This is a genomic window from Shinella sp. BE166, from assembly GCF_051201095.1.
GTDB lineage: Bacteria > Pseudomonadota > Alphaproteobacteria > Rhizobiales > Rhizobiaceae > Shinella > Shinella lacus.
The window spans coordinates 333,870-447,180 of record NZ_JBPEHL010000004.1; the positions used below are offsets into that span (position 1 = coordinate 333,870).

General features: G+C 64.3%; 102 protein-coding genes (2 of these 102 only partly in view). 53 read left to right on the forward strand and 49 right to left on the reverse strand.

All coding sequences use genetic code 11. From position 1 onward, the window contains the following. From J2Y63_RS12360 to J2Y63_RS12410, 11 genes are all read left to right on the forward strand, one after another. A protein-coding gene (locus J2Y63_RS12360) for a circularly permuted type 2 ATP-grasp protein (protein WP_435266564.1) crosses the window boundary here: on the forward strand, nt 1–164 show its final stretch. The gene continues 2,230 nt to the left of window position 1, outside the view; only the last 164 of its 2,394 coding nucleotides appear in the window; its start codon lies beyond the left edge, outside the window; it ends in the stop codon at nt 162–164. Between the two features lie 22 nt (nt 165–186). Then, the gene (locus tag J2Y63_RS12365) at nt 187–1,074 is read left to right on the forward strand and encodes a transglutaminase family protein (RefSeq protein ID WP_435266565.1); all 888 of its coding nucleotides are present in this window, start codon (nt 187–189) and stop codon (nt 1,072–1,074) included. A 141-nt stretch (nt 1,075–1,215) separates the two neighbouring features. After that, a complete protein-coding gene (locus J2Y63_RS12370) occupies nt 1,216–2,481 on the forward strand; it encodes a vWA domain-containing protein (protein WP_435266308.1) in 1,266 nt (421 codons plus the stop codon). Nucleotides 2,482–2,685: 204 nt separating this feature from the next. Beyond that, nucleotides 2,686–5,145, forward strand: a complete 2,460-nt coding sequence (locus J2Y63_RS12375; RefSeq protein WP_435266309.1) for a glycogen/starch/alpha-glucan phosphorylase — start codon at nt 2,686–2,688, stop codon at nt 5,143–5,145. Beyond that, nucleotides 5,145–7,358 (forward strand): 1,4-alpha-glucan branching protein GlgB, encoded by a 2,214-nt coding sequence (gene glgB, locus J2Y63_RS12380; RefSeq protein ID WP_435266310.1) that lies wholly within the window; start codon nt 5,145–5,147, stop codon nt 7,356–7,358. The genes J2Y63_RS12375 and glgB overlap by 1 nt, the downstream gene beginning before the upstream one ends. Nucleotides 7,359–7,382: 24 nt before the next feature. Further along, complete coding sequence (gene glgC, locus J2Y63_RS12385) at nt 7,383–8,645, forward strand: glucose-1-phosphate adenylyltransferase (RefSeq protein WP_256119777.1); 1,263 nt, start codon at nt 7,383–7,385, stop codon at nt 8,643–8,645. 8 nt (nt 8,646–8,653) lie between these two features. Beyond that, the gene (gene glgA, locus J2Y63_RS12390; RefSeq protein ID WP_435266311.1) at nt 8,654–10,102 is read left to right on the forward strand and encodes a glycogen synthase GlgA; all 1,449 of its coding nucleotides are present in this window, start codon (nt 8,654–8,656) and stop codon (nt 10,100–10,102) included. Between the two features lie 31 nt (nt 10,103–10,133). Further along, nucleotides 10,134–11,765 (forward strand): alpha-D-glucose phosphate-specific phosphoglucomutase, encoded by a 1,632-nt coding sequence (locus J2Y63_RS12395; protein WP_435266312.1) that lies wholly within the window; start codon nt 10,134–10,136, stop codon nt 11,763–11,765. Nucleotide 11,766: 1 nt separating this feature from the next. Then, on the forward strand, nt 11,767–13,737 hold the full coding sequence (gene glgX / locus J2Y63_RS12400) for a glycogen debranching protein GlgX (RefSeq protein WP_435266313.1): 1,971 nt from the start codon (nt 11,767–11,769) through the stop codon (nt 13,735–13,737). A 121-nt stretch (nt 13,738–13,858) separates the two neighbouring features. Continuing rightward, a complete protein-coding gene (locus tag J2Y63_RS12405) occupies nt 13,859–14,347 on the forward strand; it encodes a MaoC family dehydratase (protein WP_435266314.1) in 489 nt (162 codons plus the stop codon). Then, complete coding sequence (locus J2Y63_RS12410; protein WP_435266315.1) at nt 14,340–15,413, forward strand: DUF2332 domain-containing protein; 1,074 nt, start codon at nt 14,340–14,342, stop codon at nt 15,411–15,413. Before J2Y63_RS12405 ends, J2Y63_RS12410 begins: the two co-directional genes overlap by 8 nt. Before the next feature lie 19 nt (nt 15,414–15,432). On the opposite strand, the gene J2Y63_RS12415 is transcribed toward J2Y63_RS12410, so the two are convergent. From J2Y63_RS12415 to J2Y63_RS12435, 5 genes are read right to left on the reverse strand one after another with little or no spacing between them, the layout of a single operon-like run. Beyond that, nucleotides 15,433–15,981 carry a sarcosine oxidase subunit gamma gene (locus J2Y63_RS12415; protein WP_435266316.1) on the reverse strand — a complete coding sequence of 183 codons (549 nt, stop codon included), beginning with the start codon at nt 15,979–15,981 and terminating at the stop codon, nt 15,433–15,435. Further along, complete coding sequence (locus J2Y63_RS12420) at nt 15,974–18,967, reverse strand: sarcosine oxidase subunit alpha (RefSeq protein ID WP_435266317.1); 2,994 nt, start codon at nt 18,965–18,967, stop codon at nt 15,974–15,976. Before J2Y63_RS12420 ends, J2Y63_RS12415 begins: the two co-directional genes overlap by 8 nt. Continuing rightward, a complete protein-coding gene (locus J2Y63_RS12425) occupies nt 18,964–19,308 on the reverse strand; it encodes a sarcosine oxidase subunit delta (protein ID WP_256119785.1) in 345 nt (114 codons plus the stop codon). The genes J2Y63_RS12420 and J2Y63_RS12425 overlap by 4 nt, the downstream gene beginning before the upstream one ends. Before the next feature lie 13 nt (nt 19,309–19,321). Further along, complete coding sequence (locus tag J2Y63_RS12430) at nt 19,322–19,720, reverse strand: hypothetical protein (RefSeq protein ID WP_435266318.1); 399 nt, start codon at nt 19,718–19,720, stop codon at nt 19,322–19,324. Continuing rightward, nucleotides 19,720–20,973 carry a sarcosine oxidase subunit beta family protein gene (locus tag J2Y63_RS12435; RefSeq protein ID WP_256119787.1) on the reverse strand — a complete coding sequence of 418 codons (1,254 nt, stop codon included), beginning with the start codon at nt 20,971–20,973 and terminating at the stop codon, nt 19,720–19,722. The genes J2Y63_RS12430 and J2Y63_RS12435 overlap by 1 nt, the downstream gene beginning before the upstream one ends. A 329-nt stretch (nt 20,974–21,302) precedes the next feature. Here J2Y63_RS12435 and rpsU point away from each other — a divergent pair, with 329 nt between their 5' ends. Then, entirely contained in the window at nt 21,303–21,533 is a 231-nt protein-coding gene (gene rpsU / locus J2Y63_RS12440) for a 30S ribosomal protein S21 (protein WP_256119788.1), read from the forward strand. A 303-nt stretch (nt 21,534–21,836) separates the two neighbouring features. Then, nucleotides 21,837–22,667, forward strand: a complete 831-nt coding sequence (locus tag J2Y63_RS12445) for a tetratricopeptide repeat protein (RefSeq protein ID WP_435266566.1) — start codon at nt 21,837–21,839, stop codon at nt 22,665–22,667. A gap of 204 nt (nt 22,668–22,871) precedes the next feature. On the opposite strand, the gene J2Y63_RS12450 is transcribed toward J2Y63_RS12445, so the two are convergent. The 6 genes from J2Y63_RS12450 to J2Y63_RS12475 form a co-directional block, all read right to left on the reverse strand. Continuing rightward, a complete protein-coding gene (locus tag J2Y63_RS12450; RefSeq protein ID WP_256119790.1) occupies nt 22,872–24,272 on the reverse strand; it encodes an NAD(P)(+) transhydrogenase (Re/Si-specific) subunit beta in 1,401 nt (466 codons plus the stop codon). Nucleotides 24,273–24,282: 10 nt separating this feature from the next. Further along, nucleotides 24,283–24,693, reverse strand: a complete 411-nt coding sequence (locus J2Y63_RS12455) for an NAD(P) transhydrogenase subunit alpha (RefSeq protein ID WP_256119791.1) — start codon at nt 24,691–24,693, stop codon at nt 24,283–24,285. Continuing rightward, nucleotides 24,693–25,847 carry a Re/Si-specific NAD(P)(+) transhydrogenase subunit alpha gene (locus tag J2Y63_RS12460; protein WP_435266319.1) on the reverse strand — a complete coding sequence of 385 codons (1,155 nt, stop codon included), beginning with the start codon at nt 25,845–25,847 and terminating at the stop codon, nt 24,693–24,695. Before J2Y63_RS12460 ends, J2Y63_RS12455 begins: the two co-directional genes overlap by 1 nt. An 85-nt stretch (nt 25,848–25,932) precedes the next feature. Then, on the reverse strand, nt 25,933–26,157 hold the full coding sequence (locus tag J2Y63_RS12465) for an aa3-type cytochrome c oxidase subunit IV (RefSeq protein WP_256119793.1): 225 nt from the start codon (nt 26,155–26,157) through the stop codon (nt 25,933–25,935). Nucleotides 26,158–26,407: 250 nt separating this feature from the next. Then, nucleotides 26,408–27,181, reverse strand: a complete 774-nt coding sequence (locus J2Y63_RS12470; RefSeq protein WP_256119794.1) for an N-acyl amino acid synthase FeeM domain-containing protein — start codon at nt 27,179–27,181, stop codon at nt 26,408–26,410. Nucleotides 27,182–27,364: 183 nt separating this feature from the next. Further along, nucleotides 27,365–29,674, reverse strand: a complete 2,310-nt coding sequence (locus J2Y63_RS12475; protein ID WP_256119795.1) for a putative bifunctional diguanylate cyclase/phosphodiesterase — start codon at nt 29,672–29,674, stop codon at nt 27,365–27,367. A gap of 454 nt (nt 29,675–30,128) precedes the next feature. On the opposite strand from J2Y63_RS12475, the gene J2Y63_RS12480 reads away from it, so the two are divergent. Next, complete coding sequence (locus J2Y63_RS12480; protein ID WP_435266320.1) at nt 30,129–30,938, forward strand: gamma-glutamyl-gamma-aminobutyrate hydrolase family protein; 810 nt, start codon at nt 30,129–30,131, stop codon at nt 30,936–30,938. On the opposite strand, the gene J2Y63_RS12485 is transcribed toward J2Y63_RS12480, so the two are convergent. Further along, nucleotides 30,925–32,112 carry an MFS transporter gene (locus J2Y63_RS12485; RefSeq protein WP_435266321.1) on the reverse strand — a complete coding sequence of 396 codons (1,188 nt, stop codon included), beginning with the start codon at nt 32,110–32,112 and terminating at the stop codon, nt 30,925–30,927. The two genes, J2Y63_RS12480 and J2Y63_RS12485, sit on opposite strands and share 14 nt — an antisense overlap. Nucleotides 32,113–32,208: 96 nt before the next feature. Here J2Y63_RS12485 and J2Y63_RS12490 point away from each other — a divergent pair, with 96 nt between their 5' ends. Then, nucleotides 32,209–32,643 (forward strand): winged helix-turn-helix transcriptional regulator, encoded by a 435-nt coding sequence (locus J2Y63_RS12490; protein WP_435266322.1) that lies wholly within the window; start codon nt 32,209–32,211, stop codon nt 32,641–32,643. Here the strand turns inward: J2Y63_RS12490 and J2Y63_RS12495 are convergent. From J2Y63_RS12495 to J2Y63_RS12510, 4 genes are all read right to left on the reverse strand, one after another. Next, nucleotides 32,640–33,047 (reverse strand): hypothetical protein, encoded by a 408-nt coding sequence (locus J2Y63_RS12495; RefSeq protein WP_435266323.1) that lies wholly within the window; start codon nt 33,045–33,047, stop codon nt 32,640–32,642. The genes J2Y63_RS12490 and J2Y63_RS12495 overlap by 4 nt on opposite strands. Nucleotides 33,048–33,128: 81 nt before the next feature. Further along, nucleotides 33,129–34,097: a 2-hydroxyacid dehydrogenase gene (locus tag J2Y63_RS12500; protein WP_435266324.1), complete on the reverse strand. Its 969-nt coding sequence runs from the start codon at nt 34,095–34,097 to the stop codon at nt 33,129–33,131. A gap of 29 nt (nt 34,098–34,126) precedes the next feature. After that, nucleotides 34,127–35,155 (reverse strand): LacI family DNA-binding transcriptional regulator, encoded by a 1,029-nt coding sequence (locus J2Y63_RS12505; RefSeq protein WP_256119801.1) that lies wholly within the window; start codon nt 35,153–35,155, stop codon nt 34,127–34,129. 45 nt (nt 35,156–35,200) lie between these two features. Then, the gene (locus tag J2Y63_RS12510) at nt 35,201–35,737 is read right to left on the reverse strand and encodes a MarR family winged helix-turn-helix transcriptional regulator (RefSeq protein ID WP_435266325.1); all 537 of its coding nucleotides are present in this window, start codon (nt 35,735–35,737) and stop codon (nt 35,201–35,203) included. A 102-nt stretch (nt 35,738–35,839) separates the two neighbouring features. Here J2Y63_RS12510 and J2Y63_RS12515 point away from each other — a divergent pair, with 102 nt between their 5' ends. From J2Y63_RS12515 to J2Y63_RS12525, 3 genes are all read left to right on the forward strand, one after another. Next, on the forward strand, nt 35,840–36,631 hold the full coding sequence (locus tag J2Y63_RS12515) for a creatininase family protein (protein WP_435266326.1): 792 nt from the start codon (nt 35,840–35,842) through the stop codon (nt 36,629–36,631). Between the two features lie 129 nt (nt 36,632–36,760). After that, nucleotides 36,761–37,858 (forward strand): CobW family GTP-binding protein, encoded by a 1,098-nt coding sequence (locus tag J2Y63_RS12520; protein ID WP_435266327.1) that lies wholly within the window; start codon nt 36,761–36,763, stop codon nt 37,856–37,858. A gap of 58 nt (nt 37,859–37,916) precedes the next feature. Then, the gene (locus J2Y63_RS12525) at nt 37,917–38,906 is read left to right on the forward strand and encodes a WD40 repeat domain-containing protein (protein ID WP_435266328.1); all 990 of its coding nucleotides are present in this window, start codon (nt 37,917–37,919) and stop codon (nt 38,904–38,906) included. A gap of 65 nt (nt 38,907–38,971) precedes the next feature. Here the strand turns inward: J2Y63_RS12525 and J2Y63_RS12530 are convergent, their stop codons facing one another. Further along, complete coding sequence (locus tag J2Y63_RS12530) at nt 38,972–39,259, reverse strand: hypothetical protein (protein ID WP_435266329.1); 288 nt, start codon at nt 39,257–39,259, stop codon at nt 38,972–38,974. Between the two features lie 248 nt (nt 39,260–39,507). Between J2Y63_RS12530 and J2Y63_RS12535 the strand changes: the two genes are divergently transcribed. After that, nucleotides 39,508–40,674, forward strand: coding sequence for an outer membrane beta-barrel protein (locus J2Y63_RS12535; protein ID WP_435266330.1), 1,167 nt, complete (start codon nt 39,508–39,510; stop codon nt 40,672–40,674). Between the two features lie 4 nt (nt 40,675–40,678). On the opposite strand, the gene J2Y63_RS12540 is transcribed toward J2Y63_RS12535, so the two are convergent. Then, nucleotides 40,679–41,125 carry a glyoxalase superfamily protein gene (locus tag J2Y63_RS12540; RefSeq protein WP_256119808.1) on the reverse strand — a complete coding sequence of 149 codons (447 nt, stop codon included), beginning with the start codon at nt 41,123–41,125 and terminating at the stop codon, nt 40,679–40,681. 238 nt (nt 41,126–41,363) lie between these two features. On the opposite strand from J2Y63_RS12540, the gene J2Y63_RS12545 reads away from it, so the two are divergent. Next, on the forward strand, nt 41,364–41,999 hold the full coding sequence (locus J2Y63_RS12545) for a LysE family translocator (RefSeq protein ID WP_435266331.1): 636 nt from the start codon (nt 41,364–41,366) through the stop codon (nt 41,997–41,999). On the opposite strand, the gene J2Y63_RS12550 is transcribed toward J2Y63_RS12545, so the two are convergent. From J2Y63_RS12550 to odc2, 4 genes are all read right to left on the reverse strand, one after another. Further along, a complete protein-coding gene (locus J2Y63_RS12550) occupies nt 42,000–43,016 on the reverse strand; it encodes a serine hydrolase domain-containing protein (protein WP_435266332.1) in 1,017 nt (338 codons plus the stop codon). 101 nt (nt 43,017–43,117) lie between these two features. Beyond that, a complete protein-coding gene (locus J2Y63_RS12555) occupies nt 43,118–43,795 on the reverse strand; it encodes an OmpW/AlkL family protein (RefSeq protein WP_435266333.1) in 678 nt (225 codons plus the stop codon). A gap of 158 nt (nt 43,796–43,953) precedes the next feature. Then, nucleotides 43,954–44,544, reverse strand: coding sequence for a GNAT family N-acetyltransferase (locus J2Y63_RS12560; RefSeq protein ID WP_435266334.1), 591 nt, complete (start codon nt 44,542–44,544; stop codon nt 43,954–43,956). A 93-nt stretch (nt 44,545–44,637) separates the two neighbouring features. Beyond that, on the reverse strand, nt 44,638–45,771 hold the full coding sequence (odc2, locus tag J2Y63_RS12565) for an ornithine/lysine decarboxylase (protein WP_435266335.1): 1,134 nt from the start codon (nt 45,769–45,771) through the stop codon (nt 44,638–44,640). Nucleotides 45,772–46,328: 557 nt separating this feature from the next. Between odc2 and J2Y63_RS12570 the strand changes: the two genes are divergently transcribed. The 3 genes from J2Y63_RS12570 to J2Y63_RS12580 all read left to right on the forward strand — a co-directional run bounded on the left by J2Y63_RS12570 (nt 46,329) and on the right by J2Y63_RS12580 (nt 48,949). After that, a complete protein-coding gene (locus J2Y63_RS12570) occupies nt 46,329–47,234 on the forward strand; it encodes a LysR family transcriptional regulator (protein ID WP_256119814.1) in 906 nt (301 codons plus the stop codon). Between the two features lie 75 nt (nt 47,235–47,309). Beyond that, nucleotides 47,310–47,951, forward strand: coding sequence for a DUF1007 family protein (locus J2Y63_RS12575; RefSeq protein WP_256119815.1), 642 nt, complete (start codon nt 47,310–47,312; stop codon nt 47,949–47,951). After that, a complete protein-coding gene (locus tag J2Y63_RS12580) occupies nt 47,945–48,949 on the forward strand; it encodes a nickel/cobalt transporter (protein WP_435266336.1) in 1,005 nt (334 codons plus the stop codon). The genes J2Y63_RS12575 and J2Y63_RS12580 overlap by 7 nt, the downstream gene beginning before the upstream one ends. Here the strand turns inward: J2Y63_RS12580 and J2Y63_RS12585 are convergent. The 4 genes from J2Y63_RS12585 to J2Y63_RS12600 all read right to left on the reverse strand — a co-directional run bounded on the left by J2Y63_RS12585 (nt 48,946) and on the right by J2Y63_RS12600 (nt 51,404). After that, nucleotides 48,946–49,158 carry a hypothetical protein gene (locus J2Y63_RS12585; RefSeq protein WP_256119817.1) on the reverse strand — a complete coding sequence of 71 codons (213 nt, stop codon included), beginning with the start codon at nt 49,156–49,158 and terminating at the stop codon, nt 48,946–48,948. The two genes, J2Y63_RS12580 and J2Y63_RS12585, sit on opposite strands and share 4 nt — an antisense overlap. Next, nucleotides 49,155–49,835 (reverse strand): GNAT family N-acetyltransferase, encoded by a 681-nt coding sequence (locus tag J2Y63_RS12590; protein ID WP_435266337.1) that lies wholly within the window; start codon nt 49,833–49,835, stop codon nt 49,155–49,157. The genes J2Y63_RS12585 and J2Y63_RS12590 overlap by 4 nt, the downstream gene beginning before the upstream one ends. 100 nt (nt 49,836–49,935) lie before the next feature. Further along, nucleotides 49,936–50,628 carry a tellurite resistance TerB family protein gene (locus tag J2Y63_RS12595; protein WP_256119819.1) on the reverse strand — a complete coding sequence of 231 codons (693 nt, stop codon included), beginning with the start codon at nt 50,626–50,628 and terminating at the stop codon, nt 49,936–49,938. Between the two features lie 137 nt (nt 50,629–50,765). Further along, nucleotides 50,766–51,404 (reverse strand): 2-dehydro-3-deoxy-phosphogluconate aldolase, encoded by a 639-nt coding sequence (locus J2Y63_RS12600; RefSeq protein ID WP_256119820.1) that lies wholly within the window; start codon nt 51,402–51,404, stop codon nt 50,766–50,768. Nucleotides 51,405–51,558: 154 nt separating this feature from the next. Between J2Y63_RS12600 and J2Y63_RS12605 the strand changes: the two genes are divergently transcribed. Further along, nucleotides 51,559–52,044, forward strand: coding sequence for a CYTH domain-containing protein (locus tag J2Y63_RS12605; protein WP_256119821.1), 486 nt, complete (start codon nt 51,559–51,561; stop codon nt 52,042–52,044). Nucleotides 52,045–52,098: 54 nt separating this feature from the next. Beyond that, complete coding sequence (locus tag J2Y63_RS12610; RefSeq protein ID WP_435266338.1) at nt 52,099–53,037, forward strand: rhodanese-related sulfurtransferase; 939 nt, start codon at nt 52,099–52,101, stop codon at nt 53,035–53,037. On the opposite strand, the gene J2Y63_RS12615 is transcribed toward J2Y63_RS12610, so the two are convergent. Next, nucleotides 53,038–55,233, reverse strand: coding sequence for a putative bifunctional diguanylate cyclase/phosphodiesterase (locus J2Y63_RS12615; protein ID WP_435266339.1), 2,196 nt, complete (start codon nt 55,231–55,233; stop codon nt 53,038–53,040). It abuts the gene before it with no gap. A gap of 85 nt (nt 55,234–55,318) precedes the next feature. Beyond that, nucleotides 55,319–56,611: a GH1 family beta-glucosidase gene (locus J2Y63_RS12620; RefSeq protein ID WP_435266567.1), complete on the reverse strand. Its 1,293-nt coding sequence runs from the start codon at nt 56,609–56,611 to the stop codon at nt 55,319–55,321. A 215-nt stretch (nt 56,612–56,826) separates the two neighbouring features. Here J2Y63_RS12620 and J2Y63_RS12625 point away from each other — a divergent pair, with 215 nt between their 5' ends. After that, entirely contained in the window at nt 56,827–57,732 is a 906-nt protein-coding gene (locus J2Y63_RS12625) for an HD domain-containing phosphohydrolase (RefSeq protein ID WP_435266340.1), read from the forward strand. Between the two features lie 45 nt (nt 57,733–57,777). Here the strand turns inward: J2Y63_RS12625 and J2Y63_RS12630 are convergent, their stop codons facing one another. From J2Y63_RS12630 to J2Y63_RS12650, 5 genes are all read right to left on the reverse strand, one after another. Further along, a complete protein-coding gene (locus J2Y63_RS12630) occupies nt 57,778–58,962 on the reverse strand; it encodes a Gfo/Idh/MocA family protein (RefSeq protein ID WP_435266341.1) in 1,185 nt (394 codons plus the stop codon). A 12-nt stretch (nt 58,963–58,974) separates the two neighbouring features. Further along, nucleotides 58,975–60,027: a sugar phosphate isomerase/epimerase family protein gene (locus J2Y63_RS12635; RefSeq protein WP_435266342.1), complete on the reverse strand. Its 1,053-nt coding sequence runs from the start codon at nt 60,025–60,027 to the stop codon at nt 58,975–58,977. A gap of 337 nt (nt 60,028–60,364) precedes the next feature. Beyond that, complete coding sequence (locus tag J2Y63_RS12640; RefSeq protein ID WP_435266343.1) at nt 60,365–61,318, reverse strand: substrate-binding domain-containing protein; 954 nt, start codon at nt 61,316–61,318, stop codon at nt 60,365–60,367. A 64-nt stretch (nt 61,319–61,382) separates the two neighbouring features. Beyond that, nucleotides 61,383–62,393: an ABC transporter permease gene (locus J2Y63_RS12645; protein WP_256119829.1), complete on the reverse strand. Its 1,011-nt coding sequence runs from the start codon at nt 62,391–62,393 to the stop codon at nt 61,383–61,385. A gap of 47 nt (nt 62,394–62,440) precedes the next feature. Further along, the gene (locus tag J2Y63_RS12650; RefSeq protein WP_435266344.1) at nt 62,441–63,967 is read right to left on the reverse strand and encodes a sugar ABC transporter ATP-binding protein; all 1,527 of its coding nucleotides are present in this window, start codon (nt 63,965–63,967) and stop codon (nt 62,441–62,443) included. 167 nt (nt 63,968–64,134) lie between these two features. On the opposite strand from J2Y63_RS12650, the gene J2Y63_RS12655 reads away from it, so the two are divergent. Beyond that, nucleotides 64,135–65,166: a LacI family DNA-binding transcriptional regulator gene (locus J2Y63_RS12655; RefSeq protein ID WP_256119831.1), complete on the forward strand. Its 1,032-nt coding sequence runs from the start codon at nt 64,135–64,137 to the stop codon at nt 65,164–65,166. Between the two features lie 161 nt (nt 65,167–65,327). Here J2Y63_RS12655 and J2Y63_RS12660 read toward each other — a convergent pair whose 3' ends face one another. The 5 genes from J2Y63_RS12660 to J2Y63_RS12680 all read right to left on the reverse strand — a co-directional run bounded on the left by J2Y63_RS12660 (nt 65,328) and on the right by J2Y63_RS12680 (nt 72,219). Beyond that, a complete protein-coding gene (locus J2Y63_RS12660) occupies nt 65,328–66,836 on the reverse strand; it encodes a methyl-accepting chemotaxis protein (RefSeq protein ID WP_435266345.1) in 1,509 nt (502 codons plus the stop codon). A gap of 331 nt (nt 66,837–67,167) precedes the next feature. Further along, complete coding sequence (xylA, locus tag J2Y63_RS12665) at nt 67,168–68,478, reverse strand: xylose isomerase (protein WP_435266346.1); 1,311 nt, start codon at nt 68,476–68,478, stop codon at nt 67,168–67,170. A 29-nt stretch (nt 68,479–68,507) separates the two neighbouring features. Beyond that, nucleotides 68,508–69,962 carry a xylulokinase gene (gene xylB, locus J2Y63_RS12670; RefSeq protein WP_435266347.1) on the reverse strand — a complete coding sequence of 485 codons (1,455 nt, stop codon included), beginning with the start codon at nt 69,960–69,962 and terminating at the stop codon, nt 68,508–68,510. Nucleotides 69,963–69,973: 11 nt separating this feature from the next. After that, on the reverse strand, nt 69,974–71,017 hold the full coding sequence (locus J2Y63_RS12675; protein ID WP_435266348.1) for a LacI family DNA-binding transcriptional regulator: 1,044 nt from the start codon (nt 71,015–71,017) through the stop codon (nt 69,974–69,976). An 89-nt stretch (nt 71,018–71,106) separates the two neighbouring features. Next, a complete protein-coding gene (locus J2Y63_RS12680) occupies nt 71,107–72,219 on the reverse strand; it encodes a metallophosphoesterase (protein WP_435266349.1) in 1,113 nt (370 codons plus the stop codon). A 129-nt stretch (nt 72,220–72,348) separates the two neighbouring features. On the opposite strand from J2Y63_RS12680, the gene J2Y63_RS12685 reads away from it, so the two are divergent. Continuing rightward, nucleotides 72,349–73,233 (forward strand): PhzF family phenazine biosynthesis protein, encoded by an 885-nt coding sequence (locus tag J2Y63_RS12685; RefSeq protein ID WP_435266350.1) that lies wholly within the window; start codon nt 72,349–72,351, stop codon nt 73,231–73,233. Nucleotides 73,234–73,235: 2 nt separating this feature from the next. On the opposite strand, the gene J2Y63_RS12690 is transcribed toward J2Y63_RS12685, so the two are convergent. Continuing rightward, nucleotides 73,236–74,828 (reverse strand): DHA2 family efflux MFS transporter permease subunit, encoded by a 1,593-nt coding sequence (locus J2Y63_RS12690; protein ID WP_435266351.1) that lies wholly within the window; start codon nt 74,826–74,828, stop codon nt 73,236–73,238. A 27-nt stretch (nt 74,829–74,855) separates the two neighbouring features. Further along, the gene (locus J2Y63_RS12695; RefSeq protein WP_435266352.1) at nt 74,856–76,058 is read right to left on the reverse strand and encodes an HlyD family secretion protein; all 1,203 of its coding nucleotides are present in this window, start codon (nt 76,056–76,058) and stop codon (nt 74,856–74,858) included. A 147-nt stretch (nt 76,059–76,205) separates the two neighbouring features. On the opposite strand from J2Y63_RS12695, the gene J2Y63_RS12700 reads away from it, so the two are divergent. From J2Y63_RS12700 to lysS, 6 genes are all read left to right on the forward strand, one after another. After that, complete coding sequence (locus J2Y63_RS12700) at nt 76,206–76,865, forward strand: TetR/AcrR family transcriptional regulator C-terminal domain-containing protein (RefSeq protein WP_435266353.1); 660 nt, start codon at nt 76,206–76,208, stop codon at nt 76,863–76,865. A 73-nt stretch (nt 76,866–76,938) separates the two neighbouring features. Then, entirely contained in the window at nt 76,939–77,793 is an 855-nt protein-coding gene (locus J2Y63_RS12705) for an AraC family transcriptional regulator (protein WP_435266568.1), read from the forward strand. Between the two features lie 98 nt (nt 77,794–77,891). Next, on the forward strand, nt 77,892–78,644 hold the full coding sequence (locus J2Y63_RS12710) for a TerC family protein (protein ID WP_435266354.1): 753 nt from the start codon (nt 77,892–77,894) through the stop codon (nt 78,642–78,644). 330 nt (nt 78,645–78,974) lie between these two features. Next, a complete protein-coding gene (locus J2Y63_RS12715; RefSeq protein ID WP_435266355.1) occupies nt 78,975–80,747 on the forward strand; it encodes an SLC13 family permease in 1,773 nt (590 codons plus the stop codon). Between the two features lie 131 nt (nt 80,748–80,878). Further along, nucleotides 80,879–82,348: a glutamate--tRNA ligase gene (gene gltX / locus J2Y63_RS12720; RefSeq protein WP_435266356.1), complete on the forward strand. Its 1,470-nt coding sequence runs from the start codon at nt 80,879–80,881 to the stop codon at nt 82,346–82,348. A gap of 11 nt (nt 82,349–82,359) precedes the next feature. Next, nucleotides 82,360–83,853, forward strand: a complete 1,494-nt coding sequence (gene lysS, locus J2Y63_RS12725; RefSeq protein ID WP_435266357.1) for a lysine--tRNA ligase — start codon at nt 82,360–82,362, stop codon at nt 83,851–83,853. 182 nt (nt 83,854–84,035) lie between these two features. Here lysS and J2Y63_RS12730 read toward each other — a convergent pair whose 3' ends face one another. Then, nucleotides 84,036–84,752: a hypothetical protein gene (locus tag J2Y63_RS12730; RefSeq protein WP_435266358.1), complete on the reverse strand. Its 717-nt coding sequence runs from the start codon at nt 84,750–84,752 to the stop codon at nt 84,036–84,038. A gap of 210 nt (nt 84,753–84,962) precedes the next feature. Here J2Y63_RS12730 and J2Y63_RS12735 point away from each other — a divergent pair, with 210 nt between their 5' ends. From J2Y63_RS12735 to J2Y63_RS12760, 6 genes are all read left to right on the forward strand, one after another. Continuing rightward, entirely contained in the window at nt 84,963–85,853 is an 891-nt protein-coding gene (locus J2Y63_RS12735; protein ID WP_435266359.1) for a metal ABC transporter substrate-binding protein, read from the forward strand. Next, nucleotides 85,850–86,719 (forward strand): manganese/iron ABC transporter ATP-binding protein, encoded by an 870-nt coding sequence (locus J2Y63_RS12740; protein WP_435266360.1) that lies wholly within the window; start codon nt 85,850–85,852, stop codon nt 86,717–86,719. The genes J2Y63_RS12735 and J2Y63_RS12740 overlap by 4 nt, the downstream gene beginning before the upstream one ends. Next, complete coding sequence (locus tag J2Y63_RS12745; RefSeq protein ID WP_435266361.1) at nt 86,716–87,588, forward strand: metal ABC transporter permease; 873 nt, start codon at nt 86,716–86,718, stop codon at nt 87,586–87,588. The genes J2Y63_RS12740 and J2Y63_RS12745 overlap by 4 nt, the downstream gene beginning before the upstream one ends. Continuing rightward, nucleotides 87,585–88,427 (forward strand): metal ABC transporter permease, encoded by an 843-nt coding sequence (locus J2Y63_RS12750; protein ID WP_435266362.1) that lies wholly within the window; start codon nt 87,585–87,587, stop codon nt 88,425–88,427. The genes J2Y63_RS12745 and J2Y63_RS12750 overlap by 4 nt, the downstream gene beginning before the upstream one ends. Nucleotides 88,428–88,544: 117 nt before the next feature. Beyond that, nucleotides 88,545–89,780 (forward strand): NAD(P)/FAD-dependent oxidoreductase, encoded by a 1,236-nt coding sequence (locus tag J2Y63_RS12755; RefSeq protein ID WP_435266363.1) that lies wholly within the window; start codon nt 88,545–88,547, stop codon nt 89,778–89,780. Between the two features lie 40 nt (nt 89,781–89,820). Beyond that, entirely contained in the window at nt 89,821–90,771 is a 951-nt protein-coding gene (locus tag J2Y63_RS12760; protein WP_435266364.1) for a nucleoside hydrolase, read from the forward strand. Between the two features lie 22 nt (nt 90,772–90,793). Here J2Y63_RS12760 and J2Y63_RS12765 read toward each other — a convergent pair whose 3' ends face one another. The 3 genes from J2Y63_RS12765 to J2Y63_RS12775 form a co-directional block, all read right to left on the reverse strand. Then, complete coding sequence (locus J2Y63_RS12765; RefSeq protein ID WP_435266365.1) at nt 90,794–91,768, reverse strand: squalene cyclase; 975 nt, start codon at nt 91,766–91,768, stop codon at nt 90,794–90,796. Between the two features lie 33 nt (nt 91,769–91,801). After that, nucleotides 91,802–92,491 (reverse strand): uracil-DNA glycosylase, encoded by a 690-nt coding sequence (ung, locus tag J2Y63_RS12770; protein ID WP_435266366.1) that lies wholly within the window; start codon nt 92,489–92,491, stop codon nt 91,802–91,804. 94 nt (nt 92,492–92,585) lie between these two features. Continuing rightward, nucleotides 92,586–93,752, reverse strand: a complete 1,167-nt coding sequence (locus tag J2Y63_RS12775) for a dihydrodipicolinate synthase family protein (RefSeq protein ID WP_435266367.1) — start codon at nt 93,750–93,752, stop codon at nt 92,586–92,588. Between the two features lie 348 nt (nt 93,753–94,100). Between J2Y63_RS12775 and J2Y63_RS12780 the strand changes: the two genes are divergently transcribed. The 5 genes from J2Y63_RS12780 to J2Y63_RS12800 are packed head-to-tail and all read left to right on the forward strand — an operon-like array spanning nt 94,101 to nt 100,041. Further along, on the forward strand, nt 94,101–95,147 hold the full coding sequence (locus J2Y63_RS12780; protein ID WP_435266368.1) for a LacI family DNA-binding transcriptional regulator: 1,047 nt from the start codon (nt 94,101–94,103) through the stop codon (nt 95,145–95,147). After that, a complete protein-coding gene (locus J2Y63_RS12785) occupies nt 95,144–96,145 on the forward strand; it encodes a Gfo/Idh/MocA family protein (RefSeq protein WP_435266369.1) in 1,002 nt (333 codons plus the stop codon). Before J2Y63_RS12780 ends, J2Y63_RS12785 begins: the two co-directional genes overlap by 4 nt. Before the next feature lie 5 nt (nt 96,146–96,150). Further along, nucleotides 96,151–97,764: an acyl CoA:acetate/3-ketoacid CoA transferase gene (locus J2Y63_RS12790; protein WP_435266370.1), complete on the forward strand. Its 1,614-nt coding sequence runs from the start codon at nt 96,151–96,153 to the stop codon at nt 97,762–97,764. Next, nucleotides 97,757–98,536: an enoyl-CoA hydratase/isomerase family protein gene (locus J2Y63_RS12795; protein WP_435266371.1), complete on the forward strand. Its 780-nt coding sequence runs from the start codon at nt 97,757–97,759 to the stop codon at nt 98,534–98,536. The genes J2Y63_RS12790 and J2Y63_RS12795 overlap by 8 nt, the downstream gene beginning before the upstream one ends. Continuing rightward, on the forward strand, nt 98,536–100,041 hold the full coding sequence (locus tag J2Y63_RS12800) for an aldehyde dehydrogenase family protein (RefSeq protein ID WP_435266372.1): 1,506 nt from the start codon (nt 98,536–98,538) through the stop codon (nt 100,039–100,041). The genes J2Y63_RS12795 and J2Y63_RS12800 overlap by 1 nt, the downstream gene beginning before the upstream one ends. A gap of 47 nt (nt 100,042–100,088) precedes the next feature. Here the strand turns inward: J2Y63_RS12800 and J2Y63_RS12805 are convergent, their stop codons facing one another. Beyond that, nucleotides 100,089–101,141 (reverse strand): LacI family transcriptional regulator, encoded by a 1,053-nt coding sequence (locus J2Y63_RS12805; RefSeq protein WP_435266373.1) that lies wholly within the window; start codon nt 101,139–101,141, stop codon nt 100,089–100,091. A gap of 371 nt (nt 101,142–101,512) precedes the next feature. Here J2Y63_RS12805 and J2Y63_RS12810 point away from each other — a divergent pair, with 371 nt between their 5' ends. The 8 genes from J2Y63_RS12810 to J2Y63_RS12845 all read left to right on the forward strand — a co-directional run bounded on the left by J2Y63_RS12810 (nt 101,513) and on the right by J2Y63_RS12845 (nt 110,077). Then, nucleotides 101,513–102,727, forward strand: coding sequence for an ABC transporter substrate-binding protein (locus tag J2Y63_RS12810; RefSeq protein ID WP_435266569.1), 1,215 nt, complete (start codon nt 101,513–101,515; stop codon nt 102,725–102,727). 153 nt (nt 102,728–102,880) lie between these two features. Then, a complete protein-coding gene (locus J2Y63_RS12815) occupies nt 102,881–103,762 on the forward strand; it encodes a carbohydrate ABC transporter permease (protein ID WP_256119858.1) in 882 nt (293 codons plus the stop codon). Continuing rightward, nucleotides 103,759–104,640, forward strand: coding sequence for a carbohydrate ABC transporter permease (locus J2Y63_RS12820; RefSeq protein WP_256119859.1), 882 nt, complete (start codon nt 103,759–103,761; stop codon nt 104,638–104,640). Before J2Y63_RS12815 ends, J2Y63_RS12820 begins: the two co-directional genes overlap by 4 nt. A 5-nt stretch (nt 104,641–104,645) precedes the next feature. Next, complete coding sequence (locus tag J2Y63_RS12825; RefSeq protein ID WP_435266374.1) at nt 104,646–105,776, forward strand: ABC transporter ATP-binding protein; 1,131 nt, start codon at nt 104,646–104,648, stop codon at nt 105,774–105,776. A 7-nt stretch (nt 105,777–105,783) separates the two neighbouring features. After that, complete coding sequence (locus J2Y63_RS12830) at nt 105,784–107,292, forward strand: GMC oxidoreductase (RefSeq protein ID WP_435266375.1); 1,509 nt, start codon at nt 105,784–105,786, stop codon at nt 107,290–107,292. After that, nucleotides 107,289–108,059: a 3-ketoacyl-ACP reductase gene (locus J2Y63_RS12835; RefSeq protein WP_435266376.1), complete on the forward strand. Its 771-nt coding sequence runs from the start codon at nt 107,289–107,291 to the stop codon at nt 108,057–108,059. Before J2Y63_RS12830 ends, J2Y63_RS12835 begins: the two co-directional genes overlap by 4 nt. 36 nt (nt 108,060–108,095) lie before the next feature. Beyond that, nucleotides 108,096–109,751 (forward strand): GMC family oxidoreductase, encoded by a 1,656-nt coding sequence (locus J2Y63_RS12840; RefSeq protein WP_435266377.1) that lies wholly within the window; start codon nt 108,096–108,098, stop codon nt 109,749–109,751. An 8-nt stretch (nt 109,752–109,759) separates the two neighbouring features. After that, on the forward strand, nt 109,760–110,077 hold the full coding sequence (locus J2Y63_RS12845; protein WP_435266378.1) for a Dabb family protein: 318 nt from the start codon (nt 109,760–109,762) through the stop codon (nt 110,075–110,077). Nucleotides 110,078–110,175: 98 nt separating this feature from the next. Here J2Y63_RS12845 and J2Y63_RS12850 read toward each other — a convergent pair whose 3' ends face one another. The 4 genes in view from J2Y63_RS12850 to osmF are tightly spaced (at most 55 nt apart) and all read right to left on the reverse strand, a layout consistent with a single transcriptional unit that may run on beyond the window. Next, nucleotides 110,176–110,919 (reverse strand): ABC transporter permease, encoded by a 744-nt coding sequence (locus J2Y63_RS12850; protein ID WP_435266379.1) that lies wholly within the window; start codon nt 110,917–110,919, stop codon nt 110,176–110,178. Then, nucleotides 110,916–111,854 (reverse strand): ABC transporter ATP-binding protein, encoded by a 939-nt coding sequence (locus tag J2Y63_RS12855; RefSeq protein ID WP_435266380.1) that lies wholly within the window; start codon nt 111,852–111,854, stop codon nt 110,916–110,918. Before J2Y63_RS12855 ends, J2Y63_RS12850 begins: the two co-directional genes overlap by 4 nt. After that, on the reverse strand, nt 111,851–113,011 hold the full coding sequence (locus tag J2Y63_RS12860; protein ID WP_435266381.1) for an ABC transporter permease: 1,161 nt from the start codon (nt 113,009–113,011) through the stop codon (nt 111,851–111,853). Before J2Y63_RS12860 ends, J2Y63_RS12855 begins: the two co-directional genes overlap by 4 nt. 55 nt (nt 113,012–113,066) lie before the next feature. Beyond that, a protein-coding gene (osmF, locus tag J2Y63_RS12865; protein ID WP_256119868.1) for a glycine betaine ABC transporter substrate-binding protein OsmF crosses the window boundary here: on the reverse strand, nt 113,067–113,311 show its final stretch. The gene runs 667 nt beyond the window's last position; only the last 245 of its 912 coding nucleotides appear in the window; its start codon lies off the right edge, out of view — the gene reads right to left on this strand; its stop codon occupies nt 113,067–113,069.

A 113,311-nucleotide genomic window follows, 5' to 3' on the forward strand; every position in this document is an offset into this window, starting at 1 on the left:
CCTATGCCAACGGCCAGATGTCGCCCTTCTACCGCGAAGCCATGCGGCTTCACGCGGGGCTGGCGGTGATGACGCCGGAAACCATGACGGATGCGGTCTACAAGCGTTTCGAGACCGAACTCGAAAAGCTTTCCGACATCCTCGCCCAGACCTATCTGAGCTGAACCGGGAGGAGACGCTGTGACCATGCTCTACGACGTCAACCTCCAGATCAGCTATCTCTACGACACGCCGGTTTCCGGCGGCCGGCATATCGTACGCGTGCTGCCGCTGTCGATCGGCGGCCGGCAGCGGCTGGTTGCCGGCACGGTCGGCGTCAATCCCGGCCCCGGCGAGCGGGTCGACCACAACGACTTCTTCGAAAACCCGATGAGCTCGATCCTCTTTCGCAACGCCCATGAGCGGCTGGACATCCGCATGCAGGCCCGTGTCCATGTCGACATGCCGGAGCCGGCAGCAGATTTTTCGCCGCGCGTCGCCGACCTGCCGGAGGATATCGCCAACTACTGGTCGCTCGATGCCGGCTCGCCCCATCACTATACGGGCGCGAGCCCGCGGCTGAAGGATTGCCCCGAGATCGCCGAATACGCCCGCGCCATCGCCAAGCCGGACATGACGATCCGCGCCATCGCGACCGCCGTCTGTGCCCGCATCCACAAGGATTTCACCTACGATCCGAAGGCGACGAACGTCGACACAACCCCGCGTGAGGCCTTCAAGCTGAAGCGCGGCGTCTGCCAGGATTTCACCCATGTGATGATCGTGGCGCTGAGAAGCCTTGGCATTCCCGCCGGCTATGTCAGCGGGTTCCTGCGCACCATCCCGCCTGCGGGCAAGGAGCGGTTGGAGGGGGCTGACGCCATGCATGCCTGGGTGCGCTTCTGGTGCGGCCGGGTGAACGGCTGGATGGAACTCGACCCGACCAACAACATCCCCGCCGGAACCGACCATATCGTCGTCGCCTATGGCCGGGACTACGCCGACGTCGCCCCCGTCATCGGCATCCTGAAAGGCTATGGCCAGCACAAGACGACCCAGGCCGTGGACGTCATCCCGGTGCGCCAGACCGCGTGAAATCCCGTTTGGAAACAACGGGAAAAGCCGGAACTGCGGGATCGGCGCAATTTTACGAAAACTATACCACGCACCCGAACCGTTAAATAACACTTCGCTGCTAGTTTCGCCCCACATTATGAAGATGCTGGGTGAACACTCATGACGAAAAATACGGAAAAACGGTCCTGGCTCTCCCGCCTCCTGCGGGACCGCCGCGGTAATTTCGGAATGATGACGGCCCTCATCTTCCCGGTCATGCTCGCAGCCGGCGGTGTCGCCGTGGATCTTACAAAGATGGTCATGGTCAAGGCCGAGTTGCAGGACGCGACCGACGCGGCCGCCCTCGCCGCTGCCTCCGCGCTTGCCAACGATGGCAAGACCGCTGCGCAAGCGAAGGAAATCGGCATGCGCTTCCTCAAGAGCCAGATGACGACCGGCGGTAGCGTGGATGCCGAAGGGGACCAGAAGGACAAGGATAAGGACAAGAACGACTTCTCGTCCACCACCGTCATCGATATCAAAGAGACGGCCCTTGCCAACAACAGCAAGTCGTTCCAGGTGGATGTGGCGACGGCCTACACGCTGGAGTTCAACCCCTTCACGCGTCTTCTTGGTCAGAAATCGATCAAGATGAATGCGAAAAGCACGGCGGAAAGCGGTACAGCCCAGAAGAAGAGCGCGATTTCCATGTACCTCGTGCTGGACCGCTCCGGCTCCATGTCCTTCAAAACGGATGACGTCGCGAGCCAGCTTCTGCCTTGCCAGAACTGGACGGAAAGCAACTGGGGAAAAGTCGTTCTTCCGACCGTTCCTTGCTACACACGCAAGATCGCCGCCCTGAAGAAGGCGGTGGCGAGCCTCGTGACCGTCTTCAACACGCTCGATCCCGAGCAGAAATACGTCCGCACCGGCGCCATCTCCTATAACGACGATACGCAGAGCGAATCCAAGCTGGCCTGGGGAACGAAAGGCGCGTCCGACTACGTCAACGCCCTTCCGGAACAGCCGACCGGTGGCACGGATTCACATGAGGCTTTCGCCACGGCGGTCGCTAAAATAGCGCCTGCGAACAAGAACAAGGAAACCGAGATTGGCGCACACAAGGACAAGAATGGCCAGGTGCCCATCAAGTATATCATCTTCATGACGGATGGTGAAAACACCAGCTATGACGGCTACGCTTCCACGTCGCAGGCTAAGAAATCCGACGACGAAACAAGAGCCTCGTGTGTCGAAGCCCGCGACGCCGGCGTGATCGTCTACACCGTCGCGTTCATGGCACCGACGCGCGGCCAGACGCTGCTCAGGGAGTGCGCTACGACGCCAGCCAACTATTTCCAGGCCGAGAACATGACCGCCCTCATCGCCGCGTTCAAGGCAATCGGCGAAAGTGCAGCCGCCATGGCGTCCCGCCTGACCAAGTAAACCGCAATACCATCGCCAAAATGAACCCGCTGCGCATTGCGCGGCGGGTTTTTTAGCATGTTCGGCGTGTTTCAGGCATGTCGAAAATGCATGTGGCCTTTCTTGAAAAGGCGTATTGCAAGCGCTTCGGATAGATGCATAAATTGATTTAAACGCGACTTTCGCGAGAACGACGCACCAAATGCGAGGGGACAAAAGTTCACCATGATGAACCGGGTTACCAACAACGATCTCGCCCCGGCCCTCAGATCTTCGGACCGAGAACAACTCGCCACCGAACTTCTGGAGCGCCTCAAATACCGTATCGGGAAAGACCCGAAAGTGGCCAAGCCCCATGATTGGCTGACGGCCGCGATCCTGGTGGCGCGCGACCGCATCACCGACAAGTGGATGGACTCCACCCGCCGCACCTATGCGACGGGCGCAAAGCGCGTCTATTATCTATCGCTCGAATTCCTCATCGGCCGCCTGATGCGCGACGCGATGACCAATATCGGCATCATGGACGAGATGCGCCATGCGCTCGCCTCGCTCGGCGTCGATATCGACATTATCGCCGAGCTGGAGCCGGATGCCGCCCTCGGCAATGGCGGTCTTGGCCGTCTCGCCGCCTGTTTCATGGAGAGCATGGCGACGGTCGACGTGCCCGCCTACGGCTACGGCATCCGCTACGTGCACGGCCTCTTCCGCCAGCAGATGGCGGACGGCTGGCAGGTCGAGCTGCCGGAAACCTGGCTCGCCCACGGCAATGCCTGGGAATTCGAACGCCGCGAAAGCTCCTATGAAATCGGCTTCGGCGGCGCCGTCGAGACGATCAATATCGGCGAGGACAAGCAGCGCTTCGTCTGGAAGCCGGCCGAGCGCGTCATCGCCACCGCCTTCGACACGCCCGCCGTCGGCTGGCGGGGCAAGCGCGTCAACACGCTGCGCCTGTGGGCCGCCAACCCGATCGACCCGATCCTGCTCGACGCCTTCAACGCCGGCGACCACATCGGCGCGCTCAAGGAAAGCAACCGGGCGGAAAGCCTGACGCGCGTGCTCTATCCGGCCGATGCCACGCCCGCCGGCCAGGAACTGCGCCTGCGCCAGGAATTCTTCTTCTGCTCCGCCTCGCTGCAGGACATCCTGCGCCGCCACCTCCAGCAATATCCGGACTTCACGTCCCTGCCGGACGCCGTCGCGATCCAGCTCAACGACACGCATCCGGCGATTTCCGTGGTCGAACTCGTGCGCCTGCTGATGGATGTCCACGGTCTGGATTTCGATGTGGCCTGGGATATCGGCCGCCGCACCTTCTCCTACACCAACCATACGCTGCTGCCCGAAGCGCTGGAAAGCTGGCCGGTGCCGCTGCTCGAGCGGCTGCTGCCGCGGCATATGCAGATCGTCTATGCGATCAACGCCAAGATCCTCGTCGAAGCCCGCAAGGAAAAGGGTTTCGAGGACCAGCGCATCCGCAGCATCTCGCTGATCGAGGAATCCGGCGAGCGCCGCGTGCGCATGGGCAACCTTGCCTTCGTCGGCTCGCATTCGATCAACGGCGTGTCGGCGCTGCACACCGAGCTGATGAAGGAAACGGTCTTCGCCGACCTGCACAAGCTCTATCCGAACCGCATCAACAACAAGACGAACGGCATCACGCCGCGCCGCTGGCTAATGCAGTGCAATCCGGGCCTGTTCAACCTGATCCGCGAATCGATCGGCGAAGCCTTCATGGACGACGCCGAGGCGCTGAAGGCGCTCGACGCCTTCGCCGACAAGAAGGACTTTCAGGAGCGTTTCGCGGCGATCAAGCGCGAGAACAAGAACCGCCTCGCCAATCTCGTCGGCAGCCGCATGGGGGTCCGCATCGATCCCGCCGCGATGTTCGACATCCAGATCAAGCGCATCCACGAATACAAGCGCCAGCTCCTCAACATCATCGAGGCCGTGGCGCTCTACGACCAGATCCGCTCGCATCCGGAACTCGACTGGGTGCCGCGCGTCAAACTCTTCGCGGGCAAGGCGGCGCCGAGCTACCACAATGCCAAGCTGATCATCAAGCTCGCCAACGATGTCGCGCGCGTGATCAACAACGACCCCGCCGTGCGCGGCCTGCTCAAGGTCGTCTTCGTGCCGAACTACAATGTCTCGCTCGCCGAGATCATGGTGCCCGCCGCCGACCTTTCGGAGCAGATTTCGACCGCCGGCATGGAAGCGTCGGGAACCGGAAACATGAAGTTCGCGTTGAACGGTGCACTGACCATCGGCACGCTCGACGGCGCCAATGTCGAGATGCGTGACCATGTCGGCGAGGAGAACATCGTGATTTTCGGCATGACGGCGGAAGAAGTGGCGAAGGTGAGGGCCGAAGGGCACAATCCGCGCGCCATCATCGAGCAGTCGAAGGAGCTGTCGCAGGCGCTCGCCGCGATTTCCTCCGGCGTCTTCTCGCCGGATGACCGCAACCGCTTCACCGGCCTCGTCGACGGCATCTACAATCACGACTGGTTCATGGTGGCGGCCGATTTCGACGCCTATTCCAAGGCTCAGCGCGATGTCGACGCCATCTGGCTCGACAAGACGGCCTGGTACTCCAAGACCGTGCGCAACACGGCCCGCATGGGCTGGTTCTCGTCCGACCGCACCATTCGCCAATACGCCAAGGAAATCTGGAGAGCCTGATGACCGCACCGCCGAAAAAAGGCACGACGGACCAACCGTCAGAGCTTCTGGCAAAAGCGGACATCGATGCAATTTTGGAAAGCCGGCACTGGGATCCGTTCGCAGTGCTCGGCCCCCATCCGGCGGGCGACAAATATATCGCCCGCTGCTTCCTGCCGGGTGCCACCGAAGTCACCGCCGAGACATTGGCCGGCAAGGAGATCGGCGCGCTCACCCAGGTCGACCCGGCCGGCATCTTCGCCGGCGAGGTTTCCCTCAAGAAACTCCAGCCGATCCGCTACCGCGCCCGCAACGAGGGCGGCGAGTGGGTGGTGATCGACCCCTATAGTTTCGGGCCGGTGCTCGGCCCGATGGACGACTATTATATCCGCGAAGGCTCACATCTGCGCCTTTTCGACAAGCTGGGCGCTCATCCGATGACGCTCGACGGCATCGAAGGCTTCCATTTCGCCGTCTGGGCGCCGAATGCCAAGCGCGTCTCCGTCGTCGGCAATTTCAACGAATGGGACGGGCGGCGCAACGCGATGCGCCTGCGGCGCGACACCGGCATCTGGGAAATCTTCCTGCCCGGCATTACCGAAGGCCATGCCTACAAATACGAGATCGTCGGCATCAACGGCGATGTCCTGCCGCTGAAGGCCGACCCCTTCGCCCGCCGTTCGGAACTGCGCCCCAACAACGCCTCGATGACCACCGGGCCGATCGCGCAGGAGTGGGAAGACGAGGCGCATCTCAAGCATTGGGCCACCGCAGACGCCCGTCGCCAGCCGATCTCGATCTATGAGGTGCATGCCGCTTCCTGGCAGCGCCACGGCGACGGGGCCATGCTGACCTGGGACGAGCTCGCCGACCGGCTGATCCCCTACTGCGTCGACATGGGTTTTTCCCATATCGAATTCCTGCCGATCACCGAATATCCCTTCGATCCGTCCTGGGGCTACCAGACGACCGGCCTCTATTCGCCGACCGCCCGCTTCGGCGAGCCGGAAGGTTTCGCCCGCTTCGTCAACGGCTGCCACAAGGTCGGCATCGGCGTCATTCTCGACTGGGTGCCGGCGCATTTCCCGACGGATGCGCATGGCCTTCGCCAGTTCGACGGCACCGCGCTCTATGAACACGAAGACCCGCGCCAGGGTTTTCACCCGGACTGGAACACGGCGATCTACAATTTCGGCCGCGCCGAAGTGCTCGCCTACCTCATCAACAATGCGCTCTACTGGTCGGAGAAATTCCACCTCGACGGGCTGCGCGTCGATGCCGTCGCCTCGATGCTCTACCTCGACTATTCGCGCAAACACGGCGAATGGGTGCCGAACGAATATGGTGGCAACGAGAACCTGGAGGCGGTCCGCTTCCTGCAATCGATGAACGCCCATGTCTATGCTGCCCATCCGGGCATCCTGACGATCGCGGAAGAGTCCACCTCCTGGCCGAAGGTGTCCGCCCCCGTGCATGACGGTGGCCTCGGCTTCGGCTTCAAGTGGAACATGGGCTTCATGCACGACACGCTGCAATATCTGTCGCGCGAGCCGGTGCACCGCAAGTTCCACCACAACGACATGACCTTCGGCCTGCTCTATGCCTTCACGGAGAACTTCGTACTGCCGCTGTCCCACGACGAAGTGGTGCACGGCAAGGGCTCGCTGATCGCCAAGATGGCGGGCGACGACTGGCAGAAATTCGCGAATCTCCGCGCCTATTACGGTTTCATGTGGGGATATCCCGGCAAGAAGCTGCTGTTCATGGGCCAGGAATTCGCGCAATGGCAGGAGTGGAGCGAGGAAAAGTCGCTCGACTGGAACCTGCTTGAATATCCGCTGCACGAGGGCATGCGCCGGCTGGTTCGCGACCTGAACGGCACGTATCGCCGCAAGGCCGCGCTGCATGCGCGCGACTGCGAAGGCGACGGCTTCGAATGGCTGATCGCCGACGATCGCGAAAACTCGGTCTTCGCCTGGCTGCGCAAGGCACCAGGCGAGAAGATGATCGCCGTCGTCACCAACTTCACCCCCGTCTACCGCGAGAACTACGGGGTGCCGTTGCCGGTGGAGGGCCGGTGGCGCGAGATCCTCAACACCGACGCCGAAATCTACGGCGGCAGCGGCAAGGGGAATGGCGGGGCCGTTCAGGCCAAGAAACAGGCAAATGGAAGAATCTCAGCCGCCATCACGCTGCCCCCGCTGGCAACGCTGATGCTGGAACTGGACGCGTAAAAAATCGACTGTCGGGAGGACACTATGGAGCAAAAGCGGATTCAACCCCTCGCCCGTGACGCGATGGCCTATGTTCTTGCCGGCGGCCGAGGAAGCCGCCTCAAGGAGCTGACCGACCGGCGCGCCAAGCCCGCCGTCTATTTCGGCGGCAAGGCGCGCATCATCGACTTCGCGCTGTCCAATGCGCTGAATTCCGGCATCCGCCGCATCGGCGTCGCCACGCAGTACAAGGCGCATTCGCTGATCCGCCACCTGCAGCGCGGCTGGAACTTCTTCCGCCCCGAGCGAAACGAAAGCTTCGACATCCTGCCGGCCAGCCAGCGCGTGTCCGAAACACAATGGTACGAGGGCACCGCCGACGCCGTCTACCAGAACATCGACATCATCGAGGACCATGGCGTCGAGTACATGGTCATCCTGGCGGGCGACCATATTTATAAGATGGACTACGAGCTGATGCTCCAGCAGCACGTCGATTCGGGCGCGCAGGTCACCATCGGCTGCCTGGAAGTGCCGCGCATGGAGGCGACCGGCTTCGGCGTCATGCATGTCGACGAGAAGGACCAGATCATCGCCTTCGTCGAGAAGCCGGCCGATCCGCCGGGCATTCCCGGCCAGCCGGACCTGGCGCTCGCCTCGATGGGCATCTACGTATTCCACACCAAGTTCCTCATGGACCTGTTGCGCCGCGACGCCGCCGACCCGACGTCGAGCCGCGATTTCGGCAAGGACATCATCCCCTATATCGTCCAGCACGGCAAAGCCGTCGCCCACCGCTTCGCCTCCTCCTGCGTACGTTCCGATTTCGAGCGAGAGGCCTATTGGCGCGACGTCGGCACGATCGATGCCTATTGGCAGGCGAACATCGACCTCACGGACATCGCCCCGGAACTCGACATCTACGACAGCACCTGGCCGATCTGGACCTTCGCCGAGATCAAGCCCCCGGCAAAGTTCGTGCATGACGACGAAAACCGGCGCGGCTCGGCGATCTCCTCGCTGGTTTCGGGCGATTGCATCATTTCCGGTTCGACGCTGCACCGCAGCCTGCTTTTCACAGGCGTGCGCGCCAATTCCTTCTCCAGGCTTGAGGGCGCGGTCGTGCTGCCCGATGTCAGGATCGGCCGGCACGCGAACCTCAAGAATGTCGTGATCGACCGCGGCGTCATCATTCCCGAGGGCCTCGTCGTCGGCGAGGACCCGGAAGCCGACGCGCGGCGGTTCCGCCGGTCGAGCGGCGGCATCTGCCTCATCACCCAACCGATGATCGACAAGCTGGAGCAGTAGTCGTCCTGATGAATATCCTTTCGGTGGCATCCGAAGTATTCCCGCTGATCAAGACGGGAGGCCTCGCCGACGTCGCCGGCGCCTTGCCGATCGCGCTTGCCGGGCACGGCGTGCATATGCGCACGCTGATGCCCGGTTATCCCGCCGTGATGCAGCGGCTGGAGTCGCTCCAGGAGGTCGCGCGCTTCGACGACCTGCTCGGCGAGCCCGCCCGCATCCTCGCCGCCAGGCACGAGGGTCTCGATATCCTCGTGCTCGATGCGCCGGGCTTCTTCGACCGGACGGGCGGCCCCTATACGGACGCCACCGGCAAGGATTTCGTCGACAACTGGCAGCGCTTCGCCGCCCTCTCGCTTGCGGGCGCCGAGATCGCCCGCGGCCTGCTGCCGGACTGGCGGCCGGATATCGTACAGGCACACGACTGGCAGGCGGCGATGACCGCCGTCTACATGCGCTATACCGGCCTGCAGCACATTCCGACCGTGCTCACCGTGCACAACCTCGCCTTCCAGGGGCAATACGGCGCGGATATCTTCCCCGACCTCGGCCTGCCGCCGGAGGCCTTCACCGTCGACGGGCTGGAATATTACGGCGATGTCGGCTTCCTGAAGGGCGGGCTGCGCACCGCCTGGTCGATCACCACCGTCAGCCCGACCTACGCCCACGAGATCATGACGCCGGAATACGGCATGGGCCTCGAAGGCCTGATCAATGCCCGCGCCAGCGACCTCGTCGGCATCGTCAACGGCATCGACACCGCCGTCTGGAATCCCGAGACCGACACGCATATCGCCCGCCCCTATGCCCCCGGCGCGCCCAAGCAGCGTGCCGCCAATCGCCGCGCGCTTGCCGAACGCTTCAGCCTCGGCGACGACGACGGCCCGATTTTCTGCGTCATCAGCCGCCTCACCTGGCAGAAGGGCATCGATCTCATCGCCGAGGTCGCCGACTGGATCGTCGAGCAGGGCGGCAAGCTCGCCGTGCTCGGCTCCGGCGACCAAGGCCTCGAAGGCGCGCTGCTGGCCTCCGCCTCCCGCCACCGCGGCCGCATCGGCATCGTCATCGGCTATAACGAACCCTTGTCGCACCTCATGCAGGCCGGCGCGGATGCGATCCTCATCCCGTCGCGCTTCGAGCCCTGCGGCCTCACCCAGCTCTACGGCCTGCGCTACGGCTGCATCCCCGTCGTCGCGCGCACCGGGGGGCTGGCCGATACCGTCATCGACGCCAACGAGGCCGCGCTTTCCGCCCGCGTCGCCACCGGTTTCCAGTTCACGCCGATCAATGCCGAGGGCCTGCGCCAGGCGCTGCGCCGTGTCTTCAAGGCCTATAACGAACCGAAAATCTGGGCACGCATCCAGAACCAAGGTATGAAGTCAGACGTTTCCTGGGAAAACAGCGCCGCGCGCTACGCTGACCTCTATTCCAGCCTTCTTTCGAGAGCCAACCTTTCCTGAAGAGCCAATCTTTCCTGAAGAGTATGAGCCGATGACCGTCAAGACCGTAACGACCACGCCTTACACCGATCAGAAGCCGGGCACCTCGGGCCTGCGCAAGAAGGTCCCCGTCTTCCAGCAGCCGAACTATGCGGAGAATTTCATCCAGGCGATCTTCGATTCGCTGGAAGGCTTTGCGGGCGAGACGCTGGTGATCGGCGGCGACGGGCGCTACTACAACCGTGAAGTCATCCAGCTCGCCATCAAGATGGCGGCCGCCAATGGTTTCGGCCGCGTGCTCGTCGGCCGCGGCGGCATTCTCTCGACCCCTGCCGCCTCCAACGTCATCCGCAAATACAAGGCCTTCGGCGGCATCGTGCTCTCCGCCAGCCACAATCCCGGCGGCCCGACGGAAGATTTCGGCATCAAATACAATATCGGCAATGGCGGCCCGGCGCCGGAAAAGATCACCGACGCGATCTTCGTCCGCACCAAGTCGATCGACAGCTACAAGATCGCCGACGTCGCCGACGTCAATCTCGACCATGAAGGCACGCAGGATGTCGACGGCATGACGGTCACCGTCATCGACCCGGTCGCCGACTATGCCGAGCTGATGGAGCAGCTTTTTGACTTCGCCGCCATCCGCGCGCTGCTGGCTGGCGGCTTCCGCGTCGTCTTCGATGCCATGAGCGCCGTCACCGGCCCTTACGCCAAGGAAATCCTCGAAAACCGCCTCGGCGCCACCAAGGGCTCCGTGCTGAACTTCATGCCGCTCCCCGATTTCGGCGGCCACCATCCGGACCCCAACCTCGTGCACGCCCGCGCGCTCTACGACACGATGATGGCCGACGACGCCCCGGACTTCGGCGCCGCCTCCGACGGCGACGGCGACCGCAACCTGATCATCGGCAAGGGTATCTTCGTCACCCCCTCCGACAGCCTCGCGCTGCTCGCCGCCAATGCCCATCTCGCCCCCGGCTATGCCGCGGGCCTTGCCGGCATCGCCCGCTCCATGCCGACATCGGGTGCCGCCGACCGCGTCGCCGAAAAGCTCGGCATCGGCATCTACGAGACACCGACCGGCTGGAAATTCTTCGGCAACCTGCTCGATGCGGGCCTTGCCACGATCTGCGGCGAGGAAAGCGCCGGCACCGGCTCCAACCATGTGCGCGAGAAGGATGGCCTCTGGGCCGTGCTGCTCTGGCTCAACATCCTCGCCGTGCGCAAGGAAAGCGTGCTCGACATCGTGAAGCAGCATTGGGCGACCTACGGCCGCAACTACTATTCCCGCCACGACTACGAGGAAGTCGACACCGACGCCGCAAACGGCCTCGTGGCGAACCTGCGCGACCAGCTCGCCACGCTGCCCGGCAAGAGCTTCGGCGCCCTCACCGTCGCGACGGCCGACGACTTTGCCTATAACGACCCGGTCGACCAGTCGGTGAGCAAGAACCAGGGCATCCGTATCCTCTTCGAGGGCGGCTCACGCGTGGTCTTCCGCCTCTCCGGCACCGGCACCTCGGGCGCGACGCTGCGCGTCTATATCGAGCGCTTCGAGCCCGATGCCGCGCGCCACGACGTCGAGACACAGCAGGCGCTTTCCGACCTTATCGCCGTCGCCGACGAGATCGCCGGCATTAAGGCCCGCACCGGCCGCGACGCGCCGACCGTGATCACCTGATATGACCACCGCCCCCTCCTTCGCACCGGGCGCAACGCTCTCCGGCGACGGCGTGGAGTTCGCGGTCTATTCGCACGATGCCGGCCGCGTCGAGCTCTGCCTGTTCGACACGGACGGCAACACGGAACTCGCCCGCCTCACCATGGGGCGGGATGAAAACGGCTTCCACCGCGTCTTCGTCGAGGGAGCAACCGCCGGCACGCGCTATGGCTTTCGCGCCGAAGGTGTCTATTCGCCCGATCACGGCCTGTGGTTCGATCCGGCAAAGCTGCTCGTCGATCCCTACGCCAAGGAACTCGACCGCCCCTTCGTGCATGACGGCCGGCTCACCGTCTTCGGCACGGACACGACGGACATCGTGCCGAAGGCGATCGTCACCCGCGACCGGCCGGTCACCGTAAAACCGCCGATCTTCCGCCCCGGCGGCTTCGTCTACGAGGTCGCCGTGCGCAGCTTCACCATGCTGCATCCGGATGTGCCGGAGGCGATGCGCGGCACGGTCGGCGCCCTCGCCCACCCCGCCGTTCTCAGCCATCTCAAGCGCCTCGGCGTCGATGCCGTCGAGCTGATGCCGATCACCGCCTGGATCGACGAGCGCCACCTGCCGCCGCTTGGCCTGTCCAATAGCTGGGGCTACAACCCGATCGCGCTCATGGCGCTCGACCCACGCCTCGTGCCCGGCGGCATGAAGGAACTCGCCGACACGGTCGCCGCGCTGCGTGCAGAAAATATCGGCGTCATCCTCGACCTCGTCTTCAACCATTCCGGCGAAAGCGACCGCCACGGCGCCACGCTCTCCATGCGCGGCCTCGACAACCTCACCTACTACCGCCATGTGCACGACCGCCCCGGCGACCTCATCAACGACACCGGCTGCGGCAACACCATCGCCGGGGAGCATCCGGTCGTGCGCCAGCTCGTTCTCGACAGCCTCCGCCATTTCGTCCGCCACGCCGGCGTCGACGGCTTCCGATTCGACCTCGCCACCATTCTCGGCCGCGAGGCGGACGGTTTTTCCGCCCGGTCCGCGCTTCTCTCCGAAATCTGTGCCGACCCGCTGCTGAAAGATCGCGTGCTGATCGCCGAGCCCTGGGATATCGGCCCCGGCGGCTACCAGCTCGGCAATTTCCCGGCACCCTTCCTCGAATGGAACGACCGCTACCGCGACGACACGCGCACCTTCTGGCGCGGCGACAGCCACCGGCTCGGCGCCTTCGTCACCGCCTTTGCCGGCTCCTCCCATATCTTCTCCCGCCACGGCGGCGAGGCGACACGCAGCGTCAACTTCCTCGCCGCTCATGACGGCTTCACGCTGATGGACCTCGTTTCCAACACGGTGAAGCACAACGAGGCGAACGGCGAAGACAACCGCGACGGCCACAACGAGAACCATTCCTGGAACAACGGCGCTGAGGGCGCGACGAACGACGGCGCGGTGCTCTCCGCCCGCCGTGCGGACGTGAAGGCGCTGCTCTCCAGCCTCTTCCTCTCGCGCGGCACCGTCATGCTGACGGCCGGCGACGAGGGCGGACGCAGCCAGCAGGGCAACAACAACGCCTATTGCCAGGACAATGCCATCACCTGGATGCGCTGGGACCAGCTGGACGAGGGCCTGATCGAACACACCAGCATGCTCTCGGCCATCCGCAAGCGTTTTCCGGCGCTCGGCGAAACGACCTTCTGGAGTGGTGCCGGCGATGTCGACTGGCGAACGCTCGCCGGCACGCCGATGACCGCCGGCGACTGGGAGACGCCGTTCGCCGGAACATTGCTTGCCATCCTCAAGACGCCCGACCTACAACAGCAGCGGATCGTCCATCTCGCGATCGCCATCAACCGGACGCACGGCGAGCAGGCGCTCGCCTTGCCACCACCGGAGGGGCGCGACTGGACGAGCCTGCTTTCCGCCAACCATCCCGCGATCGGCATGCTTCATTCACGCACCGTCGAGATTTTTGTCGAAAAGCACTGATCTTCATTACCCGGACAAACCGCCTCGCTAAAGCATGTCGCGCAAAAGTGTGCCGCGGTTTTGCGACAACGACATGCGAGACGCAAAAGCCGGGGCGCGAATCAAGCGGCGGGAAAGCCAAATGCCAGCACATATCCACCTGAAGGACATCGATGCCCTCGTCGGCACGGAGATCGGCCTGTCGCGCTGGTTCACCGTCGACCAGACCATGATCAACCGTTTCGCCGGGGCGACGGAAGACCATCAGTTCATCCACACCGATCCCGTGCGCGCGGCGGCGGAAACGCCCTTCGGCGGCACGATCGCGCACGGTTTCCTGACGCTCTCGCTGCTCTCCGCGATGAACTACGATTGCGTGCCGCGCATCATCGAGCAGACGATGGGCATCAATTACGGTTTCGAGAAAGTGCGTTTCATGACGCCGGTGAAAAGCGGCGCGCGGGTGCGCGGCCGTTTCATGCTGGCGGAAGCCCGCTTCCGCGGCGCCGGCATGGTGACGATCCGCTATGACGTGACCGTCGAGATCGAGGACGAGCGCAAGCCCGCGCTCACCGCCGACTGGATCACCATCATCCAGTTCGACCCGAAGGACCGGCCAGAGCATGTCTGAGGCCGGCACGCGCAGCGCGGTCACCCGGGCATCGTTCGATGACCAGGCAGCCGCCTGCGCCGCCCTCGGCTCGCCCTTCACAGCCCGCCTGTGCAGGCTTCTCGGCGCACGGTTCGATGAGGAAAATGCGATCGGCCGGCGCATCCTGTCCTGGCACGGGGACCCCTCCGGAAAACACGACGCCCTCGCCTTGCGCCTTGCCGGCGCGCTGCATGCGCTGGTCCTCGCCGGCACGAACCCCACGCTCGCCGCCTGTTATCCGCCCGCCGAGGTTTCGGACGATGCCCTGTGGGCGGCCTGCCGCAACGCCTTCGAAACCGACGAGGCCTTCCTTCTCGAACGGCTTCTGTCGCCACCACAAACCAATGAAATCCGGCGGTCCGGCGCCCTCCTCCCGGGTTTCCTGACGATCGCCGCCCTCTTCGGCAAGCCGCTCGTCCTGTCGGAAGTCGGCGCCAGCGCCGGCCTGAACCTGCAATGGGATCGCTACGCCTACCGGCTCGGTCAATCGAGCTGGGCGATCGAGAATTCCGATATCCTCATTGCGCCCGACTGGTCCGGCCCCGAGCCCGAAATGGCGAACATACAAGTAATCGACAGGGCAGGTTGCGATCTCCGGCCTGTCGACCCGGCCGATGCGCAGGAACGGCTGCGGCTCCTCTCCTATATCTGGGCCGACCAGGCGGACCGGATCGAGCGCACGGGCAAAAGCCTGGCCTTGGCCGCCGAAAGACCGCTTCCCGTCGAGCAGGCCGATGCCGTGGAATGGCTGGAGCGGCGGCTTTCGACGCCCTTTCCGGGCGCTGTCCACGTCGTCTACCACTCGATCGTCTGGCAATACCTGCCAGCCGAAAAGCGTGAGGCCGGCCGGCGCGTCCTCGAAGCCGCGGGTGCCAAAGCGACCGCGGATGCGCCGCTCGCTCACCTCCAGATGGAAGCCGACGACCAGCCGAAGGATGGCGCCGCACTGACGCTGCAGGTCTGGCCCTCGGGCCGCAAAGAGATGATCGGCCGCGCCGATTTTCACGGCCGATGGGTGCGCTGGTTCGGATGGCCGAAACCCTGAGAGCCACCGCTAGGCCTGGTTAGAGGCCCACGTCTTCCGCGCCTTCCGCCAGCAGGCCGAAGGCATAGGGCGAAAACGAGCGCCAGCATTCGACACGATAATCCTCTTCGCCCGTGCGCAACAGCACGATCTCGATCTTGCCGAGCACCGTGCGGGCAGCCGCACCGACCGGGAAGATCGCGTTGCCGAGATCGAGCGGGCAGGCGCTGGCGATTGCGCCGGCCGCCTGCGGGCCGGAGACGAGGACGGCGGTGTTGCGGTGGGAGACATCCGTCGCCGAATGCAGCACGCCGGAGCTTGCTGCCGCCGCCATCAGGTCCGCGCCGCTTTCGTCGATCAGCAACCACTCGTCTGGGCCGAGCCAGAGCGCGTGGCGGCCGTTGGCCGAGGCCGAGGTTTTCGGGCGCGTCGGCAGCGTCAGGCCGAAGGCGGCCGACAGCGCACCGAGCGCGTCGCTGCCGGCACGCAGCGACAGGCGGGTTGCGGGGGCGGCGGGCGTGACGCGCGCGCCGGCGGAGCCACCATGGCGGCCGGCGAGCGGCGCCTTGCGAAGTGCTTGATCAGCCATTGAGGCGTGCTCCTTCCTTGTCGATGAAGACCATGTCGCTGACCTCGACCGCGATGGTGCGGTCGGGCATCGGCACGTAGAGCGTCTGGCCGAGACGGGCCTGACCGCCGGCGACGAGCGCCATGGCGATCGACCGGCCGCAATTTTCCGACCAGTAGGACGAGGTCACGTGGCCGAGCATTTTCATCGGCTTGGGCTCGTTCGGATCGGCGACGATCTGCGCGCCCTCCTCCAGAACCACGTTCGGGTCCTTCGTCAGAAGGCCGACAAGCTGCTTGCGGCCCTCCTTCACGAGGTCCGGCCGCTTCAGGCCGCGGATGCCGACAAAGTCCGTCTTCTTCTTGGAGACGGCCCAACTGAGGCTGGCATCATGCGGCGTGACCGTGCCGTCCGTATCCTGGCCGACAATGATGTAGCCCTTTTCGGCGCGCAGGACGTGCATGGTCTCGGTGCCATAGGCGCAGGCGCCGAGCGGCTCTGCCCGTGCCCAGATCGCTTCCAGCACGGACTGGCCGTAATCGGCCGGCACGTTGACTTCGAAGCCGGCTTCACCGGTGAACGACATGCGGAACAGCCGGGTCGGCACGCCGCAGATCTTGCCCTCGCGCACGCTCATATGTGGAAAGGCCTCGTTGGAAATGTCGATGCCTTCGACAAGCGGCTCGATGATCTCACGCGCCTTCGGCCCCTGCACCGCGATGACCGCCCACTGTTCGGTGGTGGAGGTGAGCCAGACCTTGAGATGCGGGAATTCCGTCTGGAGATAATCTTCCATGTGGTTCATGACGCGCGGCGCACCGCCCGTCGTGGTGGTCACGTGGAAGCGATCCTCCGCCAGGCGACCCACGACGCCGTCGTCATAGACGAAGCCATCCTCGCGCAGCATGATGCCGTAGCGGCAGCGGCCAGGCTTCAGCGTGTCCCAGGCGTTGGTGTACATGAGGTTGAGGAACTCGGCCGCATCCGGGCCGACGACCTCGATCTTGCCGAGCGTCGAGGCATCGAAGACGCCGGCGGCGTTGCGCACCGTGCGGCACTCGCGGTTGACCGCGTCGTGCATCGTCTCGCCGGAGCGCGGATAGTACCAGGCACGCTTCCAGTTGCCGACGTCCTCGAAGACGGCGCCCTGCGCCTCCTCCCAGGCATGCAGCGGCGTCTTGCGCGCCGGATCGAACAGGTCGCCGCGCGAATGGCTGATCAGCGTGCCGAATGTCACCGGCGTATAGGGCGCGCGGAAGGTGGTGAGGCCGATCTTCGGGATCTCGCGATTCAGCACTTCCGACGCGATGGCCAGGCCATGGATGTTGGAGAGCTTGCCCTGGTCGGTCGCCATGCCGTTGGTGGTGAAGCGCTTGATGTGCTCGATCGAGTGCATGCCCTCGCGCACGGCAAGGCGGATGTCCTTGGCGCAGACGTCGTTCTGGAAGTCGACGAAGGCCTTGACGGTCGTATCGACGCCAGCCCCCTCGCCCGCGCCGGCCATGCCGCCGGTCCATTCGAAGGCGTTTTCGCCGCGAAGCTCGACCTTGCCGCCGCCCTCGTTGCCGGTGGCACGCGCCATCAGCTCGCCGGCCGCCAGCGCTTCCTCGATGGTCGCCTGAAGGCCGTCCGTGCCGTTGCACGAGCCGACGGAGAGGCAATCCTGCGCATAGGTGCCAGGCAGGAAGCGGCCGGAGGCGGCATCATAGGCGACCTTGCCGCGCGACTGCGAGAAGAGGTGCACGGAGGGCGTCCAGCCGGCGGACATCAGCAGCGCATCGACCGGGATGGCCCGGGCCGAGCCGCCGCCGTTGCGGGCGACCGAGATGGAGGAGACGCGGAGTTTCCCCTTGGTGTCCACCACCGAATGGCCGACGAGCACCTCGATGCCGAGCTTGCGGGCCTCGGCGAGGACGGCTTCGCCGGGCTTGTCGCGGTTGTCGACGATGGCGGCAATGGTGACGCCGGCGCGCTTCAGGTCGAAGGCGGCCTCATAGGCCGAATCGCTCGCCGTATAGACGCCGACCTTGCGGCCGACGGCGACGCCGAAATGGTTGAGATAGGTGCGCGCCGCCGACGCCAGCATGATGCCCGGCCGGTCATTGTTGGCGAACACCATATGGCGCTCGATCGAGCCGGTGGCGAGTATGACGCGCTTGGCGCGGACCTGCCACATGCGCTCGCGCGGCAGCTTCTTGTCGGGACGCGCGAGGTGATCGGTGACGCGTTCGACGAGCGCGACGAAGTTGTGGTTGTAGTAGCCGAAGGCCGTCGTGCGGGTGAGAACGGTGACGTTCTCCATTGCCTTGAGTTTAGCGGCCGTCGCCTGTGCCCAGGCATAGCCGCTCTGGCCGTCGATGGTGACGGACGTGTCGTAGTGCAGCGCACCGCCGACTTCCGGCTGCTCGTCACAGAGGATGACGCGGGCGCCGGTTTCCGCGGCCGCAAGCGCAGCGGACAGGCCGGCAACGCCGCCACCGGCGACCAGCACGTCGCAATAGGCGTAGCGGCTGGCATAGTGGTCCGGGTCCTCTTCCGTCGGGGCGACACCGAGGCCGGCAGCCTTGCGGATGAAGGGTTCATAGACCTTTTCCCAGGCGGCCTTCGGCCACATGAAGGTCTTGTAGTAAAAGCCGGCGGCGAAGAAGGGCGACAACAGGTTGTTGATGCCACCGATATCGAAGGACAGCGACGGCCAGCGGTTCTGCGATTCGACCTTCATGCCGTCGAAGACTTCCTGCACCGGCGCGCGCACGTTCGGCTGGCGGCGGGCGGCATCGCGGGAAACGTCGATCAGCGCATTCGGCTCTTCGGGGCCGGCCGAAAGAATGCCACGCGGGCGATGGTACTTGAAGGAGCGGCCGACGAGGTGCACGCCGTTGGCGAGCAGCGCGGAGGCAACCGTGTCACCCTCCAACGCCTGATAGGTCTTTCCGTCGAATGTGAAACGCGCCGTCCTGGCGGGCGTCAGGCGGCCCTGACCGGCAATGCGATTAGCACCGCTCATTTCGCGGTTCCTTCCGTGGCTTCATAGGTTTCGACGGTTTTCTCGGTGGCTGGCGCGTTGCCGGAAAGATCGGGTTTCGGCTCGCCGGCCTTGTAGCTCATGACGAACTTGTCGCTCACCGTGTCGCGCGCGGCATTGAAGAAGCGGCCGCAGCCATGGATATGGCGCCAGCGTTCGAAGATCAGGCCCTTCGGGTTGTCGCGCAGGAAGAAGAACTCCTGGAACTCCTCGTCGGTGATGTCGGCCATGTTGGTCGGCCGGGCGATGTGCGCGTCGCCACCGTGGCGGAATTCGAGCTCCGAGCGCTCTTCCTCGCAGTAGGGGCAGTAGATCAGCAGCATTGTTTCCTACCTGTTAAAGCTCTGGACCCGTCACGAACGTGCCAGGGTCCTGGTCGCAAAGTCGTCGGCCCATGGTGACGAAGGGGGCAAGCCGGTAAATCAGCTGCCGGGTATCGTCATAGGGGGCCAGAACGTCCGTCATTCCCAGATTGGCAATACTCATCGCAAAGAGGTCGACATCGATGTTGAAGGCGCGATTTGAGTCCGTTTCATCCGGAACGAAATAGATCGTCCGCTGGCCCAATATCCTTATGCAACTCAACATCCCGCTCTCGGCGACGAATGGCCATTCCTTCTCGCCCGCTGCCTTCTGGATCTTCTGAAACCGAAAATCTCCCGGTGTCGGGATGATATCGCCGACCGGCAAGACACCGGCCGTCATCAGAAATCCGGCGAGCAGCGCGCCGTTCATCAATGGGCGACCGCCGCCGCCGCTGCCTCGTCGATCAGGCGTCCAGTGCGGAAGCGGTCGAGCGTCAGGCCCGAAGCCAGCTTGTGCGGCTCACCCTTCGCGATGAGATGCGCGAAGAGATGCGCCGAACCCGGCGTCGCCTTGAAGCCGCCGGTGCCCCAGCCGCAATTGACGAAGAGGTTCTTCACCGGCGTGACGCCCTGGATAGCCGAGCGGTCCGGGGTGTTGTCGGTGATGCCACCCCACTGGCGCATCATCTTGACGCGGCGGAACATCGGGAAGAGTTCGCAGATGGCGTCGAGTGTATGCGTGATAATCTGGAGACCACCGGTCTGGGAGTAGGAGTTGTACTGGTCCGTACCGGCGCCGATGACGAGCTCGCCCTTGTCCGACTGCGAAATATAGGCATGCACCGTGTTGGACATGACCACGCAGGGGAAGATCGGCTTCATCGGCTCGGACACCAGCGCCTGAAGGGGCACGGAATGCAGCGGCAGCTTGACGTCGGCCATCGACAGAATGACCGAGTTGTGGCCGGACGCCGACACCGCGACCTTCTTGGCACCGATGAACCCCTTGGAAGTCTCCACGCCCGTCACGGCACCGTCCGGCCCGCGGCGAATACCCTTGACCTCGCAGTTCTGGATGACGTGCACGCCGCGATCGGACGCCGCACGGGCATAACCCCAGGCAACGGCGTCGTGGCGGGCTGTGCCGCCGCGGCGCTGGAGGGCAGCACCATTGATCGGGTAGCGGGCGCTCGCCGAGATATCGAGCGGCGGGCAGAATTCCTTCGCCTGCTGCGGCGTCAGCCATTCATTGTCGATGCCGTGCAGACGGTTGGCATGGATGTGCCGGCTGAAGGACTGCTTGTCGTGCACATTGTGCGACAGCATCATCACGCCGCGCGGCGAATACATGACGTTGTAGTTGAGATCCTGGCTCAAGCCTTCCCAGAGCTTCAGCGAGTGCTCGTAGATGTCCATGCTCTCGTCATAGAGATAGTTCGAGCGGATGATGGTGGTGTTGCGGCCGGTATTGCCGCCGCCGAGCCAGCCCTTCTCGATCACCGCGACATTGGTGATGCCGTGCTCCTTAGCGAGGTAATAGGCAGCACCCAGGCCATGGCCGCCGCCGCCGATGATGATCACATCATAGTCCTTGCGCGGCTCGGGCGAGGTCCATTGCGCCTCCCAACCCTTGTGGCCGCGCATCGCCTCGCGGGCGACGGCGAAAACCGAATATTTGCGCATCCCAAGTCCTCAACGTCTCGCCGGCATCGGCCGGCTGTTTCCTGCCCCGATAGAAAGCAAATCTTGCGCGCGGACGCCGTATCCTTTGCGACGCATTCGGGCGCACCTTGTACCACATGCGACATGAGCCCCGCCGAAGCTTTTTCCCGGCGTTTGTGAGGGCCACGCGCAAATATCCTTAACATCGCGGCGCGCAAGGCTGGACTTTCCCGTGGCGATCTGGTATCCGACGCGCCAATTGCCAGCCTGTTGGGCTGCGCGACCGCAATCTATTTGCCTGGCGACCTGTGCTCGCCCGGGCTTACAACGAACGAAGGAACGGGATTCTCGTGCAGGTACTTGTCCGCGACAACAACGTTGATCAGGCTCTCCGCGCTCTCAAGAAGAAGATGCAGCGCGAAGGTATTTTCCGTGAAATGAAGATGCGCGACTTTTATGAAAAGCCGTCGCAGAAGCGTGCGCGTGAGAAGGCTGAAGCCGTTCGTCGCGTCCGCAAGCTGGCCCGTAAGCGCGCCCAGCGCGAAGCCGGCGGCGTCAGCGCTCGTCCGAGCGCCCGTTAATCGGCCGTCATTTCGACGTTTTCGGATGCAAGACCGGGCGGGGGCGAACATTTCGCCGCCGCCTTTTTTGACGTGACCGGATGTTTTTTCACCATTGTGAAAGACTTCCCATGCAATTCCGGGCGCTTCCGCTACGCTCCTTCGCCGGAACTGCTTTCAAGGCGTAGCGTTTTTCTTCGCGCATGAGGCGCGGTAGAAGCCCACTTTGAGGATTCGCACTTGGACATGGATGCATCGACCGGGTTCCGGACTGACCGCATTTCTCTTTCGGCACCCCGCGCCGTCCACATTCGCCGCTCCCTGATGGCTGCCGTCGCCGCCACCTCGTTTGCCCTGCTTCTGACCGGCTGCCAGTCGACCACGTCCACCGACGTGCTGAAGGTCGAGCGCGCGCAGGGCTCGGAAGAGAACATCTCGTCGCTGTCGGCCGTCATCGCCGCCAACCCGCAGGATCCGGAAGCCTATAACGTGCGCGGTTCGGCCTATGGCCGCGCCGGCCAGCACCGCCGGGCGCTCGAAGACTTCAACCGTGCAATCGAACTCAACCCGCGCTTCTACCAGGCCTATGCCAACCGCGCGCTCGTGCAGCGCAGCCTCGGCGAGCAGGCGCAGGCGGCGGCCGACTACAACATGGCGCTGCAGCTCAACCCGAACTATGACGTCGCCTATATCGGCCGCGGCAATCTCTATCGCCAGGCCGGCCGTCTCGACGACGCGTTCAGCGACTTCAACCGCGCCATCCAGCTCGATACGACCGATCCGCGCGCCTATCACAATCGCGGCCTGATCTACCAGGCCCGTCGCCAGCACGATCCGGCGATCGAGGATTTCTCCAAGGCGATCTCGCTCTCGCCGAACTCCGCCGAACCCTATAACGGCCGCGGCATTTCCTATGCCGCGCAGGGCGACGACGACAACGCGTTCTCGGATTTCAACACGGCGATCAACCTCGACGGCAAACTCGCCGAATCCTGGGCGAACCAGGCGCTGATCTACGAGCGCCGCGGCGAGATGGCGCGCGCCGCCAAATCCTATTCGCACGCGCTGAAGCTCGACCCGAACTACACGCCGGCCAAGGACGGCCTCGCCCGCACCCGCGGCGCCGTCGCGACCGCGGCCAAGCAGCCGGCCTGATCCAGAAAACCATCGACAAACAAAAAGCCCGCGATCATCTCGCGGGCTTTTTGTTGATGGACCTCGCCTCACCCTCTACCGTCATCCTCGGCCTTGAGCCGAGGATCCACATCCGCGGCGTGCCGGTGAATGGATGCTCGGGTCAAGCCCGAGCATGACGAAGGAGTGGTGGTCTGGCTTTTCCGTTTCAGGCTTTTGCCAGGATCAGTGGTTCATCGCCTTGACGATGTCGTCCGTCATCTTCTTGGCGTCGCCGAGCAGCATCATCGTGCCGTCCTTGTAGAACAGAGTGTTGTCGATGCCGGCATAGCCGGAGCCAAGCGAGCGCTTGACGAAGAGGCAGGTCTTGGCCTTGTCCACGTCGAGGATCGGCATGCCGTAGATCGGCGACGATTTATCGTCGCGCGCCGCCGGGTTCGTCACGTCGTTGGCGCCGATGACATAGGCAACGTCGGCCTGGGCGAATTCCGAGTTGATGTCCTCAAGCTCGAACACTTCGTCATAGGGCACGTTCGCTTCGGCGAGCAGCACGTTCATGTGGCCGGGCATGCGGCCTGCGACCGGATGGATCGCGTATTTGACCTCGACACCGTTCTTCTTCAGCGCATCGGCAAGCTCGCGCACTGCATGCTGTGCCTGCGCCACCGCCATGCCGTAGCCCGGCACGATGATGACCTTGGAGGCATTCGCCATCAGGAAGGCCGCGTCGTCGGCAGAACCTTGCTTGACCGTGCGCTGCACGCCGTCGTCGCTGGCTGCCGCACCGCTATCGCCGCCGAAGCCACCGAGGATGACCGAGATGAACGAGCGGTTCATGCCCTTGCACATAATGTAGGACAGGATCGCACCGGAGGAGCCGACCAGCGCGCCGGTGATGATCAGCGCGAGGTTGCCGAGCGTGAAGCCGATGCCGGCTGCCGCCCAACCCGAATAGGAGTTGAGCATCGACACGACGACGGGCATGTCGGCGCCGCCGATCGGCACGATGAGCAGCACGCCGAGCGCCAGCGCCAGGATGACGATCAGCCAGAAGTCGAAATGGCTTTCCGACAGAGTCAGGCCGACGATGAAAAAGACGATCGCGGCGAGCAGCACGATGTTGATGACATGCCGGTAGGGCAGCATGATCGGCTTGCCGGACATGCGCCCGTCGAGCTTCAGGAAGGCGATGATCGAGCCGGTGAAGGTGATCGCGCCGATTGCGGCACCCAGCGCCATTTCGATGAGGGCTTGGCCGTGGATTTCGCCGACCTGGCCGAGGCCGAAGGAGACCGGCGAATAGAGCGCGGCCGCAGCCACCAGCACGGCGGCAAGACCGACCAGCGAGTGGAAGCCGGCGACGAGCTGCGGCATCGAGGTCATCGGGATCGAGCGGGCGATATAGGCGCCAGCACCGCCACCGATGGCCAGGCCAAGCACGATGAGCACCAGGCCGCCGAAGGACGGCGTTGCCAAGAGCAGCGTCGTGCCGATGGCGATGCCCATGCCGACCATGCCGAGCGTGTTGCCGCGGCGGCTCGTCGTCGGATGCGACAGGCCGCGCAGTGCCATGATGAAGAGTACCCCGGAGACGAGGTAGAGGAAGGCTGCGAAATTTGCGTTCATCGGGCCGGCCTCACTTCTCTTTTTTCTTGTACATCGCCAGCATGCGCTGGGTGACGAGGAAGCCGCCAAAGATGTTGACGGAGGCGAGGATCAGCGCGACGAAGCCGAAGCCGGTCGCCACACCCGAAAGCGAGATGCCGACGGCGAGAAGCGCGCCGACGACGATGACCGAGGAGATGGCGTTGGTGACGGCCATCAGCGGCGTGTGCAGCGCGGGCGTCACCGACCAGACGACATAATAGCCGACGAAGATCGACAGCACGAAGATCGCAAGGCGGAAGACGAAGGGGTCGATTGCCCCGCCCGACACACCATGCGCCGCAGCGGCGGCTGCATCCGGCAGATAGTCGGAGGCCGTGCGCACGGCTTCCACGGCGCGTTCCAGATCGGTGATCGCCTTGTCCAGAAGTTCGTTTGCCATCACTTGCCCTCCCCTAGCTGAACGGCGCCGCCGAAGTTCGGATGCACCACGGCGCCGCCGTGGCTCAGCATCGTCGCCTTGACGAGTTCATCCTCGACATTGACCGAGACCGATTTCTTCTCCTTGTCGACCATCGTTTCGAGGAAGGTCAGCAGGTTCTTGGCGTAGAGCGCGGAGGCGGAGGCGGCGATGCGGCCCGGCACGTTGAGATAGCCGATGACCTTGACGCCCTCGACCTCGGCGACCCTGCCGGCCTCGGAGCCTTCGATATTGCCGCCGCGTTCGACGGCGAGGTCGACGGCGATGGAGCCGTTGCGCATGGCCGACAGCATCTGGCGCGTCACGAGACGCGGCGCCGGGCGGCCGGGAATGAGCGCGGTGGTGATGATGATGTCCTGCTTGGCGATGTGGTCGGCAACGAGTGCCGCCTGCTTCGCCTGGTATTCGCGGGACATTTCCTTGGCATAACCGCCGGCGGTCTCGGCGGCCTTGAACTCATCATCCTCTACGGCGATGAATTTTGCGCCCAGCGAGGCGACCTGCTCCTTGGCGGCGGGACGAACGTCCGTCGCGGAAACGGCGGCACCGAGGCGGCGCGCGGTGGCGATCGCCTGGAGGCCGGCGACGCCGGCGCCCATGACGAAGACCTTGGCGGCCGGCACGGTGCCGGCGGCGGTCATCATCATCGGCATGGCGCGGTCGAATTCATGGGCGGCGTCGATGACCGCCTGGTAACCGGCAAGGTTTGCCTGCGAGGACAGGATGTCCATCGACTGGGCGCGCGTGATGCGCGGCATCAGTTCCATGGCAAAGGCGGTGAGACCGGCATTCGCCATCTCGGCGATGGCAGCTTCGTTGCCGTAGGGGTCCATGATGGCGATGACGATGGCGCCGGACTTGTAGCCGGCGATCTCCAACGAGGTCGGGCGACGCACCTTGAGGATGACATCCGCCGATTTCGCCTCTTCCGGCCCGACGATGCGGGCACCGGCGGCCTCGTAATCCGCATCCAGGATGCGGGACTTGAGGCCTGCACCGGCTTCCACCAGCACCTCCAGCCCCAAACCCTTCATTTTCTTGATCGTTTCAACGGAACCCGCAACGCGGCCTTCCGCCGGATCACTTTCCCTTGCCACAAAAATACACTGACTCAAACCGTGGTCCTCCCCCCGAGACTGGCCGTGTTGAAGCGCGACGCCGGATGGCGCCGCCACCAAACCGCAAATGCGGTTGTTCAGATCAACGCAGCAGGAAGAAGCCGGCGACGTTGAGGATGATGAACAGAAGCACCGCGCTGAAGAAACCAGCGCTGGTGAAGAAGCCGGCCGCCATGGCGATCAGCAGGGCGACGCAGAACAGCGTGCCGTACTTGGCTGCACCGATGAAGAAATTGTAGGTCTTCTCGTGCTCGGGATAATCCATCGGAGCGCCCATTTCGACCGGTCCGGAATGATGTTCAGCCATAGTCACCTTCTCCTAAGCAACCACGCCCGCGAGACGGAAAACTCCATCCGATGAGCGCTTAATACAGGCCGGAACCCGAAGTTCCGGCGATTCCCTCAGGCGCGACAAGCGCGCGTCTTTCAGGCCTTACACAATGGATCGGCAAAGCGCAACGGCATGGAAGGTGAGAGCGTTCGACCTGTAACGTTTCCGAAACAGAACGGGCCGGTTTCTTGCGAAACCGGCCCGGCATGCGACATCAAAACGCAAGTTATCCGGCGTAGGCACCGCCGGAAAGCTGGATCCGCTCGCCGCCGAAATGCGCGCGGCGGGCGGTCGGGCGCACGGTCAGCGGGCTGAACGGCAGGTCGTCGCCGCGGGCGAACATCATGCGGCGCTCATAGGGCTCGGACTTGAAGAAGGGGAAGCGCTGGTAGAGCGACGGCAGCGTCTCCTTGACGTTGGTCGCCAGCAGCATCAGGTCGATGATGAACTTGCCCTGGTTGCTCTTCGGCGAGGCGACGAAATCGGCATCGAAGACGCGCTTGTAGAAGGCCGCATGGGCAGGCTTGACCATCTGCACGCAGCGATCCGTCTGGAAATAATCCGTCGCCATCGTGGCGATACGCAGCGTCAGATACGGAATGGCCGGCATCTCGCTCCAGATTTCCGGGTCCGCCGCAAGGCGCACCGGGTCGATCAGCGACATGCCGGCGTCGAGGAAGGCGTTGATCTCGTCCGGGAAAACTTTGCCCGACGAGGTGACGCGATGGTCCGGCGTCACATGGTGCAGGCGCACCGTCGAGATCAGCCGCTCCTCGTAATAGATGCCGAAGACATAGGCATGGCTGTCGAAATCGGAATCGTCGATCAGAACCGACTGCTCGCCCAGATGCATCACGGCGCCGGCCTTGTAGGCCTTGTAGCGGATGCGGGCGACGTCTTCCATGTCCTCGCCCGTCTCGACGCGGCGGTACTCGATCTTGTCGAGCAGTCCCAGAAGCTTGTCCGAAAAGCGATTGGTCGCCGTCTCTACGCTGGCCATAGTCCCCGTATCCCCGATTGACAAACACCGGCAGCCACCGCGCTGCCTCACCTACAATCGCCGATATAAGACAATTTGTGTAAAATACCATTCATTAACCTTAATATATGGTTAACGCTAAATTTGAATAAGCTGATATAGCTTATCGACTTTGCACGTCAGGGGAAAAGGCGGCGGGAAGGATCAGGCGACGCGGCGGCCGCGACGGCGGGGTTCGCCGGGTTTGCGGGCGAGCGTCTCGTAGAGATCGCGCAGCGCATCGGGCGACATGGGCGCCGCGAAGACGTAACCTTGGACGAGATCGGCGCACTGGTACTTGTTGATAAGGGCGAGCTGCTCGCGCGTCTCCACCCCCTCCACCACGATCCGCAGCCCGAGTTCGCGCGACAGGTTCACCGTGCCGCGCAGGAGCTGGAAGCGGCGCGGGTCCTCGCCGATATTGCGCACGAAGGACCGGTCGATCTTGATGACGTCGAGCGGCAGCTGGTCGAGATAGCTGAGGCTCGAATAACCGGTGCCGAAATCGTCGATAGCGATGGTGATGCCGCGGGCGCGAAGCTCCTGCAGGATCGCCTGCACCTTGACCGGCTCCTCCATGAGGCAGCTTTCGGTGACTTCCAGGTGCAGCCGGTGCGGCGCAAGCCCCCCTGCCGCCAGCGCCTCGGCGACGAGGTCGATGATGCTGGTGCCGCGCAGGTCCTGCACGGAGAGATTGACCGAAACGCCCATATGCTCCGGCCAGGTCGCGCAATCAGCGCAGGCCCGCATGATCATGAAGCGCGTGATCTCGGAGACAATGCCCATCTCTTCGGCGATCTGGATGAAGACGTTCGGCGGCACCGGCCCCCGTTCCGGATGCGTCCAGCGCGACAGCGCCTCGCAGCATTCGATGCGCGAACCATCCGGCACGAACATCGGCTGGTAGGCGACGGACAGCGTGTTGGTGGCAAGCGCCTCGCGCAGGTCGTCCTTGAGCTTCTGGCGGTCGATGTAGCGCGCATCCATCTCCTGCTCGAAGACGGTGACGCTGCCCTTGGCGCGCGACTTGGTCTCGAACAGCGCGAGATCGGCGCGGATCTGCATTTCCTCCAGCCGGAAATCGCCGCTCGGCACCATCACGCAGCCGGCGCTGAAGGAAACGAGGAAGGTCATGCCATCGAACTCGTAGGTGCCGCCCAGCTGCTCATGGAAGCGGCGCATGCGCGCTTCGAGGTCGCGGCGGTTGCTTTCGTTCGGGAAGAACAGGATGAACTCGTCGCCCATCAGGTGGCCGGCGATCACCTTGTCGCCCGCAAGCCGGCGCAGGCGCTCGGCAATGGCACAGAGCAGCCGGTCGCCGGTGACGTGGCCTTTCATGTCGTTGACATGCTTGAAGTCGTCGATGTCGAGCACCATGAAGCCGACCATGCCGGGCTTCTTGCGATCGGCAAGCGCCTCCTGCACGAGATCGGAGAAATAGGTGCGGTTCGGCAGGCCGGTGAGGCTGTCGTAGCGCACCATGTGCAGGATCTTGTTTTCCGCCCGCACGCGCGCCGTCACGTCTTCGAAGATCAGTACGGCGCCGCCGTTCTCGCGCGGGGACGCGGTGAATTCGAGATAGAGACCGTCCGTCACCTGCACGAGCGCGCGGGACCGCTCGCCCTTCAGAAGCTCGTCGAGCTGGCGCAGGATCGCCCTGCTCTGGTCGGCATTCAGGAAGGTATTGCGCACGCCGAAACGCAGGACCACGTCGAGGTGACAATCCTTTAGGCGCTCCTGGTTGCCGAGATGCAGAAGCTCGCAGGCGCGACGATTGGCGACGAGAATGCGGTGGTCGGCATCGAGCATGAACAGGCCGTGCGGCATGTTGTTGAGCGCCGTGTCGAAACGATCGGCGATGATCGAAACCTCGCGCGTCGCCAGCACGTTCTTGTAGAGGAATTCGCGCACGCCGTTGGCCATCATGCGCGTCGTCATCACGAAGGGCAGGATGAGGACCGCCAGCACCGCGTGATAGAAATCCCCCAGACCGAGGAAGCCCACCACCATCGGGAAGCAGGCGGAGAAGGTCATGTAATCGACCGCCCGCTTCGAGCCGCAGTTGCGCCCGACGACGGAGACCATGGTGGCGAGCGTCACGGCGATCGTGGCGAGTTCCGCAAAACTGTCGCGGCTGAAGAGCAGGCTGTAGCCACAGGCAGTGCCGAGCGCCATCGTCGTGCCGACGGCGCCGAGATTGTACCAGTTCTCCCAATAGCGGATGCCGTCCATGTCGAGGGCGTCCTGGTCCACCCGGTCGAAGTGGCGCATGCCGACGGCGCGCAGCGACCAGATGAGCACGACAAGCCCGCTCCAGGCGAGGAAAAATGGATCGGCGGTTTTTGCGTATACGAAAGAGAATGTGATGACATGCGAAATCATGCCCACGAAAAGGGTCTGGCGGTTCCCGTACAGCGAGCTGACGAACGACAGGTAGACATCGGCCGGCAGTGTGTTTTGACCCTTATCCTTCATGGACTAGGCACTCCCTTGACGAGAGAGGGTTACCGGCCAAAATTTAATGAATGATTTCGGGAAATTACCCAATAACGAGGGTATAGTCCGACATAATTGCACGCAAGTTCAACCGGTGGAAGTGGTATTCAACCCAATATTGCAATATTGCCGGTTTTGGCCGGCAAAGTTCAACCTGGCATGAGTAAACGACGCAACTTCCTGACTCCACTGCGACACAGTATTGCGTGAAAGGGGAGTGAGAAAAACCTTTTGTACAATCGCTGTTTGCAAGCCTTTGGTTAACGACCTGTCGCTGTAAGACTATCAAATATCATCACGCAAGGACAGAGCCTCCAACCCGCCTACCGCCTGAAACAGCGCTTCCGTCGTCATTTCGCCCGAAAGGGGGAATTGACTGAGACGGGATTTGATAGCAAATCCTCATTTGGTATTTCTTTTTCCGGAGCCCATCATGTCGAAACCCGTCGTCGCCATTCCCGCCGATATCAGGGAAATCGAAGGCAACGTCTGGCAGGCCACCCCGAACCAGTATGTGCGCGCCGCCGTCAAGGGCGCGAATGTGACCGTGTTCCTCGTGCCGGCGCTCGAAGCCGACAACGATTTCGACGGTATCCTGGACCGGGTGGACGGGCTTCTGGTCAGCGGCTCGCGCACCAACGTGCACCCCTCGCTCTATGGCCGGGAAGCAACCGAGGCGGAAGGCCCCTATGATCCCGCGCGCGACGCGACGAGCCTGCCGCTCATCCGCCGGGCACTGGAGCGCGGCATTCCGCTGCTCGCCATCTGCCGCGGTATCCAGGAGCTGAACGTCGTGCTCGGCGGCACGCTCGCCAACGAGATCCAGGAACAGCCCGGCATGTGGGACCACCGCAAGCCGGACACGCCGGTGCTCGACGTCGCCTACGGCATCCGCCAGGCGGTCACCGTCAAGGAAGGAAGCTGCCTGGCCGCGGTCGTCGGCGCCGGCGAGGTGCAGGTGAACTCGCTGCACCGGCAGGCGATCTCCGAGATCGCCCCGCGCCTGGCCGTGGAAGCGGTCGCCGAAGATGGCACGATCGAAGCCGTCTCCGTCATCGGCGCCAAGGCCTTCGCGGTCGGCGTGCAGTGGCATCCGGAATATTGGGTCGGCTCCGACCAGCCATCGAACAGCCTGTTTGCCGCTTTCGGCGAGGCTGTGCGCGACTATGCGGCCGCCAAGCAGGGCGTTGCCCGGCCCGCCGAGGCCGACGTGCTGGCCTTCGGCTCGGTCAAGTCCGCCTGATCGCATCCTGCGACCAGAGAGCGAGCGCGGCGAGGCTGAAGGCCGCGCCGGTGACGCACACACCCGTCCAGCCGAAGCGCGCATAACTCGCCGTCGACGTGATCGCGCCGAGCGCGCTTCCGGCCGAATAGAACACCATGTAGCCGCCGACGAGGCGGCTTCGTGCTTCCGGGCGCCGGGCGAAGATCAGGCTCTGGTTGGTGACATGCACCGCCTGGACCGTGAAATCGAGAACCACGACACCCAGCGCGAAGACGACGAGCGAGCGGGGAAGAAACCCGATTGCCAGCCATGACAGGCAGAGCAGCGCCAGCGAAAACCCGGTCGTGCGCCCGGCAAAGCCCTGATCGGCGAGGCGCCCGGCGCTGCCCGCCGCAAGTGCCCCGGCCAGTCCCGCAAGCCCGAACAGGCCGATCTGCGTATGGGAGAGCGAAAAGGGCACGGCGCTGAGCGGCAGCACCATCGCCGTCCAGAGCGTGCTGAAGCTTGCGAAGATAAGGAAGGCGAGGCCTGCGCGCAGGCGTAGCACCGGCTCCTGCCAGAAGAGAAGCGGGATCGATTTCAGCACGGCTGCATAACGCTCGGAACTGCCGACGGGAATGTTGCGCGGCAGGACGCGGACGAGAAGCAGGCCGAGGACCAGCATGAGGCCCGCGGAGGAAAAATAGACCGCCCGCCAGCCCCCGACATCTGCCAGAACACCGGCCACGAACCGGGCGGCCAGGATGCCCACCACCACGCCGCTCGTCACCAGCCCCACAGCCTGCCCCCGCTCCGCCGGTCGCGCCAGAGTCGCGCTCAACGCCACCAGCACCTGCACCACGACGGCCAGCAAGCCCACCACGATCATGCCGGCAAACAGCGCGAAAACATTGGGCGCACTGCCGATGGCGGCCAGCGCGATGGCGGAAAACAGCGTCTGGGCGACGATGAGATTGCGGCGATCGACGAGATCGCCGAGCGGGACGATGATGACGAGGCCCGCCGCGTAGCCGACCTGCGTCAGCGCCACGACGAGGCCCACGGCGCCCGGCGATATGCCGAACGTCGCCGCGATCGTGTCGAGCAGCGGCTGCGCATAATAGATATTCGCGACGCTGGCGCCGCAGGTAAAGGCAAAGACCAGCAGCGTCCAGCGCGGCAGGGCCTGTTGGGTGGCGGTCGTCGCATCCATCATCGGTCTCCAGTCATCAAGTCCTATGATGAGACCACTTGCGGCAAACGCATTCCAGTTCTATTTTAAGACCAGTTTAATGTCAGGAAGCAGACGATGAAGCGCAAGAGTTTTCGCGAAGCGGAGTGCCCGGTCGCGCGCACGCTGGATGCGATCGGCGACTGGTGGTCGCTGCTGATCGTGCGCGACGCCTTCGATGGCATCCGGCGTTTTGGCGCGTTCCAGCAGAATCTCGGCATCGCCAAGGGCATGCTGAGCACGCGCCTGCGGGATCTCGTGGAAGCCGGTGTTCTCGACCTCGCGCCCGCCTCGGACGGCAGCGCCTACCAGGAATATGTGCTGACCGAGAAGGGCCGCGGCCTGTTTCTCGTCATCGTCGCGCTGCGGCAATGGGGGGAAGACCACCTCTATCGCGAGGGCGAACGGCGCTCCGTTCTGGTGGATGACGCGACGCGTTCGCCGGTCTCGCGGCTCAAGCTGCATGCGTCCGATGGACGACGGCTTGAGTGGGCGGATACGCGCCTGGTCTAGTCGGCCGAAATCATCGTGACCATGGCATCGGCGGGTTCGACCGCCTCATAGGCGAGCCCATCGCCATCGACCACCGTGAGGATCGCCTCGCCCCGCGCGTCGGCGACGACCACCGTGCCATCGCCATTGCTGATCCAGGTGCGCGCCGCCGAGAGGCCCGGCCAGACGGCCTCGCAATCGCCATTCGCTGTAAACCGTTCGCTGCGGCTGGAAATCCGGCTGCCGCGCTCGGCAAGGCAGGCGGTGTTCGCCACCACGTTGGAGATCGTATAGCTGTGGCCCGCGGTCTGTGCCGGAATGGAATTCGAGATCACCGGATCGATCGCCGGCGTCTCATGGCTGACCACGCTCCAGGCACCCAGCGACAAAACGCCGGCCGCGGCGGCAATCATCAGCGTCTTCATGGGGTCTCCTTTCGGCTCGTTCCGACGCACAAAGCATGCGCCCGCAAACTTGCCGAAAGGTTAATGAAGGCTTTCCAGACCCTACCCGGCTTTTCGCGTAAAGGGCGTTTCCGGCACCGGCGTCACCGCCGTTCCGCGCTCGAACCAGGTGAAAAGATTGTCCGCCACGAGATCGGCCATGGCATCGCGCGTCGCAACCGACGCCGAGGCGACATGCGGCAGCAGCGAGACGTTCGGCAGGTCGAGCAGCGCCTGCGGCACATGCGGTTCGTCATAGAACACATCGAGGCCGGCCGCCGCGATGACGCCGTCCTTCAGCGCCGCCGCAAGGGCCGCCTCGTCGACCGTCCAGCCACGCCCAACATTGATCAGCACGCCATTGGGGCCGAGCGCCTGCAGGATTTCCGCATCGATCGTGCGGTGCGTCTCCGGCGTCTTCGGCACGATGGCGATGAGGATATCGACCGCCCCGGCAAGCTCCGCCAGCGACGGGTAATAGGCATAGGGCACGCCCTCGCGCGGACGGCGCGTGTGGTAGGCGATATCGATGCCGAAACCCTTCAGCCGTTCGGCGATCGCCATGCCGATGCGCCCGAGGCCGTAGATGCCGGCCTTGCGGCCACGCAGGCTGAGCGGCGTCAGCGGAAAAGCGCCATCGCGCACCCAGCGCCCTTCGCGCAGCCAGCTTTCCGCCTGCGGGAAACGGCGCACGGTGTTGAGCAGCAGGCCGATCGCCGTGTCCGCGACCTCGTCGTTCAGCACATCCGGCGTATTGGTGACGACGATCCCGCGCGCGGCGGCCGCCGTCACATCGATCCCGTCATAACCGACACCGAAGCTCGCGATGATCTCCAGCCCCGGCAGATGTTCGATCAGCGCCGCACCACAGCCGCCGGAGACGGCGATGCCGGAAATGCTTGCGGCTTCCGAACGGGCCAGCAATGTCGGATCCGGCCGCTCGATGCGCACGACATCGAAGGCCTCCGTGATGCGATCGAGCACCCGATCGCGGATCGTGCCCGGCACGAGAATGCGTGTCTTGGCCGCCATGGCAAAACCTCCCTGCTGTCTGAAATGCCTCAGCCTTCCGGATGCGGCTTCAGCGGTCCGGTGGATTGCCGGATGCGCATTTCCGGCTTGATGAGATGGATGCCATCCGGCTCGTGGCTGCCCGAGAGCTTGTCGAGCAGCGCGCGTGCGGCGTTGCGCCCGACTTCGGACTGGCCGTTCCAGACGGTGGTGAGCGCGGGCGTGGCGATCGCCGCCTCTTCGAGGTCGTCATAACCGGTGACGGAGACGTCGCGGCCGGGCACGAGGCCGGCGCGCGCAATGCCGTTCATCAGGCCGATCGCCACGAGGTCGTTCCAGCAGACGGCCGCCGTCGGCTTCTGCGGCAGCGAGAGGAAATGCACCGCCGCCTCGAAGCCGCCCTGCTTGGTGCGGGGGCCGGGAATGCGAAGGCTCGGATCGACCTCGATATTCGCCTTGCGCAGCGCGTTGACATAACCCTGGTAGCGGTCGCGGCCGGTCGAGGTCTGGTCCGTGCCGCCCACCATGGCGATGGTACGATGGCCAAGGCCGATCAGGTGATTGGTGGCAAGCGAAATGCCATAGCTGTCGTCGCCGCGGAAGATCGGCACGTCCAAGCCTTCGATGGAACGGGCGATGAGGATCGCCGGCATGCCATTGTCCTCGGCAAGCTGGATATCCTCCGGCGGCGTGCCGATGGCCGGCGACATGATGACGCCATCACCGCCGAGCTGCAGCAGCGTCTCGACGAAATTGCGCTGCTTCTCGACCGAATCGTAATGGTTGGAGAGGATGAAGGTCTGCCGGTCGCGATCGAGCTCGCTTTCGATGGCCTTCAGGATTTCCGCGTAGAACGGGTTCATGATGTCGTGCACGACGACGCCGATGATGCCCGAGCGGGAGGTGCGAAGGCTCGCCGCGCGGCGATTGTAGATATAGCCGAGCGCGCGGGCCTGTTCCTTGATGCGATCCCGGGTCGAGGCCGCAACAAGCGGACTGTCCCTCAGCGCAAGCGATACCGTCGCCGTGGAAACGCCGAGCGTCTCCGCGATGGTGGAAAGCTTGATTTTCTGGGCCACGACCCCTCCCCAGACAATGCGTTTAAAACCGTTTATTTAAACAGTTTAAATGTCCTCGGCAACAGGCTTTTCGCCGTTGCGTGGGCCATCCGGCAGGTTGGCGTGGAGGTTCTCGTCCATGGTGCGCAGCAGCTTGAGCAGCTGGCGCACATCCTTTTCGCTCAGGCCTTCGGCCGCCTGCTCTTCGCTGAGCCGCCCGGCTTCGGTGATCGTTTCGACGGTGGCGCGGCCGGTTTCGGTGAGGTGCACGACGGTAAGCCTCCCGTCGGTCTCGTCGGGCCGGCGCTCCACGAAGCCCTGCGCCTCCAGCCGGCCGATCGTGCGCGTCATGGTCGGCGCCTTAACGCCGAGGCGAGTGGCGAGCGCACCGGCGGTCAGCCCCCCCTCCTCCGAAAGCGCGAGGATGACGCCGTCCTGACCGGCATAGAGGCCGGTCGCCAGAAGATTGCGCGACAGCACCGTACGCATGGAGCGGGCCGCATTGACGACCGCGCTAGCAAGGCCGGCACCCGTGACGTCGTCGTGTGGCTTCTTCTTCTTGCTCTTCTTCGCGTCCTTGCCGTCCTTGTGCTTCTTGCCCATCGATCGCCTCTCCCGAATGCTTCGCCGCCCTTGCGTCGCGGGCCTCGCCTTCATATGACTCAGGTTACAGGCGCGCGGCAAGTCAGGATCGGAGCGGAAGGAATGGCGCATCCCAAGATGCGATGGACCGAAAACGATCCAGACCTGCCGCTGGAAGCGCGCGCGGACTGGATTGCCGTCCTGCCGCTCGGCGCCCATGAGGGCCATGGCCCGCATTTGCCGCTCGAAACCGACACGCTGATCGCCGAGGGCGTCGCCGCGCGGCTGATGGCCGTGCTGCCGGCGCACCTGCCCGTCACCTTCCTTCCCGTCGAGCCGGTCGGCTATTCGCCCGAACATCTCGACGTGCCGGGCACGCGCTCGCTCGATTATACCGAGGCCATCGAGCGCTGGCTTGCGATAGCCGGGGACCTGCGCCCCTACGGCATCCGCAAGCTGGTGCTTCTCAATGCCCACGGCGGCAATTCGCCCCTGATGACGATCGTCGCGACCGAGGCGCGCATCCGCTTCGACATGCTCGTGGTGGCGACCGCCTGGACCCGCTTCGGCCAGCCGGACGGATGGATCACACCGGAAGACAAGGCGATCGACATCCATGGCGGCGACATCGAGACCTCGGTCATGCTCGCGCTTCATCCCGAAGTGGTCCATATGGAGAAGGCGGAGCGCTTCGGCTCGCGCCAGGCGGAATTCGCCGCCCGCTTCGCGCATCTGCGCGCCTACGGGCCGCATGCCTTCGGCTGGAAGATGTCCGACCTCAACCCCAAGGGCGTTGCGGGCGATGCCAGCGCGGCGACCGCGGAAAAGGGTGAGCGGCTGCTCATGCATGCGGTGCGCGGCCTCGTCGCCCTCCTCGAAGACGTCGCCGCCTTCGATGTGAAGACGCTGGACTAAAAAACGCTGTTTTGCATCCGGAATTGCGTAGCGACAAAGACCCGATCGCATTTGCGCTGGCCCGTTCGATCTCCTATATCAGACGCCAACCGGACGTCTCAGCCGTCCCCGCAATCGCTCGAGGTTCCCATGACCGAAACAGCCCTCCCGAAGCCCATTCCCGTCACCGTGCTCACCGGCTATCTCGGCGCCGGCAAGACGACGCTGCTCAACCGCATCCTCACCGGCAATCACGGCAAGCGATATGCCGTCATCGTCAACGAATTCGGCGAGATCGGCATCGACAACGACCTGATCGTCGAATCCGACGAGGAAATCTACGAGATGAACAACGGCTGCATCTGCTGCACCGTGCGCGGCGACCTGATCCGCGTCGTGGAAGGCCTGATGCGCCGCCCCGGCCGCTTCGACGCCATCATCGTCGAAACCACCGGCCTTGCCGATCCGGTGCCGGTCGCCCAGACCTTCTTCATGGACGACGACGTGCGCCAGAAGACCGAGCTCGACGCCGTCGTGGCCCTGGTCGATGCGAAGCACCTGCCGCTGCGCCTGAAGGACAGCCGCGAGGCGGAAGACCAGATCGCCTTCGCCGATGTCGTGCTGATCAACAAGACCGACCTTGTGAGCCCCGAAGAACTGGCGCGTATCGAGGCGACCGTTCGCGTCATCAACCCGTCCGCCCGCATCCACCGCACGACCCGCTCGGAAATCGACCTCACCAAGGTTCTCGACCAGGGCGCGTTCAACCTGGAGCGTGCGCTCGAAAACGATCCGCACTTCCTCGACCACGATGCGCCGGATCATGTCTGCGGCCCGGATTGCGGCCACGACCATCATCACCATGGTCACGACCACGATCACCACCACCACCATGATAACGACCATGACCACCATCACCACGACCACGGCGTCTCGCCGATCCATGACGTGACGGTGCAGTCGATCTCGCTGCGCGGCGGCGAGATGAACCCGGACCGCTTCTTCCCCTGGATCCAGAAGATCACCCAGACCGACGGCCCGAACATCCTGCGTCTCAAGGGCATCATCGCCTTTGCCGGTGATGACGAGCGTTACGTCGTGCAGGGCGTGCACATGATCGTCGAGGGCGACCACCAGCGCGCCTGGAAGGACGGCGAGAAGCGCGAAAGCCGCCTCGTCTTCATCGGCCGCGATCTTGATCGCGAAAAGATCGAACGGACCTTCAAGGCCTGCGAGACACAGGCATGACGCCGAAAAGTGTGAAACGGTTTTCGGACAACGTCATGCACGCGGAAAAGCCCCAATAATGCCGACTGTCGCTCCTCTTGACCTCGACGGCCACGTCGTCGCGGCCGCCTTTCTCGGTGATGTGCCGTTCTTCGCCTCCGCCTCCGGCGCCATTAACCGCCTCGACCATGGCCACAAGGTCACCGAGGCGCATGATGGCCTGCTCGCCTGCGTGCGCGACGAGGCAAACGACACGCTGATCACCGGCGGTGAAGACGGTAAGGTGCTGAGGATCGCCGCCGACGGCAGCGTGAGCCTTGTCGCAGAAGTGCCGCGCAAGTGGATTTCCATCGTCGCCGCCGGGCCGCAGGGCGCGGTCGGCTTCGCGGAGGGCCGCACGGCCCGCGTCCGGCTTGCGGACGGCACGATCAAGGAGTTCGTGGAGGCACGCTCCGTCGAGGGCGTGGCCTTCGCGCCGAAAGGGCTGCGCATCGGCCTGGCGCGCTACAATGGTGCGTCGCTGCACTGGGTGGCGATGGCCGCACAGCCCGTCGATCTCGAGTGGAAGGGCGCCCATACCGGCATTACCTTCTCGCCGGACGGCCGCTTCGTCGTCACCAGCATGCAGGAAAACGCGCTGCACGGCTGGAAGCTCGACTCGAAGCCTGGCGGCGACACCCGCCACATGCGCATGACCGGCTATCCGGCGAAGGTGAAGTCGCTCTCTTGGTCCGCCAAGGGCAAGTGGCTCGCCTCTTCCGGCGCGCCGGCCGCTATCGTCTGGCCTTTCTCCGCGAAAGACGGCCCGATGGGCAAGCCGCCGCTGGAACTCGGCACCCGCAGCGACGTGATGGTCACGGCCGTCGCCTGCCATCCGGCGGAAGAGGTCGTCGCGATTGGTTATTCGGATGGCATGGTGCTCGCCGCCCGTTTCGCCGACAGCCGCGAAGTGCTGCTGCGCCGCCCCGGCAAGGGCGCCATCACCTCGATCGCCTGGAGCAAGAGCGGCAAGCTCATCGCCTTCGCCAGCGAAGCCGGCGATTGCGGCGTCATCGACATCGCGGGATAACGGCATAAACCCGGAAGAGCGACGCTCTCCCGGGCCCACGGACCGCAAGGGTGGGGATGGTGCGGTCAGTGTTTGCGCTTCTTGCAGCCGCAATCGCTGCCGCCGAGAATGCCGAGCGTGTTGCCGTTGAGGATGCCCGACAGGGTGCCGTTGAGCACGCCGTTCAGGACCTTGTTGTTGTCGTTGTCGGTCAGGATATCGCCGAGCCCGACGCTCGGGGCGATGACGATGCCGCCCGTCTTGTTGCCGTTCAGAATGCCGACGCCGCCCAGAAGGCCGCCGGCGGACGCCTGGCTGGCGCCGGCAAATGCGAAGATGGTTGCGATGAGGATGGTGGTGCGGGTCTTGCTCATGTTCTCTCTCCTTCGGTTGAGTACCTTGGCGGTACGCAACTAAAGGTAATATAAGCGTCGATTTACTCAACCGGATTTCCCAATCGTAGCAAATAGTTAACCATAACATAGACAAGTTTAACGATCTGATACCAAACACAATCCATAGTAGATAGAATCGCAATATCAACGCGAAATCAATCATTGAGAGAAATTTTAACCATGCAACTCTAGGATTCTGTTCCATTAACAGACAGGAACGGGATCCGATGCGCTTCCTTCGTGGCTTTCTTTGTACGGCTCTGGCGCTTGCCGGATACAACCCCGCCTCCGCGGATTCAACCGTCGATTACAAGGTGGGCGGTGGCTGGACGTCGAATATTTTCCAGGACCCGAGCAACATTTCGGCCGCATTCGGCGAGGCGAAGCTCGGTTTGCGCGGCAGCCTGGCGCTGGAGGACTCCCATCTCGCCTATGCGTTGAGCGCCGGTGTGCGCCGCGTGCCAAAGTATCGTTTCGCCGACCAGCGCATCGCCGGCGTCGAACTCGGCTATAGCTACGACCTCAGCAAGACAGTGAAGCTGACATTGAAGGGCGGCGTCGAGCATCGGCGCACCGGCGACATCTTTCTTAACCTGCCCGGCGCGCTGATCGGTTACCGCAAGGTGGACGTCGTCGCCACCGCCAGCGCCGGGCTCACGGTCGACCGCTGGGGCGGCCGCAATCACCTGACCGCGACCGTCTCGAAGCTCGACCGCGGCAAGGCGCATTTCACGCTGCGCGGCCTGAAGCCGACCCAGCTCGAAGCGGGCTATACCCTGTTCGACGTATCCGGCGGCCATATCCGCCCACTCTTCGGCGGCGAGGTGGGCGCCACGCTGCAATATCGCGCAAGCCAGATCGCCAGCTCCGAACGCAGGGCCTTCGAGCGTTTTCCGGCCGAGACCCTGCGGGGATCGCTCGCCTATGGCCGTGTCTTCGGCAAGAGCATCACGCTGATGGCGGAAGCCGGCGTGGTCGGCGTGCAAAGCCCGCATCTCGGCAAGACCGTAGAACGCGCGCGGCCCTTCCTGAAGGGCGAGCTGACCTGGCAGCTCCCGCATCAGGCCGTGCTGAAGGCGAAAATTACGCGCGACATCCAGCTTGGCGATATCGACGATTCGCTCGGTGAAGACGTGCGCACGGTCGGCCTCTCGCTGGAAAAGGCGCTGACGGAAAAGCTGAAGCTCGCGCTCGCCTATGAGCAGGCCTATAGCGACTGGCTCTACTATGACTATCGCACGCGCACGAAATCGACCTCGGCGACGCTGAGCTATGCATTTTCCAAGAGCGCGACCGCCTCGCTGGAATACAGCCACCTCGTGCGCCGCGAAAACGACAAGGCCGCCGACTTCGAGGTCGACGGCCTTGCGGCACGGTTTTCGGGCTCGTTCTGACCGTTCACCACTCCAGCTCGACCTGGGGCCGGCCGTTCGAGGTTTTCTCGGTCGTCCGCCCCGTCTCATCGACGGTGCAGTTCACCCGCTGGCGGAAGGCGGAGAAGCTGTCGAAGGTCACCACGTCCACCGGCTCGTCGAAATGCAGCGTCATGCGGTAGCGGCCGGGCTGGCTGGTCAGGGCCTGCACGCCGAGGATTTCCGCATCGAAGGGCTGGCCGAGATAGTGCCCGCGCACGCGCGAGCCGAGCATCCACGGATTGAACGGCGGCCGGTTGCCGACGACGGCATGCAGCGTGTTCCAGTCGCGGAAGCCATATTGCGCGGCGATGAGTTCCAGTGCCCGGGAATGGGAAATCGCCTGGTCGTCTTCGGCAAAACGCGCACGCAGCCGCTTCGCCTGGTCTTTCAGGGCATCGAGGGATGGTAGGGGCGTCGATGTTGGACGCATGTCGGATCTCCAGTGTCTGCATGCGTCATTTCGGAGGGAGCCCGCATTGCCACCGGTTCGCATGCATGATGCTGGAAGACCGATCGTCATTCAGAGAGACTTCACCAAAGCTAACGCTCGCGGACGGCAGGGGCTCTCACCCTGCCCCGCACATAAGGCTTCGCGCGCCGCCTGTCAAATGGCGGGCTCTTGCATCGCCGGCTGAGGCGTGGGAGCAATCGCAACGGGAGGAACCACCATGACCCTCGTCACCCTGCTTGCCTTCGCCGCCGTCGCCTTCATCGGCATCGCGACGCCCGGCCCAACTGTCCTGCTCGCGCTCACCAACGGCTCGCGCTACGGCATCAGCCGTGCACTGCCCGGCATGGTCGGCGCCGTGCTGTCGGATTTCGTGCTGATCGGTGCCGTCGCACTCGGCCTCGGCGCGCTTCTTGCGGCGTCCGAATTCTGGTTCACCGTCGTCAAATGGCTGGGTGCGGCCTATCTTGCCTTCCTCGGCATCCAGATGCTGCGCTCCACCGGCACGCTCGGCCGCGCCCTCGACGACGCGCAGGCCGCCGGCCGCACGACAGCGCGGGCGATCTTCTCGAAAAGCCTGCTGGTCGCCGTCACCAATCCCAAGGGTTACCTGTTCTTCTCGGCCTTCCTGCCGCAGTTCATCGACCCGTCAGCCCCGCAGACGCAGCAATATGCCCTGCTCGCGCTGGTCTTCGCGGCCATCGATTTCGTCGTGATGTTCGGTTATGCAGCGCTCGGCTCGCAGGCCGTGCGCCTGCTCAAGACATCGGGTGCCGCCTGGCTCGACCGCATCTGCGGCGGTGCGCTGCTGGCGCTTGCCGGCTCGCTCGCCTTCTATCGGCGCGCCGCGAACTGATCAGCTCTCGGCCGTGCCGATGATCCTGGCCAGGAGATCATGCAGGTCGTCGCGGTAGCCGGAACGAGCGGAAGGGTCGCCCTCGTCGGATGTCATGGCGACCGTCAGGCCGAGGTCCGGCACGATATAAAGCATCTGGCCGCCGAAGCCCCAGGCATAATGCACCGTCTTGCCGCCGATGACCCGCTCGAACCAGCCGTAGCCATAGCCGTCGTTGGAAAAGCGCGAATTGGTGCGCGACTGCCAGGATTGGCGTATCCAGTCCTCCGGCACGAGCTGCGTGCCATCCGCCGTGCGCCCGCCATTGCGGTAAAGCTCGCCGAAGGCCAGCAGCGAGCGCGCGCTCATCGCCATCTGGTTGCCACCAAGATAGATGCCCTGCGGGTCGCGGTCCCAGGCGCCGATGCGGAACCCCTCGAGCGGGCCGAGCCAGTCGCGGGCAAGCGCCAGCGTCGACTTGCCGCCAACCTTCGTCAGGATCGCCGAGAGAAGATGCGTCGAGCCGGTGGAATAGAGCATCGCCCCGCCCGGCTCGTCGGCGAAGGGCATGGCGAGGGCCGCCCGCACCCAGTTGCGGCTGGCGACCCAGCGGCCGTAATTGCCGCCGGAGGTGCGCTCCAGCCCCGCCTGCATGGAGAGCAGGTTGCCGATGGTGATACGGTCGAGCCGCGGATCGCGCTCCGCCGGCAGATCCTTTGCGAGGATCGGCGCGATCGGCTGGTCGACGCCTTCGAGCAGACCCTTGGAGATGGCGATGCCGACGAGCGCCGAGATGATCGATTTTGACGCCGACTTGATGTTCGCGCTTTCGGCCGGCGTATGCCCGCCATAGCCGCGCTCGGCGACGATCTTGCCGTCGCGCGCAACGACGACCGCCTTGAGTTGTGACAGCGAGGCGGCCGCAGACAGCGTCTCGGCGATCGTCTGCGCCGGCTGAGCGATAACAGGCTCCTGCGCGCGGGCGCCGGCAAGCGGCAACGCCAGGGCAAGACCGATAATGAAAAGCTGCTTCCTCATAGGAAGGCAGATAGGCGACGGGCGGCGCGATTTCATGGCCGATGGCCGGGCTTCACGCAGTGTTGAAAACCCGTGTGCACCGGCCATGAACGGCGCGTTCCTCAGAAGCGGTAGGTTACGCCGGCGCCGACCAGCCAAGGATTGAGCTTCGCCTTGCCGGTCAGCGGCGTGCCATTGAGGTCGACCTTCCATTTCGGTTCGAGAAAGATCTTCTTCACGTCGAAGTTCATGCCCCAGTGGTCGTCCAGCATGTAATCGAAACCGACTTGCAAGGCGGCGCCGACCTTGTTCTCGATATCGAGCTTGGAAAAATCACCCGAGCCCGACTGGTTGTAGAAGAATGTATAGTTCACGCCCGCGCCGACATAGGGCTTGAAGGCACCGAAATCGGTAAAATGGTATTGCAGCGTCACCGTCGGCGGCAGCAGCCAGGCCTTGCCCACCTTGCCAAGCCCGGCGATCGAGCCGGCCGCATCGACATGCGCATAGGTCGTGCCGAGGATGAGTTCGGCAGCGATGTTGTCTGTGAAGAAATAGGAGATATCCAGTTCCGGAATGACCGTATCCGAATAGGAGAGGTCGGAACCCGCGATCCCGTTCACGGCGCCCGAGTCGTTCGTGATGACGCCGAGGCCGCGCACGCGGATCTGCCAAGGGCTTTGCGCCGCAAGGTCGATCGTCGCCTCCGGCGGCGCCATGCGCTCTTCGAGGTCCGCTGCAAAGGCCCCGTTGCCCACCAGCACGATGCCCGCGGCAAGCCCCATCCATTTCCCAATCATGTCGTCTCTCCTGATCGTCTTTGCGGAGCGACTATGGAGCCGGCGGAAGAGGCCCACCCTTGAGATGGATCAAACGGCGACGAGATCGGTGCAAAATTCGCACCGATCTTGACAATTTCACAATTAAAACAATGACAAGCGTCAAGTCCAGCCTGAACTCAGGCCGCCTTGCGCATCTCCGCGCCGGCCAGGCGGCGGCCGCTGGCGATGAGCATACCGGCAACGCCGTCAAGCCAGCCATCCTTCAGCTCCAGCGCCAGGAAACGCCGGCGCTCGAACGGGCCGGGCATGACGAGGTGCTGCGCCTTGTCGGCAAAGAAGCCGAAACGCTCGTAATATTCCGGATCGCCGACGAGCAGCACCGCGCCGTGGCCGCGGCCACGCGCCTCGGTGATGGCAGCCCGCATCAGCGCGCCGCCGATGCCCTTGCCCTCATGTTCGCAATCGACGGCGAGCGGGCCGAGCAGCAGCGCCGGCACGGCATTGCCTTCGGAATCGACGCCCGCCTCGACATTCCACAGGCGAACGGTGCCGATAACATGGCCATCCGGGTCGCGGGCAACGAGTGCCAGGCCTTCCGCAGCCACGCGGCCGCGGCGGATCTTTTCCGACGATTTGCGGAAACGCCCCTCGCCCATGACGCGGTCGAGCAAACGCTCGCGCGCGACGACGTCGCCGGCATTTTCCCGGTCGATGGTGAAGGCGGCATGCGCGAAGAACGCGCGGACAGAATCAAGAACAGTGGCCATCGTTGGGCCTCCCGCGCTCAAAACCGATTCAAACGGTATCCAAAATGAATTGTGAATTTGGCGCTCCCGCTCGAAACGGGAGCGCCGGTAGACTTAGATGACGTAGGCCTTGAGCGGCTCGAAGCCGTTGAAGGCGACGGCCGAGTAGGTCGTCGTATAGGCGCCGGTGCCCTCGATCAGAACCTCGTCGCCGATCGAAAGGGTGATCGGCAGCGGATACATGTTCTTCTCGTACATCACGTCGGCCGAATCGCAGGTCGGGCCGGCGAGCACGCAAGGCTCCATCTCGTCGGCATCGCGCGCGGTGCGGATCGGGTAGCGGATCGCCTCGTCCATGGTTTCGGCGAGACCGCCGAACTTGCCGATGTCGAGGAAGACCCAACGGTGGTTGTCGTTGTCGGACTTCTTCGAGACGAGAACGACTTCCGCCTTGATCACACCCGCATTGCCGACCATGCCGCGGCCCGGCTCGATGATGGTTTCCGGGATCTGGTTGCCGAAGTGCTTCTTCAGCGCACCGAAGATCGCCTTGCCATAGGCTTCGGCCGACGGAACGTCGCGAAGGTACTTCGTCGGGAAGCCGCCGCCCATGTTGACCATCTTGAGCTCGATGCCCTGCTTGGCAAGCTGCACGAAGACGCGCTTGGCATCGGCAAGGGCCGAATCCCAGGCATCGACCTTCGTCATCTGCGAACCGACATGGAACGACACGCCATAGGAGACGAGACCGTTCTGGTGGGCGTAGACGAGCACGTCGACGGCCATCTGCGGCACGCAGCCGAACTTGCGCGACAGCGGCCATTCGGCGCCTTCGCCATCCGTGAGCACGCGGCAAAACACGCGCGCACCGGGAGCGGCACGGCCGATCTTCTCGACTTCCTCATGGCTGTCGACGGCGAAGAGCGAAACGCCGAGCGCATGCGCCTTGGCAATGTCGCGTTCCTTCTTGATCGTGTTGCCGAAGGAGATGCGGCTCGGGGTGGCACCGGCGTCGAGCGCCATTTCGATTTCGGCGACGGACGCGCAATCGAAGTTTGAGCCCATGGAGGCAAGCAGGCGCAAAACTTCCGGCGCCGGGTTGGCCTTGACGGCATAATAGATCGAGCTGTCGGGCAGCGCGTGGCGGAAGGCCTTGAAATTGTCACGCACGACATCGAGGTCGACCACGAGGCACGGGCCGTCGGGACGTCGGGTGTTCAGGAAGTCGATAATACGTGCAGTTGCCATTTCGGTATTCCCCATATCCAGGTTGCTCCGGGAAGCCCGGAGGACAAAGGGCAGAATGCAAGCACGCTTTGGAACCAGCCGGTGGAGACCCCGGAACCAAACGTGCGCATCATGCGCGATCGGTGAATCGAAGCCCGCCTAGGCTTCAATTCGGCTTTGTCTGCCTTGGATTGGCGGGAAAACCCGACCGCACGTCCGGCAATGAAGGTGTGCCTCTTCAGTAACCCCGGCTGTTGGAAAGCCGGCAGACACCAGAAAGGCCCGCACCGTCGTTGCTTCAAGATGTCCTCGCTCTTCCGGTTGGCCGGAGAAACGACTGGAGGGGTTAATTCCAGGTACCTTACCGAGTTCCTCACCAAATCGAGGGTCGGCGGACACCCACAGGCACGTGCGACTTTGGGCAAGGGGGAGATAAGAAGAATCGCTGTCGTAATCAAGAGGTTTTTTGAAAGTCGCTATTGAAAATATTTTGACAGCCACGACATTCGCCGGACTGGTTTTCACAGAATGGTGATTACGCACCGGCCACCGTTTCGGCCGCAGCCGCGTGGGGACACATGGACACTCTGACCCGAATCCGGGCCTTCATCGACGTCGTCGACGCCGAAGGCTTTTCCGCAGCCTCGCGCAAGACCGGCAGGTCCAAGGCGCTGCTTTCGAAATATGTACGCGAACTGGAGGACGAACTGGGCACGCTCCTGCTCAACCGCACCACCCGCCAGTTCTCGATGACCGAGGCCGGCCACACCTATTACCGCACCGCCTCCGATATCCTGAAGGAGATCGACAACCTCGCCGATCTCGTGCGCGAGAAGAACACGGACCTGCGCGGCAAGCTGAAGGTTTCCGCACCGCGCACCTTCGTCGATGCCGATATCGGCCAGTCGATCATCGATTTCGGCAAAGAGCACCCGGAGCTCTCGCTGGAAATCGTCTCCGACGATCGCTTCGTCGATCTCGTCGAGGAGGGGTTCGACGTGGCGATCCGCATCACGCGGCTCGAAGACTCCGCCCTCATCGCGCGAAAACTCGGCGATTTCTTCCTGAAGATCTGCGTGAGCGAGGAATTCCTCGCCCAGGCCGGCCCGATCAACCATCCAAGCGACCTCGCCCGCCTGCCCTGCATCATCGACACCAATGGCAAGTCGCACAGCAACTGGCGCTTCATCGACGAGAAGGGTGCCGGCTTTTCCGTGCCGGTCGGCGGGAATATCGAGGTAAACAGCCCGACGGCGGCGGTGCGCGCGGCGGCAAGCGGGCTCGGCGTCGCGCAGGTGCCGGCCTTCATCGCCCGCCATTGCCTGGAAACCGGCAAGATCGTTTCGATTCTCGAAGATTACCTGCCGACCGACCGCGGCATCTACGCGATCTATCCGCACCGCCGCTACCTGCCGGCGAAGGTGCGCACCTTCGTCGATTTCCTGCACGCCTGGTTCCGTCGCAATCCCGGCATCGAGGCCTGATAAAGTCCCAATTCCGACCCATTTGCGTTACATTCAACCGGACGATTCTGAACGCCCGCGAGAGGACTGACACCCATGCGATTCCTCCCCCTCCTCCTTGCCGGCGCAGCGCTTGCCGCCCCGGCGGCGGCGCTCGCCCATCCGCACATCTTCGCGGAAGCCCGGCTGGAAGTGGTGGCGGGCGAGGACGGCACGGTCAGCGAGCTGCGCAATGTCTGGCGTTTCGACGAGATGTTTTCGGCGAGCGTCGTGATGGACTTCGACAAGAACAGCAATGCGGCGCTCGATCCGGACGAACTGGCCGACGTCGGCAAGACCGTTCTCGAATCGCTCGAAGAGTTCAGCTACTACACGACGATCACCGAGGACGGGAAAACCATCAAGGTCGGCAAGCCGGACGCGATCAACGTCGACTACAAGGACGGCCAGCTTCTGATGTTCTTCACGGTCAAGCCGGGCGAGACGATGCCGCTCAAGGGCAAGCTCACCTTCGGCGTCTACGACCCCACCATGTATGCCGCGATGGATTTCGCCTCGGATGACGATCTCGTGGCCGTCGGCGACAAGTTTTCCGCCTGCAAGCGCGCCGTCGTGCGGCCGGATGCGGACGAAGTGCTCGCCCAGAACCAGGACAGCCTGACCGAAGCCTTCTTCAACGACCCGGCCGGCACCGACATGTCGAAACTCTTCGCCACCCGTCTGGAGATGACATGCTGACCCGCGGACGCGCCCTCACGCTTCTCACCCTGACGCTCGCCATCGCCGCGGCGGCCAGCCTCGCCCACGCTGCGTCCCCGCTGGGCATCGGCTCGGCGGAGCCGGGCTTCAACACGACCGGCACCTTCGGCAGCCTGTTTGGCTGGATCAACGCGCAGCAGCAGGGTTTCTACCGGCTGATGACCGGCGCGCTGAAGGATATGCGCGAAAACCCGTGGGCCGCCTCGACGCTCGTGGCGCTCTCCTTCGGTTACGGCGTCTTCCATGCCGCCGGCCCCGGCCATGGCAAGGCGGTCATCTCCTCCTACATGCTGGCAAACGAGGTGGAGCTGAAGCGCGGCGTGCTGCTTTCCTTCCTCTCCTCGATCCTGCAAGGCGTGGTCGCTATCCTGCTCGTCGGTGCGGCCTTCCTGTTCCTGCGCGGCACGACCGTTTCGATGACCGACGCCACGCGCGCGCTCGAAACCGGCAGCTATGCGTTGATCACCCTCTTCGGCGCATGGCTGCTGTTCCGCAAGCTGCGCCCGGCCCAGCGCCGCGCCTCCGCGCTCGGCGCACAGGCCGTCGAGGTGCATGACCATCATCATCACGGCCACGATCACCACCATCATACCGGCGAAATCTGCTCGACCTGCGGCCATGCCCATGCGCCAGATCCGTCGCTCTTGAAGGGCGAGCGGTTCGCGCTGCGGGAAGCCTGGTCGGCCATCGTCGCCGTGGGGCTGCGCCCCTGCTCCGGCGCGCTCATCGTGCTGAGCTTCGCGCTGTTGAACGGCCTCTATCTCGGCGGCCTGCTCGCGGTCTTCGCCATGTCGATCGGCACGGCCATCACCGTCTCGACGCTTGCCACGCTTGCCGTCACCGCCAAGGGTGCGGCCGTGCGGTTCGCCGGCAACGGCTCCGCCGCCGTGCGCGTCGGCACCGCCATCGAGATCGGCGGCGCGGCCCTGGTAATGGTTCTGGGGCTATTGCTGCTTGGAGCCTCGCTCCAGGCCTAGTTTTCGTGGTTGCGCTGGTAGCGCGCACGCAGCCAGAACAGCAGGAAGAAGCCGAGCACGAGGAGCGTGCCGAAAATGCCCGCCAGCCAGGGCGAGACGCCGCCGAGCGCGATCATGATGCGCGGCAGGAAATAGAAGGCCACGCCCGTTCCCAGCAGGATGGCGAGCGCCGCGAGCACCGGCGACTTGGCCTTGCGCTCCCCGCTCATGCCGACAACCCGGCGCGGATATCTTCAAGCTTGCGCTTCTGCTGGCCGTCCGCATCGAAATTATCCGGCGAAAGCCAGGCGTCGAAGGCCTTGGCGACGATGGGCCATTCGCCATCGATGATCGAGAACCAGGCGGTGTCGCGGTTTTCGCGCTTCGACAGCATGTGCTGTCGGAAGACGCCTTCGAAGGTGAAGCCGAGGCGGGCGGCGGTGCGCTTGCTCGGCTCGTTGCGGTTGTCGCACTTCCACTCGTAGCGGCGATAGCCGAGATCCTCGAAGACGTGCTTGGCGAGCAGGTACTGCGCCTCGGTGGACAGCGGCGAGCGGGACATGGCGCCGCCATGCGCGATGCCGCCGATCTCGACGACGCCGTTCGCCGGGTCCGGCCGCATGTAGTGCGCCATGCCGACGACCGTGTCGTTCACCTTGTCGATGATGACCTCGCGCACCCAGCCGGACTTGAGCACGGCCTCGGACCAGGCGTCGAAACCTTCGATGCCGGTAAAATCGTCCTGCGCGAAATATTTCAGCAGCGGATTGATCGCCATGCCGCCGAAGGCATCCCACAGGGCCTGAAGGTGTTTTGCGCGATCATAGGGCTCGAGGCGCACGGTGCGGCCTTCGAGAGCCACGGGGGCCGGCGGCGGGCAGCCTTTCCAATCCTTGAGGTCGCGCATGAAAAATCCTCCTTCGGTCTTTGCCGAAGGGATAGAGCAGCGCGCGGGCGCACGCAATGTCGAAAGCAGGGAGCGGCGTTCGGCCGCTCCCCTCATGAACTTAGACGGTGGCGGCGGAAACCGTTGCTTCGATATGGTCGACCAGCGCATCCGGCAGGTTTAGGCGGCCGGCGAGCAGGTCGAGATAGCCGCGCTCGGCGCGCGACTTCGGCTCGATGGCGAGGCGCGAGGCGGTATAAAGCTCGACGCGCTGCTCTTCGGTCGTGGCGGCGGAAATGATCGCGTCGAGATCGACCGGGTTGGCAAGCTCCTCTTCAAGGAACTGCGCGGCATCGGCGCCGAGGCCCGAGACCTTCAGCTTGTCCATGATGCGGGCGCGCTCGGCCTCGTCGATATGGCCGTCGGCACGCGAGGCGGCGATCATGGCGCGTACGAGAATGAGAGCGAAATCGGTGCTGACGGCCTCGGGGTGGAAGCCGGAATCGCTCGGCGGGGGCAGCAGTTCAGGGGTCGTGCCCTGCGTCGTCTCGACGGGGTTCTGGCCGGCCTTGTAGTTCTTGTACGCCTGGTAGCCGAGGCCGGCGATGGCGGCGAGGCTGCCGAGCTTCAGCGCGGAGCCCGCCACCTGGCGGCCGGTGCCCGTGCCGAGAAGAACGCCGGCAATGGCGATCGAGGCGAGCGGATTGTCCTTGGCGAGCTGGGTGACCTGGCCGGCGCGATCGCGCACGGATCCGCCGGCGCCGGGCACCTGGGAACCGAGGAACTGGTCAAGCAACTTCTTGGCGTCAAACATAGGGCGTCTCCGTTTCGCTTGTTCTCTTGTCTTCGCAAGGGCCGACTGCAAGGCAAGATAGGAATGCGCGCGGAGGATTACAAACGCATAACGGGCGACCAAAGGCCACCCGCTTGCAAATCCGTTGAACTTGGGCCTCAGCCCTTGAGCGCTGCGGCTTCCGCGGCAAGCTTGGTAATGCCGGCCCAGTCGCCCTTGGCGACGAGGTCCTTCGGCGCGACCCAGGAGCCGCCGACGCAGATGACGTTCGGCAGCGAGAGATAGTCGCGGGCATTCGACAGCGAGATGCCACCTGTGGGGCAGAACAGCGTGCCGGCGAGCGGCGAGGCGAGCGACTTGAGATAGGCGGCACCACCCGCCTGTTCGGCCGGGAAGAACTTCAGCACCTGGTAGCCCTCTTCGCGAAGGCCCATGACTTCGCTTGCGGTCGCCGCACCCGGCAGCAGCGGGATGTCGGAATCGTGAGCCGCGTCGATCAGCTCCTGCGTCGTGCCGGGGCTGACGACGAACTGCGAGCCGGCTTCCACGGCCGCCTCGAACTGCGCGGCGTTGAGGATGGTGCCGGCACCGGCGACGGCACCCTCGACCTCGTTGGCAACCGCGCGGATCGCCTCCAGGGCGGCCGGCGTGCGCAGCGTGATCTCGATGGCCTTCAGCCCGCCGGCGACGAGCGCCCGCGCCAGCGGAACGGCCGTCTTGACGTCGTCGATGACCAGCACCGGCACCACCGGCTGCAGCTTCAGGACGGAAAGGAGCTTGGCGTTTTTCTCGCTCATGGCATGACCTTTTAAAACGATTGAATTTTGATCCGAATAGCGCGTCTGCGACGTCATGTCGAGCTTAAAGCAAGATTCATGGACTTGTCATGACACACTTATCGTGTAGTCTGCCCGTCGCCTTAAGCCTGTCTCAAACAGCGAAAGCGTGCCTATGGCAAAAGAGATCGAGCGGAAGTTCCTGGTGTCCGGTCAGCGTTGGCGCACCTTTGCAGATGAAGGCATCGCCATACGGCAGGCCTATATCGTTGCCCAGGAGGACCGGTCGCTTCGCGTCCGCATCTTTGGCGACGGGAAAGCCCGCATGACCCTCAAGATCGGCCACGCCGTGCTCGTCCGTGACGAGTACGAATATGACATCGACCGCGACGAGGCAGAGGACATGCTGCGCCATGCGATCGGCAACGTTATCGAGAAGGTGCGCTACAAGGTGCCGCACGCCGGTTATGTCTGGGAAGTCGACGTCTATGGCGGCGCCCATCATGGCCTGGTGATCGCCGAGGTCGAGCTCGCCTCGATCCACGACGACCCGGACCTGCCGAACTGGGTGGGCCGCGAGGTCACCGGTGAAAGCCAGTATTCCAACCAGTCGATGGCGCTCGGCGCCAGCAACGGCGCGAGCCTGCGCCAGCTCGCCTGAGCTGCAACAGAGCGCCGCATTGCCTGGAATGCGCCGAAGCTGTATGTGGCGGCGATGACAAACGAGATCTCCTCACCCGCTCCGGACAGCGGCTTCCTGGTTGCCGCGCTCTATCATTTCGTCTCGGTTCCGCGCTTTGCGGATCTGCGCGACCCCTTGCAGGCGCTCTGCGAGGAAAACGGCGTGCGCGGCACGCTGCTTCTCGCCCATGAAGGCATCAACGGCACGATCGCCGGCCCCCATGCCGGCATCCGCACGGTGCTGGCCTTCCTGCGCGGCCAGCCGGAATTTTCCCGTCTGGAGCACAAGGAGAGCTTTGCCGCCGACATGCCGTTCCTGCGCATGAAGGTGCGGCTCAAGAAGGAGATCGTCACCATGGGCGTCGAGGACATCGACCCCACGCGTTCCGTCGGCACCTATGTGGCGCCCGCGGACTGGAACGCGCTGATCGCCGATCCGGACACCATCGTCATCGACACGCGCAACGACTACGAGACGGCGATCGGCATGTTCAAGGGCGCGGTCGACCCGAACACCAAGACATTCCGCGAATTTCCCGACTGGGTACGCAACAATACCGGCCTGCACAACAAGCCGAAGATCGCCATGTACTGCACCGGCGGCATCCGCTGCGAGAAGGCGACGGCCTTCATGAAGGAGCAGGGCTTCGACGAGGTCTTTCACCTCAAGGGCGGCATCTTGAAATATCTCGAAGAGGTGCCGGCGGAGGAAAGCCTGTGGGAAGGCGCCTGCTTCGTCTTCGACGAGCGCGTCTCCGTGCTGCATGGGCTTGAGGAAGGCGAGCACAAGCTCTGCCGCGCCTGCCGCCATCCGCTGACCGCCGAGGACACCACCTCGGCGCTCTACGAGCCCGGCGTTTCCTGCCCGCATTGCCACGCCAGCCGCAGCGAGGAAGACCGCCTGCGCTTCCGCCAGCGGCAGAAGCAGATGGACCTCGCCAGGAAGCGCGGTGAACGCCACCTCGGCAAATAATCAGCCCGCGACGGCCTGCACGTCGGTCGGCGGCGTCAGCAATTCGCCGATCGCCTTCTCGCTCATCGGCCGCGCGAAAAAATAACCCTGAAGCTGGTCGCAGCCGCACAGATGCAGGAACGCGGCCTGTTCTGCGGTCTCAACGCCTTCCGCCGTCATCGGCATGTCGAAGGAAGCGGCGAGCGCCACCGTCGCCTGTAGCATCGCCCCACCCTTTGCCGATTGTTCGCCGGCGATGGTCAGCGAGCGGTCGATCTTCAGGCGATCGAAGCCGAAGCGGATGAGGTAGCCGATGCTGGAAAAGCCGGCGCCGAAATCATCGAGCGCAATGCGCACGCCGCCCGCTTTCAGCCGGTCCATGACAAGCTTGGCACGGCCGGGATTCTGGATGAAGTAGCCCTCGGTGATTTCCAGCGTGACGCGCGACGGCTCGATGCCGGTGGCCTCGATGATGCCAAGCGCCTGGTCCGGGAAATAGGGATTGCGAAACTGCGCCGGCGAGACGTTGATCGAAACGCCGATCTCCGGCCAGTTGCGCGCCGCCTCGCAAGCGCGGCGCAGCACCAGCGGCCCGAGCACATCGATGACGCCGGTCGCTTCCGCCAGCGGAATGAAGACATCCGGCGACACCGACACCGTGCCGCCGCGATACCAGCGGGCGAGCGCCTCGACGCCGCAGATCTCGCGCCCGCGCGCCTTGACGATCGGCTGGAACACCACGTCGATCTCGCCGCGCACGACAGCGGCGCGCAAGGCATCCTCCATCTCGCGCCGCTCGTCGCGATCGTCGTCCATCAGCGTTTCGTAGTGCATGGCGCGGCCGCGCCCGGCATGTTTTGCCCGGTACATGGCGACGTCGGCGCGGCGCAGCAGTTCCTCGCCCAAGACCACGCCCTTGCGCGAGACGGCAAGGCCGATGCTGGCGCCAACGACGGCCACGCGCTCGCCGATCGCGAAGGGTTCTGAGAAGAAATCGAGGATGGAGCGGGTGAGGCGCTCGGCCTCTCCGCCGTCGGCACTGTCGAGGAAAACGATGGCGAACTCGTCGCCGCCGATGCGGGCGAGCATGGCCTTCGCCGGCACGAGGCGGGACAGCCCGGCAGAAACCCCGCGGATCAGCCGGTCGCCGACCGCATGGCCGTAAAAATCGTTGACGTCCTTGAAGCCGTCGAGGTCGAGATAGAGCATCACCACGTCGCGCGCCTCGACGATCGCGCGCGCGTTCAGTTCGTCGAGGCCGAGATAGAGGCCGGTGCGGTTCCTGAGCCCGCTCAGCCGGTCGGTCAGGGCCTGGGTGCGCGCCGTGTTCTCATCGGCCTTGAGGCGGATCGCGAAAGCGGCGCCCGTCAGCACGAGCAGCGCGAAGAAGAAGATCACGCCGGCAAGCGCCAGCAGGACGAGCGGGCGCACCTGCGCATAGCTCTGGTCACCCGGCGAACTCGGCGTCCAGGAGAGGAAGCCCAGCGTCTTGCCGTCGGGATCGGTCAGGACCACGCCATTGTGCCCTTCCGGAGACCCCTCCTCCAGCATCAGGCCGGAAATGAGAAAGTTTTCGGCGATGCGCGCAATGCGCGCCGGCGTGAGATGCCGGATGATGAAGAGCGTGCGCAGCGCATCCGCCGGCGCCTTCACCGCATCGGAGACCGGGCGGATGGCCGAGACCGCCGCGACCGCCGGCCCGTCCGGCGTCTGCAGGAAGGCGCCCAGTTCTTCGCCCGGCTCCAGCCCGGCATGCAGGATCTTGCGGTGCATCTCCACGAAGGCTGCCCCGCCATAGGCGCGTGCATCCGCCTCGAAGGGCGCGCCGTCGCGGTAGGCGAGCATGGTGCCGCCCTTCTCGTCGATGATAAAAACCGTATCGAAAAGCGGCCCGCCTTCTGTCGCGAGCCCCATATTGGTGGTGAGCCAGGGCATGTCGGCCTTGCCGTAAACAGCCGTTACCGCATCGTCCCAAACCGAATAGTCGCGCACGGTGGTGACCATGGAACTGCGCATGGAGGAGAGCGCACCATACACCGTCTGGCGCGTGCGCTCCTGGTCGAGCTCATTCGCCCGGGTCGCGAGGAAACCGAGCGCCATCATGACGAGGATGGTGGCAAGGCTGACGACGACGGCGAACGACGCAAGCACGCCCAGGACGACCGCAAGTCGTCGGGCGCCGATCATGCCAGAAAGGTGGCGCGCAAGTCGCAGCATCGTCTTCTCCGACCAAGCTGCGATGATGCGGCAGAACCGTTATGAATCCTTTACGGTACAGGCGACAATGCGAGGGATAACAGCCTCAGGTCGTGCGGTGGTTGCCCTTCGGAAACTGGCCGGCAAGTGCTTCCGCCCACTCGAAATTGTCCATCAGGCTCCAGGCGAAATAACCGCGCATGGGATAGCCCTCGCCGATCAGGTCCGCGGTGATGCCGAGATGGTCGGCGATGTAGTCAAGGCGCGGCTGGTCGTCGATCACGCCGTCCTCGATGCCCATATTGTGGCAGGCGCCGTTTTCCGTGATGTAGCAGTCGGGCAGCGTGTAGTCCGCATTGAGCTTGCGGATGAGATCGCCGAGCGCGGGTGCAAAAACCTCCCAGCCGATATCGGTCTTGACGTCCACGACCGGCGGGGCCGGCACCGTGGCCGGGAACTCCGCGCCTTCGACCGGATCGTTGGAAACCCGCATCGGCGTATAATAGTTGAGACCCCACCAGTCGAGCTTCTGGCTGATCGTTTCCATGTCGCCCGGCTCCATTGCCGGCATGCGGTGGCCGAGCGCGGAGAGGAAGGATGCCGGATATTCGCCCTTGAAGACCGGACCGAAGAAGACGCCGTTGTGGAAATCGAAGGCGCGGGCGGCGGCCGCCTGATCCGCAGCATCGTCGCTGCCGGCATGGATGGAATGGGCGTTCAGCACGAGACCGACGGGAAGCGACGGCCGCTCGGAGCGTATGGCCGCGACGCCGAGGCCATGCGCCAGATTGGTGAAATGAAGAGCGTGCAGCGCCGCGTCCATGTTGCGCTCGCCGGGTGCATGGATGCCGTAGAGATGGCTGAGCCAGACGGAGCACCAGGGCTCGTTGAAGGTGGCCACCGCATCCAGCCGGTCGCCGAGCCGCGCGATAACGGTTTTTGCGTAGCGCTGGAAGGCATAGGCCGTCTGCCGCGCCGTCCAGCCGCCGTCGCCGGCCAGCATCAGCGGCAGGTCCCAGTGGTAGAGCGTCGCAAAAGCCTTGATGCCCCGCGCCTTCAGGCCGTCAACCAGGCGGTCGTAGAAATCCAGCCCCCTCTCGTTCACCGGCCCGGTGCCCTCCGGAATTATGCGCGGCCAGGCGATGGAGAACCGATAGGCCTCGACGCCGAGCGACTGAATGAGATCGAGATCTTCCTCCAGCCGGTTATAGTGGTCGCAGGCCAGGTCGCCATTGTGCCGTCCAAAAACCCGGCCCGGCATGTTGGAAAAAGCATCCCAGATCGACGGCTTGCGGCCATCGGTCTTCGTCGCCCCCTCGATCTGGAAGGCGGCCGTCGCAACGCCGAACACGAAATCGCCAGGAAAACGGCCCGCAAGGGTTTTGGGATCCATAATCATCATCTCTGAAATATCACTGGAAGGCTGTCCGCGAGCATACTGCAACGTTGCAGTATTGCCGTTATCGGTAAAAATCAATGGTCTTCATGCCATTCGCAACCGAATTTGCAACCGTCAATCCACCTCACCCGGGCGCGTACAAATCAGCCATTCCTTAAACGAAGGTTAGGACCTTGCCCTTTAAGGTACCTCAAGCTTGGGACGGAGACACTTACGTGGTACGGCGAATTCCAAAGCATCTTGTCCGCAAGGGCATGTTCGTGGAATCGGTGGAATGCCCAAACGCCGAGTTTTCGGACCGGCGGTTCCTCGTGCAGTCCGATGAGACCGTGCGCGCCATCCTTGCCACCTCCGCCGCCTATGCTTTGGTCAATCCGCAGAAGAGCACCGTCGACATCGACACGGCCACCGCCCTCTCGCCCGCACAAAAGCAGGCCGAGGAACGCAAGCTCACCACCGAGACGGTGGCGCAGTCCGCCCGGTCGCTCCGCGAGAGTTTCGCCGCCGCGCAAGCCGGCCAGCTCGAAATCGAGGCGCTCGGGCCGGTCGCCGACGATATTTCCGACCGCATCGACGCAGCGCCGGACATCTTTTTGAAGGTCACGCGGCTGAAGACCAAGGACGAAGGCACCTATGTGCATTCGCTGGCCGTCAGCGCGCTGATGATGCGGCTTGCCCGCCTGATGCATTATGAGGACGGCGCGGTGCGGGAGCTGGGCGTCGCCGGCCTGCTGCACGATGTCGGCAAGCTGATGGTGCCGAACGCCATCCTCAACAAGAAGGGCGGGCTCGATACGGACGAAAGACGCCTGGTGCGCGGCCATCCGGAAATCGGCTACCGCCTATTGAAGAAACAGGGCAACGTCTCCGACACCGTGCTCGATATCTGCCGCTACCATCACGAGATGCTCGACGGCAGCGGCTACCCGCTCGGCCTCAAAGCCGAGCAACTCAGCCCGGAAATCCGCCTCGCCACCGTCTGCGACGTCTTCGAGGCCCTGACCAGCACGCGCCCCTACAAGCGGCCGTGGACGACGCGCGACGCGCTGAACTGGATGTACGACCGCGGCCACCTGTTCGACAAGAAACTGGTGCTCCGCCTCGGCAGCATTTTTCCCTGACGGGAACACCGGCCGCCGCGATGGCGCGGCAGCCGGCGACTTTGCCTAGACCTTCACCCAGGCGCCGTTCTTCTTCGAGGACTGCACGCAGGCATCGACGAAGACCATGCCCTTGAGGCCATCGTCCACCGTCGGATAGACGACGGCGGGATCGAGCTTTGTGCCGTTGCGCTTGGCGTGGATGGCGCGCGCGGCTTCCGAATAAATGTTGGCGAAGCCTTCGAGATAGCCTTCCGGATGGCCGGAGGGCACGCGGCTCATGCGCGCGGCCGCAGCACCGGCGCCCGCACCGTTGCGGGTGATCAGGCGCTTCGGCTCGCCGAAGGGCGTGTACCAAAGGTAGTTCGGATCGGCCTGCACCCATTCGATGCCGCCTTTGGTGCCGTAGACGCGCACCTTCAGGCCGTTCTCGTGGCCGGGCGCGACCTGGCTGCACCAGAGCATGCCCTTGGCGGCCACACCGTCCTTTTCCTTGAAGCGCATCATGACATGGGCGTTGTCATCGAGCCGGCGGCCTGGCACGAAACTGTCGAGATCGGCGGAAAGCTCGGCAAGATCAAGGCCCGAGACGAAGCAGCCGAGATTGTAGGCATGGGTGCCGATATCGCCGGTGGAACCGCCGGCACCCGATTTCGTCGGGTCCGTGCGCCACGCGGCCTGCTTCTGGCCGCCCGATTCGATGTCTTCCGTCAGCCAGTCCTGCGGATATTCCATCTGCACGAGGCGGATCGTGCCGAGCTCGCCGTTGGCAATCATCTCGCGGGCCTGGCGGACCATCGGATAGCCGGTGTAATTGTGCGTCAGCACGAAGAGCGCGCCGCTCTCCTCCGCCAGCTTCTTCAGCTTGCGGGCGTCCGACAGCGTCGAGGTCAGCGGCTTGTCGCAGATGACGTGGATCCCGCGCTTCAGGAATTCCTTAGCCGCCTCGTAATGCACATGGTTCGGCGTGACGATCGCCACCGCCTCGATGCCGTTCTTCAGCTTCGCCTCGCGGATCGCCATTTCCTTGAAGCTGCCATAGCTGCGCGACGGATCGAGCCCAAGTTCGCGCGCCGACTGCAAGGCCTTTTCCGCTGAGGACGACAATGCGCCGGCGACAAGTTCATAATGATCGTCGAGCCGCGCGGCATAGCGGTGCACCGCGCCGATGAAGGCGCCGGAGCCGCCGCCGACCATGCCCAGCCGAATGCGGCTCTCCCGCGCTTCGCTTGCGCTTCCTTCGATTGCCATGGGTATTCCTCCTTAAAGTCCGAGCATACGGCGGTTGGCGGCCTCATCGGTGCCGGAATCGGCGAAATCGTCAAACGCCTTTTCCGTGACGCGGATGATATGCGCCTTGACGAATTCCGCACCCTCGCGCGCGCCGTCCTCCGGATGCTTCAGCGCGCATTCCCATTCGACCACGGCCCAGCCGGCAAAATCATTGGCCGCCATCTTGGAGAAGACCGCGCCGAAATCGACCTGTCCGTCGCCGAGCGAACGGAAGCGGCCGGCACGATTGACCCAGCCCTGGAAGCCGCCATAGACGCCCTGCCGGCCCGTCGGGTTGAACTCGGCATCCTTCACATGGAACATGCGGATGCGGTCCTTGTAGATGTCGATATTGTCGAGATAGTCGAGGCACTGCAGCACATAGTGCGACGGGTCGTAGAGCATGCAGGCGCGGGCATGGTTGCCGGTGCGCTCAAGGAACATCTCGTAGGTGATGCCGTCGTGCAGGTCCTCGCCCGGATGGATCTCGTAGCAGACGTCGACGCCGTTATCCTCGGCATGGTCGAGGATCGGCTTCCAGCGTTTCGCAAGCTCGTCGAAGGCGGTCTCGACGAGGCCGGCCGGCCGCTGCGGCCACGGATAGACGAAGGGCCAGGCGAGCGCGCCGGAAAAGCTTGCCATGGCATCGAGGCCGAGGTGCTTGGAGGCGGTCAACGCCATCTTCACCTGCTCCACCGCCCAGGCCTGGCGCGCCTTCGGATTGCCGCGCACTTCGGGTGCCGCAAAACCGTCGAAGGCTTCGTCATAGGCGGGATGGACCGCGACGAGCTGACCCTGGAGATGGGTGGAAAGCTCGGTCACCTCGACGCCGTTTTCGCGCGCCTTGCCGGCAAATTCGTCGCAATAGGCCTTGGATTCCGCGGCCTTCTTCAGGTCGATAAGGCGCGCATCCCAGGTCGGGACCTGCACGCCCTCGTAGCCGATATCGGCGGCCCATTTGGTGATCGAGTCCCAGGAATTGAACGGTGCGGCATCGCCGGCAAACTGCGCGAGAAACAGGGCCGGGCCCTTGATCGTCTTCATCGGTGACTTCCTCCCATGGACCTGACCGCACCGGGCGGCCAGTCGAAGATATTTTTGCGGTACGTACCGCAACGTGCGGAAAGCTATCGGCCTTTGACGGGTCGGGCAATGCTGAAATCACCGTCGCGCGGCAAAAAGCGCTTGTGACATTGGGGCTGGTAACACTCCACCTCTCCCCCGTCATCCTCGGGCTCGACCCGAGGATCCATCGGCCTTTGCTGGAGAGTGGATCCTCGGGTCAAGCCCGAGGGTGACGTCGAGAATGGAGCGTGGGCTTGCAACCAGCAAAATAAACCGCCCGGGTCATCATGTCCCGGGCGGCTCGATTGCTGTCAGATCAGAACGGGGAATCCGGGAAGTAGAAGTCCTTCGCGTTCTCCTTGGTCACCAGCGTCGCGTCGATCGTGTAGACGCCGCGCACCGGAACCTGACCGTAGAAGTTGGCGACGGTCATCTCGAGCGCCGTGCCCACCATTGCCGGCGGATAGAGCACGTCGACCGGGATCATCTTGTCGCCATCCATGACCTTCTTGATCATGTCCTTCGAACCGGCACCGGCGATGACATACTGGATGTCCGTGCGGCCGGCCTGCTCGATGGCCTGGAGCACGCCGACGGCCATGTCGTCGTCCTGGCACCATACGACGTCGATCTTCTGGTACTTGGTCAGGTAGTCCTGCATGACCTTGAAGGCGTCGTCGCGGTTCCAGTTGCCGTACTGGCGGTCGAGAATCTTGACGCCCGAACCTTCGATGCCCTTGTCGAAACCGTCTTGGCGCTCCTGGTCGATCGGGATCGCCATGCCGCGGATGACGACGACTTCGGCTTCCGGCGTCGTGGTCTTTATATATTCGCCGGCCGTCTGGCCGAGTGCGAAGTTGTTGCCGGCGACGTAGAGGTCACGCACGGAATTGTCGTTGGTGCTCGGCGCACGGTCGACGAGGGCGACGAACGTGCCCTTGCTCTTCACTTCCTTGATGGCGTTGACCAGCGGATCCGGATCGGTCGGCAGGATGACGAGCGCGTCGATGCCCTGCGTTTCGAGGTCCTGCACGGCATTCGCCTGGCTTGCCGGATCCGGCGAGGTCTTGACGATGACGTTGAGGCCCGGATTGCGCTCCATGAGGAGCTTGGCGACGCGTTCGGCATGGAAGACGACGCCGGACGTCCAGCCGTGGTCGGCGGCCGGGATCGAAACGCCGATCGTTACCTTCTTCTCTTCCTGTGCGTGGACGACGCCGGCCACCAGCGCCATCGCGGCAACCGTCAGGCCCAATAGTTTCTTGCGCATGAGTTTCCTCCCAAATGCAGGTCTTTACTTCGCGGCCGGGCGACCTGTGGACCCGGCTAGAGGTTTACGACTTCCGCACCAGCGAGCGCTGGACGAGCATCGCAATGATGATGATCGCGCCCTGGATGGCCCCGATCAGATATTCGCTGATGAAGTTGGAGAGCAGCATGATGTTGCCGACCAGTTCGAGAATGAAGGCGCCGCAGATCGTGCCCCAGACGCGCCCGGCCCCGCCCTTCAGCGCCGTGCCGCCGACGACGACCGCGGTGATCGCCTGCAATTCCCACAGGATGCCGGTGGTGGCCGAGGTGGAACCCAGGCGCGGCACGTAGAGCAGCACGGCGATCGCCACGCAGAGCCCCTGGATGACGAAGGCGATGGTGCGCACGCGGTTGACCGGAATGCCGGAATAGCGCGCGACGTCGCTGTTCGAACCGACCGCCACCACATGGCGGCCGTAGCGCGTGCGGTAGAGAATGAAGGCCGCGACGGCCGTGACGGCGAGGATGACGACGATCGGCACCGGCACGCCCAGGATGTAGCCGAAATAGGCCGGGCGATAGAGCGCCTGCAATTCCGGCTCGCGCAGCGTGATCGCGCCGCCCTGCGACAGCCAGGTGGTCAGTCCGCGATAGATGCCCATCGTGCCGAGCGTGGCGATGAAGGGCTCGATCCGGCCGACGGTGGTGATGAGGCCGTTCGCCAGACCACAGGCGCCGCCGATGACCATGGTCAGCACGACCGCGGCCGCCAGCATGAGGCCCGGATCGGCGATCGCGCCGGAATTCATGAAGATGATCATGATCGAGGCGACGAAGGCCACCATGGAGCCGACCGAAAGATCGAGGTCGCCCGACGAGATGACGAAGGTGGCGCCCACCGCGATGATCGCGATAAAGGCGCTGCGCGTCGCGACATTCGCCAGGTTATTGATGCCGATGAAGTTGGGATTGACCAGCGCGCCGACGATCAAAAGCAGCGCCAGCGCCGCAAAGGGCGCGACGGCCCTCAGATCGATATCCCGCCAGCTACGGCCCCTGCTCTTCGTTTCGACCGCGTCTTCGCCTGCCGTCATGTTCGTCCCCGACGTAATTTGTTGTTTGATGCTGCCCGGCCGATGGCTCAGGCGGCGGCCTTCTTCTTCAACCCTGCCGAATAGCGCATGATCTCCTGTTCGGAGATTTCCTCGCCTTCGAGAATGCCGACGATCCGCCCTTCCCGCATCACGGCGACGCGCGTGCAGAGCCCGATGATCTCCGGCATCTCGGAGGAGACGACGATGATCGACTTGCCATCGCGGGCGAGTGCGGAAATGAAGTGGTAGATCTGCTGCTTGGTGCCGACATCGATGCCGCGTGTCGGCTCGTCGATGATGATGATGTCCGGCTCGGTCTCCATGACCTTGGCGAGCAGCAGCTTCTGCTGGTTGCCGCCCGACATGCGCCCGGCAACGACCCGGCCGTCGCGCACGCGGATATCGAAGCGCCGGCGCGCGCGCTCCAGTGCCTCCGCCTCGCTCTTCGGGTTGAGATAGCCATAGCGGCCATGCCGATCGAGCGATTGCAGCGTCAGGTTCGCGGTCATGCGGGAGTTGAGCAGCAGGCCCTTGTGCTTGCGGTCCTTGGTCATATAGGCGATGCCGACGCGGTTGGCGGCATGCACGTCCCCGCCAGGCACGCTCTCGCCGCGCACCAGAACCTCGCCGGAAAGGCGCGAGCGGAGCCCCGCCACCGCCTCCATCAGCTCCGTGCGGCCGGAGCCGATCAACCCGGAAAAGCCGAGGATCTCGCCTTTGCGCACCTCGAAGCTCGCATCCTTGACGTAATGCGTCGTGAGCCCCTCGACGGAGAGCGTCACCTCCTCGTCGATGCTCGGCTCCTGCTTGGACGGGTAGAGGCTGGAAAGCTCGCGGCCGACCATGAGCTGTGCAATCGACTCGCCGTCGAGAATGCTGGTCGGAGCCGTCTTGATCCATTGCCCGTCGCGCAGCACCGTCACGCGGTCGGTGAGTTCCATCACCTCGTCGAGCTTGTGCGAGACGAAGACGAAGGAGGTGCCTTTTTCCCGCAGCTTGCGCACCTGGCGGAACAGGTAATTGGTCTCCTCGCGGGAGAGAACGGCGGTCGGCTCGTCCATGAAGATGATGCGCGCATCGCGGCTGATCGCCTTGGCGATCTCCACCATCTGCTTGTCGGCGATCGACAGCGAACTGATCAGCGCATTCTCATCGACATGCGAGCCGAGCTGGTCGAGCACGCGACGCGTCTCGCCGCGCATGAACTTTCGGTCGAGCATGCCGTAGCGCGTCACCTCGCGGCCGAGGAACAGGCTCTCGGTCACGGTCAGGTGTTCGGCGAGGTTGAATTCCTGATGGATGATGACGATGCCGAGCGATTCCGCCTGCCCGTTCGGCGGCAGTTTCACCGGCTGGCCATCGAGAAGGATTTCACCGGAGGTCGGCTGCTCGAAGCCGGACAGAATCTTGACGAGCGTCGATTTACCGGCGCCGTTCTCGCCCATCAGGGCATGGATTTCGCCGGCGCGAAGCTCGAAATTGACGCTGAAAAGCACCTGCACGCCGCTGAAAGACTTGCTGATGCGGCGCGCGGAAAGAACGACGGGAGCCCCGTCGGCAGCGTCCGGATTCATGATTTCCTCCCTGCGGCTCCTCGACCGCTTGAGCCATGATGTAAACCTTTACATGATCTATGTAAAGGTTTACATCACTGGATATCCGCAATTTTCACCAAGCGCCGTTTGACCCTCAGACAAGTCTGTGTAGTGTCGCCGCAACGCGAGCCGAGTGAGAAAATAGAGTGTCATCTTCCAGCCCCGCCACGATCGAAGATGTCGCGCGGATCGCGCAAGTCTCGATCGCGACCGTTTCCCGGGCGATCCACACGCCGGAAAAGGTGGCGAACTCGACGCGGCTGAAGGTCAACCAGGCCATCGCCATCACCGGCTATACGACGAACGCCATGGCGCGCAGCCTGCGCCTCGGCCGCTCGAACATGATTCTCGTCGTGGCGCCCGATATCGGCGACCCGAATTTCTCCAACATTCTTGTGGGCCTGGAAAACGAGGCACGCTCGCACGGCTACGGCATCCTCATCGGCCATACCCACAACGACCCGCAGCGCGGGCTCGAATATCTGAAATTCCTGAATTCAAACCAGGCGGCCGGGCTGATCCTGTTCACCGGCATCCTGCCCTTCGGCCACCAGTCCATGACGGCCCGCCTGCCGCCGAGCGTCGGCGTCTTCGAGCCCGTCTACAATGGCGGTATCCCCTATGTCGGCGTCGACGATATCGAAGGCGCGCGCAAGGCGGTCGATCTGCTGGTCGCCGAGGGACACCGCAAGATCGCCTTCATCGGCGATTCGCGCACGCGCCTCGCCTATAGCCGCCGCCGCCAGGGCTACGATGCCGGGCTCGATGCCGCCGGCGTGCCGCCCGGCGAGCGCACCATCCTGGAGGGCGACGGGACGATCGAAAGTGGGCGCCTTGCGCTCGAACAGCTCTTCATGCGCGATACGCTGCCCACCGCCTTCATGTGCGTCAACGACCAGACGGCGATCGGCGTGATGATCGGGCTTGGTGCTCGCGGCTATGACATTCCCGGCGATTTTTCGGTCACCGGCTTCGACGATGTGCCGCAGGCGACCTTCATGACGCCCTCCCTCACCACCATCCGCCAACCCCGCACCGCCATCGGCAAAAGCGCCATGGCGCTGCTGCTGGAACTGCTTTCCGGCAGCGAGCCGCCGGAAACCGAGATCCTGCTGCGGCCGGACCTGATCGTGCGGAACTCGGTGACAGCGCCATCGCGGCGGTTTCAGAAGCGGTAGGCCTATCCCCCTCTGTCCTGCCGGACATCTCCCCCTCAAGGGGGGAGATTGGATGTGGCGGCGTCTCGCTCTCACAGATGCTGCAATTTGAGCCGGGTTCCGGCCTCTCGCCGATCTCCCCCCTTGAGGGGGAGATGCCCGGCAGGGCAGAGGGGGGGGCCTTAGCCGTAGCGGCGCTGGCCCGCCCTGCCCACCCGCTCCCCACGCCCCGCCGACACCGTGAACCGGTCGACCAACCCCTTCAGCGTCGTGCTGATCTGCATCAGATTGTGCGTAGCCGCATTGGTCTCTTCCACCATCGCGGCGTTCTGCTGGGTCATCTGGTCCATGCTGCCGACCGCCTTGTTGATTTCGGAAATGCCGGCCGATTGTTCGCGCGCCGAACTGGCGATCGCATCGATATGCCCGTTGATATGCACCACCTGCTCGCCGATATGGTGCAGCGCCTCGCCCGTCTTGTTGACTAGGGACACGCCGAGCAGCACGTCCTCGAAAGACTTGTCGATCAGCGCCTTGATCTCACGCGCCGCGTCCGCGGATTTCTGCGCGAGTTCGCGCACCTCCTGCGCCACCACCGCAAACCCCTTGCCCGCCTCGCCCGCCCGCGCCGCCTCGACACCGGCATTCAGCGCCAGAAGGTTGGTCTGGAAGGAAATCTGGTCGATGACGCCGATGATCTGGGTGATCTTGCGCGAGGAATCCTCGATCGCGCTCATCGCCGAAACCGCCTGCTCAACCACCGCGCCGGAACGTTTCGCCTCTTCCGTCGCGCTGCCGACGACACGACGCGCTTCCTCCGCCCGATGCGCCGCCTCGCGCGAAATGGTGGTGATCTGCTCCACGGCGGCCGCGGTTTCCTCCAGCGAGGCCGCCTGCTGCTCGGTGCGTTTCGCCATGTCGTCCGTGGCGTTGACGAGCTCGCCGGAATTGCCGGCCGCATCCTCCGCCGCCGTCACGATGGCGCCGAGCGTGTCGTCGAGCTTGTCGATCGCGGCATTGAAATTGGAGCGCAGGCCCTCGAATTGCGGGGCAAGCGGCCTGGTGATGGCCGCGGTCAGGTCGCCTCCGGCAAGACGGTTGAGCGAGGTGTCGAGCGCGCCGAGCGCCTCCTCCTGCTCGGCATTCAGCACCTGCCGCTCGGCCTCCACCTTCTCGCGCTCCTCCTGAAGGGCCTCCAGATAGACCGAGATCGCATAGTCCATGTCGACCAGCGCCGCCTTGACGATGGCCGAAATCTCCTCGCCGAGTGCCGCCGCCTTCTTGCGGTAGAGGAAACCATCGAGATGCTTGGCGACGACGCTCTCGACGATCGCTTCGAGGATCAGCGCATAACCGCCGATATACCAGCGCGGCTCCAGGCCAAGACGGGCATGCGTGCGGCCGATCGTGGTGACGGCATCAACATATTGTGCATCGAAGCGCGCCGAGCCGATCAGCTCCCAGTGCTTGGCCTGCCGGCCCTTGGCGCTCTGGATATGCGCCTCGCTGGAAAAGAAGCGGGCCGTTTCCGGCGTGGCGCGGGCCTTGCGGTAGAAGACGTCGAGTGCGCCATCGAGCGAGGCGGAAATCGTCGGCAGCGCCCGCTTCAGGGCATCGCGCTGGCCACCATCGAGCGCGACGAACTGCAGGCGTTCATTCAGTTGCTGGGTCTTGGCATCCTGCGCTGACATCGGACAAATCCTCAAGCTGTTGGAATGGCGGCCGGCGCCAAGTCCCGAATCGGGTTTCTCGCATCCAGCCTGTCGCGATTTTTTGCAGGAGACAGTAAACAAACACTATAGCCATCCATGAATTACTTGAACCAGAATTGATAAAGCGCAATTGAATCGCGAATTTATATAGACCGCTCACTTATTGTTATCAAACACACCAATATATACGAAGGTCGTAGGAAACTCATTTTACGACGGCAAAAGTATAACTCACCTTACGTGAGGCATGACTTCGCAAACAAAAAGGGCGCCGGAAGGCGCCCTCTTGTTATCGTCGGGAAGTGTTCGGTCAGACGTAGCGGTTGACCACGTTTTCCAGAAGCTCCTGCTTGCCGGAGCGCGGCTCCGGGTTGATGCCGTCCTTGAGCACGTATGCTTCCAGCGCTTCCAGCGAGGAGCCGCCGGACAGGATCTTTTGCGCCTCGGGCTTCTGCCAGCCGGCATAACGATCGGCGAGCGGCGCGGAGAGCGCCTTGTCCTCGATCATCTTCGCCGCCGCCCGTAGGCCGCGTGCGCAGCAATCCATGCCACCGATATGGCCGATCAACAGGTCCGCCGGGTCGATCGACTGGCGTCGCAGCTTGGCGTCGAAATTGGTTCCGCCCGACGTGAAACCACCGCCGGCGAGGACCTGGTAGTAGGCCAGCGCCATTTCCGGCACGTTGTTGGGGAACTGGTCGGTGTCCCAACCGGACTGGTAGTCGTTGCGGTTCATGTCGATCGAACCGAAGACGCCGAGTGCGTTGGCGAGCGCCAGCTCATGCTCGAAAGAATGGCCGGCGAGAATGGCGTGGCCCTGCTCGATGTTGAGCTTCACCTCGTTCTCAAGGCCATACTTCTTGAGGAAGCCGTAGACGGTTGCGACGTCGTAGTCGTACTGGTGCTTGGTCGGCTCCTGCGGCTTCGGCTCGATGAGGATTGCGCCCTTGAAGCCGATCTTGTGCTTGTATTCGACGACCATGTTGACGAAGCGGCCGAGCTGGTCGAGCTCCTGGCCGATATTGGTGTTGAGCAGGGTCTCGTAACCTTCGCGGCCGCCCCACAGCACGTAATTGTCGCCGCCGAGGCGATGGGTGGCGTCGATGCAGGTCTTTACCGTCGCGGCTCCAAAAGCGAAGACGTCTGGATCGGGGTTCGTCGCCGCACCGCCCATGTAGCGGCGGTTGGAGAAGAGGTTGGCGGTGCCCCAGAGCAGCTTGACGCCGGTCTCGGCCTGCTTCTTCTCGAAATAGTCGATGATCTCGTTGAGGTTCCTGGTGTTCTCGACGAAATCCTTGCCTTCCGGCCGCACGTCGGCGTCGTGGAAGCAGTAGAAGGGCACGCCGAGCAGCTGGAAGAATTCGAAGGCGACGTCAGCCTTCAGCTTCGCCGCCTGGATCGAATCCTCGAACCACGGGCGCTGGAAGGTCTGCCCGCCGAAGGGATCGCCGCCCGGCCAGACGAAGGTGTGCCAATAGGCGACGGCGAAACGCAGGTGGTCTTCCATCCGCTTGCCGAGCACGATCTCGTTGGGATTGTAGTGGCGGAAGGCGAGCGGATTGGTGCTCTCCGGGCCTTCATATTTGATCTTGGGCGTATCGCCGAAGAAGCCGGTGGCCATGAGTGGTCTCCTTTGGTGTGTTTGTTTGATCAGTAGGCGGCGCGGATCGCCGGGTAGAGGCGGCGGTAGCGCTGGTAGGCGTCCTCATAGGCGGCTGTCAGCGCCGTCTCGGGTTCGATGGTCTCGGCTGTCGCCGGTGTGCTGCACACGGCGACCGGGTCGGCACCCGTCGCGGCGATGAGGCCGAGGCGTGCGGCGCCGAAAGCGGCACCGAAATCGCCGTCCGCCGGCAGGTCGACGGGAAAGTCGAGCGCCGTGGCAATGGATTTCAGCCAGTAGCGCGAACGCGACCCGCCACCGATGGCGGTGACGCGGGAAAGCTGCGTGCCGGCGGATTTCAGCGCTTCCAGGCTGTCGCGGATGGCGAAGGACACGCCTTCCAGCACCGCCTGCGTCAGCACCGCACGGCCGCTTTCATGGCCGAGGCCGAGAAAGGCGCCGCGGATCGCCGCGTCATTGTGCGGCGTGCGTTCGCCCGAGAGATAGGGCAGGAAGGTGACGCCGGATGGCGCCTTGAGCGTCTCGCCGAGTTCCCCGGTGAGATCGGCGGCGGAGGCGCCGGTGACGCGCGAATGCCAGTTCAGCGCGTCGGTGGCCGAGAGGATGACGCCCATCTGGTGCCAGGTGTTGGGCAGCGCGTGGCAGAAGGCGTGCACGGCGCTTTCCGGGTTCGGCAGGTATGTCGCATTGGCTGCGAAGAGCACACCGGAGGTGCCGAGCGAGACGAAGGCCGCGCCCTCGCGCACCGTGCCCATGCCGCAGGCCGAGGCCGCATTGTCCCCTGCTCCGCCGGCAACGACGATGCCCTCGCCAAGCCCCCATTTCGCGGCGAGCTCCGGCCGCAGGGTGCCGGCGGCGTCGGTGCCTTCGACGAGCGTCGGCATCTGGCGCTCCTCGAGCCCGGTCGCGGCAAGCAAGTCGCCGGACCATTTGCGGGCACCCGTATCGAGCCAGGAGGTGCCGGCGGAATCCGACATTTCCGACATGTGTTCACCGGTGAGCCAGACGCGCAAGAAGTCCTTCGGCAACAGGACCCAGCGGATTTTGGCGAAGAGATCCGGCTCGTTCGCCTTCACCCAGGCGAGTTTTGGCGCGGTGAAACCGGGGAAGACGATGTTGCCGGTGATCTTGCGGAAACGCGGATCGGCATCGAGCGCCGCGGCCTCGCGGTGGCTGCGCGTGTCGTTCCACATGATGCAGGGGCGCAGCACCTTGTCCTCGCCGTCGAGCAGGGTCGCGCCGTGCATGTGGCCGGAAAGGCCGATGCCGCGCACGGCTGCCAGCTCCACGGGGTGGGCGGCGCGCAGGCCGGCGATCGCCTCCTCCGTCGCGCGAATCCAGTCGGCCGGGTCCTGTTCCGACCAGCCGGCATGCGGGCGCCTGGTCGTCACCTCCTTGCTGGAGGCGGAGCCGATGACCGCCTGGTCGGCGTCGATCAGCATGGCCTTGACGCCGGACGTGCCGAGGTCGATCCCGAGATACATGGTGTTGCTCCCTAGTTGTTATCGTCCTCGTCCGGGCCGGCCGGGAGGTTGTCCTTGATGAAGATGTCGAGGCGGATGCGCTCCTGCGCGGCAATGACCGGCAGGCCGTCCGCCTTGGCGCGCAGCACGCGGATGGCGCTGCGCACCTCGTGGCCGGCATCCTGGTTGAGCACGGCGTCAATGATGCCGGTTTCGAGGGCTGCGCGGGTGTGGGCCGTCAGCTCGTGGGCGATGACGCAGAGATCCGTCCTGTCGGCGAGGGCCGCGACGAGGCCCTGGTTGCCGGCGCCGAGGCTGTAGATGCCGGCGAGATCCGGGGTCGATTCCAGGCAGCCGGAAACCAGCGACAGCGACAGTTTCGGATCGTCCTGTCCTTCCAGCACCGGCAGCACCGCGCGGCCAACCGGCATGTCCGCGATGGTGGCAAGGAAGCCGTCGAGGCGTTCGCGGTGGTCGCGCACGCGCATCGAGCCGGCGAGTACGGCGACAGGGCCTGGACGGTTGCCGAGGAAACGGCCCATCAGGCTGCCGGCGGTGCGGCCGGCGGCGACGTTATCGACGCCGACAAAATGATCGCAGCCGGAATTTGCAAGATCGGAGACGAGCGTGACGACAGGAACGCCGGCCGCGTGCGCCCGGCCGATCGCCGCCGCAACCTCCGGCGCATCGACCGCGACGGCGGCGATGCCGGAGACCTGCTCGGCGACTGCTGCATCGATCGCGGCGACCAGCGCCGCGGCATCGAAGGCCGGCACCGGGACCACGGAAAGCCGCGTGCGCTCGGCCGCCGAATGAAAGCCGGCGCGCCGAACCTCCGCCTCCAGCCCGCGCATGAAGGGGTTGTCACCGGCAGGCAAGATGAAGACGAGCGGATAGACGCGGCTCTTCGCCAGGTTCGCCGCCGCCACGTCGCGCACATAGCCGAGGGTCGCGATGGCCGCCTCGACCTTGGCCTTCGTCACGCCGCGCACACCCGGCCGGTCGTTCAGAACGCGGTCGACCGTCGCAAGGCTGACGCCCGCCGTATCGGCAATATCGTGAACCGTGGGTCTCATCTCTCCTCCGTGCGGAGACCCTTTAGAGGAATTTTTGATGTACGTAAATCAGAAATTTTCACGCGGAGGATTCATGCGCATTTTTCGCTTTAGAGGCGCTTGCTGAACGCGTGGGTGAAGACGACGTCGCCCGGATTCTGTCCCGCATGGGCGAGCGCGACATCCATGGCGGCGTCGGTGATGTGGACGAGCGCGAAGCCGCCGAGGAAGGTCGCGATGGGCTTGAAGATATCGTAGCCCTCGCGGTTGTAGATCATCGGCGTCGGATGTTCGTGGCCGTGGAAGATGCCGACGACATTGTGGTTTTTCAGCGTGGCGATGAGGCCCGCGCGCTCCTCGTCGCTCCACCAGTGCGCCGGGCCGGCGCCATGCGGATCGAAGGTCTTTGCTGCCGGGTCCCAGTGCTCCGTGGAAAACTGGTCCCAGCCGTAATGCTGGAAGAGCACGACCGGCCGGCCATCCGCGGCGTAGGTGGCGAGGTCCTGTTGGAGCCAGGGCAGGCCGCTGATTGCGCCCTTCGTGTCGTCGCCGCCGAAACGCTGGAGCTGCACGAGATGCAGCCCGCCCCAATCCCAGGAGTAGTTGTCGGAATCGATGTCGTAGTTCGTCACCGGCACCGGCGCCTTGTAGAACACGGTCGAGCGGTGGTTCAGCTCTACATAGTCGCGCAATTCGCGGCGATACCAGTCGAGATGCGGCGGCGCGCCGTCCTGGTCGAGATCGTGATTGCCGAGGCCGTTATAGACGGGATAGTGCACGCGGTCCGGGCCGGTGCCCTGCTGGTAGCGGCTGGCGAATTGCTGGAGCTGGCGCCCCTCGCCCGGCACCTTCACCTGCCCGCCGCCGTCATCCGTCATGTCGCCGCCGAGCACGAGGCCGAGCGGCGTGGCGATCCGCGTGCCGGCGCTGGCAAGGCCGGATGGCTTGCCGTCGATCTCCGCCGGCCAGACAAGACCGCCGACGGCGTTCACCGCCGCGACATGCCGGAGCAGCGCCGCATCCGTCTTGCCCTCATCCGCACAATTGGGGCTGAGGCTGTCGGCCGAGACGAGGCAGGCATGCACGTCGCAGGAGAAGAGAAATGTCGCATCCGTCGCCGGCCGGGCGGTCTGCGCCAGAAGGGGCATGCGGGGCAAGGCGAAGGAAAGGCCGAGGCCGGCGGCCCCGGTCAGGAGATGGCGGCGGGTGGGCTGGAAGGGCATGCGGATCTCCGGCGCAAACTGATCCCCCGCATTTTGAGGCAGGATGGCGCCGGCGTACAGAGGCCGAACGATGTAGCCTTGAGCGATGCCTTCCGACTTGTTACCACCAAGCTTTCAGGGAGGCGGATGATGAAGCTGCGTTTTCACACGGTCGATGTGTTCACCCGGACCCGGTTCGGCGGCAATCCGCTCGCCGTCGTGCTCGATGCCGATGGCCTGACCGGCGAAGAGATGCAGATGGTCGCCCGGGAGTTCAACTATTCCGAGACGAGCTTCGTGCTGCGCCCGAAAGACGGCCGGCATACGGCGCATGTGCGCATCTTCACGCCGACCGTCGAGGTGCCCTTCGCCGGCCATCCCAATGTCGGCACCGCCTATGTGCTGGCGGCAATGGAAGAGGCCGGACCGGTGGAGGAATTCGTCTTCGAGGAGGCGGCGGGGCTCGTGCGGGCGCAGATCCTTCGCGAAGACGGCGAGGTCGACCAGGTTCAATTGACCGCGCCGCAGCCGCTGTCCGTTGGGCGCAGCACCGCGCCCGAAAGCGTTGCCGCCTGCCTGTCGCTCTCGGAGGCGGATATCGCGCTCGGCCTGCACCAGCCCTGCATCGCCTCGGTCGGCCTGCCGTTCATCGTCGTCGAAATCGCCACGCGCGAGGCCCTGCAGCGCGCCAAGCCGGACCTCTCGGCCTTTTCCGCCATCCTGCCGGCGGATGGTGCCGATGCCATCTATCTTTACTGCCGGGAACGGCGGGAAGACGACGGCACGGTGGATTTCACCGCCCGCATGTTCGCGCCCTTCGACGGCCTGCCGGAGGACCCCGCAACGGGAAGTGCCACGGCGGCAGCCTGCGCGCTGATCGCCAGCCTGGAGGGCGGCATGCCGCGGCGTTTCCAGGTGGCGCAGGGCATCGACATGCAGCGGCCGAGCCTGCTCTCCGTCGAGGTCGTCGACCGGGACACCGTCCGCATCGGCGGCGCCTGCGTGCCGGTGATGAGCGGGACGCTGAGCGTTTAGGATCAGTGCCCGCCGCCACCGCCGCCGACGGCCTGGGGTTTCTTGATGATGAAGGCGCAAAACACGAGGGAACCGAACAGCACCGTCAGCAGCACGAAGACATCCGCGAAGGACAGGATCGTCGCCTGCCGCTGCACGAGGCCGGCCATCTTCTGGATGGCGATGGTCGCACCATCGAGGCCGTGCGACGTATAGGTCGCCGCCATGTTGCGCATCTGGTCCATGGCTTCCGGATTGCCCCACTGCACATGCTCGGAGAGCCGGGCGTAATGCTCCTGCTGGCGCTGGGTGAGGATCGTGTTGATGATGGCGAGCCCCACGGCACCGCCGAGGTTGCGCGTCAGGTTGAACACGCCGGAGGCACCGCGAACCTTGTCCGGCGACAACGTTCCAAGCGCGACATTGTTGATCGGCACCATGCAGATCATCAGGCCGAAACCGCGCAGGATCTGCGGTACGAGTAACTCGTAGAAATCCCAGTCCACCGTGAGGCTGCTCATGATCCAGGTGCCGTAGGAGAAGCTCGCGAAACCGATCATCATCATGAACCGCGGGTCCATGCGGCTCGACAGCGCCCCGGCAATGGGCGCGGTGAAGAACATGGTGAGGCCGCTGACGAACATGGTCTCGCCGATCATCAGCGAATCATAGCCGCGGATGCGCCCGAGGTAGAGCGGATAGATATAGGTGAGCCCATAAAGGCCGATGCCCATGACGAAGGAGAACAGCGAGCCGAAGGCGAAATTCCGGTTGGAAAAGGCGCGCAGGTCCACCACCGGAAACTCGACCGAGAAGACCCGGTAGAAGAAGATCAACCCGCCGATCACCGAGGCGACGGCGCCAAGGACAATGTGCTCGTCGTTGAACCAGTCGTTGGCATTGCCCTCTTCGAGCACATATTCCAGCGCGCCGAGGAAGACGGCCATGGCGGCAAGGCCGAACCAGTCGAACTTCTTCATCAGCGAAAGCTGCGGCTTGTCGAAATCGATGAAGTTCCAGGTCACGATCGTCACGATGATGCCGGGAACGATGTTGACGAGGAACAGCCAGTGCCAGGAAAAGGCGTGGCTGAGATAACCGCCGACCGTCGGGCCGATCGTCGGCGCCAGCGTTGCGACAAGGCCGATCATCGGCGAGACGACGCTGCGCTTCGACGGCGGGAAAATGGTGAAGGCGGCCGCGAAGACCGAGGGGATCATGCCGCCGCCAATGAACCCCTGGATGGCGCGGTAGACGATCATCTGGTCGATGTTCGTGGCGGTGGCGGCGAGCGCGCTTGCAGCGGTGAAGCCGGCCGCGGACACGGCAAACAGCACGCGGGTCGAGACGATGCGCGCGAGCGTGCCCGACAGCGGGATCATGATGACCTCCGCGATCAGGTAGGAGGTCTGGACCCAGCCGATTTCGTCCGTGCCCGCGCTTAGGCCGGCCTGGATTTCGGCAAGCGAGGCGGAGACGATCTGTATGTCGAGGATCGACATGAACATGCCGAAGACCATCGCGAAGAACGCGATGACGCGGCGGACGGGAACCCTGTCGGATTGGGCGGGCGCCGCCGCAATCGCGCCGGCTGTGGGTTGAGCGGTCGCGGCCATGGCCCGCGCTCCTTTGCTGGATGAAGCCTATTCGGCCTTCGCGGCGACCGCCGTCGAAGTCGGCGCCGTACGGCTGTCGACGTCGACGACCACGCTCAGGCCCGCCCTGAGATTGCCCGTGTCCAGCGCCTCCTTGGGGATGGCGATACGGACGGGCACGCGCTGCGTGACCTTGGTGAAGTTGCCCGTGGCGTTTTCCGCCGGCAGCAGCGAGAAGACGGAACCGGATGCCGGCGCAATCGAATCCACCGTGCCGAGAATGTCGTCGTCCTCATAGGCATCGACATGCAGGTGCACCTTGGAGCCCGGCACAAGATGGGCGATCTGCGTTTCCTTGAAATTCGCCTCGACATAGAGATCGCGCACCGGAACGAGTGCCGCAAGCCGCTGGCCGGCCGAGACGAGATCGCCGACCTGCACCGCGATATTGCCGACGACGCCGTCATAGGGCGCCTTGAGCACGGTGAAGCCGAGGTCGCGCTCCGCCTTGTCGCGGGCGAGTTCCAGCGAGCGGACTTCGCTTTCGGATTCGTTGCGCTGCGCCTGGAGCACGGCAATGCTCGCCTTCGCGGCAACGATATTGGCATCCGCGCCGACGAGATTGGCCTTGGCCTGGTCGAGCGCGACGGTGGCGCTGTCGAGCGAGGCCGTGGTGCCGACCGCCTTGGCGTTCAGCTCCTTGGCGCGATTTTCGGCGACTTCGGCACCGCTGAGCGCTGCCTGATAGGCCGTCTTCTGGGCCTCCGCCTGGGCGAGGCTCGCCTTGGCGCCCTCGATCTGCGCGTCGATGCGGTCGAGCGCCAGCTTCTGCGTCGCGATCTGGGCTTCGGCCTGTTCCTTGGCGAGGCGGTAGTCGCCGTTGTCGAGCGTCACCAGCGGATCGCCGGCCTTGACGGCCTGGTTGGCGACAACGTTCACGACCTCGACATAACCGGAGACCTTCGGAGAAATGGAGGCGATGTCGCCCTCGATATAGGCGTCGTCCGTCGAGATCATGAAGCGGCCGTTCGTCCACCATTCGTGGCCATACCAGCTACCGGCGGCAACGAGCACGAGGCCGAGGAGCGGCAGCACGAAACGGCGGCTGCTCTTTTTCTTCTCGGGCTGGGCGACGGTGGCGGCAGGGGCCGCTTCGGCCGTCGTCACCGGCCGCGCCTCTGCGGTTTCGGCCTGGAAATCATCATTGACCGGACGAACCTTTGCCGTGCCGGCGCCATGGGTAGTCGACATGGACGTGCCACCATCTCTGGGATAAAAATTCCGAACTGAACCGTTCGGTTCGATTTGACATAGTCTTCTTTCTCGCGCATATCAAGAGGAAATCGAACCACCCGGTTCGAAATAGTTTACACCAGGTTGCGAGCACGGAAAACGGAGATGCAGACGACGGACGAAAAACTGGCCGCCCCGCAGACGGGCCGCCGCGTCGCCGGCGAGGACCCCGCCAAGCGCGAGCAGATCCTCGACGGGGCGAAACGCGTGTTCATGGAACAGGGTTTCGAGGCCGCCAGCATGAACGACATCACGCGCGCGGCCGGCGTCTCGAAGGGCACGATCTACGTCTATTTCGAGAACAAGGAAGACCTGTTCGGCGACATGATCGAGCGCGAGCGCCGGAAACTGACAGAAACCGTGCGCCATGCGCTGGACAGCGACCAGCCGCTCGACAAGGCGCTGCACGATTTCGGCATGCTCTTCGCCACCCATATGACGGCGGACCAGACGATCCGCGCAATGCGCATGGTGATCGCGGCCAACCATCGCCTGCCAAAACTCTGTAGCCGCTTCTTTTCCGCCTCGGCGATCAATCCGGTCTCCGTGCTGCAGGATTATCTCGACCGGCAGGTCGCCGCCGGCATCGTCGTGTCGGACGACACCGCGCAGGCCGCCAAGCAGTTCATCGAGCTCACCACGGTCGGCCTCTTCAAGCCGCGCATCTTCGGCTCCATGGAAGACGTGCCGCCGCGGGCCACAATCGAGAAGAATGTCGCTTCGGCCATCCGGGTTTTCCTCGCCGCCTATGGTGCGAAGGCTTAAAAGCGCAACCGCGATCAAGTGACGAGCATCCGGGGACGCCATAAGATGGCTGTCCATGAGGAGCGACACGTCCATGCATCCCGTTGCCAAGGCCATCTGGTTCATCGAAAGCCATTTCGGCCGCACCATCGCGCTCTCCGAAATCGCCGCGATGGCCGGCATGTCGCGCCATCACCTGTCGCGGCGCTTCGGCGAGATGACCGGCCAGAACCTCCACCGCTATCTGCGCGCCCGCCGCCTTTCCGAGGCGGCCCGCCAGCTTGCCGCGGGTGCCGAGGATATCCTGGCGGTGGCGCTCGATGCCGGCTACGGCTCCCATGAGGCATTCACCCGCGCCTTCCGCGAGGCGTTCGGCCTGACGCCGGAAGCCCTGCGCGCGAAGGGCGACCTCACCGGCCTCGCGCTTCAGGAGCCTATCCGCATGTCCGCCATCGAAAAGACCGACCTTCCCGCCCCGCGCATCGAAACGCTGGATGCCTTCACCATCACTGGCCTCGCCGCCGATTTCGCGCCCGGCAAGGCCGCCGGCATTCCGGCGCTGTGGCAGAAGTTCAATGACTATTTCGGCCACATCCCGGGCCAGGTCGACAAGACCGCCTACGGCCTCTGCACCATGCTGGGGGATGGCAAGGCCGGCTTCCGCTATCTCGCCGGCGCCCGCGTCTCGACGGACGACGACCTCCCGGCGGAATTCGAGACGCTCACCATGCCGGCGCAGACCTGGGCGATCTTCCAGCACCAGGGCCATGTCAACGGCATTCCGGCGACGGTCGATGCCGCGTTCCGCACCTGGCTGCCGGCTTCCGGCCGCACGGTGGGCGCGTTTCCGGACGTGCTCGAATTCTACGGCGAGGATTTCGACCCGGAAACCGGGCTCGGACGGGTGGAAATCTGGCTTCCGCTCGCCGATCGGATGACGAATCCGTGAAATCCGCACAGAGCGTGGCCGGCCTGCTTGCCAGCGGTTGAAATCTGCATAAATACGGGAGGCCATTCTCAAAACGTATTCATGGAGAGGAAGACCGGATGGACAGTATTCTTGCACTCATGCAAGACCCGGCCGCCTGGATTGCGCTCATCACGCTGATTGTGATGGAAGTCGTTCTCGGCATCGACAACCTTATCTTCATCTCGATCCTGACGAACAAGCTGCCGCCTGAACACCGGGTTCAGGCGCGGCGCATCGGCATCGGGCTCGCACTGATCATGCGTCTCGGGCTGCTCGGCACCATCGCCTGGATCGTCCAGCTGACCACCCCGGTCTTCGAGGCCTTCGGCCACGGATTCTCGTGGAAGGACATGATCCTGATTGCCGGTGGTCTCTTCCTCGTCTGGAAGGCGACGAAGGAGATCCACCACAATGTCGACCCCGTCGACCACAAGGAAGACATGGTGGGCGGCGCCGTCGCATCGTCGTTTACGGCGGCGATCGGCCAAATCCTGCTGCTCGACCTCGTCTTCTCGGTCGACAGCATCATCACCGCCGTCGGCATGACGCCGCATCTGCCGATCATGGTGGTTGCCGTCGTCGTGGCCGTCGCGGTCATGCTGCTGGCCGCCAACCCGCTCGCCAACTTCATCGAGAAGAACCCGACGATCGTCATGCTGGCGCTCGCCTTCCTCCTGATGATCGGCACGACGCTGATTGCCGAAGGCATGGGCTTCCACGTACCGAAGGGCTACGTCTACGCCGCCATGACCTTCTCGGCCCTCGTCGAGATCCTGAACATGGTCTCGCGGCGCGCGCGCCAGAAGAAACAGGGCACCACCACCCACTAAAGACAAAACCGGCGGGACCATCATCCCGCCGGTTCTTTTTGAATTGTATCGAAGACGGGACGTTCTTTTTGAATTGTATCGAAGACGGGACGGACGGGTTGGGAGCTCGTCTGCCGTTTCGTTGGCCACGGGAAGAAACCGGAAAAATCCCCGTGTTCTCCATCCCCGCCGCGTCCGGTTGACACGACCCGCCTTCTCTTGGAAAAGCGTTGGACGGGCGCATGGTTCCGCTAAAATTGACGAATGGTTTTCGTCGTTTAACGGTGGAACCGAGAGGGCCCTGACGGAATTCATGTCGAGCATCGTCCTGCCGCACGGGCCATTAACAGTATGACAATTGAGCAGACCTTCGCCTTCGTCGTCATCGGCCTGATGATGGCGGCGTTCATCTGGGGACGGTTTCGCTACGACCTTGTCGCCTGCTGTTCGCTGCTGCTGGCGCTGGCGCTCGGCATCGTGCCCTTCGAGAAGGCATTCTCCGGTTTCAGCGACGATATCGTCATCATCGTCGGTAGCGCGTTAATGGTAAGCGCCGCCGTCGCGCGCTCCGGCATCGTCAATCTCGCGGTCAAGCGCTTCTTTCCGACCCTCACCGAACGACGCGCCCAGCTTGCGTTGCTGCTCGTCTCGGTGGCGGTGCTGTCGGCCTTCATCAAGAATATCGGCGCTCTCGCCATCATGATGCCGCTCGCCTTCCAGTTCGCCAAGAAATCCCGCACGCCGGCCTCGAAATTCCTGATGCCCATGGCCTTTGCCGCGCTGCTCGGCGGCCTGATGACCCAGATCGGCACCTCGCCGAACATCGTCGTCTCGCGGCTGCGGGAAGAAATCACCGGCACAAGCTTCACCATGTTCGATTTCACCCCGGTCGGTGCGGTCCTCACTGTCTGCGGTATCCTCTTCATGCTGTTCTTCAACCGCATCGTGCCGGAGCGGGAAAACAGCAGCGCCAGCATCGAAGAATCGCTGGAGGCGGCCGCCTATTCCTCCGACGCCACAGTGGAGGAAGGTTCTCCCTCGGTCGGCAAGTCCCTGAACGAAATCCTGAAGAACGGTGACGGCGAAGTGATTGCCACCGCCATCATCCGCGGCCATGTCCACCTGGCACCGCTGCCGGACGTGCGGCTTGCCGTCAACGACACGATCCTGATGGAAGGCACGGCCGGGGCGCTCGACAAGGTGGTATCCGCCACGGGCCTGACGCTCTCCGGCAAACCGATCCGCGCCGGACGGGGCGAAGAGGGCGAGATCAGCGCCATCGAGGCCGTCGTCGGCAATGACAGCCGCCTCATCGACATTTCGGCGCGCAGCATCGCGCTGTTCCACTCTTACGGTATCAACCTGCTCGCGGTCAGCCGGCAAGGCCAGCGCCTGCGCGAAAAACTCTCCGAAGTGCGGCTTCGCCCGGGTGACATGATCGTGCTCCAGGGCAACAACCGCACGCTGCCAACCTTGTTGCCGGAACTCGGCCTGCTTCCGCTTGCCCAGCGCGAAATCCTGTTGGGCGCACCCCGCCGGGCGATCATCCCCGTGCTGATCCTGATCGCCGCCATGGCTTCGACCGCGCTCGGCCTCGTGCCGGTCGCGACCGGCTTCTTCGCCGCCGCCGTTGCCATGGTGCTGTTCAAGGCCGTGCCGTTGCGCGAGGCCTATACCGCACTCGACGGGCCGATCCTCGTCATGCTCGCCGCCCTCATCCCCGTCTCCGACAGCCTGCGCACGACCGGCGCCAGCGAACTCATCGCCGGCTGGCTCGGCGATGTTGCCGTGCATCTGCCGCCCTTCGGAGCGCTTGCCCTCATCCTGCTCACCGCTATGGCGGTGACACCATTTCTCAACAATGCCGCGACCGTGCTCGTCATGGCGCCGATCGCCGCCAGTTTCGCCGGTGCGCTCGGCTATCGGCCGGAGGCCTTCCTGATGGCAGTGGCGATCGGCGCGGGCTGCGACTTCCTCACCCCCGTCGGCCACCAGTGCAACACGCTGGTCATGGGGCCGGGCGGCTACAAGTTCGCCGATTATCCGCGCGTCGGCCTGCCGCTTTCCTTCCTGATCGTCATCGTCAGCGTGCCGACGCTGCTCGCCGTCTGGCCGGTCAAGTAACGCTGGCGGAGTTTTTCTTGACGCGCCGGGCTGAATATGGTCTCAACCCAGCCCAACGGAAAGCCTCTTTCCGCCGTTTAAAACGGCACAAAACCGGGCTCTCCCTCCCATAAGTCAAGACGGGCCATATCATGAGCACTTCCGCAACCGCCTCCGGCGTTCGCGTACGCATCGCACCCTCCCCGACCGGCGAGCCGCATGTCGGCACTGCCTATATCGCGCTCTTCAACTATCTCTTCGCGAAGAAGCACAACGGCACCTTCATCCTGCGCATCGAGGATACGGACGCCACGCGCTCCACGCCGGAATTCGAGCAGAAGGTGCTGGACGCGCTGAAATGGTGCGGGCTGGAATGGTCGGAAGGCCCGGATATCGGCGGCCCCTATGGCCCTTACCGCCAGTCCGACCGCAAGGACATGTACCGTCCTTACGTCGACAAGATCGTCGCCAACGGCCACGGCTTCAAGTGTTTCTGCACGCCCGAGCGGCTGGCCGAAATGCGCGAAGCCCAGCGCGCCGCCGGCAAGCCGCCGAAATATGACGGCCTCTGCCTGCACATTTCCGCGGAAGAAGTCACGCGCCGCGTCGATGCCGGCGAGCCGCATGTCGTGCGCATGAAGATCCCGACCGAGGGCTCCTGCAAGTTCGTCGACGGCGTCTATGGCCCGGTCGAAATCCCGTGGGATGCCGTCGACATGCAGGTCCTGCTCAAGGCCGACGGCATGCCGACCTATCACATGGCGAATGTGGTCGACGACCACCTGATGAAGATCACCCATGTCGCGCGCGGCGAGGAGTGGCTCGCCTCGGTGCCGAAGCACATCCTCATCTATCAATATCTCGGCCTCGAACCGCCGATCTTCATGCACCTGTCGCTGATGCGCAATCACGACAAGTCGAAGCTGTCCAAGCGCAAGAACCCGACCTCGATCTCCTACTATTCCGCGCTCGGCTACCTGCCGGAAGCGCTGATGAACTTCCTGGGCCTGTTCTTCATCCAGATCGCCGAGGGCGAAGAGCTCCTGACCATGGAGCAGCTCGCCGAAAAGTTCGACCCGGAAAACCTCTCCAAGGCCGGCGCGATCTTCGACATCCAGAAGCTCGACTGGCTGAACGGCCGCTGGCTGCGCGAGCAGCTGACGGAAGAGGAATTCACGGCCCGCGTGCTGAACTGGGCGATGGAAAACGACCGCATCCGCCAGGGCCTGAAACTCTCGCAATCGCGTATCTCCAAGCTCGGCGAACTGCCCGATCTCACCGGCTTCCTGCTGAAGTCGGATCTCGGCCTGACGCCGGAGGCCTTCGCCAAGGTGAAATCCACGCCGGAAGAAATCCTCGAAGTGCTGAACCAGGTCCAGCCGGACCTCGAAAAGATGCCGGAATGGACGGTCGAGAGCATCGAGGCGGAACTGCGCGCCAGCGCCGACAGGCTCGGCAAGAAGCTCAAGGTCGTGGTGGCCCCGCTCTTCGTCGCCGTCTCCGGCTCGTCGCGCTCGCTGCCGCTGTTCGATTCGATGGCGATCCTCGGCCGCTCGGTCGTGCGCCAGCGCCTGAAGATTGCGTCGCAGGTCGTCGCGTCGATGGTCGGTAGCGGAAAGTAAGGACAAGAAGAATGAACGAGAAGACAGAAACCACCCTTTCCTCCGATCCGACGGAAGTGCGCCGCCAGAAGCTCGACCAGTTGCGCCAGACCATCGGCGACGTCTATCCGGCGCATTTCCATCGCACGATGACCAATGCCGAGCTTGCGGCAAAGTACGAGACGCTGGAACTCGACACCGAGAGCGGCGACGTCGTGACGGTTGCCGGCCGCGTCTATTCCTCGCGCAATTCCGGCATGTTCATGGATATCCATGACGCCTCCGGCAAGATCCAGATCTTCAGCCACAAGGACACCACGCCGGAAGAGGCGCGCGCCCTGCTGCCGATGATCGACATCGGCGACATCATCGGCGTGACGGGCGTCGTGCGCCGCACCAAGCGCGGCGAACTGACGATCAATGCGCAGGAAATCGTCATGCTGACGAAGACCCTGCTGCCGATGCCGGAAAAGTGGCATGGCGTGGCGGATGTCGAAATCCGCTACCGCAAGCGCCATCTCGACATCATGACCAACGAGGAATCGAAGCTGCGTTTCCAGCAGCGTTCGAAGATCGTTTCCGGCATCCGCCGCTTCATGGAAAACGACGGCTTCATGGAAGTCGAGACGCCGATGCTGCACTCCGTCTATGGCGGAGCGACGGCCGAGCCCTTCAAGACGCACCACAACACGCTGAAGCTCGACATGTTCCTGCGCATCGCGCCGGAACTGTTCCTGAAGCGCACGCTGGTTTCGGGACTGACCGACAAGGTGTTCGAGATCAACCGCAACTTCCGCAATGAGGGCGTGTCCACCCGGCACAATCCCGAATTCACGATGATGGAATGCTACTGGGCCTATGCCGACTACGAGGACATCATGGACCTCGTGGAACGCCTCTTTGCCGAGCTGGCGGTCAAGATCCACGGCTCGACGGAATTCGCCTATGGCGACAAGGAACTCTCCTTCAAAGGTCCGTTCAAGCGCGTGCCGATGCCCGATTCCGTAAAGGAAGCGACCGGCATCGACTTCCTCGCGATCAAGACCGACGAAGAAGCGCGCGCTGCCGCCAAGGCTGCCGGCTTCGAAGTGGAGAAGGACTGGACCTGGGGCGAATGCCTGGCCTTCATCTTTGAAGAGAAGGTCGAGCCGACGCTGATCCAGCCCTCGCACGTCACCCATTTCCCGAAGGACATCTCGCCCTTCGCCAAGGAAGTGCCGGGCGAGCCGCGCCTCGTCGAGCGTTTCGAGACCTATTGCAACACCTGGGAACTCGGCAATGCCTTCTCCGAGCTGAACGACCCGGAAGAGCAGCGCGCCCGCATGGTCGAGCAGCTCGAACAGGCTCATGCGCGCGGCGAAAAGTCCAAGCAGCTCGATGACGAGTTCCTGGACGCCATCGACCAGGGCATGCCGCCCGCCGGCGGCCTCGGCATCGGCGTCGACCGCCTGATCATGCTGCTCACCAACGCCCCATCGATCCGCGACGTCATCCTCTTCCCGGCCCGTCGGGCGAAGGCGGACTGAGACCCACACGCCGCCGGCATGGCCCCTCATCCGCCTGCCGGCACCTTCTCCCCGCAAGCGGGGCGAAGGGACAAAGCTCCATGGTTTCCTAAAATCGGGAAGCCGGTTCCGCATATCCCTTCTCCCCGCTTGCGGGGAGAAGGTCGCGGCAGCGGGATGAGGGGCAAATCGCCTCAGCGCATTTAATGTTCGCTCGCGGCAACCTCATGCGAGCCTTCTTCAGCGGCAGCATGCTCGCCACCGCCCTCGCCTTCCGCAGCATGGCCTTCCGCCGGCGCCTCGTGGCCGCCATCGGCTTTCGCCTCGCCATGGCCGCCGGCTTCTTCCGCCACCGCATTCGGATCGACGCAGTCGGCCCGCTCGTCCATCGCCGTGACGATGGTCTTGATCTCGTCCAGCGATAGCTCCTTGCGCTCGCCGTAGAATTCGCCGTTGCCCGCGGGCATGCCGTCTGTGTAGCGCGCGACGAACGGCGCCGTCATGCCGGGGATTGAAGACGGGTCGCGGGCGAAAAGCACTTCGGCGCCGATGGCGCGTCCGCGCATGTCGGCGCGGTTCACGGGACCTGCCGCATCGAGCAGGATGACCTGGTAGAGATCGGCCTCCTCGTGATTGGACACGGCACCGGCGACGCGCAGCGCCGTCTTGATGCGAACCGCCCCGTCCTTGGCGTCGGAGCGCACATATTTGCGCAGCCAGTGCTGCCCGTTTCGGTCGAGCCGCACGGTGGTGATGGTCGTGCAGGCGACGCCGGAAACCTGTTCCGCCGGCGGGCCGAGCAGCGCGTCGCGCCCGACGAAGATCGCGGCGGCGCCCGACGCACCCGTCAGCACGACGACACCGGCGACGATGATCAGAAGCTTCCGCGACAAGCGGAACGAGGTCGGAAGGAGCTTCACGGGCGACAAACTTCTTTTTGAACGCAGAACACGGACGCGCCGAGAGCGCGCGAACTCCGTGCACTCTACCCACGGGGCGTTTCGGAAGTTTAAACGCGATGCGTGCGATTTCGGCACGTTTTTGCGAATGATTTGCAATTGCGTTGACAGGCGCCAAAAGCGCCCTATAGTTTAATGCAACTCATTCGCAAAAGCAGATCAGGAGAGCCTATGCTCCGCCGTTCGTTTCATGCCCTTCTTCTCAGCCTGCCGCTTCTGTCAGCCGCACCCGCCATCGCCCAGGAAAAGCCGAAGGTCGTGACGACCTTCACCATCATCGCCGACATTGCCGCAAACGTGGCGGGCGACGCTGCCGTGGTGGAATCGATCACCAAGCCGGGTGCCGAGATCCACAATTACCAGCCGACGCCGCGCGACATCCTCAAGGCACAGGATGCCAAGCTGGTGCTGTGGAACGGCCTCAACCTCGAACTCTGGTTCCAGAAATTCCTCGCCAATCTCGGCGACGTGCCGAACGTCACGGTCAGCGAGGGCATCGAGCCGATGAGCATCGTGGAAGGCCCCTATGAGGGCAAGCCGAACCCGCATGCCTGGATGTCGCCCAGCAATGCGCTGATCTATGTCGAGAATATCCGCAAGGCGCTGGTCGCCCTCGACCCCGCCAATGCAGCGACCTACAACGCCAATGCCAAGGCCTATAGCGAGAAGATCACGGCGCTCAGCGCGGAGATGAAGGCGAAGATCGATGCGCTGCCGGAAGACAAGCGCTGGCTCGTCACCAGCGAAGGCGCCTTCAGCTACCTCACCCGCGATTTCGGCCTCAAGGAACTCTTCCTCTGGCCGATCAATGCCGACCAGCAGGGCACGCCAAAACAGGTGAAGGCGGTGATCGACGCGGTGCGCGAGCACAATATCCACGTCGTCTTCTCCGAAAGCACCGTGTCGGCCGACCCCGCCAAGCAGGTCGCCGCCGAGACGGGCGCCACCTATGGCGGCATCCTCTATGTCGACTCGCTGAGCGAGGCGGACGGCCCCGTGCCGACCTATCTGGACCTGTTGCGCGTGACCTCTGAAACCATCGTGAAAGGCCTTTCGCAATGATGATGGGCAGCAAGCCGAAGAGGGTGGACGGCATCGTCGCCGAGGACGTCACCGTCACCTATCGCAACGGCATGACGGCGCTGCGCCATGCGAGCTTCTCCGTGCCGAAGGGCACGATCACGGCGCTTGTCGGCGTCAATGGTGCGGGCAAGTCCACGCTCTTCAAGGCGATCATGGGCTTCGTGCCGGTCGCCGCCGGCAAGGTTACGATCCTCGGGCTCTCCGTGAAGGAAGCGCTGAAGAAGAACCTCGTCGCCTATGTGCCGCAGGCCGAAGAAGTCGACTGGACCTTCCCGGTGCTGGTGGAGGACGTGGTGATGATGGGCCGCTACGGCCACATGAACTGGTTGCGCATCCCCACCAAACACGACCACGACCTGGTCGACGAGGCGCTGACACGCGTCAACATGGCCGCCTTCCGCAAGCGCCAGATCGGCGAACTTTCCGGCGGCCAGCGCAAGCGCGTCTTCCTCGCCCGCGCGCTGGCCCAGGAGGGCCAGGTGATCCTGCTCGACGAGCCCTTCACCGGCGTCGACGTCAACACGGAAGAACAGATTGTCGAACTGCTCGGCAAGCTGCGCGACGAAGGCCGCGTCATGCTGGTCTCCACCCACAATCTCGGCAGCGTGCCGGATTTCTGCGACCGCACCGTCTTCGTCAAGGGCACGGTCATCGCCTCCGGCCCGACGAAGGAAACCTTCACCGAAGCCAACCTGGAGCGCGCCTTCGGCGGTGTGCTGCGCCACTTCATCCTCGGCGGGCATGACCTGCACGACGACGAGGACAAGCGCTCGGTCAAGGTCATCACCGACGACGAGCGCCCCTTCGTCATCTACGGCGAGCGCGACACGGAGAAGACGCCGTGATCGATACCCTGCTCGAACCCTTCGGCTATGGCTACATGGTCAATGCCATGTGGGTCAGCGCGCTGGTCGGCTGCATCTGCGGCTTTCTGTCCGCCTATCTAATGTTGAAGGGCTGGTCGCTGATCGGCGATGCCCTCTCGCACTCGATCGTGCCCGGCGTTGCCGGCGCCTATATGCTGGGCCTGCCCTTTGCGGCCGGCGCCTTCCTGTCCGGCGGGCTCGCCGCCGCCGCCATGCTCTTCCTCAACCGCAAGACCAAGCTGAAGGAAGATGCGATCATCGGCATGATCTTCTCCTCCTTCTTCGGCCTTGGTCTCTTCATGGTCTCGCTCTCGCCGACGCCGGTGAACATCCAGACCATCGTTCTCGGCAATATCCTCGCCGTCAGCCCCGAGGATACGATCCAGCTCGCCATCATCGGCGCCGTCACACTGCTCATCCTGCTTTTGAAGTGGAAGGACCTGATGGTCACCTTCTTCGACGAGAGCCATGCCCGCTCGATCGGCCTCAACCCGACAGGCCTGAAAATCCTGTTTTTCACGCTGCTCAGCGCCTCCACGGTCGCCGCCATGCAGACGGTCGGCGCCTTCCTGGTCATCGCCATGGTGGTGACGCCGGGCGCCACCGCCTATCTGCTGACCGACCGCTTCCAGCGCCTGATCGTCATCGCAGCAGCCCTTGGCGCCGGCACCAGCTTCGTCGGCGCCTATATCTCCTACTTCCTCGATGGCGCGACGGGCGGCATCATCGTCGTGCTGCAGACGGTGATCTTCCTCTTGGCCTTCCTCTTCGCCCCGAAACACGGCCTCCTCGCCGCGCGCCGCAAGGGCCGGCTGGCGCTTGAACCCGCAGAAGGCGCCCAGCCATGAACGAGACGCTCGAACTCGCGATCATGCCCTTCCAGCTCGCCTTCATGCAAAACGCCTTCCTGGTGACGCTGATGATCGCCGTGCCGATGGCGCTGCTCTCCTGCTACCTGGTGCTGAAGGGCTGGTCGCTGATGGGCGACGCGGTCTCCCATGCGGTGCTGCCCGGCGTCGTCATCGCCTATGTCGTCGGCCTGCCCTTCGCGGCCGGCGCCTTCGTCGCCGGCCTGTTCTGCGCGCTCGCCGCCGGCTACCTCAAGGACAACAGCCGGGTGAAGGAAGACACGATCCTCGGCATTGTTTTCTCCGGCATGTTCGCGCTCGGCCTGGTGCTCTACGTCAAGATCCAGCCGGATATCCATCTCGACCACATCCTGTTCGGCGACATGCTCGGCATCGCCGTGTCCGATCTCGTCGAGACGGCAGCGATCGCCGCCGCATCCACGGCTTTCATCCTGCTGTTCCGCAAGGACCTGCTGGTGCATGCCTTCGACCGGCAGCACGCGTCCGCCATCGGCCTGCCCGTCAATCTGCTGCATTACGGCCTGCTTGCCGTGCTGTCGCTCGTCGTCGTCGGCGCGCTGAAGGCGGTCGGCATCATCCTGGCGATCGCCATGCTGGTGGCGCCGGGCGCCATAGCCGCGCTCGTCACCCGGCGCTTCCCGAGCATGCTGATGGTCGCGGTCAGCGTTGCGCTTGGCGCCACCTTCTTCGGCATCTGGCTGAGCTTCATCATCGACAGTGCGCCGGCCCCGACCATCGTGCTTTTGATGACCATCCTCTTCGTCTTCGCCTTCCTGTGGAACGTGCTGCAAAGCCGAAAACCCGCGCAGGAGGCCTGATCCGGCACGGGAGTGGGTCTGTCGACAGACGTCCGGTTTACGTCTATCGTCCCGCGCGATCGACAGGCGGTGCTTCGCGGCCGGTCGCAACGAAAGATAGAACAAGCACGGGACGGCATGGCGCATATCGGTATCGTCGGCAGCGGCCTCATGGGCTGTGCCACAGCGCTCAATCTGCTGGAGCAAGGCCACAGCGTCACCATCCTGGAGCGGGACGCCGGCGGCCTGCCGGCTTCCGTCGGCAATGCGGGCATCCTGGCCGTACCGGAAATCGATCCGCTCGCCCGGCCCGGCATGCTGCTGTCCGTGCCGAAATGGCTGCTCGATCCGCAGGGACCGCTCACCGTGCGTTGGCAGGACCTGCCGGCGCTCGCCCCCTGGCTCATCCGCTTCCTGCTCTCGGCACGGGCGGACAAGGTCGCCGCCAGCCGCGCCGCCATGCTCTCCCTCATGAAGACCGCGGAGGCCGATCACGTGTGCCTCGGCACCATGGCAGGCATCAGCGGCCATCTGCGCGACACCGGCGCTCTCACCGTCTTCGACAGCACTGCTGCCCGCGACAAGACCTTCGCCCATGAGGCGGAAAATGCCCGGCTGATCGGCTGTAACGTCAAGAAGCTGACGACTGAGGAAGCGCGCCGCCGCGTGCCCGCCTTGCAGGGCGCCTTCGCCGGCGCAATCTTCAGCGATGGCTACAAGACCTTCGACTATCCGCTGACCTTCCTGCGCCGCCTCCAGGCGGTGCTGCGCGAACGGGCGACGCTGCTCGATGCCACGGTGTCCTCGGTCGCGCGCGCGGAAAATGGCGTCATCGTGCGCACGGAAGGTGGACGGGAATTCACCTTCGATCGCCTCGCCATCACCGCCGGCGTCTGGTCGCGCCGCTTCGTCGCCGATCTCGGCCTGACGGTGCTGCTCGAAACCGAGCGCGGCTACAACACCACCTTCATGAACCCGTCGACCACGCTGGAAATGCCGGTCTTCTTCTCCGAGCACGGCTTCGTCGCCACCCCCTTCGAGAATGCGCTGCGCATCGGCGGCGCGGTGGAACTCGCCTCGCCGGAAGCCCCCGCCAACTACAAGCGCGCCGCCGCTATGCGAAAGAAAATGCGCCGCTACGTGCCGGATCTTCAGGAAGAAGGCGGCACGGAATGGATGGGCCGCCGTCCCTCGACGCCGGACACGCTGCCCGTCATCAGCCTGCATCCCGGCGATCCGCGCATTGCCTTTGCCTTCGGCCACGGCCATCTCGGCCTGACGCTCTCGGCGACGACCGGCCGCCATGTCGCACGCCTGCTCGCCGGCGAAGGCGACGCGGCGCTCAGCCCCTTTTCCATCGCCCGTTTCCAGTAAGCGCGCGATCTCCATAACAACAACAAACAAGAGACCGACCATGCATAAGGTTATTTTCGATACGGATCCCGGCGTCGATGACGCGATGGCGCTGCTGTTCCTGCACAATCACCCCGAGATCGACCTGATCGGCATCACCACCGTCTTCGGCAATGCCGCAATCGAGACGACGACGCGCAACGCGCTGTTCCTGAAGCGCGAATGGGGTATCGCGGCACCCGTCGCCAAGGGTGACGGCAAGACCTACAACCCGATGCGCAACCCGATCGACTGGCCGGTGATGATCCACGGCCATGACGGGCTCGGCAATATCGACGTGCCGGAAACGATCGACCTGCCGCTCGACCCGCGTTCCGCGTCCCGCTTCATCATCGAGACCGTCCGGGCAAATCCCGGCGAGGTGACGCTGATCGCCGTCGGCCGCATGTCGAACCTCGCTTATGCGCTGAAGGAAGACCCGGCGATTGCCGACCTCGTCAAGGAGGTCATCATCATGGGCGGCGCCTTCGATGTGCCCGGTAACATCACGCCCGCCGCCGAAGCGAACATCCACGGCGACCCGGAAGCCGCCGATGCGGTGATGATGGCGTCGTGGAAGGTCATCGTCGTCGGCCTCGACGTAACGATGAAGACCGTGATGACGCGCAAGCGCCTCGCCGAACTGACCGCGCAGAACGGCAAGCACCTGAAGCTGCTCTCCGACATCTCGCAGTTCTACATCGACTTCTACGGCCAGCATGTGAAGGACGAGGGCATGGTGGTGCATGATAGCTGCGCCTGCATCTACCTCGTGGCACCCGACCTCTTCACCACCCGCTCGGGCGCGATCCGCGTCGTCGCCGGCGGCATCGCCGATGGCCAGACGATCCAGAAGCCAGACAGCCGCAGCTTCCCGCCCGGCAATTGGGACGACCTGCCAAGCCAGCACGCCTGCATCGGCATCGATGCGGAAAAGGTGATGGCGCTGCTCGACGAAACGCTCGTTCGCTAAGAAGCCCGCCGGCCGGTGCCCGTCACCGGCCGGCGTATTCCTCCCACCATTTGAGGACGCGCAAGGCTCGAAGCGTAACCCAGCGCGAGGGCTCTCCCACCGCCTCCATCTCGAACCAGACCGGCCCCTTGAGCTGCCAGTCGAGCGGCCAGGTGCCGTTCTCTGATTGGCGGGCGCGCAGATGGTCGATCGCCTCCCCTAGGCGGGGATCGGGCGCCGCGCCGGTCGCGAGAGAGGCAGCACGGAAATATTCGAGCCCGCGCAAAAAGTCGTAGCGCCAGCGGTTCGGGTGCAGGAATTTCAGGTAGCGTTCGTCGGCCGGCGCGCCGGTGCTCAGGCGGCGAAAGAGGCCGCGTTCCAGCAGATATTCCTCGCCCGCCGCCCGCGCCGCGCGGGTTTCTTCGGTGGCCCCGATCGCCTGCTCATAAGCGAGCAGACCTTCAAGAACATTGATCGTCGAATGATAGGAAGACCGGTGCGAGCCGTTGCAGCGCTCGCAGTTCCAGCCGCCATCGGCCTGGCGTTCGCCGAGCAGGCGCGTGACGATTGGCGAGACATCGACGCCGAAATAGGCCCCGGCGATCACCGTGCGCCCGTTGATGCATTCCTCCACCTCGCCGTCCCAGTAAGGCTGGCCGGCATGGTCCCAACGGGAATTCCGGCCGATGAGATCGACAGTCCGCCGTGCGCGTTCCGAGGTGGGATCGAGGCCGAAGTCGTAAAGCTGCTGGAGCGAAAAGCAGGTGGCGGTCCAGGCCTGGCCGAGCTCGCGCCATTTCTCTTCCGAATAATCCGCCGGCATGAAGGCGCCGCCGGCCCATTGCCCGTCCGCATCCTGATGGGAGAGAAGTTCCGCGCCCCAGCCCTCGGTTTCCACCTTGGCGCGCTCGGCCTGCCATGCCGCTTCCGGCGCATCCAGGAGATCACGCAGCACCTGCCATCGGATCGCGGGATCCGAAGCGAGAAGCCAGTCGATGACCGAGCCGGAGGGAGCCATGGGGCGAAGTCTAGCAGCCCCGCATGTCAATTTCTATTCCGGCGTCGCTGGTAGTTGCCAGTCGATCGGCTCTCGGCCATGTTCTTTGAGGAACGCATTCGCCTGGGAAAACGGCTTGGAGCCGAGAAAACCGTTATGCGCCGAGAGCGGCGACGGATGGGCGGAGCGCAGCATGAGATGGCGGCTGCGATCGACGAAGGCCGCCTTCTTCTGGGCATAGGAGCCCCAGAGAATGAAGACGACGGGCTTTTCCTGCTCGTTGACGGCGCGGATGACGGCGTCGGTAAACCGCTCCCAGCCGCGCCCCTGATGCGAGGCGGCCCGGCCCATCTCCACCGTCAGGACGCTGTTGAGCAGCAGCACGCCCTGCTTGGCCCAATGCTCCAGAAAGCCATGGCGCACCGGCGCAATGCCAAGGTCGGTCTGCATTTCCTTGTAGATATTGACCAGAGACGGCGGGATGCGCACGCCCGGCTGCACGGAAAAGCACAGGCCATGCGCCTGCCCCTCGCCGTGATAGGGGTCCTGTCCGAGAATGACGACGCGGACCTCGTCGAGCGGCGTCAGGTCGAGCGCGCGAAAATATTCCGCACCCTTCGGGAAGATGCGTCGCCCCTCCTGCTTCTGCTCCAGCAGGAATTTCTTGAGGTCGGCCATGTAGGGGCTTGAGAATTCCGCCGAAAGCGGCGCCTTCCAGCTCTCGCCGATCTTCACATCCGTCATCGTCCTCTCCCGTCCAGCACTTGCGAAAGGAAGCGGAGTTTAACGCCGGATGGCCGGGAGAACCGGCAAAAGGGCCGGTCATCCACAGCTAATCTCAGGCGACGCCCAGCACCGTCATCAGGCTTTTCATGCGCGCGGCGGCCAGTTCCGGCTTGTCGAGCACGTTCGCCTGGTCGGCAAGGCGGAAGACGTCTGCATAATGCGTGACGCCGCGGGCGGACTGCATGCCGGCCGGCATGGTGAAATGCTCCTGGTGGCCGTTCAGCCAGGCAAGGAACACGACGCCCGCCTTGTAATATTGCGTCGGCGCCTCGAAAATCTTGCGTGACAGCGGCACCGTCGGCTCGATGACGGCGCGGAACGTCTCGACATCGCCGGCGGCAAGCGAAGCGAGCGCCTTGGAGGCCTGCGGCGCCACCGCATCGAAAATGCCGAGCAGCGCATGGCTGTATTTGCGGCCATCGCCCTCGATCAGTTCGGCATAGTTGAAATCGTCCCCGGTAAAGCACAGCACGCCCTCCGGCAGCCGGTCGCGCAGCGCGACTTCCTTGGCGTTTTCGAGCAGCGAGATCTTGATGCCCTCGACCTTGTCGCGGTTCTCCTCGATGATCGAGAGCACGGCATCCAGCGCAGGCTCGAAACTGTCCGAGCCCCAATAGCCCTTCAACTGCGGATCGAACATGTCGCCGAGCCAGTGCAGCACGACCTTGTCCTTAGCCTGGCCGAGGATATGGCCGTAGACCTTGCGGTAATCGTCCGGCGACTTGGCAAGGCGGGCAAGCGCGCGGCTCGCCATCATGATCGCCCGGCCACCATGTTTTTCGACGAAGCCGACCTGCTCCTCATAGGCCCGGATCACGTCGTCCAGCGAGCGGGCATCGGCCGGGTTGAGATGGTCCGTGCCGGCACCGCAGGCGAGATCGGCGCCCGGCACCGTGCGCGCCTCGGCGAGCGAACGGTTGATTAGCTCCTGCGCGCCGGCCCAGTCGAGCCCCATGCCGCGCTGCGCCGTATCCATCGCCTCGGCGATGTGGAAACCAAGCGACCAGAGATGATGCCGGAAAGCCAGCGTCGCGTCCCAGTCGACCGCTGGCGCTTCCCACGGCCGCACATCGCGGCGCGGGTCGGAGACCACATGCGCCGCCGCATAGGCGATGCGGTTGAAGCGCGGCACCGCGGACGGCCGGACAAGCGGCGTGCCGACGAGGTTGTAACGGGCAAGGCCACCGTCCGTCTGCGGCAGGGTAAGGCTGATCGACATGAAATCCTCCCAGGGGGTTTTCCACGGCAATAATTTAGATCGTTCCAAATTTCAAGGTGATTTTTAGCGTCTGGCGCATTGGCATACTGATCCATGACACCTCTTCAACCAAGAGAGCGCGGCATAGCCTTCCCATAAGTATCTGAAAGTCATTAAAATACTGACCTCAATGCCGACTCCGACCTCTCCAGGAAACACGCGCAATTCGAGAGAGCATTGGCAATCGACATCCCTTACCTCCAAGCCAACCGACAAAATATCTGGCAGTCCTGCTTGACAAATTTGGAACGATCCAATTAATTAGAGCCAACAAGCGGGCAGACTTCGCACCGCTGAGGGAGGATGACCGTGAACAAGAGCCGGGTGACCGTGGTCGATATTGCGCGCGCCGCCGGCGTGTCGAAATCGACCGTCTCGCTCGTCCTCCAGTCAAGCCCGCTCGTCAACGAGACGACGCGCGCCAAGGTCAACGCCACCATCCGCGAACTCGGTTATGTCTACAATCGTGGTGCTGCGAACCTCCGTCAATCCGCCTCCTCGCGCATCATCGGCATCATCGTCAACGACCTCACCAACTCCTTCTTCGCCGAGCTTGCGGTGGGCATGGACATGGTCATGCAGTCGGCCGGCTATGTGCAGTTCCTGTCGAATTCCGCCGAAAGCGTCGATCGCCAGCGCGAAGTCATCGCCTCGATGCGCGAACATGGCATTGCCGGGCTGATCATATCTCCCGCCCGCGGCACGGAAGCGTCCGACCTGAAGCCGCTGGCAGCAAGCGGCATCCCGGTGGTCGCCGTGGTGCGCAACGTGGTCGGCGCCAAGGTCTCGACGCTGTTTTCCGACAATTATGCCGGCGCGAAGGATGCCGTGCGGCACCTGATCGACCTCGGCCACCGCCGCATCGCCTTCCTGGGCGGCATCGCGAACACCACGGTCTTTGCCGAGCGCGTGCAGGGTTGGCGCGATGCGCTGGCGGAAGCCGGCCTGGGCGCACCCGACAGCTGCGTCATCGGCTCGACGGCATCGCGCGCCGGCGGGGTCGCCGCCATCGAGCGCGCGCTCTCGCTGCCCGAGCCGCCGACGGCCGCGCTCTGCTTCAACGATGCGGCCGCCTTCGGTGTCTGCGACGGCCTGCGCACCGCCGGCAAGGAGCCCGGCCGCGATTTCGGCGTGGTCGGCTTCGACGACGTGATCGAGGCCGAGACCGCCGTGCCGGCGCTGACGACGGTCTCCGTCGATCCGCAGGGCATGGGCCGGCGCGCGGCACAGATGCTTTTGAAACAGGTCAATGCTGGCCGGGTGGAGCCCGAGGCGATCGTCAGCTCCGTGCGCCTTGTGGTGCGCCAGAGCTGCGGCGCCGGGCTGAAGGACAAGACGAGGAGGATTTCGGCATGACACGGTGGGGATTGATCGGGGCGAGCACGATCGCCAAGGAATGGGTGATCGGCGCGATCCGCGCGACGGGCGGCGAAATCGCCTCCGTGATGAGCACGAACGCCGAGCGCGGCAAGGCCTATGCCGCCGAGCAGGGCATCGCGAAATCGGTGACGACGCTCGCCGAAATCGTCGACGATCCCGACATCGACGCCGTCTACATCTCGACGACCAATGAACTGCACCGTGACCAGGCGTTGGCCGCGGCCAAGGCGGGCAAACACATCCTCTGCGAAAAGCCGCTCGCCATGTCGCTCGACGATGCCCGGGCGATGGTCCAGGCCGCCCGCGACGCAGGCGTCGTGATGGCGACCAACCATCACCTGCGCAATGCCGCGACGCACGGGGCAATGCGCGAGGCGATCAAGGCCGGCCGCATCGGCACGCCGCTCTCCGCCCGCGTCTTCCACGCCGTCTATCTGCCGCCCCACCTGCAGGGCTGGCGGCTCGATCGCCCGGAAGCCGGCGGCGGCGTCATCCTCGATATCACGGTGCACGACACAGACACGCTGCGCTTCGTGCTCGACGACGATCCGGCGGAGGCGATCGCCTTCGCGCAGGCCGGCGGCATGGGCAAGGCCGGGCTGGAGGATGCCGTGATGGGCGTGCTGCGCTTCCGGAACGGCGTGATCGCCCAGTTCCACGATGGTTTCACCACCGAATTCGCCGAAACCGGCCTGGAAGTGCATGGCACGGACGGCTCGCTGATCGGCCGCAACGTCATGACGCAGCGCGCCGCCGGCACCGTGACGCTGCGCGACGCGAGTGGCGAGCAGGAATTGCCGCTCGATCACCGCAATCTCTATGAAACCGCCCTTGCGGCCTTCCACTCGGCCATCAAGGGCGACGGCAAACCGTCCGCCACCGGCGAAGACGGCGTCTGGTCGCTGGCGGCAGGGCTTGCCGTCGTCGAGGCGGCGCGCACGGGCCAGGCGGTCCGCATCGAACCCGGAATTTAAGTCCTATGAGCAAGCATATCACCCCGCGCCAGGCCGCGGACCTGATCCCGGACGGCGCCGTCGTTTCGGTCTCCTCCTCCTCCGGTCTCGGCTGCCCGGACCTGATGCTGAAGGCGATCGGCGAGCGCTTCGACGAGACCGGCAGCCCCAAAAACCTGACGACGCTGCACCCGATCGCCGCCGGCGACATGAGCGGCATCAAGGGCGTGGATTACATCGCGAAAAAGGGTCTTTTGAAGAAGATCATCGGCGGCTCCTACCCGTCCGGTCCCTCCTCCTCCGAACCGCCGTTGATCTGGCAGATGATCGGCAGCGACGAGGTCGCCGCCTATAACATCCCCTCCGGCATCCTCTTCGACATGCACCGCGAGGCCGCTGCCAAGCGCCCCGGCGTCATCACCAAGGTCGGCCTCGAAACCTTTGTCGACCCGCGCCGCGAAGGTTGCGCAATGAACGCTTCGGCCGCACGCGAACCGGTCGTCGAGAAGATCACCTTCGCCGGTGAGGAATGGCTGTATTTCAAGGCGATCGCGCCGCAGGTGGCGATCATCCGCGCCACCACCGCAGACGAACGCGGCAACCTGACCTATGAACACGAGGGCGCCTATCTCGGCGGGCTCGACCAGGCGCTCGCCGCGCGCAACAATGGCGGCATCGTGATTGCGCAGGTCAAGCGCATCGTCAAGGAAGGCTCGCTGAAGCCGCATGACGTGCGCGTGCCCGGCGTGCTGGTCGATTATGTCGTGGTCGATCCGGACCAGAAGCAGACGACGCAGACGCTCTACGACCCCGCCATTTCCGGCGAGATCTTTCGGCCGCTCGATACATTCCGCGTGCCGGAATTCAACATCCAGAAGGTTATCGCCCGCCGCGTAGCGCAGGAGCTGGAGGGCGGCAGCGCCGTCAATCTCGGCTTCGGCATTTCCGCCAACGTGCCGCGCATCCTGCTCGAAGAGGGCCTGCATGGGGCCGTGACGTGGGTGATCGAACAGGGCGCCGTCGGCGGCGTGCCGCTGCTTGATTTCGCCTTCGGCTGCGCCTCCAATGCTGATGCCTTCATGCCCTCGCCCTACCAGTTCACCTATTTCCAGGGTGCGGGTTTTGACGCCTCGCTGCTCTCCTTCCTGGAAATCGGCAAGGACGGCTCGGTCAACGTCTCGAAACTTTCCTTCCGCCCCCATGTGACGGCAGGTGCCGGCGGCTTCGTCGACATCACGGCGCGGGCGAAGAAGATCGTCTTCTCCGGCATGTTCAATGCCGGCGCAAAACTCGCCGTCGAAGGCGGCAAGCTGGTGATCGAGAAGGAAGGCAAGCTGAAGAAGCTGGTCAATGCGGTCGAGCATGTCACCTTCTCCGGCCCGCGCGGCGTGGCACAGGGGCAGGACATCACCTATGTCACCGAGCGCTGCGTGCTGAAGCTGACGCCCGAGGGCGTCGTGCTCACCGAGATCGCGCCGGGCGTCGATCTCCAGGCGCATATCCTCGACCAGTCGGAATTTGCGCTGATCGTCTCGCCGGATCTGAAGGTCATGGATGCCGCGCTCTTCACCGATGCGCCGATCGGCCTGACGCTGCCGCAGAAGGCACCGCGTGAGCTGGCAGGAGCACACCATGGCTGAGCCGCGCATCCGTATCTCCATCGAGGGCGCCATCGCGACGATCACCGTCGCACGGCCGGAAAAGCTCAACGCCTTCGACATCGACATGCTGAAAGAGCTGTCCGCCGCCTGTGACGAGGTCGAGGCGAATGCCGCGGTGCGCGTCGCGATTCTCACCGGCGAGGGCAAGGCTTTCTCTACCGGTGGCGATATCCGCGCCTGGGGCGGCATGGAGGCCAATGAATTCGGCCACGCCTGGGTGCGCTTCGGCCACCGCGTCTTCGAACGGCTGGCCACGCTGCGCATGCCGCTCATCGCCGCCGTCAACGGCCATGCGCTGGGCGGCGGGCTGGAACTGGCGGCTGCCGCCGATATCCGCATCGCGGAAACACAAGTGAAGATCGGCCTGCCGGAAGCGGGCCTCGGCATGGTGCCCGGCTGGTCCGGCACGCAGCGCCTCGTCAAGCGGTTTGGCGCGCAGGCCGTGCGGCGCATGCTGCTCGGCGGCGAAGTGCTGACGGCGGCGGAAGCGGAAACTCTCGGCATCGTCGATCAGGTCGTAGAAACCGGCACGGCCGTCGAAGCGGCGAAGGCCTATGCGGCGCGCATTGCAGCGCGCGGGCCGGCGGCGACGGAAGTATCGAAGCTGATGATCGCGGTGGCGAACAATGAAGACAATGGTGCGGCGGTGGAGGCCCTGGGCTCGATCCTCGTCGCCAAGACCGGGGACCTGAAGGAAGGCGTCGCCGCCTTCACCGGGAAACGCCCCGCAGAGTTCAAGGGAGAATGGTAATGACCGCGCATGTGAAACCCAAGGCGCTCGACAATTTCCAGGCACGCGATCTCCGCATGCTGATCGACGGCGTCTGGACGGAAGGTGCCGGCCCGGCACTTGAGCGCGTGGCACCCGGCCACGGCATCGTGGTGAGCCGCTATCCGGCCGGCACCAAGGCCGATGCGGAGCGCGCCATCGCCGCAGCCCGCAAGGCCTTCGACGAGGGTCCGTGGCCGAACATGACGGGCGCCGAGCGCTCCAACATCCTGCTCAAGGCGGCCGACCTCATCGCCGCCCGCGCCGACGAACTCGCCTTCCTCGACTGCATCGAGAGCGGCAAGCCGATCAGCCAGGCGAAGGGCGAACTCGGCGGTGCTGCCGATATCTGGCGCTATGCGGCGGCTCTCGCCCGTGACCTGCACGGCGAAAGCTACAACACGCTCGGCCAGGGCACGCTCGGCGTGGTGCTGCGCGAGGCGATCGGCGTCGTCTCCATCATTACGCCCTGGAACTTCCCCTTCCTGATCGTCAGCCAGAAGCTGCCCTTCGCGCTCGCTGCCGGCTGCACGACGGTGGTCAAGCCCTCGGAACTCACCTCCGGCTCGACGCTGGTGCTCGGCGAAATCCTTATCGAAGCCGGCGTTCCGGCAGGCGTCGTCAACATCCTCACCGGCACCGGCCCCGAGGTCGGCGCGCCGATGACGACGCATCCGGATGTCGACATGGTCTCCTTCACCGGCTCCACCGGCGTTGGTCGCCTGACCATGGCCAATGCCGCGCAGACGCTGAAGAAGGTCTCGCTGGAACTCGGCGGCAAGAACCCGCAGATCGTCTTCCCCGATGCAAACCTCGACGAATTCATCGATGCCGCCGTCTTCGGCGCCTATTTCAACGCCGGCGAATGCTGCAATGCCGGCTCCCGGCTGATCCTGCACAAGTCGATTGCGGCGGACGTCACCGCCCGCATCGCAGAGCTGGCGAAAAAGGTGAAGGTCGGCGATCCGCTCGATCCGACGACCCAGGTCGGCGCGATCATCACGCCGCAGCACCTCGAAAAGATCGGCTCCTATGTGGACGGCGCCACCAAGGCCGGTGCTTCGGTCGCCCTCGGCGGCGGTGCGCTCGATCTCGGTCTCGGCCAGTTCATGGCGCCGACCATCCTCTCCGGCGTGCTACCCGACATGACGGTCGCCCGCGAAGAGGTTTTTGGCCCCGTTCTCTCGGTGCTGACCTTCGAGACGACGGAAGAGGCGATCCGCATTGCCAACGCCATCGACTACGGCCTGTCGGCCGGTGTGTGGAGCCGCGATTTCGACACGTGTCTCACGATCGGCCGCAAGGTGCGCGCCGGCACGGTCTGGATGAACACCTTTATGGACGGCGCTTCAGAACTCCCCTTCGGCGGCTACCGCCAGTCCGGCCTCGGTCGTGAACTCGGCCGCCATGCCGTGGAGGACTATACCGAGACCAAGACCCTCAACATGCATATGGGCGCACGCACCGGCTGGTGGATGCCGCGATGAGCAAACCCTTCCCGACAACCAAGGCAGGGACCGGCTCCGCCGCCCGCTCAGGGCGTCGGGAAGCTGAATTGCGGGTTCTGCAGGATCGTCAGGTCCTCGACCGGCTCGCCGCCGATGCGCTGCAGGAGCAGTTGTCCCATCGCCTCGCCGGCCGCCTTCAGGTCCTCATAGATCGTCTCGACCTTGGGCTGGATCTGGCTGAGCAGCAGCGAGGTCTGCTTGGCGACGATGTCGTATTCCGTGCCCAGCGTAAAACCCTGGTCGCTCATGCCGGTGATGGTGGCGAGCGCCGAGACTTCGCCGGGACAGGCGAAGCCATCCGGCGCGTCGGGCTCGGCGCTGCGACGGCGCACATAGTCGCGGATCATGTCGGCGGGACTGTCGAGATCGAGCGTCTCGGGGATTTCGTAGGCGATGCCCGCCTCGCGCACCGCGGTCATGAAACCGTGCAGCATGTGCTGGTAGAAGGTGAGGCGCTTCGGCGGCAGGATGATGGTGACCTTGCGCCGGCCCTTGACGATCAGCCGCTTGGCGGCCTCGTAGGCGAAGGCGAAATTGTCGTAGTCGACGAAGGCATGCGGCGTGGAGAATTCCGTGCGGCCATGCGTGACGAAGGGAAAGCCGTTTTCGAGCAGCAGGCGCACGCGCGGATCAAAAGGCTCGGTTCGCGAAAAGATCAGGCCGTCGGCCATGCCGTTGCGGATGATGTAATTGACCGCATCGACATTGCTGCCGTCGAGAAAATTCGGCGTGACGATGAGATGGTAGGGCGTCGCCTGGAGCGCGCGCGCCAGGCCATGCATGATGGACGTGCCGAAGCCCAGGATTTCCTCGTGCGGATCGAGCAGCACGGAAATGACATTGGTGCGGCCGGTCTTGAGGCGCTGGGCGGCGCGGTCCGGCAGGTAGCCGATCTCGGCGGCCACCTCGTGCACGCGCCGGCGGGTGTTTTCCGAAATCTGCGGCGCATTGCCGAGCGCGCGGGAGACCGTGGTGATCGCAAGGCCCGTCAGTTCGGCAATGGTCTTCAGCGTCGGCTTGCCGGCACGGGGCGGGCTGCGGGCGGGTTCACTGTCGGCGGGCTTTTCGATGCGGGACACGGGTGCGTTTCTTTGGATGGCGGACGTCGATCGGCGGCACCATACCGGCGCACCCCGCCTCTAGCAATCTTGCGCTGCACAGAATTTAAAACGTTTTCCGTGCACTGCAAAAAGCGCCCGGATTTGCGGCAATTGCCTGCACTGCCTGAATTTACCGCATTTGCGAAAGCACATGGCCTCTGCTACCGGAGCGACTTGACTCCGCAAATTTACAACGTTTTAAATTGGCGCGGCACTTTGAGCCGCAAACGGAATTCCGATGCCTTCAAGGGCATCGGGGAAATCGGCGGGAGGAGGCTCTCGCCCTCGAACTTGCAAACGGGAGGAATACGATGCGCAAGTTTCTGACAACCACTGCGATCGCCGCGGTGATGATGACCATGGGCGGCATGTCCGCTACCAAGGCAGCCGAAGGCGTCGAGGTTCTGCACTGGTGGACCTCCGGCGGTGAAGCAGCCGCCCTCGACGTCCTGAAGAAGGACCTGGAAGCCAAGGGCATTTCCTGGACCGACATGCCGGTTGCCGGCGGTGGCGGCACGGAAGCCATGACGGTTCTGCGCGCCCGCGTCACGGGCGGCAACGCACCGACCGCCGTGCAGATGCTCGGCTTCGACATTCTCGACTGGGCCAAGGAAGGCGCACTCGGCAATCTCGACGACGTGGCCGCCAAGGAAGGCTGGGACAAGGTCATTCCGACCGCGCTCCAGCAGTTCTCGAAATATGACGGCCACTGGATCGCTGCCCCGGTCAACGTGCACTCCACGAACTGGGTCTGGGTCAACAAGGCAGCCCTCGATGCAGCCGGCGGCAAGGAGCCGACGAACTGGGATGAACTCGTCGCCCTTCTCGACAAGTTCAAGGAACAGGGCATCACGCCGGTGGCGCATGGTGGCCAGCCGTGGCAGGACGCGACGATCTTCGACGCGGTCGTGCTCTCCTTCGGCAACGACTTCTACAAGAAGGCGTTCATCGACCTCGATCCGGAAACGCTGGGCAGCCCCCAGATGAAGGAAGCCTTCGACCGCATGACGAAGCTGCGCTCCTACGTGGACGACAACTTCTCGGGCCGTGACTGGAACCTCGCGTCTGCCATGGTCATCGAAGGCAAGGCCGGCGTTCAGTTCATGGGCGACTGGGCGAAGGGCGAGTTCATCAAGGCCGGCAAGAAGCCGGGCACGGACTTCGTCTGCATGCGCTTCCCGGGCACGCAGGGTTCGGTCACCTTCAACTCCGACCAGTTCGCGATGTTCAAGGTTGCCGAAGACAAGGTGCCCTCGCAGCTCGTGATGGCATCCGCCATCGAGAGCCCGGCCTTCCAGTCGGCCTTCAACGTGGTCAAGGGCTCGGCGCCTGCCCGCACCGACGTCTCGGACGAAGCCTTCGACGACTGCGGCAAGAAGGCCATCAAGGACCTCGCGGAAGCCAACACCAACGGCTCGCTGTTCGGCTCCATGGCACACGGCCACGCCAACCCGGCCTCCGTCAAGAACGCCATCTATGACGTCGTGACCCGCCAGTTCAACGGCGAGCTTTCCTCCGAGGAAGCCGTGACGGAACTCAAGGCCGCCGTCGAGGCTGCGAAGTAAGGGGCTAGCCCCCTCACCTACCCTCTCCCCGCTGGGGAGAGGGGATTTGAACGTCGCGGCAAAGCCCTTCTCCCCGGCGGGGAGAAGGTGGCGGCAGCCGGATGAGGGGGCCACGCGCCGCCCTGCAACCCGATTTCAACGGTGGTATCGACCATGGATAGCCGCAGCCGGCTGCAGGAGCTTTTGCCGAAGCTCGTGCTGGCACCCAGTTTCCTCATCGTGCTCGTCTTCGTCTACGGCTTCATTGCCTATACGGGCTTCCTGTCGCTGACGGACAGCAAGATGCTGCCCTCCTACAACTTCGTGGGGCTGAGCAACTACACCAAGCTCTGGGCGCTGCCGCACTGGTGGCGGGCGATCTCGAACCTCGCGATCTTCGCCTCGCTCTACATCGTCATCTGCTCGGTGCTGGGCCTGGGGCTCGCCATCCTGCTCGACCAGAAGATCCGCGCGGAAGGCATCCTGCGGCCGATCTATCTTTACCCGATGGCGCTCTCCTTCATCGTGACGGGCACCGCGTGGAAGTGGTTCCTCGATCCCGGCATCGGGCTTGAGAACACCATGCACCTCTGGGGCTGGGAGAGCTTCGCCTTCAACTGGATCAAGGATCGCAACTACGCGATCTACTGCGTGGTGATCGCCGCCGTCTGGCAGTCCTCCGGCTTCGTCATGGCCATGTTCCTCGCCGGGCTTCGCGGCGTCGATAACGAGATCATCAAGGCCGCCCAGATCGACGGCGCCTCGACCACCACCATCTATCGCCGCATCATCATTCCGCTGATGCGCCCGGTCTTCCTGTCGGCCTTCGTCGTGCTCGCCCACCTCGCCATCAAGGCCTACGACCTTGTGGTGGCGCTGACCGGCGGCGGCCCCGGCCAGGCGACCGAACTGCCGGCGACCTTCATGTATTCCTACACCTTCACCCGCAACCAGATGGGCATCGGCGCCTCGTCGGCCATCATCATGCTGGTCATGATCTTCTCGATCATCATCCCCTACCTCTATTCCGAAATCCGCGGAGGCAAAGGCCGATGAGCGCTCAAAACCCCGACAACGTCATCTCGCACAACAAGCTGACGCGCGCGCTGATCTATACCGCGCTCATCCTGTTCGCCGTCTACTACATGCTGCCGCTCTACGTGATGCTGGTGAACTCGCTGAAGCCGCTCGACGAAATCCGCCAGGGCGGCATGCTGAACCTGCCGCAGGTCTGGACGATCGAGCCCTGGCTGCAAGCCTGGTCGACGGCACAGATCGGCGTACAGCCGACGGGCCTTCGCCCCTTCTTCATCAACTCGATCCTGATGGTCGTGCCGGCCGTGGCGATCTCCACCATCATCGGCGCGCTCAACGGTTACGTGCTGACCAAGTGGCAGTTCAAGGGCTCGAACATCTTCTTCGGCCTGCTGCTGCTCTCCTGCTTCATCCCGTTCCAGATCGTGCTGATCCCGATGGCACGCATCCTTGGCATGCTGGGACTAGCCGGCTCGCTCTGGGGCCTCATCCTGGTGCACATCGTCTACGGCCTCGGCTTCACCACGCTCTATTTCCGCAACTATTACGAAAACTTCCCGACCGAGCTGGTGCGCGCGGCACAGATCGACGGCGCGAGCTTCTTCCAGATCTTCTACCGCATCCTGCTGCCGTCGTCGGGGCCGATCATCGTCGTCTCCGTCATCTGGCAGTTCACCAATATCTGGAACGACTTCCTGTTCGGCGCCTCCTTCTCCGGCGCGAACACCACGCCGATGACGGTGGCACTCAACAACCTCGTCTCGTCCTCGACCGGCGTGAAGGAATACAACGTTCACTTCGCAGGCGCGATCCTCGCCGCACTGCCCACCCTCATCGTCTACATCGTCTCCGGACGGTACTTCGTGCGCGGCCTGATGTCCGGCGCCGTGAAAGGATAAGCCCCATGTCTTCAACACAGACATCTTTCCTCAAGATCAGCAATCTGCGCAAATCCTACGGTTCGCTCGAAATCCTCAAGGACATCAACCTCGAGATCGAGCAGGGCGGCTTCCTCGTGCTGGTCGGCCCGTCCGGCTGCGGCAAGTCCACGCTGCTCAACACCATCGCCGGCCTGGAGCCGATCACGTCGGGCGACATCGCCATCGACGGCCGCTCGGTCGCGGGTCTGCACCCGTCCAAGCGCGACATCGCCATGGTGTTCCAGTCCTACGCGCTCTATCCGAACATGACGGTCGGCGGGAACATCGCCTTCGGCATGGAAATCCGCGGCGTGCCGAAGGAAGAGCGCGACAAGGCGATCAAGCAGGTCGCCGACATGCTCCAGATCGGCCATCTGCTGGAGCGCAAGCCCGGCCAGCTCTCCGGCGGTCAGCGCCAGCGCGTCGCCATGGGCCGCGCGCTGGTGCGCGACCCGAAGCTCTTCCTGTTCGACGAGCCACTGTCGAACCTCGACGCGAAGCTGCGCGTCGACATGCGCACGGAAATCAAACGCCTGCACCAGCGCATGAAGACCACCATCGTCTACGTGACGCATGACCAGATCGAGGCGATGACGCTCGCCACCAAGATCGCCGTCTTGAAGGATGGCGTGCTGCAACAGTTCGGCTCGCCGGCGGAAATCTACAACAACCCCGCCAACATCTTCGTCGCCGACTTCATGGGCTCGCCCGCGATGAACCTGCTTTCTGCGAGGATCGAACAGAACGGCGCCGGCATGGCCGTCTCGCTCGCCCGCCACCAGGCGGAGCCGCTGGTGCTGTCCGTGCCGAACGCGCCCGGCGGACTGGCCGCCTACAAGGGCAAGGACGTGATCTTCGGCATCCGCCCGGAAGCCCTGACCGACCCTGACGGCGCGGACCGCAATGCCCGCACCGTCGCGGAAGGCGATTGCCTGATCGAGGTGGTGGAGCCCGCCGGCGCCGACACCTTCGCCGTCACCCATCTCGGTGGCAAGGAGATCGTCGCGCGCCTTCGCGCCGACGTGCGCATCGCCGCCGGCCAGACCGCACGCCTCGCCTTCAACCTCGACAAGGCCGTGTTCTTCGACCCCGCCAGCCAGCTTCGCATCGCCTGAGCAGACCATGACAACGCAGCCGGACATCGTCATCATCGGATCGGGCATTGGTGGCTCCACCATGGCCGCCGCGCTTGCCCCGACAGGCGCAAGGATCGTCATCCTGGAAGCGGGCGACCACCTGCCCGACCGTCCGGAAAACCGCGACCAGCGCGCCATCTTCCAGCGCGGCCATTTCCGCCCGAAGGAGATGTGGTACGAGGCCGACGGCACCGCCTTCAACCCCGGCAATTACTACAATGTCGGCGGCAACTCGAAATTCTACGGGGCGGTGCTGGTGCGCTACCGCCGCGAAGACTTCGAGGAGATGAAGCACCGCGATGGCATCTCCCCCGCCTGGCCCTTCCCCTATGAAGAGCTGGAGCCGTGGTATTCGGCGGCGGAAAAGCTCTACAATGTGCGCGGCACGCTCGGCGAGGACCCGAGCGAGCCGCACCATTCCGCGCCCTACCCCTTCCCGCCCGTGCCGGACGAACCGGCCATCGCGAAGGTGCGGGCGAAGATGAAGGCGAACGGCCTGCACCCCTATTCCCTGCCGCTCGGCGTTGACATCGACCGCTGGCTCGCCAAGGCGAAGACGCCGTGGGATGCGCATCCGAACGCCAACGACGGCAAGATGGACGCCGAAAGCACGGCGCTTGCCGAAGCCCTCAGGCACCCGAATGTCGAGCTGCGCACCAATTGCCGGGTGACGAGGCTCGCCACCGCCCCGCATGGCCGCACCATCTCGACCGTGCACTACATGCACGACGGCGAGGCGCACAGCATCTCGCCCAAACTGGTGATCCTCTCGGCCGGCGCCGTGCAATCGGCCGTGCTGCTGCTGCGCTCGGCCTCGGAAGCCTTCCCGAAGGGGCTCGCCAACAGCTCCGACCAGGTCGGCCGCAACTTCATGAACCACAATTCGAGCGCCGTGATCGGCGTCTCGCCCTTCTATAAAAACACCTCCGTCTACCAGAAGAGCTTCGGCTTCAACGACTACTACCTCTCGGACGGCAATGGTGGCGCGCCGCTCGGCAATGTGCAGCTGCTCGGTCGTGTCTCGGGAAAAATCCTGAAGGCCAATATGCCCTCCGTGCCGGAATGGCTGCTGGAACAGGTCGCCTCCCGCGCCATCGACTTTTACGCGATGAGCGAGGACCTGCCGCACCCGGAAAGCCGCATCACGGTGGACCGCGACCGCATCGTCATGAAATGGACGCGCACCAACTGGCAGGCCCATCTCGACCTCGTGACCAAGCTGAAAGCCGCGCTGAAGAAGGCCGGTTTCCCAATCGTGCTCGCCCGCGCCTTCGACAAGCGCACGCCCTCGCACCAATGCGGCACGGTGCGCATCGGCAACGATCCGGCAACGGCGCCGCTCGATATCTGGAGCCGCGCCTATGACCATCCGAACCTCTTCGTGGTCGACGCCTCCTACCTGCCGACCTCGGCCGCGGTGAACCCGGCGCTGTCCGTTGCCGCCCAGGCGCTGCGCGTCGCGGACCGCATCAAATCGAGGGATCTCGCCGTATGACGACACCAGCACGCCCCGTCGCCATCGTCACCGGCGGCCGCCGCGGCATCGGCCTCGGCATCGCAAAAGCGCTCGCAGCGCAAGGTTTCGACATCGCCATCACGGGCATCGGCGAGGTAGACGCCGCGACCGACGCCATGCTCGCCGAATTCAACGGCCGCGCGATCTACCTCAAGGCCGACCTCGCCGATCTCTCCGGCCATGCCGCAACCGTCGCGGCAATCGAAGACCGGCTCGGCGCCATCGGCTGCCTCGTCAACAATGCCGGCATCGCCTCCGTCGTGCGCGGCGATTTCCTCGATCTTTCGCCGGAAAATTTCGACACGATCGTCGGCACCAACCTGCGCGGCACCGTGTTCTTCACACAGGCCGTGCTGAAGGCGATGCTGCATTCGAAACAGGCCGCCGGCGCGCGCTCGGTCATCAACATCACCTCCGTCTCCGCCTCGCTCGCCTCGCCGGAACGGCTGGACTACTGCATGACAAAGGCCGGGCTTGCCGCCTTCAGCCAGGGGCTGGCGTTGCGGCTCGCGGACACCGGCATCTCCGTCTTCGAAATCCGCCCCGGTATCATCCGCTCCGACATGACGGCCGGCGTTTCGGGAAAATACGACACGTTGATCGAAGGCGGCCTCGTGCCGATGAAGCGCTGGGGCGAACCGGACGACATCGGCTCCGCCGCCGCCGCGCTCGCAACAGGCCAGTTCGCCTTCGCCACCGGCTCGGTGATCAATCTAGACGGCGGGCTTTCGATCGGCCGGCTGTGAGCCGCCGCGCCCGCGAAAAATTCTGAGGACGAAGACATGACCTACGACTACATCATCACCGGCGCCGGGCCTGCCGGCTGTGTGCTGGCAAACCGCCTCTCGGAAGACCCGGCCGTGCGCGTGCTGCTGCTAGAAGCCGGCGGCGGGGACTGGAACCCGCTGTTCCACATGCCCGCCGGTTTCGCCAAGATGACCAAGGGTGTGGCCAGCTGGGGCTGGGAGACGGTGCCGCAAAAACACATGAAGGGCCGCGTGCTGCGCTATACGCAGGCGAAAGTTCTCGGCGGCGGCTCCTCGATCAATGCGCAGCTCTATGCCCGCGGAAATGCGGCCGACTACGACCTGTGGGCCAGCGACGACGGCTGCGAGGGCTGGAGCTACCGGGAGATCCTGCCCTATTTCAAGCGGGCCGAGGACAACCAGCGCTTCGCCGACGACTACCATTCCTATGGCGGGCCGCTCGGCGTTTCCATGCCGGTCTCGGCGCTGCCGATCTGCGACGCCTATCTGCGCGCCGGCCAGGAGCTCGGCATTCCCTACAATCACGATTTCAACGGCCGCCAGCAGGCGGGCGTCGGCTTCTACCAGCTGACCCAGCGCAACCGCCGCCGCTCCTCCGCCTCGCTCGCCTACCTTTCGCCGATCAAGGATCGCAAGAACCTGACGATCCGCACCGGCGCCCGCGTCGCCCGCATCGTGCTGGAAGGCACGCGCGCCGTCGGCGTCGAGGTGGTGACGGCGAAGGGCATGGAGACGATCCGGGCGGAACGAGAGGTGCTCGTCTCCTCCGGCGCCATCGGCTCGCCGAAACTGCTCCAGCAATCCGGCATCGGCCCGGCCGACCACCTGAAATCCGTCGGCGTCGCGGTCAAGCACGACCTGCCCGGCGTCGGCTCCAACCTACAGGACCATCTCGACCTGTTCGTGATTTCCGAATGCACCGGCGACCACACCTATGACGGCGTCGCCAAGCTGCACCGCACGCTCTGGGCCGGCCTGCAATATGTGCTGTTCCGTTCCGGCCCCGTCGCCTCCTCGCTCTTCGAGACTGGCGGCTTCTGGTATGCCGATCCGGATGCGCGCTCGCCGGACATCCAGTTCCACCTCGGCCTCGGCTCCGGCATCGAGGCGGGCGTGGAAAAACTGAAGAATGCCGGCGTGACGCTGAACTCCGCCTACCTGCATCCGCGCTCGCGGGGCACGGTCCGGCTGTCCTCCGCCGATCCCTCCGCCGCGCCGCTGATCGACCCGAACTACTGGGAAGACCCGCACGACCGGAAAATGTCGATCGAAGGCCTGAAGCTCGCCCGCGAGATCATGCAGCAGGCCGCGCTGAAACCCTATGTGCTGGCCGAGCGCCTGCCGGGGCCGAAGGCGATGACCGACGAGGACCTTTTTGCCTATGGCTGCGCCAACGCCAAGACCGACCACCACCCCGTCGGCACCTGCAAGATGGGCACGGGGGCGGACGCCGTGGTCGGCCTCGATCTGAAGGTGCACGGGCTTGAAGGCCTGCGCGTCTGCGACAGTTCTGTCATGCCGCGCGTTCCTTCGTCCAACACCAATGCGCCGACCATCATGGTGGGCGAAAAGGGCGCCGACATCATCCGCGGCCTGCCGGCGCTGCCGGCCCAGGTCTTCCTGCATGAACGCAACGATGCGCGGCCCCGTGCCCGCGCCGACATAAGATAGGGGATACCATGATCCGCCACTGCGTCTTCATCCACTTCAAGCCGACCATTTCCGCCCACTACAAGGCCGAGCTCTTCAACGAGATCGATGCCTTGAAGAGCCGGATTCCGGGCATGCTCGCCGTCCATATCGGCACGAATGTCAGCCCGGAAGAGGGCATGGACAAGGGGTTTGCCGACGGCTTCATCGTCGACTTCGCCGACAGTTTCGCGCGGGACGCCTATCTGGAGGACCCGGAGCACAAGCAGACCGGCGGCCGGCTTGTCGCCGCTGCCGAAGGCGGCATCGCGGGCATCCTCGTCTACGACCTCGAAACCGGCGACTAAAGCAATTCCAGCAAAAGTGCGCAGCGGTTTTGCTTCCGGAATTGCGTAAAAACAAAGAGATAGAGCATTTCCGCGATTCGAAGAAACGCGGAAATGCTCTAGACCCGGCCCGCCCGACGCGCGAGCACCCGCTCGACAGCGGAAAAGGCATCGTAGATCAGCACCGCCAGCACGGCGACCACCAGGCCGCCTTGCAGCACGAAGGCGAGATTGTTGGATTGCAGGCCGGCGATGATGACCTCGCCGAGCGTCTTGGCCGCTACCGTCGAGCCGATGGTGGCGGTGGCGAGGCTGATGGTCACCGAGAGACGGATGCCCGCGAGAATGACCGGCAGTGCCAGCGGCAGCTCCACCTTGGTGAGCCGCTGCCAGGCCGTCATGCCCGTGCCGCGCGCGGCCTCGACGATGGCCGGTGGCAGGGTGGAAAGGCCCGTCATGGCATTCTCGAAGATCGGCAGCAGGCCATAGAGGAAGAGCGCGATAAGCGTCGGCTTCTCGCCGAAGCCGACGGCGGGAACGGCGAGCGCCAGCACCGCGACGGGCGGAAAGGTCTGGCCAATATTCACCAGGCTGCGCGACAGCGGCAGGAATTCCGCACCGATCGGCCGTGTCACGAGAATGGCAAGCCCGACGGCGACGATGGTCGCGGCGAGCGTGGCGGTAAAGACCGTCGCGAGATGCGAGAGCGTCAGCGACAACAGGCTGCCCTGGTTATAGACCGCCGGGGCATTGGCCTGCACGAGCGGCTTCAGCAACGGCTCGAACAGCATGGGCTGCACGAGAAAGGCGATCAGGATCACCAGCACCGCCAGCCGCAGAAGATTGGGCAGGAGCCGCTTCATTGCGGCCTCGCGGCACGACGCATCAGGGAGGCGAGCGTCACGCGGCCGAGCGGCGCACCATCGGCGCCGACGACCGGCAGGGCCTCACGGCCGGACCAGAGCAGCGCGGAAAGCGCATCGCGCTGGCTGAGTGTCGCCGCAATCGGTTCGCCCTCCGCCTCGCCGGCCTCCGCGGCATCGGCGACGGTGCCGATCGACAGCAGCCGGAACGGCCGTTCGCCGGCGCCGATCAGCGTCTCGACGAAATCGGTCGCCGGGTTCACCAGCATGTCCTGGGGCGCGGCGTACTGCACGATCTTGCCCTTGTCCATGACGGCGATCTTGTCGGCGAGGTGGAAGGCCTCCTCCATATCATGCGTGACGAGCACGATGGTCGTGCCGAAATGTTTCTGGATCGCCAGCAGGTCCTCCTGCGCCTTCGCCCGGATGACCGGGTCGAGCGCGCCAAAAGGTTCGTCCATCAGCAGGATGTTCGGCTCGGCCGCAAGCGCGCGGGCGACGCCGACGCGCTGCTGCTGGCCGCCGGACAGCTCGTGCGGATAACGCGGGCCGAAGGCGGCAGGGTCGAGCTGGAAAAGGGTCAGCAGTTCCTTGACCTTGGCGTCGATGCGGGGCTTGTCCCAGCCGAGCAGCGTCGGCACCGTGGCGATGTTTTCCGCGACGGTGCGATGCGGGAAGAGGCCATGGCCCTGGATGGCATAGCCGATGCGGCGGCGCAGCTCGTAGCCGGGGATCGCGCTGTTCGGCTCGCCGTCGATCAGGATTTTTCCGGACGTCGGCTCGACGAGGCGGTTGATCATGCGCATCAGCGTCGTCTTGCCGGAGCCGGACGTGCCGACGATGACGGTGATCGTGCGCGGTGCGATCGTCATCGAGACCGTGTCGACGACGGTCGTTTCGCCGTAGCGCTTGGTGATGGTGTCGATCTCGATCATGCGGCCCTGCCGGGTTTGTTGCTGGAAAGTTCGGTCGCGGCATCGAGAACGATGGCGGCGGCGAAGGCGAGCGCGACGGTCGGCACCGCGCCGAGCAGCACGAGGTCCATGGCCGTCTGGCCGATGCCCTGGAAAACGAAGACGCCGAAACCGCCGCCGCCGATCAGCGCCGCAATCGTCGCAAGCCCGATATTCTGCACGAGCACGATGCGGATGCCGGTGAGAATGACCGGGAAGGCGAGCGGCAGTTCGACGCCGAAGAGCCGCTGGCGGTCCGTCATGCCGATACCGCGCGCCGCATCGTTCGCATCGCGCGGCACGCCGGCAAGGCCGACCACCGTATTGGCGACGACCGGCAGCAGCGAATAGAGAGAGAGCGCGACGAAAGCGGGTGCCGCGCCGATGCCCCGGATGCCGATTGCCGCGGCCCCAGGCACATTGAGCGCAATCCAGCCGAGCGGCGCGATCAGCAGGCCGAACAGCGCGATCGACGGGATCGTCTGGATGATGTTCAGCACGTTGAGCACGCCGGCCCGCAGCGCCTCGACACGATGGCAGAGGATGCCGAGCGGCAGGCCGACGAGCACGGCCGCCGCCAGCGAGCCGAGCGCCAGAACGACATGCCGGCTCGCCTCCAGCCAGAACGTTTCGGCGCGGCTGCCATATTCCTTGAGGATCGACAGGCCATCCCAGACGCCGGACATCAGCAGTGCTGCGGCAGCGGCGGCAACGGCCGCGAGCAGCGCGACCCGGGCAAGCGGCGACAGCTTCAGTCGCGCCAGCGCATCGGTGGTCACCAGGGCGAAGGCGAAACTCGTGAGCCAGAAGCCCGAGGCCGGCGAAACGCGGGCATAGGTATTTTCCGGCGGCGTCAGATGGCCGGCGGCAAGGCCGATGAGGATGGCAAGTGCCAGCAGCGTGACAAGGCCGAGCACCAGCCGGAAGAGGGTCGGCGTCTTCGCCGCGATGAGGACGATGGCGACGACGGCAAAGGCAAGGAACGCGGCACCCAGCCCCGCGGGAAGCGCCTCGATGATCGACCGCGCCTCGCCGGGCACGATGCGGTTTGCGCGAAAATTGGCGAACGGCGCCAGAAACGCGCCATAGGCCAGCAATGCGGCGATCACCACGCCGAGCTTGTCGATCCTGAAGCGCATGGGCACCTTTCGGGGAGAGACGTCCTCCGCCCGGCCGGGCGGAGGACAAGCGAGCTTACTTGATGAAGCCGTTCTTCTTCAGGAAGTCCTCGGCAACGGCCTTGGCCGGCTCGCCGCCGACCTGAACGCGGCCGTTGAGATCCTGCAGCGTCACCAGATCGAGCTTTTCGAAGACCGGCTTCAGAATTTCCTCGATCTGCGGATTGGCCTTCAGCACCTCCTCGCGAATGATCGGCGACGGCTGGTAGACCGGCTGCACGCCCTTGTCGTCTTCCAGAACGACGAGGCCCGACGGCGCGA

What these genes read in the sequence shown, in the direction of transcription:
- J2Y63_RS12395 (WP_435266312.1), top strand. Translation starts at nt 10,134, where the DNA reads ATGACCGTCAAGACCGTAACGACCACGCCTTACACCGATCAGAAGCCG.
- J2Y63_RS12775 (WP_435266367.1), bottom strand. Translation starts at nt 93,752, where the DNA reads ATGTCGATCAGCCTTACCCTGCCGCAGACGGACGGTGGCCTTGCCCGT.
- J2Y63_RS12550 (WP_435266332.1), bottom strand. Translation starts at nt 43,016, where the DNA reads ATGAGGAAGCAGCTTTTCATTATCGGTCTTGCCCTGGCGTTGCCGCTT.
- J2Y63_RS12370 (WP_435266308.1), top strand. Translation starts at nt 1,216, where the DNA reads ATGACGAAAAATACGGAAAAACGGTCCTGGCTCTCCCGCCTCCTGCGG.
- J2Y63_RS12540 (WP_256119808.1), bottom strand. Translation starts at nt 41,125, where the DNA reads ATGCGTCCAACATCGACGCCCCTACCATCCCTCGATGCCCTGAAAGAC.
- J2Y63_RS12510 (WP_435266325.1), bottom strand. Translation starts at nt 35,737, where the DNA reads ATGGGCAAGAAGCACAAGGACGGCAAGGACGCGAAGAAGAGCAAGAAG.
- J2Y63_RS12525 (WP_435266328.1), top strand. Translation starts at nt 37,917, where the DNA reads ATGCCGACTGTCGCTCCTCTTGACCTCGACGGCCACGTCGTCGCGGCC.
- J2Y63_RS12605 (WP_256119821.1), top strand. Translation starts at nt 51,559, where the DNA reads ATGGCAAAAGAGATCGAGCGGAAGTTCCTGGTGTCCGGTCAGCGTTGG.
- J2Y63_RS12795 (WP_435266371.1), top strand. Translation starts at nt 97,757, where the DNA reads ATGGCTGAGCCGCGCATCCGTATCTCCATCGAGGGCGCCATCGCGACG.
- J2Y63_RS12545 (WP_435266331.1), top strand. Translation starts at nt 41,364, where the DNA reads ATGACCCTCGTCACCCTGCTTGCCTTCGCCGCCGTCGCCTTCATCGGC.
- J2Y63_RS12630 (WP_435266341.1), bottom strand. Translation starts at nt 58,962, where the DNA reads ATGGCAATCGAAGGAAGCGCAAGCGAAGCGCGGGAGAGCCGCATTCGG.
- J2Y63_RS12465 (WP_256119793.1), bottom strand. Translation starts at nt 26,157, where the DNA reads ATGGCTGAACATCATTCCGGACCGGTCGAAATGGGCGCTCCGATGGAT.
- J2Y63_RS12420 (WP_435266317.1), bottom strand. Translation starts at nt 18,967, where the DNA reads ATGAGCGGTGCTAATCGCATTGCCGGTCAGGGCCGCCTGACGCCCGCC.
- J2Y63_RS12455 (WP_256119791.1), bottom strand. Translation starts at nt 24,693, where the DNA reads ATGGCAAACGAACTTCTGGACAAGGCGATCACCGATCTGGAACGCGCC.
- J2Y63_RS12740 (WP_435266360.1), top strand. Translation starts at nt 85,850, where the DNA reads ATGATGATGGGCAGCAAGCCGAAGAGGGTGGACGGCATCGTCGCCGAG.
- J2Y63_RS12685 (WP_435266350.1), top strand. Translation starts at nt 72,349, where the DNA reads ATGAAGCTGCGTTTTCACACGGTCGATGTGTTCACCCGGACCCGGTTC.
- J2Y63_RS12700 (WP_435266353.1), top strand. Translation starts at nt 76,206, where the DNA reads ATGCAGACGACGGACGAAAAACTGGCCGCCCCGCAGACGGGCCGCCGC.
- ung (WP_435266366.1), bottom strand. Translation starts at nt 92,491, where the DNA reads ATGACGGATGTGAAGATCGGCGAGAGCTGGAAGGCGCCGCTTTCGGCG.
- J2Y63_RS12520 (WP_435266327.1), top strand. Translation starts at nt 36,761, where the DNA reads ATGACCGAAACAGCCCTCCCGAAGCCCATTCCCGTCACCGTGCTCACC.
- J2Y63_RS12470 (WP_256119794.1), bottom strand. Translation starts at nt 27,181, where the DNA reads ATGGCCAGCGTAGAGACGGCGACCAATCGCTTTTCGGACAAGCTTCTG.
- J2Y63_RS12810 (WP_435266569.1), top strand. Translation starts at nt 101,513, where the DNA reads ATGATGACCATGGGCGGCATGTCCGCTACCAAGGCAGCCGAAGGCGTC.
- lysS (WP_435266357.1), top strand. Translation starts at nt 82,360, where the DNA reads ATGAACGAGAAGACAGAAACCACCCTTTCCTCCGATCCGACGGAAGTG.
- J2Y63_RS12660 (WP_435266345.1), bottom strand. Translation starts at nt 66,836, where the DNA reads ATGTCAGCGCAGGATGCCAAGACCCAGCAACTGAATGAACGCCTGCAG.
- J2Y63_RS12430 (WP_435266318.1), bottom strand. Translation starts at nt 19,720, where the DNA reads ATGAACGGCGCGCTGCTCGCCGGATTTCTGATGACGGCCGGTGTCTTG.
- J2Y63_RS12860 (WP_435266381.1), bottom strand. Translation starts at nt 113,011, where the DNA reads ATGCGCTTCAGGATCGACAAGCTCGGCGTGGTGATCGCCGCATTGCTG.
- J2Y63_RS12600 (WP_256119820.1), bottom strand. Translation starts at nt 51,404, where the DNA reads ATGAGCGAGAAAAACGCCAAGCTCCTTTCCGTCCTGAAGCTGCAGCCG.
- J2Y63_RS12485 (WP_435266321.1), bottom strand. Translation starts at nt 32,112, where the DNA reads ATGGATGCGACGACCGCCACCCAACAGGCCCTGCCGCGCTGGACGCTG.
- J2Y63_RS12645 (WP_256119829.1), bottom strand. Translation starts at nt 62,393, where the DNA reads ATGACGGCAGGCGAAGACGCGGTCGAAACGAAGAGCAGGGGCCGTAGC.
- J2Y63_RS12475 (WP_256119795.1), bottom strand. Translation starts at nt 29,674, where the DNA reads ATGAAGGATAAGGGTCAAAACACACTGCCGGCCGATGTCTACCTGTCG.
- J2Y63_RS12415 (WP_435266316.1), bottom strand. Translation starts at nt 15,981, where the DNA reads ATGGCTGATCAAGCACTTCGCAAGGCGCCGCTCGCCGGCCGCCATGGT.
- J2Y63_RS12855 (WP_435266380.1), bottom strand. Translation starts at nt 111,854, where the DNA reads ATGATCGAGATCGACACCATCACCAAGCGCTACGGCGAAACGACCGTC.
- J2Y63_RS12490 (WP_435266322.1), top strand. Translation starts at nt 32,209, where the DNA reads ATGAAGCGCAAGAGTTTTCGCGAAGCGGAGTGCCCGGTCGCGCGCACG.
- J2Y63_RS12405 (WP_435266314.1), top strand. Translation starts at nt 13,859, where the DNA reads ATGCCAGCACATATCCACCTGAAGGACATCGATGCCCTCGTCGGCACG.
- J2Y63_RS12580 (WP_435266336.1), top strand. Translation starts at nt 47,945, where the DNA reads ATGCTGACCCGCGGACGCGCCCTCACGCTTCTCACCCTGACGCTCGCC.
- J2Y63_RS12840 (WP_435266377.1), top strand. Translation starts at nt 108,096, where the DNA reads ATGACCTACGACTACATCATCACCGGCGCCGGGCCTGCCGGCTGTGTG.
- J2Y63_RS12480 (WP_435266320.1), top strand. Translation starts at nt 30,129, where the DNA reads ATGTCGAAACCCGTCGTCGCCATTCCCGCCGATATCAGGGAAATCGAA.
- J2Y63_RS12830 (WP_435266375.1), top strand. Translation starts at nt 105,784, where the DNA reads ATGACAACGCAGCCGGACATCGTCATCATCGGATCGGGCATTGGTGGC.
- J2Y63_RS12800 (WP_435266372.1), top strand. Translation starts at nt 98,536, where the DNA reads ATGACCGCGCATGTGAAACCCAAGGCGCTCGACAATTTCCAGGCACGC.
- J2Y63_RS12590 (WP_435266337.1), bottom strand. Translation starts at nt 49,835, where the DNA reads ATGCGCGACCTCAAGGATTGGAAAGGCTGCCCGCCGCCGGCCCCCGTG.
- odc2 (WP_435266335.1), bottom strand. Translation starts at nt 45,771, where the DNA reads ATGGCAACTGCACGTATTATCGACTTCCTGAACACCCGACGTCCCGAC.
- J2Y63_RS12495 (WP_435266323.1), bottom strand. Translation starts at nt 33,047, where the DNA reads ATGAAGACGCTGATGATTGCCGCCGCGGCCGGCGTTTTGTCGCTGGGT.
- J2Y63_RS12425 (WP_256119785.1), bottom strand. Translation starts at nt 19,308, where the DNA reads ATGCTGCTGATCTACTGCCCCTACTGCGAGGAAGAGCGCTCGGAGCTC.
- J2Y63_RS12640 (WP_435266343.1), bottom strand. Translation starts at nt 61,318, where the DNA reads ATGCGCAAGAAACTATTGGGCCTGACGGTTGCCGCGATGGCGCTGGTG.
- J2Y63_RS12635 (WP_435266342.1), bottom strand. Translation starts at nt 60,027, where the DNA reads ATGAAGACGATCAAGGGCCCGGCCCTGTTTCTCGCGCAGTTTGCCGGC.
- J2Y63_RS12735 (WP_435266359.1), top strand. Translation starts at nt 84,963, where the DNA reads ATGCTCCGCCGTTCGTTTCATGCCCTTCTTCTCAGCCTGCCGCTTCTG.
- J2Y63_RS12750 (WP_435266362.1), top strand. Translation starts at nt 87,585, where the DNA reads ATGAACGAGACGCTCGAACTCGCGATCATGCCCTTCCAGCTCGCCTTC.
- J2Y63_RS12560 (WP_435266334.1), bottom strand. Translation starts at nt 44,544, where the DNA reads ATGGCCACTGTTCTTGATTCTGTCCGCGCGTTCTTCGCGCATGCCGCC.
- J2Y63_RS12595 (WP_256119819.1), bottom strand. Translation starts at nt 50,628, where the DNA reads ATGTTTGACGCCAAGAAGTTGCTTGACCAGTTCCTCGGTTCCCAGGTG.
- J2Y63_RS12825 (WP_435266374.1), top strand. Translation starts at nt 104,646, where the DNA reads ATGTCTTCAACACAGACATCTTTCCTCAAGATCAGCAATCTGCGCAAA.
- xylB (WP_435266347.1), bottom strand. Translation starts at nt 69,962, where the DNA reads ATGTATCTCGGGATCGACCTCGGCACGTCCGGCGTCAAGGCCATGCTG.
- J2Y63_RS12785 (WP_435266369.1), top strand. Translation starts at nt 95,144, where the DNA reads ATGACACGGTGGGGATTGATCGGGGCGAGCACGATCGCCAAGGAATGG.
- J2Y63_RS12500 (WP_435266324.1), bottom strand. Translation starts at nt 34,097, where the DNA reads ATGGCGGCCAAGACACGCATTCTCGTGCCGGGCACGATCCGCGATCGG.
- J2Y63_RS12410 (WP_435266315.1), top strand. Translation starts at nt 14,340, where the DNA reads ATGTCTGAGGCCGGCACGCGCAGCGCGGTCACCCGGGCATCGTTCGAT.
- J2Y63_RS12530 (WP_435266329.1), bottom strand. Translation starts at nt 39,259, where the DNA reads ATGAGCAAGACCCGCACCACCATCCTCATCGCAACCATCTTCGCATTT.
- J2Y63_RS12755 (WP_435266363.1), top strand. Translation starts at nt 88,545, where the DNA reads ATGGCGCATATCGGTATCGTCGGCAGCGGCCTCATGGGCTGTGCCACA.
- J2Y63_RS12715 (WP_435266355.1), top strand. Translation starts at nt 78,975, where the DNA reads ATGACAATTGAGCAGACCTTCGCCTTCGTCGTCATCGGCCTGATGATG.
- J2Y63_RS12620 (WP_435266567.1), bottom strand. Translation starts at nt 56,611, where the DNA reads ATGATTATGGATCCCAAAACCCTTGCGGGCCGTTTTCCTGGCGATTTC.
- glgA (WP_435266311.1), top strand. Translation starts at nt 8,654, where the DNA reads ATGAATATCCTTTCGGTGGCATCCGAAGTATTCCCGCTGATCAAGACG.
- J2Y63_RS12815 (WP_256119858.1), top strand. Translation starts at nt 102,881, where the DNA reads ATGGATAGCCGCAGCCGGCTGCAGGAGCTTTTGCCGAAGCTCGTGCTG.
- J2Y63_RS12450 (WP_256119790.1), bottom strand. Translation starts at nt 24,272, where the DNA reads ATGAACGCAAATTTCGCAGCCTTCCTCTACCTCGTCTCCGGGGTACTC.
- J2Y63_RS12555 (WP_435266333.1), bottom strand. Translation starts at nt 43,795, where the DNA reads ATGATTGGGAAATGGATGGGGCTTGCCGCGGGCATCGTGCTGGTGGGC.
- J2Y63_RS12690 (WP_435266351.1), bottom strand. Translation starts at nt 74,828, where the DNA reads ATGGCCGCGACCGCTCAACCCACAGCCGGCGCGATTGCGGCGGCGCCC.
- J2Y63_RS12675 (WP_435266348.1), bottom strand. Translation starts at nt 71,017, where the DNA reads ATGAGACCCACGGTTCACGATATTGCCGATACGGCGGGCGTCAGCCTT.
- J2Y63_RS12710 (WP_435266354.1), top strand. Translation starts at nt 77,892, where the DNA reads ATGGACAGTATTCTTGCACTCATGCAAGACCCGGCCGCCTGGATTGCG.
- J2Y63_RS12375 (WP_435266309.1), top strand. Translation starts at nt 2,686, where the DNA reads ATGATGAACCGGGTTACCAACAACGATCTCGCCCCGGCCCTCAGATCT.
- glgX (WP_435266313.1), top strand. Translation starts at nt 11,767, where the DNA reads ATGACCACCGCCCCCTCCTTCGCACCGGGCGCAACGCTCTCCGGCGAC.
- glgC (WP_256119777.1), top strand. Translation starts at nt 7,383, where the DNA reads ATGGAGCAAAAGCGGATTCAACCCCTCGCCCGTGACGCGATGGCCTAT.
- J2Y63_RS12445 (WP_435266566.1), top strand. Translation starts at nt 21,837, where the DNA reads ATGGCTGCCGTCGCCGCCACCTCGTTTGCCCTGCTTCTGACCGGCTGC.
- xylA (WP_435266346.1), bottom strand. Translation starts at nt 68,478, where the DNA reads ATGGCCACCGGCTTCTTCGGCGATACGCCCAAGATCAAATATGAAGGC.
- J2Y63_RS12570 (WP_256119814.1), top strand. Translation starts at nt 46,329, where the DNA reads ATGGACACTCTGACCCGAATCCGGGCCTTCATCGACGTCGTCGACGCC.
- J2Y63_RS12615 (WP_435266339.1), bottom strand. Translation starts at nt 55,233, where the DNA reads ATGCTGCGACTTGCGCGCCACCTTTCTGGCATGATCGGCGCCCGACGA.
- glgB (WP_435266310.1), top strand. Translation starts at nt 5,145, where the DNA reads ATGACCGCACCGCCGAAAAAAGGCACGACGGACCAACCGTCAGAGCTT.
- J2Y63_RS12680 (WP_435266349.1), bottom strand. Translation starts at nt 72,219, where the DNA reads ATGCCCTTCCAGCCCACCCGCCGCCATCTCCTGACCGGGGCCGCCGGC.
- J2Y63_RS12835 (WP_435266376.1), top strand. Translation starts at nt 107,289, where the DNA reads ATGACGACACCAGCACGCCCCGTCGCCATCGTCACCGGCGGCCGCCGC.
- J2Y63_RS12790 (WP_435266370.1), top strand. Translation starts at nt 96,151, where the DNA reads ATGAGCAAGCATATCACCCCGCGCCAGGCCGCGGACCTGATCCCGGAC.
- J2Y63_RS12765 (WP_435266365.1), bottom strand. Translation starts at nt 91,768, where the DNA reads ATGGCTCCCTCCGGCTCGGTCATCGACTGGCTTCTCGCTTCGGATCCC.
- J2Y63_RS12515 (WP_435266326.1), top strand. Translation starts at nt 35,840, where the DNA reads ATGGCGCATCCCAAGATGCGATGGACCGAAAACGATCCAGACCTGCCG.
- gltX (WP_435266356.1), top strand. Translation starts at nt 80,879, where the DNA reads ATGAGCACTTCCGCAACCGCCTCCGGCGTTCGCGTACGCATCGCACCC.
- J2Y63_RS12850 (WP_435266379.1), bottom strand. Translation starts at nt 110,919, where the DNA reads ATGAAGCGGCTCCTGCCCAATCTTCTGCGGCTGGCGGTGCTGGTGATC.
- J2Y63_RS12695 (WP_435266352.1), bottom strand. Translation starts at nt 76,058, where the DNA reads ATGTCGACTACCCATGGCGCCGGCACGGCAAAGGTTCGTCCGGTCAAT.
- J2Y63_RS12760 (WP_435266364.1), top strand. Translation starts at nt 89,821, where the DNA reads ATGCATAAGGTTATTTTCGATACGGATCCCGGCGTCGATGACGCGATG.
- J2Y63_RS12610 (WP_435266338.1), top strand. Translation starts at nt 52,099, where the DNA reads ATGACAAACGAGATCTCCTCACCCGCTCCGGACAGCGGCTTCCTGGTT.
- J2Y63_RS12585 (WP_256119817.1), bottom strand. Translation starts at nt 49,158, where the DNA reads ATGAGCGGGGAGCGCAAGGCCAAGTCGCCGGTGCTCGCGGCGCTCGCC.
- J2Y63_RS12650 (WP_435266344.1), bottom strand. Translation starts at nt 63,967, where the DNA reads ATGAATCCGGACGCTGCCGACGGGGCTCCCGTCGTTCTTTCCGCGCGC.
- J2Y63_RS12820 (WP_256119859.1), top strand. Translation starts at nt 103,759, where the DNA reads ATGAGCGCTCAAAACCCCGACAACGTCATCTCGCACAACAAGCTGACG.
- J2Y63_RS12705 (WP_435266568.1), top strand. Translation starts at nt 76,939, where the DNA reads ATGCATCCCGTTGCCAAGGCCATCTGGTTCATCGAAAGCCATTTCGGC.
- J2Y63_RS12575 (WP_256119815.1), top strand. Translation starts at nt 47,310, where the DNA reads ATGCGATTCCTCCCCCTCCTCCTTGCCGGCGCAGCGCTTGCCGCCCCG.
- J2Y63_RS12435 (WP_256119787.1), bottom strand. Translation starts at nt 20,973, where the DNA reads ATGCGCAAATATTCGGTTTTCGCCGTCGCCCGCGAGGCGATGCGCGGC.
- J2Y63_RS12535 (WP_435266330.1), top strand. Translation starts at nt 39,508, where the DNA reads ATGCGCTTCCTTCGTGGCTTTCTTTGTACGGCTCTGGCGCTTGCCGGA.
- J2Y63_RS12365 (WP_435266565.1), top strand. Translation starts at nt 187, where the DNA reads ATGCTCTACGACGTCAACCTCCAGATCAGCTATCTCTACGACACGCCG.
- J2Y63_RS12845 (WP_435266378.1), top strand. Translation starts at nt 109,760, where the DNA reads ATGATCCGCCACTGCGTCTTCATCCACTTCAAGCCGACCATTTCCGCC.